This window comes from Streptomyces sp. C10-9-1 (assembly GCF_024497955.1).
GTDB lineage: Bacteria > Actinomycetota > Actinomycetes > Streptomycetales > Streptomycetaceae > Streptomyces > Streptomyces sanyensis.
In genome coordinates this window covers 56,873-142,919 of the sequence record NZ_JANHKP010000019.1, presented here as the reverse complement: position 1 = coordinate 142,919, position 86,047 = coordinate 56,873, and the positions used below count along the sequence as shown (strand labels likewise).

At 75.3% G+C, this 86,047-nt stretch carries 70 protein-coding genes (1 of these 70 only partly in view); 33 read left to right on the top strand and 37 right to left on the bottom strand.

Annotated elements, in window-relative coordinates:
• From NPS70_RS24970 to NPS70_RS24960, 3 genes are all read right to left on the bottom strand, one after another.
• Positions 1–3,157 (bottom strand): amino acid adenylation domain-containing protein (locus tag NPS70_RS24970; RefSeq protein WP_256526658.1); only part of this gene is annotated, 3,157 nt, incomplete at its 3' end.
• Between the two features lie 235 nt (positions 3,158–3,392).
• A complete protein-coding gene (locus tag NPS70_RS24965) occupies positions 3,393–4,358 on the bottom strand; it encodes a TauD/TfdA family dioxygenase (protein WP_256526657.1) in 966 nt (321 codons plus the stop codon).
• A 120-nt stretch (positions 4,359–4,478) separates the two neighbouring features.
• Complete coding sequence (locus tag NPS70_RS24960; protein ID WP_256526656.1) at positions 4,479–5,267, bottom strand: thioesterase II family protein; 789 nt, start codon at positions 5,265–5,267, stop codon at positions 4,479–4,481.
• A gap of 232 nt (positions 5,268–5,499) precedes the next feature.
• On the opposite strand from NPS70_RS24960, the gene NPS70_RS24955 reads away from it, so the two are divergent.
• The gene (locus NPS70_RS24955) at positions 5,500–6,519 is read left to right on the top strand and encodes a ferritin-like domain-containing protein (RefSeq protein ID WP_256526655.1); all 1,020 of its coding nucleotides are present in this window, start codon (positions 5,500–5,502) and stop codon (positions 6,517–6,519) included.
• A gap of 242 nt (positions 6,520–6,761) precedes the next feature.
• Here NPS70_RS24955 and NPS70_RS24950 read toward each other — a convergent pair whose 3' ends face one another.
• The gene (locus tag NPS70_RS24950; protein WP_256526654.1) at positions 6,762–8,396 is read right to left on the bottom strand and encodes an AMP-binding protein; all 1,635 of its coding nucleotides are present in this window, start codon (positions 8,394–8,396) and stop codon (positions 6,762–6,764) included.
• A gap of 260 nt (positions 8,397–8,656) precedes the next feature.
• Between NPS70_RS24950 and NPS70_RS24945 the strand changes: the two genes are divergently transcribed.
• From NPS70_RS24945 to NPS70_RS24925, 5 genes are all read left to right on the top strand, one after another.
• Entirely contained in the window at positions 8,657–11,992 is a 3,336-nt protein-coding gene (locus NPS70_RS24945; protein WP_256526653.1) for an amino acid adenylation domain-containing protein, read from the top strand.
• Positions 11,989–18,510: a non-ribosomal peptide synthetase gene (locus NPS70_RS24940; RefSeq protein WP_256526652.1), complete on the top strand. Its 6,522-nt coding sequence runs from the start codon at positions 11,989–11,991 to the stop codon at positions 18,508–18,510. Before NPS70_RS24945 ends, NPS70_RS24940 begins: the two co-directional genes overlap by 4 nt.
• 256 nt (positions 18,511–18,766) lie before the next feature.
• Complete coding sequence (gntD, locus tag NPS70_RS24935) at positions 18,767–19,846, top strand: guanitoxin biosynthesis L-enduracididine beta-hydroxylase GntD (protein ID WP_256526651.1); 1,080 nt, start codon at positions 18,767–18,769, stop codon at positions 19,844–19,846.
• A gap of 88 nt (positions 19,847–19,934) precedes the next feature.
• Positions 19,935–20,705 carry an SDR family NAD(P)-dependent oxidoreductase gene (locus NPS70_RS24930; protein ID WP_256526650.1) on the top strand — a complete coding sequence of 257 codons (771 nt, stop codon included), beginning with the start codon at positions 19,935–19,937 and terminating at the stop codon, positions 20,703–20,705.
• Positions 20,706–20,780: 75 nt separating this feature from the next.
• Positions 20,781–22,010 (top strand): cytochrome P450, encoded by a 1,230-nt coding sequence (locus NPS70_RS24925; protein WP_256526649.1) that lies wholly within the window; start codon positions 20,781–20,783, stop codon positions 22,008–22,010.
• A 44-nt stretch (positions 22,011–22,054) separates the two neighbouring features.
• On the opposite strand, the gene NPS70_RS24920 is transcribed toward NPS70_RS24925, so the two are convergent.
• Positions 22,055–22,831, bottom strand: a complete 777-nt coding sequence (locus tag NPS70_RS24920) for a thioesterase II family protein (protein WP_256526648.1) — start codon at positions 22,829–22,831, stop codon at positions 22,055–22,057.
• 148 nt (positions 22,832–22,979) lie between these two features.
• Between NPS70_RS24920 and NPS70_RS24915 the strand changes: the two genes are divergently transcribed.
• Both NPS70_RS24915 and NPS70_RS24910 read left to right on the top strand, forming a co-directional pair.
• On the top strand, positions 22,980–23,324 hold the full coding sequence (locus tag NPS70_RS24915; RefSeq protein ID WP_256526647.1) for an acyl carrier protein: 345 nt from the start codon (positions 22,980–22,982) through the stop codon (positions 23,322–23,324).
• Complete coding sequence (locus NPS70_RS24910) at positions 23,321–25,060, top strand: acyl-CoA dehydrogenase family protein (RefSeq protein ID WP_256526646.1); 1,740 nt, start codon at positions 23,321–23,323, stop codon at positions 25,058–25,060. The genes NPS70_RS24915 and NPS70_RS24910 overlap by 4 nt, the downstream gene beginning before the upstream one ends.
• Positions 25,061–25,140: 80 nt before the next feature.
• On the opposite strand, the gene NPS70_RS24905 is transcribed toward NPS70_RS24910, so the two are convergent.
• On the bottom strand, positions 25,141–26,577 hold the full coding sequence (locus NPS70_RS24905; protein ID WP_256526645.1) for a helix-turn-helix domain-containing protein: 1,437 nt from the start codon (positions 26,575–26,577) through the stop codon (positions 25,141–25,143).
• Between the two features lie 550 nt (positions 26,578–27,127).
• Positions 27,128–27,805 carry a 4'-phosphopantetheinyl transferase gene (locus NPS70_RS24900; RefSeq protein ID WP_256526644.1) on the bottom strand — a complete coding sequence of 226 codons (678 nt, stop codon included), beginning with the start codon at positions 27,803–27,805 and terminating at the stop codon, positions 27,128–27,130.
• Between the two features lie 204 nt (positions 27,806–28,009).
• Here NPS70_RS24900 and NPS70_RS24895 point away from each other — a divergent pair, with 204 nt between their 5' ends.
• The 6 genes from NPS70_RS24895 (at position 28,010) to NPS70_RS24870 (ending at position 35,073) form a co-directional block, all read left to right on the top strand.
• Complete coding sequence (locus tag NPS70_RS24895) at positions 28,010–28,945, top strand: LuxR C-terminal-related transcriptional regulator (protein WP_256526643.1); 936 nt, start codon at positions 28,010–28,012, stop codon at positions 28,943–28,945.
• A gap of 192 nt (positions 28,946–29,137) precedes the next feature.
• Positions 29,138–30,721 carry an MFS transporter gene (locus NPS70_RS24890; protein ID WP_256526642.1) on the top strand — a complete coding sequence of 528 codons (1,584 nt, stop codon included), beginning with the start codon at positions 29,138–29,140 and terminating at the stop codon, positions 30,719–30,721.
• 85 nt (positions 30,722–30,806) lie between these two features.
• A complete protein-coding gene (locus NPS70_RS24885; RefSeq protein ID WP_256526641.1) occupies positions 30,807–32,120 on the top strand; it encodes an amidase in 1,314 nt (437 codons plus the stop codon).
• 62 nt (positions 32,121–32,182) lie between these two features.
• Entirely contained in the window at positions 32,183–33,214 is a 1,032-nt protein-coding gene (locus NPS70_RS24880; protein WP_256526640.1) for a 3-oxoacyl-[acyl-carrier-protein] synthase III C-terminal domain-containing protein, read from the top strand.
• A 48-nt stretch (positions 33,215–33,262) separates the two neighbouring features.
• The gene (locus NPS70_RS24875) at positions 33,263–33,559 is read left to right on the top strand and encodes an acyl carrier protein (protein ID WP_256526639.1); all 297 of its coding nucleotides are present in this window, start codon (positions 33,263–33,265) and stop codon (positions 33,557–33,559) included.
• Entirely contained in the window at positions 33,556–35,073 is a 1,518-nt protein-coding gene (locus tag NPS70_RS24870; RefSeq protein WP_256526638.1) for an AMP-binding protein, read from the top strand. Before NPS70_RS24875 ends, NPS70_RS24870 begins: the two co-directional genes overlap by 4 nt.
• 541 nt (positions 35,074–35,614) lie before the next feature.
• Here the strand turns inward: NPS70_RS24870 and NPS70_RS24865 are convergent.
• The 4 genes from NPS70_RS24865 to NPS70_RS24850 all read right to left on the bottom strand — a co-directional run bounded on the left by NPS70_RS24865 (position 35,615) and on the right by NPS70_RS24850 (position 38,155).
• Positions 35,615–36,193, bottom strand: coding sequence for a GNAT family N-acetyltransferase (locus NPS70_RS24865; RefSeq protein WP_256526637.1), 579 nt, complete (start codon positions 36,191–36,193; stop codon positions 35,615–35,617).
• 177 nt (positions 36,194–36,370) lie between these two features.
• Positions 36,371–37,318, bottom strand: coding sequence for a hypothetical protein (locus NPS70_RS24860; protein ID WP_256526636.1), 948 nt, complete (start codon positions 37,316–37,318; stop codon positions 36,371–36,373).
• Entirely contained in the window at positions 37,315–37,653 is a 339-nt protein-coding gene (locus NPS70_RS24855) for a PadR family transcriptional regulator (protein WP_256526635.1), read from the bottom strand. Before NPS70_RS24855 ends, NPS70_RS24860 begins: the two co-directional genes overlap by 4 nt.
• 193 nt (positions 37,654–37,846) lie before the next feature.
• The gene (locus NPS70_RS24850) at positions 37,847–38,155 is read right to left on the bottom strand and encodes an SH3 domain-containing protein (RefSeq protein ID WP_256526667.1); all 309 of its coding nucleotides are present in this window, start codon (positions 38,153–38,155) and stop codon (positions 37,847–37,849) included.
• 134 nt (positions 38,156–38,289) lie between these two features.
• Between NPS70_RS24850 and NPS70_RS24845 the strand changes: the two genes are divergently transcribed.
• The gene (locus NPS70_RS24845; RefSeq protein WP_256526634.1) at positions 38,290–40,464 is read left to right on the top strand and encodes a serine/threonine-protein kinase; all 2,175 of its coding nucleotides are present in this window, start codon (positions 38,290–38,292) and stop codon (positions 40,462–40,464) included.
• A gap of 45 nt (positions 40,465–40,509) precedes the next feature.
• Here the strand turns inward: NPS70_RS24845 and ilvD are convergent, their stop codons facing one another.
• From ilvD to NPS70_RS24825, 4 genes are all read right to left on the bottom strand, one after another.
• Positions 40,510–42,360 (bottom strand): dihydroxy-acid dehydratase, encoded by a 1,851-nt coding sequence (gene ilvD, locus NPS70_RS24840; protein ID WP_256526633.1) that lies wholly within the window; start codon positions 42,358–42,360, stop codon positions 40,510–40,512.
• Positions 42,361–42,494: 134 nt separating this feature from the next.
• Entirely contained in the window at positions 42,495–43,181 is a 687-nt protein-coding gene (locus NPS70_RS24835) for a TetR family transcriptional regulator (protein WP_256526632.1), read from the bottom strand.
• Positions 43,182–43,299: 118 nt separating this feature from the next.
• Positions 43,300–44,121, bottom strand: a complete 822-nt coding sequence (locus tag NPS70_RS24830; protein ID WP_256526631.1) for a sugar phosphate isomerase/epimerase — start codon at positions 44,119–44,121, stop codon at positions 43,300–43,302.
• 23 nt (positions 44,122–44,144) lie between these two features.
• Positions 44,145–45,077, bottom strand: coding sequence for a Ppx/GppA phosphatase family protein (locus NPS70_RS24825; RefSeq protein ID WP_256526630.1), 933 nt, complete (start codon positions 45,075–45,077; stop codon positions 44,145–44,147).
• 40 nt (positions 45,078–45,117) lie between these two features.
• Between NPS70_RS24825 and NPS70_RS24820 the strand changes: the two genes are divergently transcribed.
• Positions 45,118–45,951 (top strand): hypothetical protein, encoded by an 834-nt coding sequence (locus NPS70_RS24820; RefSeq protein WP_256526629.1) that lies wholly within the window; start codon positions 45,118–45,120, stop codon positions 45,949–45,951.
• Between the two features lie 68 nt (positions 45,952–46,019).
• Here NPS70_RS24820 and NPS70_RS24815 read toward each other — a convergent pair whose 3' ends face one another.
• Positions 46,020–47,708, bottom strand: a complete 1,689-nt coding sequence (locus NPS70_RS24815) for a hypothetical protein (protein ID WP_256526628.1) — start codon at positions 47,706–47,708, stop codon at positions 46,020–46,022.
• A 197-nt stretch (positions 47,709–47,905) separates the two neighbouring features.
• On the opposite strand from NPS70_RS24815, the gene radA reads away from it, so the two are divergent.
• Both radA and disA read left to right on the top strand, forming a co-directional pair.
• Positions 47,906–49,303, top strand: a complete 1,398-nt coding sequence (gene radA, locus NPS70_RS24810; RefSeq protein WP_256526627.1) for a DNA repair protein RadA — start codon at positions 47,906–47,908, stop codon at positions 49,301–49,303.
• An 81-nt stretch (positions 49,304–49,384) separates the two neighbouring features.
• On the top strand, positions 49,385–50,536 hold the full coding sequence (disA, locus tag NPS70_RS24805) for a DNA integrity scanning diadenylate cyclase DisA (RefSeq protein ID WP_256526626.1): 1,152 nt from the start codon (positions 49,385–49,387) through the stop codon (positions 50,534–50,536).
• A 21-nt stretch (positions 50,537–50,557) separates the two neighbouring features.
• Here the strand turns inward: disA and NPS70_RS24800 are convergent, their stop codons facing one another.
• Positions 50,558–51,145: a hypothetical protein gene (locus tag NPS70_RS24800; RefSeq protein ID WP_256526625.1), complete on the bottom strand. Its 588-nt coding sequence runs from the start codon at positions 51,143–51,145 to the stop codon at positions 50,558–50,560.
• A 387-nt stretch (positions 51,146–51,532) separates the two neighbouring features.
• Between NPS70_RS24800 and NPS70_RS24795 the strand changes: the two genes are divergently transcribed.
• Both NPS70_RS24795 and NPS70_RS24790 read left to right on the top strand, forming a co-directional pair.
• Positions 51,533–52,627 (top strand): hypothetical protein, encoded by a 1,095-nt coding sequence (locus NPS70_RS24795; RefSeq protein WP_256526624.1) that lies wholly within the window; start codon positions 51,533–51,535, stop codon positions 52,625–52,627.
• 223 nt (positions 52,628–52,850) lie between these two features.
• Positions 52,851–53,408, top strand: a complete 558-nt coding sequence (locus NPS70_RS24790; protein WP_256526623.1) for a GNAT family N-acetyltransferase — start codon at positions 52,851–52,853, stop codon at positions 53,406–53,408.
• A 152-nt stretch (positions 53,409–53,560) separates the two neighbouring features.
• On the opposite strand, the gene NPS70_RS24785 is transcribed toward NPS70_RS24790, so the two are convergent.
• On the bottom strand, positions 53,561–54,367 hold the full coding sequence (locus NPS70_RS24785; protein ID WP_256526622.1) for a hypothetical protein: 807 nt from the start codon (positions 54,365–54,367) through the stop codon (positions 53,561–53,563).
• Between the two features lie 199 nt (positions 54,368–54,566).
• Between NPS70_RS24785 and NPS70_RS24780 the strand changes: the two genes are divergently transcribed.
• From NPS70_RS24780 to cseC, 6 genes are all read left to right on the top strand, one after another.
• A complete protein-coding gene (locus tag NPS70_RS24780; RefSeq protein ID WP_256526621.1) occupies positions 54,567–55,184 on the top strand; it encodes a phosphatase PAP2 family protein in 618 nt (205 codons plus the stop codon).
• A gap of 127 nt (positions 55,185–55,311) precedes the next feature.
• Complete coding sequence (locus NPS70_RS24775; protein ID WP_256526620.1) at positions 55,312–56,250, top strand: A/G-specific adenine glycosylase; 939 nt, start codon at positions 55,312–55,314, stop codon at positions 56,248–56,250.
• Between the two features lie 237 nt (positions 56,251–56,487).
• Positions 56,488–57,060 carry a SigE family RNA polymerase sigma factor gene (locus tag NPS70_RS24770; protein WP_256526619.1) on the top strand — a complete coding sequence of 191 codons (573 nt, stop codon included), beginning with the start codon at positions 56,488–56,490 and terminating at the stop codon, positions 57,058–57,060.
• Entirely contained in the window at positions 57,048–57,731 is a 684-nt protein-coding gene (locus NPS70_RS24765) for a hypothetical protein (RefSeq protein WP_256526618.1), read from the top strand. The genes NPS70_RS24770 and NPS70_RS24765 overlap by 13 nt, the downstream gene beginning before the upstream one ends.
• An 83-nt stretch (positions 57,732–57,814) precedes the next feature.
• The gene (gene cseB, locus NPS70_RS24760) at positions 57,815–58,504 is read left to right on the top strand and encodes a two-component system response regulator CseB (RefSeq protein ID WP_256526616.1); all 690 of its coding nucleotides are present in this window, start codon (positions 57,815–57,817) and stop codon (positions 58,502–58,504) included.
• Between the two features lie 11 nt (positions 58,505–58,515).
• Entirely contained in the window at positions 58,516–59,871 is a 1,356-nt protein-coding gene (gene cseC, locus NPS70_RS24755) for a two-component system sensor histidine kinase CseC (protein WP_256526666.1), read from the top strand.
• A 75-nt stretch (positions 59,872–59,946) separates the two neighbouring features.
• Here cseC and NPS70_RS24750 read toward each other — a convergent pair whose 3' ends face one another.
• Complete coding sequence (locus NPS70_RS24750; protein WP_256526615.1) at positions 59,947–60,627, bottom strand: M23 family metallopeptidase; 681 nt, start codon at positions 60,625–60,627, stop codon at positions 59,947–59,949.
• A 546-nt stretch (positions 60,628–61,173) separates the two neighbouring features.
• On the opposite strand from NPS70_RS24750, the gene dacB reads away from it, so the two are divergent.
• Positions 61,174–62,778, top strand: a complete 1,605-nt coding sequence (gene dacB / locus NPS70_RS24745; RefSeq protein ID WP_256526614.1) for a D-alanyl-D-alanine carboxypeptidase/D-alanyl-D-alanine-endopeptidase — start codon at positions 61,174–61,176, stop codon at positions 62,776–62,778.
• Between the two features lie 105 nt (positions 62,779–62,883).
• Here dacB and NPS70_RS24740 read toward each other — a convergent pair whose 3' ends face one another.
• Positions 62,884–65,409, bottom strand: coding sequence for an ATP-dependent Clp protease ATP-binding subunit (locus tag NPS70_RS24740; protein ID WP_256526613.1), 2,526 nt, complete (start codon positions 65,407–65,409; stop codon positions 62,884–62,886).
• Between the two features lie 431 nt (positions 65,410–65,840).
• On the opposite strand from NPS70_RS24740, the gene NPS70_RS24735 reads away from it, so the two are divergent.
• Positions 65,841–66,425 carry an SCO3374 family protein gene (locus tag NPS70_RS24735; protein ID WP_256526612.1) on the top strand — a complete coding sequence of 195 codons (585 nt, stop codon included), beginning with the start codon at positions 65,841–65,843 and terminating at the stop codon, positions 66,423–66,425.
• On the opposite strand, the gene NPS70_RS24730 is transcribed toward NPS70_RS24735, so the two are convergent.
• The 10 genes from NPS70_RS24730 to NPS70_RS24685 form a co-directional block, all read right to left on the bottom strand.
• Entirely contained in the window at positions 66,404–66,739 is a 336-nt protein-coding gene (locus NPS70_RS24730) for an Lsr2 family protein (protein ID WP_256526665.1), read from the bottom strand. The two genes, NPS70_RS24735 and NPS70_RS24730, sit on opposite strands and share 22 nt — an antisense overlap.
• A gap of 156 nt (positions 66,740–66,895) precedes the next feature.
• Complete coding sequence (locus tag NPS70_RS24725; protein WP_256526611.1) at positions 66,896–67,423, bottom strand: amino-acid N-acetyltransferase; 528 nt, start codon at positions 67,421–67,423, stop codon at positions 66,896–66,898.
• 9 nt (positions 67,424–67,432) lie between these two features.
• Positions 67,433–67,891, bottom strand: a complete 459-nt coding sequence (locus tag NPS70_RS24720; RefSeq protein ID WP_256526610.1) for a BlaI/MecI/CopY family transcriptional regulator — start codon at positions 67,889–67,891, stop codon at positions 67,433–67,435.
• A gap of 130 nt (positions 67,892–68,021) precedes the next feature.
• Positions 68,022–68,195 (bottom strand): hypothetical protein, encoded by a 174-nt coding sequence (locus NPS70_RS24715; RefSeq protein WP_256526609.1) that lies wholly within the window; start codon positions 68,193–68,195, stop codon positions 68,022–68,024.
• Positions 68,196–68,288: 93 nt separating this feature from the next.
• Complete coding sequence (locus tag NPS70_RS24710; RefSeq protein ID WP_256526664.1) at positions 68,289–68,960, bottom strand: hypothetical protein; 672 nt, start codon at positions 68,958–68,960, stop codon at positions 68,289–68,291.
• A gap of 189 nt (positions 68,961–69,149) precedes the next feature.
• Positions 69,150–69,947, bottom strand: coding sequence for a type III pantothenate kinase (locus tag NPS70_RS24705; protein ID WP_256526608.1), 798 nt, complete (start codon positions 69,945–69,947; stop codon positions 69,150–69,152).
• A complete protein-coding gene (nadC, locus tag NPS70_RS24700) occupies positions 69,947–70,954 on the bottom strand; it encodes a carboxylating nicotinate-nucleotide diphosphorylase (protein ID WP_256526607.1) in 1,008 nt (335 codons plus the stop codon). The genes NPS70_RS24705 and nadC overlap by 1 nt, the downstream gene beginning before the upstream one ends.
• A complete protein-coding gene (locus NPS70_RS24695; protein ID WP_256526606.1) occupies positions 70,951–72,681 on the bottom strand; it encodes an L-aspartate oxidase in 1,731 nt (576 codons plus the stop codon). Before NPS70_RS24695 ends, nadC begins: the two co-directional genes overlap by 4 nt.
• Positions 72,678–73,703 (bottom strand): pantoate--beta-alanine ligase, encoded by a 1,026-nt coding sequence (panC, locus tag NPS70_RS24690; protein ID WP_256526605.1) that lies wholly within the window; start codon positions 73,701–73,703, stop codon positions 72,678–72,680. The genes NPS70_RS24695 and panC overlap by 4 nt, the downstream gene beginning before the upstream one ends.
• Positions 73,700–74,620, bottom strand: coding sequence for a Rossmann-like and DUF2520 domain-containing protein (locus NPS70_RS24685; protein ID WP_256526604.1), 921 nt, complete (start codon positions 74,618–74,620; stop codon positions 73,700–73,702). Before NPS70_RS24685 ends, panC begins: the two co-directional genes overlap by 4 nt.
• Positions 74,621–74,917: 297 nt before the next feature.
• Between NPS70_RS24685 and NPS70_RS24680 the strand changes: the two genes are divergently transcribed.
• Complete coding sequence (locus tag NPS70_RS24680; RefSeq protein ID WP_256526663.1) at positions 74,918–76,210, top strand: beta-eliminating lyase-related protein; 1,293 nt, start codon at positions 74,918–74,920, stop codon at positions 76,208–76,210.
• Positions 76,211–76,275: 65 nt separating this feature from the next.
• On the opposite strand, the gene NPS70_RS24675 is transcribed toward NPS70_RS24680, so the two are convergent.
• Positions 76,276–76,452 (bottom strand): hypothetical protein, encoded by a 177-nt coding sequence (locus NPS70_RS24675; protein WP_256526603.1) that lies wholly within the window; start codon positions 76,450–76,452, stop codon positions 76,276–76,278.
• Between the two features lie 107 nt (positions 76,453–76,559).
• On the opposite strand from NPS70_RS24675, the gene NPS70_RS24670 reads away from it, so the two are divergent.
• Positions 76,560–77,678: a DUF5937 family protein gene (locus NPS70_RS24670; RefSeq protein WP_256526662.1), complete on the top strand. Its 1,119-nt coding sequence runs from the start codon at positions 76,560–76,562 to the stop codon at positions 77,676–77,678.
• A 34-nt stretch (positions 77,679–77,712) separates the two neighbouring features.
• On the opposite strand, the gene NPS70_RS24665 is transcribed toward NPS70_RS24670, so the two are convergent.
• Both NPS70_RS24665 and NPS70_RS24660 read right to left on the bottom strand, forming a co-directional pair.
• Positions 77,713–78,372 (bottom strand): response regulator transcription factor, encoded by a 660-nt coding sequence (locus NPS70_RS24665; protein WP_256526661.1) that lies wholly within the window; start codon positions 78,370–78,372, stop codon positions 77,713–77,715.
• Positions 78,373–78,449: 77 nt separating this feature from the next.
• Entirely contained in the window at positions 78,450–79,649 is a 1,200-nt protein-coding gene (locus NPS70_RS24660) for a sensor histidine kinase (RefSeq protein ID WP_256526602.1), read from the bottom strand.
• 95 nt (positions 79,650–79,744) lie between these two features.
• Between NPS70_RS24660 and NPS70_RS24655 the strand changes: the two genes are divergently transcribed.
• Complete coding sequence (locus NPS70_RS24655) at positions 79,745–80,728, top strand: SAM-dependent methyltransferase (RefSeq protein WP_256526601.1); 984 nt, start codon at positions 79,745–79,747, stop codon at positions 80,726–80,728.
• Positions 80,729–80,804: 76 nt separating this feature from the next.
• Entirely contained in the window at positions 80,805–81,947 is a 1,143-nt protein-coding gene (locus NPS70_RS24650; RefSeq protein ID WP_256526600.1) for an NADH-quinone oxidoreductase subunit D, read from the top strand.
• A 51-nt stretch (positions 81,948–81,998) separates the two neighbouring features.
• On the opposite strand, the gene NPS70_RS24645 is transcribed toward NPS70_RS24650, so the two are convergent.
• From NPS70_RS24645 to NPS70_RS24630, 4 genes are all read right to left on the bottom strand, one after another.
• Positions 81,999–83,096, bottom strand: a complete 1,098-nt coding sequence (locus NPS70_RS24645) for a hypothetical protein (protein WP_256526599.1) — start codon at positions 83,094–83,096, stop codon at positions 81,999–82,001.
• Between the two features lie 98 nt (positions 83,097–83,194).
• Positions 83,195–84,157 (bottom strand): ABC transporter substrate-binding protein, encoded by a 963-nt coding sequence (locus NPS70_RS24640; RefSeq protein ID WP_256526598.1) that lies wholly within the window; start codon positions 84,155–84,157, stop codon positions 83,195–83,197.
• Between the two features lie 114 nt (positions 84,158–84,271).
• Positions 84,272–84,952 (bottom strand): ABC transporter permease, encoded by a 681-nt coding sequence (locus tag NPS70_RS24635; RefSeq protein ID WP_256526597.1) that lies wholly within the window; start codon positions 84,950–84,952, stop codon positions 84,272–84,274.
• Positions 84,952–85,659, bottom strand: a complete 708-nt coding sequence (locus tag NPS70_RS24630) for an ABC transporter permease (protein ID WP_256526596.1) — start codon at positions 85,657–85,659, stop codon at positions 84,952–84,954. The genes NPS70_RS24635 and NPS70_RS24630 overlap by 1 nt, the downstream gene beginning before the upstream one ends.
• A gap of 151 nt (positions 85,660–85,810) precedes the next feature.
• Here NPS70_RS24630 and NPS70_RS24625 point away from each other — a divergent pair, with 151 nt between their 5' ends.
• A protein-coding gene (locus tag NPS70_RS24625; protein ID WP_256526595.1) for an ABC transporter ATP-binding protein crosses the window boundary here: on the top strand, positions 85,811–86,047 show its 5' portion. 933 nt of this gene lie beyond the right edge of the window; only the first 237 of its 1,170 coding nucleotides appear in the window; it begins with the start codon at positions 85,811–85,813; the stop codon falls past the right edge of the window.

The window sequence follows — 86,047 nt, the reverse complement described above, 5'->3', positions numbered from 1 at the left end:
CGGAACCGGCTCCAGCGTCGGCCGACGGGGCGGACGGGAGCGGAACGGAGGCGGAACCGGAGGCGAAACCCGGGGTGGACGGGGGCCCGGACGGGGCAGGAGGAGCGGGGGCGGCCGCGTCCGGGGCCCCGGTCGCCGGAGCGTCCGCCTCCGGCGCCGTCCAGGTCCCGGGGCCGGGGTCGGGCAGGGCGGCCCGGTCGACCTTGCCGTTGGGGGTCAGGGGGAGGCCGGGCAGCGGGACGTACGCCGAGGGCGCCATGTAGCCGGGGAGCAGCCGGGCGACCCGGTCGGCGAGGGCACGGGGGTCGGGCGCGGCACCGGGCTCGGGCACCACGTAGGCGACCAGCCGCGGCGTCCCCCGCCGGTCGGGGCGGACCGCCGCCGCGGCGCGGGCGACACCGGGGACGGCGCCCACCGCGGCCTCGACCTCGCCGAGCTCGATGCGGTGGCCCCTGAGCTTGACCTGGTCGTCGGTGCGGCCGCCGTAGACCATGGTCCCGTCGGGCCGCCACCAGGCGAGGTCGCCGGTCCGGTACATCCGCGCCCCGGGGCCGGCGAAGGGGTCGGCGACGAAGCGTTCGGCGGTGGTCCCGGGACGGCCGACGTAGCCGCGGGCCAGGATCCCGCCGCCGATGTAGATCTCGCCCGGGACTCCCGGGGGCACCGGGCGCAGGCAGGCGTCCAGGACGTAGAGGCGTGCATCGGGTGCCGGGCGGCCGATCGGCACCGGGCCCTGCGGGAGCGGGTCGCCGGGCTCGATCCGGTGCTCCATGCAGCCGACGGTCGCCTCGGTGGGGCCGTACTCGTTGACGACCACCGTTCCCGGGTGGCGGTCCCGCCAGGCGGCGAGCGCCTCGCCGGTCAACTGCTCCCCGCCGAGGACCAGCTCGCCGGTGGGCGAGTACCAGGGGTCGGCGGCCTCCAGGACCGGGAGGTGGCTGGGCGTGGCCTTCGCGAAGGAGACCGCCCGGTCCCCGGCGCCCGCCGGGGCGTCGAAGTCGTCGAGGTCGACCAGGCGCACCAGGCCGCCCGCGGTGAGCGGGCCGAGGATCCCGGTGACGGTGAGGTCGAAGGAGAGCGGCGAGTGCACGAGGGCCTGCCCGGCGAGTCCCGGGTAGGCGGCGCGGGCGAAGGACAGGTAGCGGTCCACGGTGCGGTGCTCGACGGCGACCCCCTTGGGGCGCCCGGTGGACCCGGAGGTGTAGATGACGTAGGCGAGGTCCGCGGGGTGGAGCGGGCCGCCGCGCTCGGCGTCCCCGGGCGGGCCGGCGGGCAGCGCGGCGAGCTCCGCGCGGGTCGCCGGGTCGCCGAGCGGGACGACGGCGGCCCGGTGGCCCGCCAGGGCGGGGTGGGCGGCCCGTTCGCACAGGACCGCCGACGGCGCGGCGTCCGCGAGCATGAAGGCGATGCGCTCGTCCGGGTGGCCGAGGTCGAGGGGCAGGTACCCGGCGCCCGCCCGCCAGATGCCGAGCAGTGCGGCGATCAGCTCCGTCCCCCGGGGGAGGGCCACGGCGACGAGGTCGCCGCGCCGCACACCGCGCCGCAGCAGGAGGCGGGCGAGGCGGTCGGCCGCGGCGTCGAGGGAGCGGTAGTCGAGGCGGTCCCGGCCGTCCGCGACGGCGGGCGCGGCGGGCGTGGCGGCCACCTGCGCCTCGAAGCGCGCGAGCACGGTGGCGGGGTGGGCGGGGGCGTCACCGGAGGCTGCCGCGGCGGGTCCGGTGCCCGGGTGGCGGCTCCACCGCTCCAGCACCTGCCGCCGCTCGGCGCCGGTGAGCAGCGGGACCCGTCCGACGAGGGTCTCGGGGTCGGCGGCGAAGGCGTCCAGCAGCAGCCGCAGCCGGTCGCGGATCTGCCGCAGTTCGGCGGGGCCGTACGCCTCCTTGTCGTAGCTGAGGTCCAGGCGGAACCGGCGGCCGGGCACGGCGAAGACGCTCAGCGGGTGGTGGGTGGCCCCGCTGATCTCGCCCGGCCCGTCGCCGTCCCCGTCGGTGCCGGCCGGGCGGTCGGCGGCCTCCTCGGTGAGCGGGGCGATGCGCAGGCCGGGGACCCACTCGGGCAGCGGCTCGCGGTCGAACCGGGTGTCCCCGAAGCCGATGGAGGTGTCGAAGAGCGTGTCGAGACCGGTGAGCCGGCGGACCTCGGTCAGCCCCAGGTGCTGGTGCGGGGCGAGGGCCAGCTGCTCGTCCTGGATGCGGCCGAGGAAGGCGGCCAGGGACTCCGCGGGGTCGATGCGCACCCGGACGGCGACGGCGTTCATCAGCAGTCCCACGATCGCCTCGGCGCCCGGCAGTCCGGGCGGCCGGCCGTGCACGGTCTGTCCGAAGAGCACGTCCTCGCGGCCGGTGAGCAGCGAGAGCAGGAGGGACCAGGCCCCCTGGACGACCGTGTTCAGGGTCAGTCCGTGGCGCCGGGCCGCCTCGGTGAGCCGCCGGGTGGTGTCCTCGGAGAGGGTGAGGCGGGTGAGGCCGGGCATCCCGCCGGAGCCGCCGTGCGGCAGACCGGGGGCGACGAGCGTCGGTCCGGCCAGCCCCGCGAGCGCCTGGCGCCAGGCGTCCTCGGCCTCGCCGGTGCGCCGGCGGGCCCGCCAGCGCAGGAAGTCGGTGAAGTCGGCGGGCGGGACGGCCGGTTCGGGGGCCGGGAGTCCGGCCTCGCGCCCGTACAGGGCGAACAGGTCGCGCAGCACCAGCGGCACCGACCAGCCGTCCAGCAGGATGTGGTGGTACGTCAGGACGAAGACGTGGTGGTCCGCGCCGAGGCGCACCAGGGCGAAGCGCATCAGCGGGGGAGCCGCCATGTCGAAGCGGCGCAGCCGCTCCTCCTCCAGGAAGGCGAGGAGTCCCTTGCGTCGGTCGGGCGCCGGCTGCGCCGAGAGGTCGAGCTCGGTCCAGGGGGTGTCGACGGTGCGGCGGATCAGCTGTACCGGCTGCCCGCCCGCACGCTGGCGGAACCCGGCCCGCAGGACCCCGTACCGGGCGAGCAGTGCACCGCAGGCCGCGCGCAGCGCCCCCGCCGAGACCGGACCGCGCAGCTCGAAGGGGGCCTGGACGGTGTAGACGTCCACCGCCTCGGTGTCGTACAGGGCGTGGAAGAGCATGCCCTCCTGGAGCGGGGTGAGGGGCAGCGCGGACTCGATGGGCGACTGGGGCTCTTCGTTCACAGGTCTGTCTTCCCCGGGACGGTCGGCGTGCGCGCTGCGGGAGCGGGCCGTCGGACATCGGAAGGCGGGCGGCCGGCGACCGGCCGCGTGGGCTGCTCCGGCCGCCTCGGCCGCTTCGGGCCACGTCGGTGATGATGGCGCGGGTGCCGAGCGGCGTACCAGGCAGCCGACCGGCAGCTTCCCTGCCCGCGCCGGGCGGTGGGCGGGGCGGGGCTGCCGGTGGGGCGGGCGGTGCTCAGCGGGGCGCCGGGCGGTCCCGCTGGGTCAGGTCGGCCCGGGTGACCAGGTCCGACATGGAGACCAGCACCCTGCGGTCGCCGGTGAACGCCTCCCGGCCGTGGGACCAGCGCATGTTGTCGATCACCATGAGGTCGTGGCGGCGCCAGTCGAAGCGCTGGACACGGCGGTCGAACGCGTCCCGGACGGCGGCGACCATGTCGTCCGGGACGGGCTCCCCGTCGCCGAAGAGGACGTCGTTGGGCAGCCCGTCCTCGCCGAACAGGCCGACCAGGTCGGTGCGCAGCGTGCCGGGCAGCGAGGACTGGTGGAAGAGCAGCAGGTGGTTGAACCAGACGCGGCGGCCGGTGCGGGGGTGCACGGCCAGCCCGGGGGCCCGGCGGGTGGTGCGCAGGCAGTCGTCGTCCAGCCAGTTGTGCTCCAGCCCGGCCAGCCGGCAGAAGCGGTCGACCTCCTCGCGGCTGCCGGCCTGGAACGCCTCGCGCCAGTCCAGCCCGATGCCGCTGCCGTAGTTGCGGACGTAGCGCAGTCCGCGCCGGTCGACGGCCTCGACGATCTCCGGCGGGATGTCCTCCAGCACCCGGGCGACGTCGGTGATCGGCGTGGCGCCGCCGCTCTCCGCCGGGACGGCGCAGTGGAAGGCCAGCCGCCCCGGCCAGGCGCCCGCGTAGGAGGACTCGCAGTGCTGGGGGATCACCTCGCGGGAGGGGTACTCGGTGGAGGTGAAGACCCCGTCGCCCACCTCGCTGCGCGGGGTGGAGCGCTCGGTGTACTCCAGGGGGGCGAAGCCGAGGGCTTCCAGCGCGCGCTGGAAGCCGCCGACGCCGTCGCCGGACGCGCCCCGGACGAGCACGGCGCCGGTCTCGGCGAGGGCCGCCTCCACGGACGGGGCGCGGGTGCGGAGGAAGTCCCCCAGCTCGGCGCCGTCCGCCTCGACGAGCGGGATTCCGTTGAGAACGTTCACGGTGGGCAACTCCCTGGCAGCGGTCGGGCGTTCGGAGGTGGGCGGAGCGGGCGGCGGGGCGCGCGGGCGGGCCGGGCGGCGAAGGGACCGGGCCCGGGGCGGCCGCCGGTCCCGACCGGGTCAGGCCAGTACCGCGCCGATACGGGCGAGGACTCCGGGCGCGCCGGTGAAGGGGTGGTCGTGCCCGCCGGGGTGGAGGGTCCGGCTGAAGGGGCCGCCCGCCACGTCCCGCCAGCGCTCCAGCTGCTCGGCACCGACCAGCGGGTCCCCGCTTCCGCCGAGGACGTGGAGCGGGCAGGCGACCGGCTCGGGGCCGGGGGCCAGGTACGCCTCGGTGAGCGCCAGGTCCTGGCGCACGGTCCGCACGGCGTAGCGCAGGTAGGCGGGGTAGGAGCGCAGCTCGGAAGGGAAGCCCCCGAACCCCTCCAGCCACCGGAGCAGGCCCTCGTCGTCGCGGCCGGTGATCCGCTTGGCCACGGGGACGTGCGGGGCGCGGGAGGAGGAGGCGAACAGGGCGAGCGGCGGGGTGAGCCCCCGGGCGGCGATGCGGCGGGTGAGCTCGTAGCCGAGGAGCGCGCCGAAGCTGTGGCCGAACACGGCGTAGGGCATGTCCAGTTCGGGGGCGATGCCGTCGAGTACGGCATCGGCCAGCTCCTCGACGGTCGGGGGCAGGGGCTCGGCCCCGCGGACCCCGCGCCCGGGCAGCTCGACGGTGGCGAGCTCGATGCGGGCGGGCGGGGTGAGCCGCCAGGGGGCGAACGAGGCGGCGCTGCCTCCCGCCTGGGGCAGGCAGAACAGTCTGAGGCGGGCGGCCGGTGCGGTGACCCGTCCCACGATCCACGGACTGTCCGCGTCCCGCGCGGGGGTGCGCCCGGAGTCGGAGGGTCGTGCTGCGGCAGGGGTTCGCATCCCGGTCCTTTCGTCGTCCGGCGCGTGGTCGGGGCGGTGGCCCCGCGGCGCTCCGGGGGACATGGTGGGAGCACGGGGCCTGCGGGACCAGGCACGGGGACCGGCAACCGGGCTGCCGCCCAGTTGCCCGGGGCCTGCCTGGCTTCCGCGCCCGCCCGCGTCCGAGGATCGCTGGCGACAGTCCTGAGTCCTGACTGCCCTTCTCTTCCCGTGCCCGAGGGGATCGCCACCGATGACCGCTGTTCCCGAAGAGACAGCCGACGCGACGTTCTTCACCCTTGACGCCGTCACGGCGGATCTGATGGAGGTCGACGCGCGCTTCCGGGCCTGCCTGAACTGGGACTACGGCAAGCGCGACGGCCGGGTCTGGAACCTGTACGAGAAGAACAAGCTCAACCAGTGGAACGCCACCACCGACATCGACTGGGACCACGAGGTCGACTTCGGGGCAGAGCTGTCGGAGGAGAACGGCGCACGGCTGGCCTCCTTCGTCGTCGGGGAGGGCAGCCCGGTGCCGCGGGAGCTGCTGACCGCCTTCCGCTGGGAGTACCAGGCGTGGATGTGCAGCCAGTTCCTCCACGGCGAGCAGGGCGCGCTGGTGACCACGGCCCGGCTCGTGGAGACGGTGCCGGACATGGAGGCCAAGACCTACGCGGCCTCCCAGGTCGCCGACGAGGCCCGGCACGTGGAGGCGTTCGCCCGCTACGTGGACGAGAAGCTCGGGACCGTGTACCCGATCAACCCGGGGTTGCAGAGGCTGCTGCACGACCTGCTGTCGGAGTCCCGCTGGGACATCGTCTACCTGGGGATGCAGGTGGTCGTGGAGGGGCTGGCGATCACCGGACTGCGCCTGGCCAGCAGCGGGTTCGGCGATCCGGTGATCCGGCAGATCACGCGGATGGTCGCGAGTGACGAGGCCCGCCACATCGCCTTCGGCGTCACCGCTCTGACCGGCATGTACAACGAGGTGACCGCAGCGGAGCTGAAGGACCGGGAGGACTTCCTGCTGGAGTCGATCCGGCTGATGTCGCGGCGGTTCATGCTCCGCGAGGTGTGGGAGCGGATGGAGCTGGACGTGGAGGCGGGCCTGCGCTTCGCACGGACCAACCCGATGATGGCGACCTACCGGCAGATGCTGTTCCAGCAGGTGATCCACGTGCTGCGGCAGCTGGGGATGCTGTCGGACAAGGTCAAGCAGCTGCTGCTGGACGAGAACCTGGTGCGCCCGGAGATCATGGCCGTCACCCGCTGACCCCTCACCGCCCTCCCCCGGCCCCGGCCGTCCGCGCACCCCCCGATGCGCGGGCGGCCGGTATCTGCGTGCGGGAGCACGGTGGACCCCGTCCCGTAGCACCTGGCCGATCCGGGCAGGACCGACCGCGTACGGGAGCGCGACGGGCCCGGGAAGGGCCCTTCCCGGCCGGACGGCGGCGGGCCCCGCCCCGCTCCCCGGCGGACCGGGTGCGGGGCGGGGCCGCGGAGGGCGGTGCCCGGTCAGCCCTCCGGGGCCAGGGCCCGGGTCGACTCGGAGAACCAGCCGGCGCAGACCGCCTTCCAGATCACCCGGCGCCGCGGCTTGCCGCTGGAGGTGACCGCGATGCCGCCCCGGGGCACCTCCACCGAGAGCAGTTCGGCGCCCGGGAGCCACTCGGCCAGTACCTCGTGGGCGGTCTCCCGCCAGCCGTCCTGCACCCCCGCGAAGACGGCCACACCGGTGGGCACGCCGTCGCGCACGCCGAGCAGCACGGCGACCCGGCGCTCGGGGAGGCCGCGCTGGTGCAGCAGCGTCTCCAGGCTCTCGGCGAAGACCATCTTGCCGTTGACCTTCAAGCCGTCGCCGAGGCGCCCGATGACGAACAGCTGGCCCTCGCGCCGGAACCCGGCGTCACCGGTCCGCAGCCCGCCCTCGCCGAGGCTGGTGCCCGAGGCGGAGCCGGCGTCCCCGACGTACCCGTCGGCGATCGAGACCCCCTCGACGACGATCTCGCCGACCTGGCCCTCGGGGAGCTCGGCCCCGTCCTCGGACCGGATGGAGACCGTGCGCCCTTCGAGGGGGCGGCCGCAGCCGACGACGGACGTCCCGGCGAGGGCGGCGGCGTCGCTGTCGTCGGGTTCCCGGGCGGACCAGCCCTCGCCGGGCAGCAGGCCGGTCACCGCGAGGGTGGCCTCGGCGCTGCCGTAGGCGGGGAGCAGCGCACCGCGGTCCAGACCGTGCGGGCCGAGGAGGGCGTGGAAGTCCTCCAGCACCCGGGGGTCGACCCGCTCCGCGCCGATGATCACGCAGCGCAGCGCGTCGAAGCTCAGCCCCTCCAGGTCGGCGGGGCGCACCCGGCGCAGGATGTACGAGAGCCCGAAGTTGGGCATCGCGGTCATGGCGATCCGGCGCTCGCTGAGGCAGCGCAGGAAGCGCAGCGGGGAGCGGACGAAGTCGTCCGGCTGCATCATCCAGCCGTCGAAGCCGGTGACCACGACGTTCAGCAGGAAGCCGACGAGCCCCATGTCGTGGTGGACGGGCAGCCAGCTGGCCGCGGGCAGCTCCGGGCGGCAGCCCAGCCAGCGACGCATCCCGGTGAGGTTGGTGCGCAGCGCCTCCTCGGAGATCCGCACCCCGCGGGAGTGGCCGCTGGATCCGGAGGTGAACTGCACCAGCGCGGTGGCGGGCAGCGGCAGGGGGCGCGGCAGGGGCTCGACCCCCTCGACCAGGGCACCGAAGGTGACGGGCGCGTCGAGCCCCGCGTCCGCGGACAGCTTGGCGATGCGCTCCAACGACTCGTCGTCGCAGACGACGGCCCGCGGGCGGACCGCGGCCAGCAGGTGCCCGGCGTGCCGGGCGTAGTCGTCGGCACGCTGGTAGGCGAAGGGCGGGGCGAGGGAGCAGGGGGTGGCCCCCGCGGCGAGCGCGCCGAAGAACCCGGCGGCGAAGCCCGGGCTGGAGCGCTGCACGAGGGCGACGGTGTCGCCGTCGCCGACGCCGCGGGCCCGCAGCGCCGCCGCGGTGCGCAGCACCAGGGAGGCCAGGTCGCGGTAGGAGACGAAGTCCCAGTCGTCGTCGCGGTTCGCGTAGGAGAGGCCCCGCTCGGCGGACGCATCGTCCAGCCAGTCGAGCAGGCCCCGGTCCGGGATTGCCAACGTCCTCGTCCTCTCCGGGTTGTCACGGCGGAGGCCGGTGCGCACACCGGCGGTTTCGGCGTACCCGGCTCGGTGCCAGCTTCCGGCGGGCGGAGGGCGCGCGCCAGGCAGGCGGCCGGTAACTCGCCGGGTCCGGGCGGCACTTCGGCCGCACCCCCGATTGCCGGTCGGTTGCCTGGCGGCCACCGGTGCGCCGTTGCAGCATCGGACGGGGTCCGAGGTCGCGCCCCGAGCGGGCTCCACCCTCCCGATCCGTCGTCGTGCACGAGAGCGGTTACGAGTTGATGCCACCACGCCATGCCGAGGACGAACTGCTTCCGCTGACGGCCGCGCAGCGCGGTGTCTTCCACGCCCAGCGCCGCTCCCCGGACGACCCGGCGTACAACACGGTGGCGGTGATGGAGATCCGCGGGGCCGTGGACGGGGAGCTGCTGCGGCGGGCCATCAGGGTGGCCGAGGGCGAGAGCGGCAGCTTCGACGTCGCGCTGGTCGAGCGGGCCGACGGGCTGTACCAGCGGCCGGTGGCCCCCGGCTGCTCGACCTGGCGGGAGACGGACCTGCGCGGCGCGCCCGATCCGGTGGCCGCCGCCTGGCAGGTCGTGGAGGGCGACCGGACCACCCCGCTGGACCTGCTGGCGGACGAGCTCTCCGGGCACTGGCTGATGCGGGTCGGCGAGGAGCACTGGTTCTGGTACCAGCGCAGCCACCACGTCCTGTCCGACGGCTTCGGCTCGGTGCTCCACTCCCGGAGGATCGCCGCCTGCTACGAGGCGCTGGCCGCGGGCCGGGAGCCGTCGGGCGAACCGCTCGGCACGCTGCGGGAACTGCTCGCCGAGGAGGCGGAGTACCGGGCTTCGGAGGCGTACGCGGCGGACCGGGAGTACTGGGCGGGCGTCTTCGCCGACCGGCCCGGGGCGGCAAGCCCGGCCCCCGGGGTGCCGACCCGGCCGGCCGGGCGGGCCCTGTCCTCGTCGGGGGAGCTGTCCGCCGGGCAGCTGCGGGCGCTGCACGCCGCGGGCCGCCAGGCGCGGGCGCCGTGGACGGTGGTGCTGTACGCGGCGGTCGCGGCGTACCTGCACGGGATGACGGGCGCCGGGGACCTGACGCTCGGGGTGCCCGTCACGGCGCGGGTGGGCACCCGGTCGCGCACCGTCCCCGGGATGCTCTCCAACACGCTGCCGCTGCGGCTGTCCCTCGCCCCCGCCACCGGCCGCACGGAGCTGGTCCGGCAGGCGGCCCGGGCGCTGGGCGAGCTGCTGGTGCACCAGCGCTACCCGTACGACGAACTGCGCCGGGACCAGCGGCTGCTGGGCACCGACGAGCAGATGTTCGGGGTGCTCGTGAACATCATGCCCGCGGGTTCGGAGACGGCCTTCACCGGCCGGGACGCCGTGCTCCACGTGCTGTCGGGCGGTCCGGTGACCGATCTCAACATCACCTGCCACCCCGGCCCGGACGGCCGCGGCGCGCGGGTCGAGTTCGAGGCCAACCCGCAGCGGTACACCGCGGAGGAGCTGCTGGCCCACCGGCTGCGTTTCACGGAGTTCCTGGGCCGCTTCCTGGCGGCGCCCGGCGACGAGCCGATCGGACGGACGGAGGTCGCCTCGGAGCAGGAGCGCTCCGAGGCCCTCCGGGCGGCGGGCGCCGGCGCACCGGCACCCGCTCCCCGGACCTTCCCCGCGCTGTTCGAGGCCCAGGTGCGGCGCACGCCCTCGGCACCCGCGGTGGTGTCCCCCCGGGGGGTGCTCAGCTACGCCGAGCTGAACACCCGCGCCGACCGTCTCGCCCGGGTGCTGCTGGCCCGCGGCGCGGGCCCGGAGCGCCTGGTGGCCGTCGCGCTGCCGCGGGGGGCGGCGTACCTGACGGCGGTGGTGGCGGTCATGAAGGCGGGCGCGGCGTACCTGCCGGTGGACCTGGCCTACCCGAGGGCCCGGATCACCGCCATGCTCGACGACACCGCCCCGCTGCTGATGCTGACCACCCGGGCGGCCGACGACCCGGACCTGGCTCCGCGGGTGCCGCGGGTGTACGCGGAGGCCGAGGAGGGCGCCCCGGACGGGGAGCAGGAGCCGCTCCCCGGCGACCTGTCCGGGACCGGCCCCGCGGACGGGGAGCGGCCGGTCCCGCTGCGGCCGGGGCACCCGGCGTACGTGATCTACACCTCGGGGTCGACCGGCCGCCCGAAGGGCGTCGTCGTCACCCACACGGGCCTGGCCGGCCTGGTGGCGGCGCAGCGGGACCGGCTGCGCCCGGCCCCGCCCTCGCGGGTGCTCCAGTTCGCCTCGCCCTCCTTCGACGCCTCCGTGTGGGAGCTGGCCACCGCGCTGCTGACCGGGGCTGCGGCCGTGGTCGCCCCCGCGGAGCGGCTCACGCCGGGGCCGCCGCTGGCCGAGCTGGTCGCCGAACTCGGCGTCGACTGCCTGCTGCTGGCGCCCTCGGCGCTGGCGGCGGTGCCGGCCGGGGGGCTGCCCGAGGGCGTCTCGCTGGTGGTGGGCGCCGAGGCGTGCGCCGCGGAGCTGGTGGCCCGCTGGTCGCCGGGGCGGCACATGGTGAACGCCTACGGGCCCACCGAGGCGACGGTGATCGCCACGCAGACGGGCCGCCTGCACGGGCGGACCGTGCCCCCGATGGGCAGTCCGGTGCCCGGCTGCCGGGTGCTGCTGCTGGACACGGCCCTGCGCCCGGTCCCGCCGGGGGCGGCCGGGGAGGTGTACCTGAGCGGCGACGGGCTCGCCCGGGGCTATCTGGGGCGGCCCGGCACCACGGCGGAGCGCTTCGTGGCCGACCCGTTCGGGGCCCCGGGCACGCGGATGTACCGGACGGGCGACCTCGCCCGCCGCTCCGCGGACGGAGGGCTGACCTACCTCGGGCGGGCCGACGGGCAGGTGAAGCTGCACGGGCACCGCATCGAGCTCGGGGAGGTCGAGGCCGTGCTGGCCGCCGCGCCGGGCGTCGCGGCCGCGGCCGCCCTGGTGCGCGAGGACCGGCCCGGGCTGCGCCACCTGGTGGCCTACGCGCTGGCCCCGCCGGAGACGCCGGCGGGCGGCCCCGAGGGCCCCGGGCCCGGCGCGGACGGCGGCGGGCGGGACGGCGGCGGTAGCGGACCGGGCCCGGACGGCGCGCGGCTGCGCGCGTACCTCGCGGAGCGGCTGCCCGCCTCCATGGTGCCCGCGGCCGTCGTCGTGCTCCCCTCCTTCCCGCGCACCCCCGCGGGCAAGGTGGACCGCGGTGCGCTGCCCGCGCCCGCCTTCGAGGCGGCCGCCGACTACCGGGCCCCCGGCACGGACCGCGAGCGGGCCCTGCACGGGGTGTTCGCCGAGGTGCTCGGGCAGGCCCGGATCGGCGTCGACGACAGCTTCTTCGACCTCGGCGGCGACTCCGTGACCGCCATGCAGCTGGCGGCCGGCGCCCACCGGGCCGGACTGGCCGTCACCGCGCAGGACGTCTTCGTCCACAAGACCATCGCACGGCTGGCGGAGGCGGCGGCGGACGCCGCCGCCCCGCCGGAGCCGGGCACCCGCCGCGCCGAGGACCTGGTGCGGCTCGACGCCGACGAACTCGACGAGCTCGAAGCCCAGTGGGGGACAACACCGTGAGACAGACATCCCTGGAAGCGGTTCTGCCGCTCTCGCCCCTGCAGCAGGGCATCCTCTTCCACGCCCTCTTCGACGAGGGAGATGTCGACGCCGAGCAGGTGGACTTCTACACCGTGCAGACTCCGCTGGAGCTGACCGGCGCGCTCGACACCGACCTGCTGCGCCGCGCCTGCACGGCCCTGCCCGCACGCCACGTCAGCCTGCGGGCGGGCTTCCTGCGGCGCCGCAACGGCGAGGCGGTGCAGGCCGTGGCCCGCTCCGTGGAACCCGCCTGGGACGAGGCCGACCTCTCCGGCTTCGGCGCGCAGGAGCGGCGGCTGCGGCTCGCCCGGCTGCTGGCGGAGGACCGGTCGCGGCGCTTCGACATGGCGAAGCCGCCGCTGCTGCGGTTCCTGCTGGTGCGGCTGGAGGCCGAGCGCCACGTGCTGGTGCTCACCAACCACCACATCCTGCTGGACGGCTGGTCGCTGCCGCTGGTGCTGGCGGACCTGTTCCGCATCTACCGGGACGGCGGCTCCGCCGACGGCCTGGAGCCGCCCGCGTCCTTCCAGGACTACCTGGCCTGGCTCGCCGACCGGGACCGCGGGGAGGCGGAGCGCGCCTGGCAGGCCGCGCTCGCCGGGGTCGAGGGTCCCACCCTGGTGGCCGGCGGCACCGGCACCGGCGGCTCGGACCGGGGCCAGCAGCGGGTCGTCGGCGAGCTGACCGCGCAGCAGACCGAGCGGCTGACCGCCGTGGCCCGGGCCCGCGAACTGACCCTGAACACCGTGGTGCAGGGCGCCTGGGCGCTGGTGCTGGGTGTGCTGACGGGCCGCGAGGACGTCGTCTACGGCAACACCGTCGCCGGCCGTCCGCCCGAACTGCCGGGCAGCGAGCGCATGGTGGGCCTGATGATGAACACCGTGCCGGCCCGGGTCGCCCTCGACCCCGCCGAGCCGGTGGCCGCCCTGCTGGAACGGATCCAGCGCGAGCAGAGCGCCCTGACCCGCCACGACTACCTGGGCCTGGCGGACATCCACCGCGCGGTCGGCGCCACCGAGCTGTTCGACACCACGGTGGCCTTCGAGAACGTCCCCGTCGACCATGCGGTGCGCGGCGCGCAAATCCCGGGCCTGGCCGTCGGCATCCTGCGCGACGCCGTGGACGAGGCGTTCGAGGGCACCCACTACCCGCTGAGCCTGGCGGTGCACCCCGGCCGGGAGCTGCGCTTCGAGCTCAACCACCGGGAGGACGCCGTCCCCGCCGACGCGGCGCGCCGGGTGCTGGAGCTGCTGTGCCGGGTGCTGGGGGACATCGCCGCCGACCCGGAGGTCCCGGCCGGGCGGCTGCCGCTGCCGAGCCGGCGGGAGCGGGCGGAGTTCCTGCGCGCCGCCTCCGGCCGGACCGCCCCGGTCGACCCGCGCACCCTGCCCGAGGTGTTCGAGGAGCAGGTGCGGAGGGCCCCCGGGGCGCGCGCCGTCTCCGACGGCAGCGGGCACCTGACCTTCGCCGAGCTGAACGCCCGCGCCAACCGGCTGGCGCGCCGGCTGGTCGCCGAGGGCGCCGGGCCGGGCGGGACGGTGGGCGTGGCGCTGCCGCGCACGGTGGAGGCCGTGGTGGCGGTGCTGGCCGTGCTGAAGTCCGGCGCCGCGTACCTGCCGGTGGACACCGGCCACCCCGCGGAGCGGATCGCGGCGGTCCTCGACGAGGCACGCCCGGCGGTGGTACTCGCCGCCGGGGACACCGCCGCCTCGCTGCCGGACGGCGCGAAGGTGCTGCTCCTCGACGCGGCGGAACCGCGTGCGGAGCAGGCGCGGACCTCGGCGAAGGCGCCGGAGGCGGACCTGGGCGACGCGGACCGCACCGCCCCCCTGCGGCCCGCCCACCTCGCCTACGTGATCTACACCTCCGGCTCGACCGGGCGCCCCAAGGGGGTCGCCGTGGAGCACCGGAACCTGGTGAACATGTTCCACAGCCACCGGGTGAACCTCTTCGAGCCCGAGCAGGCCCGTGCCGGGGGCCGGACGCTGCGGGCGGCGCTCACCAACTCCCTGGGCTTCGACGCCTCCTGGAGCCAGCTGCTGTGGATGGTGGCCGGGCACGAGCTGTTCATGGTGGACGACACCGTGCGCCGGGACGCCGTGGCGCTGGTCGCCCAGGCGGCGCGGGAGTCGGTCGACGTGCTGGACACCACCCCGTCGGTGGCGCGCCAGATGCTGGCGGCGGGCATGTTCGAGGCGGCGCACGACCGGCACCGCGTGCGGGTGCTGGCCCTCGGCGGCGAGGAGGTGGGCGGGGACCTGTGGGCCGAACTCGGCGCCGCCGAGGGCCTGTCGGTCTACAACCTCTACGGCCCGGCCGAGTGCACGGTGGACGCGATGCTGTGGCACGGCGGGGCCCTGGACCGGCCCGCGATCGGCTCTCCGGCCGACAACACGCGCGTGTACCTCCTCGACGGGTTCCTGCGCCCCGTTCCCGAAGGGTCGGTCGGCGAGCTGTACATCGCGGGCGAGGGCGTGGCCCGCGGCTACCTGGGGCGGCCGGGCCTGACCGCGGAGCGCTTCGCGGCCGACCCCTTCGGCCCGCCGGGGTCCCGGATGTACCGCACCGGCGATCTCGGGCGGCGGCGCGCGGACGGGGCGGTGGAGTACTGCGGCCGCTCCGACTTCCAGGTGAAGATCCGCGGCCACCGCATCGAACTCGGCGAGGTGGAGGCGGTCCTGGCCGCGGACGCCTCGGTGGGCCAGGCGGTCGCCGCCGTGGCGGAGGACCCCTCGGGTGTGCGCCGGCTGGTGGGCTACGTCAGGCCCGCGGCCGGGGCCCGGGTGGACGCGGCCGCGCTGCGCGAGGCGGTCGCGGGGCGGCTGCCCTCGTACATGGTCCCGGCGCTGGTGGTCGCGGTGGACTCCTTCGCGCTCACGCCCAACGGCAAGGTGGACCGGCGGGCGCTGCCCGAGCCCTCCTTCCGCGCGGGGGGCGTGCACCGCGCGCCCGGCACGGACCGCGAGCGGGCGCTGCACGAGGTGTTCGCCGAGGTGCTCGGACAGTCCGGGATCGGCGTCGACGACAGCTTCTTCGACCTCGGCGGCGATTCGATCACGGCGATGCAGCTGGCGGCACGGGCCCATCGGGCGGGGCTGGCGGTGTCCGCGAAGGACGTCTTCGTCCACCGGACCGTCGCACGGCTGGCCCGGGCCGCCGGGGACGTCCCCCGGGAGCCGGACGGTGCGGACGTCGCACCCGAGGAGAGGGGCCCGCTGCTGGTCCTCGGCGAGGAGGAGGCCGCCGAGCTGGACGCACGGGGGCGGGGCGTCTCCGAGGTGCTGCCGCTGACCCCGCTCCAGCAGGGCATGCACTTCCACGCGCTGCTGGCCGCGGACGGGGTGGACGTGTACACGGCCCAGGCACCGCTGCGCCTGCAGGGCGCGCTGTCCCCCGCCGTGCTGCGGGCCGCCCTCGACGGGGCCGTGGCCCGCCACGACGCGCTGCGGGTCTCCTTCACGCTGCTGGGCTCGGGGCGCCTGGTCCAGGCGGTCCACGAGGACGTCCGGGTGCCCTGGCGGGAGGTGGACCTGTCCGGTACGGGCGAGCGGGAGCGCCGGGAGCGCCTCGCGGAGCTCCTGGACGAGGAGCGGCACCGCCGCTTCGACCTGGCGCACCCGCCGCTGCTGCGGGCCACGCTGGTGCGGCTCGGCGAGGACGACCACCTGCTGGTCGTCTCGCACCACCACGGACTGCTGGACGGCTGGTCGCTGCCGCTGTTCTTCCGGGACGTGTTCGCCCTGTACGCGCGGGGCGGGGCGCCGGGTGCCCCGGCCGCGGCCCAGTTCGGGGACTTCCTGCGCTGGCTGGGCGCCCAGGACGGGGAGCGGGCCGCCGACGCCTGGCGCCGGGCGCTCGCGGGCTTCGAGGAGCCGACGCTGGTCGCGCCGGAGGCCGAGGCGGCCGCGGCGACCGTGCCGCACCTGGTGACCGCGCATCTGGAGGCCGAGGACACCGCACGGCTGTCGGCCGCGGCCCGGGCGGCGGGGCTGACCCTCAACACGCTGGTGCAGGGCGCCTGGGCGGTGTCCCTGGGGCTGCTGCTGGGCCGGGACGACGTGGTGTTCGGAGCGACGACCGCGGCCCGCCCGGCGGAGCTGCCGGGTGCCGGGGAGATCGTCGGTCTGCTGATGAACACCGTGGCGGTGCGGGTGCGGCTGGACGCCGCCCGGCCGCTGGGCCGGGTGCTGGCGGACCTGCAGGCGCAGCAGGCGGAGCTGCTGCCGTACCAGTACCTGGGGCTGACCGAGGTCCAGCGGCTGGCCGGGGCGGGCGAGCTCTTCGACACCGTCGTCGGCTTCGAGAACACCCCGCTGGACGGCGCCGCGATCCAGGAGCTCGTCCCCGGTCTGCGGATCTCCGTCGACGACGAGCCGGTACCGGGCGCCTCGCACTACCCGCTCAGCCTGGTGGTGTCGCCGGGAGAGCGGCTGGGGCTGGAACTGAGCTACCGCTCGGACCTGTTCACGGCCGGGGAGTGCGCCGCCCTGCTCACCCGGGTGCGCCGGGTGCTGGAGGGGTTCCTGGCCGACCCGGAGACACCGCTCGGGCGGATCGGTCTGCTCACGGGCCCCGAGCGCGAGGCGCTCGCGGCCGCGGCGGCCGGGCCCGCGCCGGGACGCGCCCCGGCGACCGTCCCGGAGCTGTTCGAGGAGCAGGTCCGGGCCCGGCCCGGGGCCGTAGCGGTGGACGACGACGGCCGGAGGCTGACCTACGCGGAGCTGGACGCCCTCGCGAACCGGCTGGCCCGGGTGCTGGTCGAGCGCGGCGTGGGGCCGGAGGACGTGGTGGCGGTCGCGCTGCCGAAGTCCGCGGCCTTCCTGGCGGCCGTGCTCGCGGTGCTGAAGGCGGGTGCCGCCTACCTGCCGCTGGACACCGCCTACCCCGAGGAGCGGCTGCGGTACGTCCTCGGCGACGCGGCGCCGGCCCTCGTGGTCACCGGCGGCGGGGCGCCCGCGCTGCCCGCGGGGGCGGGTGCCGCACCGGTGCTGCCGCTCGACGGCGATCCGGCCGAACTCCTCGGCGAGCACGGCCCCCTGGGCGCCGGGCGGTCCGCGGAGCCGCTGACGGACGCCGAACGCACCGCGCCCCTGCACCCCCTGCATCCCGCCTATCTGATCTACACCTCGGGTTCCACCGGGCTGCCCAAGGGGGTCGCCGTGCCGCACGCGGGCATCGGGGCGATGGTCGACCAGCAGCGCGCGGGGCTGGCGCTGCGCGAGGAGGAGCGGGTGCTGCTGTTCGCCTCCCCGAGCTTCGACGCCTCCGTGTGGGAGTGGACGACCGCGCTGCTGACCGGGGCGACCGCGGTGACCGCGCCCGCGGAGGAGCTGCTGCCGGGGCCCGCGCTGGCGGCCGCGGTGGAGCGCCTGGGGGTGACGCTGCTGCTGCTTCCGCCCTCCTCACTGGCCGTCGTGCCGGAGGGGGGCCTTCCCGAGGGGGTGACGCTCGTCGTCGGCGCCGAGGCGTGCCCGCCGGACCTGGTGGAGCGCTGGTCCGCCGGACGCCGGATGGTCAACGCCTACGGCCCGACCGAGGCGACCGTCATGGCGACCATGAGCGCGCCGCTGGAGGGCAGGTGCCGTCCGCCGCTGGGCACGCCCGTCACCGGGGCCCGCGTGTACCTGCTGGACGGGGCGCTGCGCCCCGTGCCGCCCGGCGCACCGGGGGAGCTGTACCTGGCGGGCGCGGGTCCGGCTCGCGGCTACCTGCGGCGGCCGGGACTGACGGCGCAGCGGTTCACGGCCGACCCCTTCGGCCCGCCCGGGTCGCGCATGTACCGCACCGGCGACCTCGCCCGCCGTGGCGGGGACGGGGCCCTCGAATACCTGGGCCGGGCCGACGACCAGGTCAAGGTGCGCGGTTTCCGCATCGAGCCGGGCGAGGTGGAGGCGGTGCTGGCCCAGGACCCGTCGGTGGCGCAGGCGGTCGTCGTGGTGCGCGAGGACCGGCCGGGGCTGCGGCAGCTCGTGGCGTACGCGGCCCCGCGGCCGGGCGCCCTGCCGGAGCCGGGGGCGCTGCGCGCCCGGGCGGCCGCGGCGCTGCCCGAGCACATGGTCCCGGCGGCCGTCGTGGTGCTGGAGCGCCTGCCGGCCACTCCGAGCGGCAAGCTGGACCGGGCCGCGCTGCCCGCACCCGACTTCGCCGGCCCGAAGGGCGGGCGGGCGCCGCGGACCGCGCGCGAGGAGCAGCTGTGCGCGCTGTTCGCGAAGGCCCTGGAGCTGGACGCGGTCGGGGCGGAGGACAGCTTCTTCGACCTCGGCGGCGACTCGATCAGTTCCATCAAGCTGGTGACGCTGGCCCAGGCCGAGGGGCTGGACCTTGCCCCGCGCGACGTGTTCGCCCACAAGACGGTGGCCGCACTCGCGGTCGCCGTGCGGGAGAGGACCCCGGACCCGGGGGCGGATCCGGACGGGGACGCGGCGGAGGAGCCCCTGATCGAGCTGGGCGCGGACGAGCTGGACGCGTTCGCCGCCGACTGGCGCGACGGGGGCTGAGCCGCCCCGGCGGGCGGGCCGGGCGCCGCTCCGGCCCGCCCGCACCACCGCTCCCCCGAGAACAGAACACCCCGCACGCACGCCCGCACGCTGGTGCGGGACCCGCACCACCGCACCGCCCCTGGACCAGGAAGGCCGGGACCCTGCTCGGCCGGTCCAGGGGGTACCGACACGCGGCCCGGCACCCGCTGCGCGGACCGCACAGGACCGAACGCCCGACGACCCGAGCGGTCACGACCTGGTGAGGACCACCGACATGACGAGCACTGCTCCTGCTTCCCGCGCGGCCCGCCCGGCCGCGACCGCCTCCGGGGCCCCGGGCGGCCCGGCACTCGCCGAGTACCGCCTCGGCGGCGGCGAGGTGCGCGCACTCCGGCAGGCGGCCGCCGCGCTCGCGGACACCCGGGTGCGGCCGGACCGGGCCGAGTTCTACGACCTGGACCACTCACCCGAGGAGCTGCTGCCCGCCGGGCTGCGCGCGTTCCTGCTGTCCTTCCGGCGCACCGAGGGCAGCGCCGCGGCCCTGGTGCACGGCTTCCCCGTGGACGACGCCCTCCTCGGGCCCACCCCCGGGCACTGGAGCGAGGCGATCCGCGGGGGGACCGCCCGGGAGCAGGAGCTGTGGCTGGCGCTGTGCGGGATGGTTCTGGGCGACCCGTTCGGCTGGGCGACGCTCCAGGAGGGACGGATCATCCAGAACATCCTGCCCGTCCGCGGCGACGAGGAGCGGCAGAGCGGGTACGGCAGCACCAGCCTGCTGGAGTTCCACACCGAGGACGGCTTCCACCCGAACCGCTGCGACTACCTGCTGCTGCTCGGGCTGCGCAACCCCGACCTGGTGCCCACCATCGTGGCCTCGGTCGGCGAGGTGCGGCTGAGCGAGGAGGACCGCTCGGTCCTCGCGGAGGCCAGGTTCCACATCCGCCCCGACACCGAGCACATCCGGCAGCTCGAGGAGTCGGACCCCGGGCACCCGGCGCTCGCGCGGCTGCGCGAGATGGCAGAGCGGCCGGTGCCGACGGCGGTGCTGTTCGGCGACCGGTTCAACCCCTATCTGCGCATCGACCGCCCCTTCATGGACGTACGCCCCGGCGACACCGGGGCCGAGGCGGCACTCGACCGCCTGATGGCGGAGCTGCACCGGGTGCAGCGGGACGTCGCGGTGGGCCCCGGCTCGCTGCTCGTCGTGGACAACTACCGTGCCGTCCACGGCCGGAGGCCGTTCGTCCCCCGCTACGACGGCGGCGACCGCTGGCTGAAGAAGCTCACCGTCAGCCGCAACCTGCGCCGCGACCAGACCGGTTACGCGCTCGGGCACCAGCGGGTCGTCGTCTGACCGGTGCGGCCCGGGCCGCACCGCACTGTCCCGCGGACCGCTCACGGCGGGTCCGCCTCCCCGCGGCACTCCCAGAAAGGCAGCACCCATGCGCACCGTCATCGTGTCCGGCGCGTCCAGCGGCATCGGCCAGGCCACCGCGGAGCGGTTCGCCCGCGCCGGCGACCACGTGGTGAACCTCGACGTCGCCCCGCCCGCCCCCGGCGTCCCCGACGGCCCCCGCGAGGGGGGCGGGGCGGTCCACTGGAGGGAGGTGGACGTGGCCGACTGGGACGCCGTGCGCGAGGAGGTCGACCGGGTGCACGCCGCACGCGGGCGCCTGGACGTGGTGGTCGCCAACGCGGGCATCAGCATCCGGCACGGCATCTGCGAGCTGACCGAGGAGGAGGCGCGGCGCACCCTGGACGTCAACCTGATGGGCGTGCTGGCCCTGTGGCGCCACAGCGTGCCGCACATGCTGCGCCGGGGCGAGGGCGTGCTCCTGGCGACCGCCTCCGTCAACGGCTCCCGCGGATACCCGCTCTACGCCGACTACAACGCCAGCAAGGCCGGTGTCGCCTCGCTCTGCCAGACCTTCGCCGTGGAGCTGAGCCCGCTGATCCGCACGGCGTGCGTCGCCCCCGGTGCCGTGCTCACGCCCATGCAGCGCGCGGAGTACACCGAGGCGATGCTCCAGGAGGTCAACGAGCGCATCCCGGCGCGGCGGCACGCCCTGCCGGAGGAGATCGCCGCAATGTTCCACTTCCTGGCCTCGCCGGAGGCCGCGTTCGTCTCCGGCCAGCAGTTCACCGTCGACGGCGCCGAGACCGCCGGGGCGACCACGGCCTTCTTCCCCGGCCCGCTGAAGCCCCTGGGCTGAGCCCGCGCGCGGTGCCCGCGCCCCGCCCGGGCACCGCGCCCCCCCCGTATCCGCCCACCGACCCGAGGAAGCCCCATGGACACCCGCCCCGCCCTCGCCCCGGGCCCGCTCGACGCCCTGGACCTCGCGGACCCGCTGCTGCACGCCGACCACGACCTGGGGCCGCTGTGGCGGCGGCTGCGCAGCGAGTCGCCGGTGCACTGGCAGCCGGAGACCGCCGACCGCCCGGGCTTCTGGGTCGTCAGCGGCCACGCCGACATCGTCTCGGTGCTCAACGACAGCGAGACCTTCACCTCGGAGCGCGGGAACGTGCTCGACACCCTGCTCGCCGGGGGCGACTCCGCCGCCGGGCAGATGCTGGCGGTCACCGACGGGCGTCCCCACAAGGCGCTCCGCAGCGCGCTGCTGAAGCCGTTCTCCCCGCGCTCCCTGGACGTGGTGGTCCGGAGCGTGCGGCGCGGGACCCGGCAGCTGGTCGAGGAGGCCGTGGAGCGCGGCCGGGTGGACTTCGCCGCCGACGTGGCCGCCCACATCCCGCTGGCGGCCATCTGCGACCTGCTGGGTGTGCCCGCCGGGGAGCGGCAGCACATCATCGACCTGACCTCCACGGCGCTGTCCTCCGCCGACGGGGCGCCCACCGAGGAGGCCACCTGGTCCTCCCGCAACGGCCTGCTGCTGTACTTCTCCGAGCTGGCGGCGCAGCGGCGCGCCAAGCCCTACGACGACGTCGTCAGCCTGCTGGTGACCAAGGAGATCGACGGGCGCCCGCTGACGCACGAGGAGATCGTCTTCAACTGCTACAGCATCATCATGGGCGGCCACGAGACGACCCGCTTCGCCATGATCGGCGGGCTCCACGCGCTGATGCACCGCGAGGACCAGTGGCAGGCGCTGGTCTCCGGCCGCGCGGGCATCGCCCCGGCCGTGGAGGAGGTCCTGCGCTGGACCAGCCCGGCCCTGCACAGCGGCCGGACCGCGACGCAGGACGTGCTGGTGGACGACCAGTTCGTCGAGGAGGGGGACGTCGTGGTGGCGTGGCTGGCGTCGGGCAACCGCGACGAGCGCGTCTTCACCGACCCGGACGTGTTCGACCTGGCCCGCACGCCCAACAAGCACCTGTCCTTCGCGCACGGGCCGCACTTCTGCCTCGGGGCGTTCCTGGCCCGTGCGGAGCTGGGCGCGCTGCTGGAGAGCCTGCGGGAGCTGGTGGGCTCGGCGCGTCCGGACGGGGAGCCGCGGCACGTGTACTCGAACTTCCTGAGCGGGTTCTCCTCGCTTCCGGTGGCCCTCGCCCCGGCCCGCTGATCCCGCTCCCCGGCGGGCCCGGGCGCCGGGCCCGCCGGGGGCGCTCAGAGGTCGATCCCCGCCAGGGCGAGCCCGTCGCGGACGGCGCGGACGGTCTCCCGCGGGTGCGTCCGGGGGTAGGAGTGGCCGCCGGGCACCAGCGCGGTGCGGTGGACCGCGGTGGTGCAGGAGGACCAGGCGGCCACCGCGCGGGGCGGGCTGACCTCGTCGTCCCGTCCGGCGAGGGCGAACAGGGGGCAGCCGACGGGCACCGGCTCCGGTACGTGGTACCGCTCCGCCATGGCCATGTCCGCGCGGACGGCGCGCAGGACCTCGCGGAGGAAGTCGGGGTGGTCCAGCAGTTCCCGGGGCAGGCCGCCGGTGCGCAGCAGCCAGTCGGCGAGCTCCTCGTCGCCGCTCCCGGCGACGGCGGCCCGGCCCAGCGGCACCTGGGGGGCGCGCGACCCGGAGACGAACAGGGCCGCGGGAGCCGGCAGCCTGTCCCGCTCGGTCCTGAGCGCGAGCTCGTAGGCGAGCAGGGCGCCGAAGCTGTGGCCGAACAGCGCGTAGGGGGTGCCGAGTTCGCCGCGGAGCCCGTCGAGGAGCGCGTCGAGCAGCGGCCCGATCTCGCCCATCACCGGCTCGGCCATCCGCGATCCCCTGCCGGGGAGTTCCACGGGGGCGAGCTCCACTCCCTCCGGGAGGTGCGGCCGCCATCCGGTGAAGGCGGTCGCACCGCCCCCGGACTGGGGCAGGCAGATCAACCGGAGCCGCGGGGCTCCCGCGGTGAAGCGGGCGTTGACCCAGCTCGCTCCCCGGGCGTAGGCGTCGGTGGCACTCATGCCCCAAGCCTCGCCCATCCGGGCCGGGGCGGGCCAGGCAGCCCGGCGGCATCGTGGGCCCGACCCGGCTCCGGGAGGAGCCGAGTTGCCGTGAGCTTGCCGGGCCGGTTGCCTGGGAAGCCCGACGGCACCGCCCTAGGTTCGGCGCATGACTCAGACTCCTGCCGCCGTCGGCGCCGAGGCCGTCTCCCCCGTGGTGTGCGGAATGGTCCGGCTGATCGCCCCGCGCAAGCTCGACGCGGTCGAGCCCGGCCACCGCCTCATCGGCGACCTCGGCTTCCACTCCCTGGTCCTCGCCGAGCTCGGCTACAACCTGGAGGACCTCTACGGGCTGCGGACGCTGACCCCCGAGGAGGCCATGAAGCTGGAGCGCGTCAGCGACGTGATCGCCTTCGTCGCGGAGGAGATCGCCGCGGGGCGCGCGCAGCTCGCCGAGGAGGACGAGGTGTCCTCGATGTTCGCCCGCTACGGCGCCGAGGCCCCGGCGGCATGACGGGCACCGCGGCGGACCGCCCCTCGTACGCCCTCGCCGCCGAGCTGGACCGGCTCCTCGGCGACCCGGCCGACCCGGACGGCCCGTTCGGCTTCGCCCGGACGGTCGCCCACGAGGAGGCCGGCGAACTGCCGCCGGGCGCCGTGGACCTGGTGCGCTCCTGGGGCTTCGCGCGCTACCTGGTGCCCGAGGCGTTCGGCGGCGGTCTGCGCAACCTGGAGCAGCTGGTCCTGCTCACCCGGCCGCTGGCCCGCCGCAACCTGACGGTGTCGGTGATGTTCGGATCGGCGCTGCTGGGCGTCAATCCGGTGTGGCTGTGGGGGGACGAGGAGCAGCGGTCCCGGGTCGCCGAGGGGATGCTGGACGGCGCGCTGGCCTGCTTCGCCGTCTCGGAACCGGACCACGGCAGCGACCTGGGCACCAACACGACCCGGGCGGTCGCGGACGGGGAGGGCTACCGGCTCACGGGCGAGAAGTGGCCGGTGGGCAACGCGACCAGGGGCCGCTTCGTGACCGTCTACGCGGCCGTGGAGAACGCGGGGTCCTCGCTGCTGCTGCTCGACAAGGAGCAGGCGGATCCGGCCGAGTTCGAGAACCATCCCTTCGTGCGCACGGTGGGCCTGCGCGGCCACGACCTGAGCGGCATCGTCCTGAAGGGCACGCGGGTGCCGGCGGGTGCGCTGCTGGGCCGCCCGGGTGCCGGACTCACCGCCATCCTGACGGTCCTCCAGATCACCCGCACCGCGATCGGGGCCCTCTCCCTGGGCACCATGGACTCGGTGCTGCGGATCGCCCTGCGCCACGCCCGCGAGCGGGTGCTGTACGGCGAGGAGATCTACCGGATCCCGGTGATCCGCCGCCATCTGGTCCGTGCCCATCTGGACCTGCTGGTCGCCGAGTGCACCACCCTCCCGGTCGCCCGGTCGCTGTCGCTGGTGCCCTCGCGGCTGAGCCTGTGGTCCTCGGTGGTGAAGTACCTGGTGCCCACGCTCGGCGAGGAGGTCGTGCAGGAGTGCGGCCGGGTGCTGGGAGCCCGGGGCTACCTGCGCGAGGGGGTGGCCGGGGGCGCGTTCCAGAAGCTGCAGCGCGACCATGCCATCGCGAGCATCTTCGAGGGCACCACGCATGTGAACCTGCACGCCGTCGCCTCCCAGCTGCCCGCCGTGGCACGGGTGGCCGACCGGCCGCAGCCGGGCGGGGACGAGGTGCTGCGGCGGCTCTTCGACCGCTCGGAGGAGGCACCCGTGTGGGAGCCCTCCGGCCGGGCGCTGCGGCTGACCAACGCGGCGGAGGACGAGATCACCCGCGGCTTCGAGCCCGCGGCGGCCCGCGCCCGGGAGATCGCCGCCCGGGACCTGCCGTCCGGGGTGGGCGGCGCACTGGCGAAGGTGCTGGACGAACTCGGCTCCCGCCGGGCGGCGTTCTACGCCCGTCTCGCGGCGCAGGCGCCGGACGCCGCCACGACCGAGGCGCAGGACACCGCGGCCGAGCACTGCCTGCACCACGCCGCGGCCTCCTGCCTCTACACCTGGCTCCACGGCGGCGGAGCGGAGCGGGCCACCACCCGCAGCGCGGGCTGGCTGGTGCTGGTGCTTCAGCGCCTGCTCCAGCGGCTGGACCCGACGGCGGAGCTGGACGAGAGCCTGCTGCCGTGGCTGGAGGAGCTGATGTTCGCCCGTCTCGACGGGCCGGATCACTTCTCGCTGGACGCCGTGCTGGCGGCGGCGCGGGACTGAGCGGCCGGGCGGCGAGGACGGGCGACGGTGCCGACGGCCCGCCGCCCGTCCTCGCCGCCCCCGGGGACGGCCCCGGGGGGTCAGCGTCCCGCGGGCACCGGCCGCTCGCGGGTGATCCTCGCCGCCGCGCGGCTCTGGACCGGCACCCGGTCGGCCCGGAGTTCCGGTGCGGGACGGGTGGTCTGCGCGACCACGTGCCGGACGAGGGCGTGGACGCGGTAGGTGTAGTGGCGTTCGCGGTGGGTCTGCACCAGGGAGGCGTCGGCCAGCTCGGCGAGCAGGTGGGCGACCCGCATCATCCCCAGGCGCCGGGCGGACCGCGCGGTGAGCACCTGCTCCAGGGAGAAGCCGTCGGGCAGGGCGACCAGTTCGTGGAGCAGCTCGCGGTGCTGGTCGGGCAGGAGGTCGTAGCTCCAGCGCACGCTCTCGGAGAGGGTGCGGTGGGCGCTGAGACCACCGGTGTCGGCCTGGTCGAGGAGGTGGAAGAGGGTCTGCTCGTCGAGCAGCGAGCTGAGCGGCAGGGACCGCAGGCGCTGGGCGGCGATCTCTATGGCCAGCGGCACTCCGTCGAGCAGCCGGCACAACCGGTGCACCTGGGGCAGGTGGTGGGCGAGGTCCAGCAGCGGCAGCCCCGCCTGGACGCGCCGGAGCAGCAGTTCCACCGCTCCCGGCACGGCGTCGTCCCGTCCGGCCTGCCCGTCGTGGCCCTCCACCGGCAGGGGCTCGACCTCCCAGGTCTCGGCCGACCCGGAGGCCAGGGCCCGTCGCGAGGTGACGATGAGGTGCAGCCCGGGGTGGGCGTCCAGCAGCCGGCGGGCCAGCCGGGCGGTCTGCTGCACGACGTGCTCGGCCCCGTCGAGCACCACCAGCCGGCGTCCGGGGGACCCGCCGTCGCCGGAGGCGGTGGCCGGCTCGCCCACGAGCTCCCGTGCGACGCGCGTCAACTCGGCGCGTGTGCGGACCGGGTCGAGGTGTTCGGGCGGGCAGTCGCGCAGCTCGGCGACGGCGACGCCCTCGCGGAACAGCGGCCGCAGGCGGGCGGCCGCGGCGAGCGCGAGGCGGGTCTTCCCCACGCCGCCGGAGCCCGTGAGGATGATCAGCCGGCTGCGCTGGGCGGCGGCGAGGACATGGCGCATGTCCGCCTGGCGGCCCACCAGGGGGTCGCGCTGGGGACGGGGCCCCTGCCAGGGCGAGAGGGTCGACGCGCGTTGCGGCGCGTGCGGCGGCTCCGGTTGCCGGTCCGGCAGTGCGGGCCAGCAGGAGCCGTCCCAGCCCGGGGCCTCGGAGGGCGCGGCGGGTGCCGCGCCGAGCGCCGACAGCAGCAGGGCCACGGACGTGCGCCGCGGGTTGGTGTTGGAGCCCGTCTCCAGGTTGCGGATGGTCCGGACGCTGACCCCTGAGCGTTCGGAGAGTTCCTCCTGCGTCCAGCCGGAGACCCTGCGCTGATTCAGCAGGAAGTCGCGCAGCTGGTGGATGTCCGTTCTGTCGAAGGGTACGAACTCACTCGACATCACCATTGGACACATCCCCCTTGTCAGAATTCACAGCAGGTGCCGCGTCCGCGCACCCCACCGGACCCCCGAAAGAACGGAATGCTGCGTTCCTGGGGAATCCGCACCGCACGGACGCGTTCGGCGGCCCCTCGCTCGTGGCGGGCCGCCGTGAATCGGTTGTGGCGGTCGTTCCTGGGCGACCGGCAATTCCGCCGCTCGACACGCTCGCTCCGCCACGGCGTACCCCGTGGCGGAGAATGGCTGGTATCCACTGCCTCGTGGCCGCAGGTCGCATCCCGGCCCGCTCGCACCGCAGCGCGCGGCAGGCCGTCCCGACGTGCTCCGGCCGCTGGCGACCCGGCCGGGCGGGTCCGCAAGGGCAGCACGATGACATGGCTTGAAATATTCGATTAATGGCTCGTTCTACATGACGACTTCCCCCGGAATGCGCCCGACGTGGCCTGAAGCGGACCCTACTCGACAAGTTGCCCGATGGGGAGACGAGAAGATGGCAGGTAGGGGCCGCATGACCGCTTGATGCCAGGTCCAGCGAATACGGAGAGAGCCGGACATGTCAGCATGAGCCGGGGGGAACGGCGGGAAGCGCGAGAAGCGTGAGCAGAATTCCCTGGCCCACCGCCCAACGACCCGTGAATACCCCCTCGCCCCCGGCGGAACGGAAGGGAACCGGAGCCGGCGGGCGGGCGGTGAACACCCCCGTGGGCAACAGCTCCACGGTGAAGTCGGCGAAGCCGAAGCGCCGCCCGAGCCAGGGGGAGAACGCCTTGTACGCGGCCTCCTTCGCCGAGACCGCGAGCCGCCGGGCGGCAGCCTCGCCCCCCGGCGGGAAGACCTCCGCGAGCCGTGCGCGCTCGGCCGCGCGCAGCGCGCGGCGGGCCACCGCCGGAGCCAGCGGCTCCACCGGCTCCGCGTCCACGCCGAGCGAGGCGTACGCGGCCGACCGCGCCACCGCCGCCGCCCGGTAGCCCCGGCAGTGGGTCATGCTGCCGACCACCCCGTCGGGCCACGCCGGGGCCCCCATCGGCCCCGGGACCAGCGCGACCGGAGCCACCCCCAGCCCGGCGAGGGCCCGCCGGGCGCACCCGCGGACCGTGGTGAACTCCCGTCTCCGCTCCGCCACCGCGTCCGCCACGCAGGCCAGTTCGTCCGGATGCAGCTCCGCGGCCCCGTCGGGGCCCGCGTCCCCCGTCGCCTCCGCGGTGAGTACCCCGGGGGGTGCGAGATCGGCCATCACCGCGCGAACTCCTTTCACGGCGCGCCGGTTTGACTCCCGCCGCCGGCCGCGTACGGAGCGTTCCCGTGCGCCTGCGGCGGCAGGGCCCCCCATGTGAAGATGGTGCGCAGGAGACGAGGGGCAGCGGGGAACCCGGGGGCGTGCTCAATGCTGGAACGGCTAGGACTCGACGGCCTGACCGCGGCAGTCTACAAACGCCTGATGAGCGGTCGGCACCACAGCGCCGAGGGCCTGGCGGACCATCTGGGGCGCCCCGTCGACGAGGTGGTCTCGGCACTGGGGCGCCTGGAGAAGCTGGACCTGCTCCACCCCGTCGGCGAGGGCGTCGGCCGGCTCGTCGACCCCCGGCTCGGCCTCCAGGCGCTGCTCTTCCGGCAGATGGCCGGAATCGAGTCCCGGCTCCGCGAGTTCGAGGAGGACCGGGCCGCCGTGCTCGCCCTCGTCGACCGCTATGCCGACCGCTTCTCCGAGGTGCACCGGGCGCCCGGAGGCGACAGCGGCAGCGAGTGCCTCTCGGGCCGCGAGGCGGTCGCAGAGCGGCTGCGCGGCCTCGCCGGGGCCGTCGGCAGCGAGTGGCTGGCCTTCCTCCCCGGCGGTGCCCCGGGGGAATGGCTGGAGACCGCCCAGGCACTGGAACGCCAGGTCCGCGGCCGGGGGGTGGCCACCCGCACCGTCTCCACGGACAGCGTCCGCAGCGACACCCGCGGCCTGCACGGCGACGGCTGGAGCGGCGGGCTCGGCTGCCCGGTCCGCACGGTGCCCTCGCTGCCCGTCCCCATGGTCATCGCCGACCGCGCCTGCGCGCTGCTCCCCGCCGACCCGGCCGACCCCTGGCGGGGTGTCGTCCAGCTGACGGCCCCGGGGACCCTGGAGGCCCTTGTCGCGCTGTTCGAAGGCGTCTGGGAGCAGGGCGTCCCGCTCGGCACCCCGACCCAGCCGGACGAGCACGGACTGAGCCCGCGGGAGAAGGAACTGCTGCGGCTGCTGGCCCGGGGGCTCAACGACGACGTCATCGGGCGCCGGCTCGGCGTCTCCCTGCGCACCGTCCGCAGGATCGTGGCCGACCTGTGCGTACGGCTGCGCGCCGCGAGCCGCTTCGAGGCCGGCTACCAGGCCGCCAAGCGCGGCTGGATCTGAGCCCGGCCCGAGGCGGCCCGGGGCGCTCCGCGCCCGGCGGCAACTTGCCCCCGTGAGTTGCCGGTGCGGTGCCTGGCACCGGCCGCGACGGATCGACCAGCATGCTCGCGAGGTCGGCCGTCCAGGCGACGGCCCGGATGACGGCCCGGGTCCGGTGGGACCCGATCGCGAAAGGACGGGGGGCGGACGGCGATGGCTCAGCCACGTCCCGACCAGACGGAACCCGGGGAGACGGGGGCCCCCGCGGAGGCCGCCGGGCACCTGTCGGACCACACCGGCGAACCCCCGGACGAGAAGGACCCGCGAGCCGCGGCGCGGGGCGGGAGCCCCGACGCGGGCGGGACGCCCCCCGGCGGCGGCTCCACCACGGGGCAGGGCCCCGCGGAGGGGGCCGGAGACGGCGGGGACGCGGACGGCACCGGGGACAGGCCGCCCTCCCTGTGGCGGAACCTCGACTACCTGTACTGGTGGACCGGGAACGGGCTGTCCACGCTGGGCACCAGCGTGTCCATGATCGCGTTCCCGCTGCTGATGCTGTGGGCCACCGGATCCGCCGCCCAGGCGGGCACCATCACCGGCCTGCAGATGCTCGGCAAACTGGCCACCCTCGCCGTCGGCGGGGCACTCGCCGACCGGGTCTCGCGCCGCGCCATCCTGTGCCTGTCCTCGCTGGCCGAGGCGCTGGCCATGGGCGCCGTGGCCCTGCTGGTCTACCGGGGCGACCCCTCCATCCCGGCGCTCGACGCGCTCGCCCTGGCCAGCGGCCTCGCCGCCGGCCTCAAGAACAGCGTGGCGGCGCCCGTGCTGCGCCGGGTGGTCCCCAAGGAACAGGTGCCCGACGCCACCGCACAGATGATGGGCCGCGACATGGTGGTCCAGCTGGTCGGGGCACCGCTCGGCGGCCTGCTCTACACCGTCGGCCGCTGGGTGCCCTTCCTCTTCGACGCCCTCTCCTTCCTCTTCATCACGGTCAGTTCGCTGCTGATCCGCCGTCCGCTGGGGCCCGACCGCGCCCCCGGCGGGGAGCAGCGGCACGGCCTCGTCGCGGAGATGCGCGACGGCGTGCGGATGATCCGCCGCAGCGACTACCTGGTGTTTACGCTCGTCTGGGGCGCGGTGCTGAACACCGTGGCCCAGGGGCTCACCCTGCTGTTCATCGTGCTGATCCACCACCGCGGGGGCGGGCCGAACGCGGTCGGCCTCGCCTCCTCGCTCGCCGTCGTCGGCGGCGTGGTGGGCGCGGTGGCGGCACCCAGCCTGATCCGCTCGCTGGGCGCGCGCCGGGTGCTGACGCTCGCCGCCTGGACCTTCGCCGGGTCCTTCGCCCTGGTGGCCCTGGTCCCCCAGCCGTGGCAGATCGGCCTGGTGATGCTGCTCGGCATGACCTGCATGGTGCCGATCAACGTCGTCACCGAGTCCTACGAGGTCCGGCTGGTGCCCGACGCCTACGTGGGACGCGTCGCGGCGACCAGCAGGTTCTGCTTCCAGGCCGTGCAGTGGATCGGGCCGCTGGCGGCCGGCGTGCTCGCCGACGCGATGGGCGCGCCCTCGGCGACGCTGCTCCTGGCCGGGCTGATGGTGCTGCTGGCGCTCGCCCTGCCGTTCGGCCGCCGCCACCTCGCCGTCCTCGACATCCCGCTCGCCGAGGTGGAGGAGCTCCCCGCGCCGACCGCGGGCGGCCCCGTCCCGAACCGCCCGGACGCCCCCGGCGGGCAGGAGCCCGCCGGGCCCCCCGCCGACGACGTGCTCACCGGCCCCGCGAAGGGCTCCCCCTGACCCGTGCGGGAGCGGGCGGCCCACCGCAACCAGGCGGCGACCGCCGACCGCACCGGACCACCACCCCGAGGACCCGAGGACACCCATGGAAGATCTCGTTCAGCCCGTCTCCCTGGTCCGCGTCGCCGAGCGCCTGCGCAGCGGCGACACGGAGCCGCTCGCCGAGGCGGAGCGCACGCTCCGGCGCATCGCCGAGGCGGACGGCACGGTACGGGCCTTCGTGCCCGAGCCGGACCGTGCCGGGCGGCTGCGCGCGGCCGCCCGGGAACTCGCGGCGCGGGGCACCGCGCCCGGCGACCGGCCCGCGCTGTACGGGGTGCCGGTCGGGGTGAAGGACATCGTGCACGTCGACGGTCTGCCCACGGCCGCGGGCTCCGCGCTGCCGCCGGAGGAACTGGCCGGTCCGCAGGCCGCGGTGGTGGACCGGCTGGTCGGGGCGGGCGCGCTGATCGCGGGCAAGACGGCCACCGGCGAGTTCGCCGTCACCGCCCCCGCCCCGACCCGCAACCCGCACCATCCCGACCACACACCGGGCGGCACCAGCAGCGGCTCCGCGGCCGCGGTGGCGGCGGGCATGGTCCCGCTCGCCGTCGGGACCCAGACGATCGGCTCGCTGATCCGCCCCGCCGCCTACTGCGGCGTGGTCGGCTTCAAGCCGAGCCACGGGCGCATCCCGCTGGACGGCGTGCTCCCGGTGGCGCCCACCTTCGACACGGTCGGCGTGGCCGCCGCCACCGTCGCCGACGCCGCGCTCGCCGCGGAGGTGCTCTGCGACGGCTTCGACCCCGCGAAGGCCCCCGCCCGCCGCCCGGTGCTCGGCGTCCCCGAGGGCCCCTACCTGGACTTCGCGGAGCCCGAGGCCCGCGCCGCCTACGACCGGCAGCTGACCGCGCTCGCCGCCGCGGGCTACGAGATCGCGCGCGTGCCCCTCTTCGAGAAGCTGGAGGAGGAGGCCTTCCCCCTGTTCGTGATCAACCTCTACGAACTCTCCCGGGCGCACGCCGACTGGTTCGGGCGCTTCGGGGAGCTGTACGACGAGCGCACCGCGCAGGCGATCGTCCAGGGCCAGGGAGCCTCCGAGGAGGACCACCGGGCGTGCCTGGAGCAGCGCGAGGACTTCCGCGGGGCGATCGCCGAGGCGGCCCGCGCCCACGGCGTGGACCTCTGGGCGGCCCCGGCGGCGACCGGCCCCGCCCCCGGGGACCTCGGCAACCCGGGCGAGTCGGTGATGTCGCTGCCGTGGAGCGGGGCGGGGCTGCCCTGCCTGACCCTCCCGCAGGCCCGCCCAAAGGGCGAACTGCCGCTGGGACTTCAGCTGGTGGGGCATCCGGGCGGCGACGAGGCGCTGCTCGCCTGGGCCGCCGAACTGGAGCGGCCGGTCTCCGGGGACGGCGCCTGAGACCTGCCGCGACGCCCCGCGGGGCCCCGGCCCCGAGCCATGCACAAGCGAACGGACACCGTATGGGCAGCAGTACAGTCGAGCTGGGCATCGTCAGCACCGGCACGGCCTTCGGCGAGCGGCGGAGTGTGGCCGAGACGGCAGCCGACTACGTCCCCGACCCCGAGGCGGTCCTCGCCCTCGGGTACACCTCGTACCACCGGGCCGCCGGGGGCACCACGGCGACCCGCCTCGCCGCCGACGCCTCCCGTGAGGCCCTGGAGATGGCCGGCCTCGACATCGGCGAGGTGGACCTGATCGTCCTCGGCAACTCCGACGTCCCCGAGTACCTGGGCTGGGACCCGTCCGCCGCCCTCGCGCGGGAGCTGGGCTCCCGGGAGACGCCGACCGTCCTGCTCGCCCAGTCCTGCGCCGCCTGGTCGGTGGCGCTCGACCACGCCGCCGGGGCGATGGCGCTCTCGCCCGAGACCGGCACGGTGCTGGTGGTCCTGGTCAACGTGGTGAGCGAGGCGCACACCAACCGGATGGAGTTCAACGGGTCGATCGCCAGCGACGGGGCGGTGGCCGCGGTGCTGCGGCGCGACCACCCCCGGCTGCGCCGCCTCTCCTCCGCCCGGACCACCAACCCCGAGTACGCGGACCTCTTCCGGATCGAGTACGGCGGCGCCGCGGCGCCCCTCCCGCCGCAGGGGAGCGCGGACCTGGTCGTGGACCCGATGGCCCGGGTGTACCGGCACTTCGGGCGGGACCCCGAGCGGTTCCAGGGGTTCATGCGGGAGATCGGCGACCGTCTCGCGGCCGTCGTCGGCACCGCGCTCGCCCGCGCCGGGCGCGAGCGCGGCGAACTCGCCCGCGTCATCCACCTCAACGACAGCCGCCAGGCGATCGCGAACGCCGCGGAGGCCCTCGGGATCCCGCTCGACCGCACGAACGCCCGGCTCGCCGCCGAGCTGGGGCACATGGGCGCCGCCGACCAGCTCGTCTGCCTGTGGAAGCACATCGAGCGGGGCGAACTCGCCAAGGGCGACCTGGTGGCGCTGGTCGGTGTCGCGGCGCCCGGCATGCACTGGTTCTGCACCCTGATCGAGATCTGACGCGGCGCCCGCCGGGCCGCGCCGAACGAAGCACCGGAAGGAAGCACCATGCCCGCCGAGCCCCCCGCCGCCACGGCCGTGCCCGACGTCCTGGACGGCGACATCGCCGCGTTCGTCGTCGAGCGGTTCCTCCCCGGCGTGGACGCCGGGGAACTCGACCCCGACTACGACCTGCTGGCCACCGCCGTGATCGACAGTCTCGGCATCCTGCACATCGCCGCCTGGCTGGAGCAGCGGTACGGCATCGTCCTGCCGGACGCCGACCTGGCCGGCCGCAACTTCCGCACGGTGGCGGCCATCAGGGCCGTCGCCGAACGCGCGGCGCGCGGGGAGGGCGGCGCATGAGCCCGTCGTTCGTCGAGGCGTTCGCCCGGCACGCCGCCGACCGGCCCGGTGCCCCGGCGCTCGTCTGGGAGGACCGGCCGGTCGGCTACGCCGAGCTGTACGCCCTGGCCTGCCGGGCGCGGGCGCAGGTGGAGGCCGCGGTCCCGGACGACGGCCGCCCGGTGGGCCTGCGCGTGCGCAAGTCGCCGGAGACCGTCGCCCTGGTGCTGGGCTGCCTGCTGGCGGGCCGCAGCTTCCTGCTCCCCTCGCACGAGCTGCCCGACGCCCCGTTCGGGGAACTCTGCCGGCAGGCGGGCTGCTCCGCGGTGCTCTCGACGCTGCCGGGACCGCTGGTGGACGTCGTCGTGGACCCGCACACCGGTCCGGCCACGCCCGCCGGGCACCCGGGCGGCGGACCCGGGGGCCTGCCGCTGCCCCGGAGGACCGCCGAGGACGCGCCCGGCTTCCTGCTCACCACCTCGGGCTCCACCGGACTGCCCAAGGTCGTCCCCCTGCCCTACGGGGCCGTGACGCGCTTCTCGGGCTGGGTGGGCGAGACCTTCCGTGTCGGCCCGGGCACCGCCGTGCTCAACTACGCGCCGCTCAACTTCGACATCAGCCTGCTGGACGTCTGGTCCACGCTGGCCTGCGGCGGGACGGCGGTGCTGGTCGACCCGGAGCGCGCCACGGTGCCCCGGCACCTGCGCGAGCAGATCGTCCGGCACCGGGTCAGCGTGGTCCAGGGCGTCCCGCTGCTCTTCCGGCTGCTGCTGGAGACGGCGGAGCAGGGGCCGCTGGAGGGCCCCGAGCACGTCGTCTTCGCCGGGGACGCGATGCCCGGCCGCCTCCTCGACGAGCTGCCCCGGCTGCTGCCGGGGGCGCGCTGGTACAACAACTACGGCTGCACCGAGACCAACAACAGCTTCCTCCACGAGGTGGACCGCACCCTGCCCGTCACCGCGCCGCTGCCGATCGGCCGCCCGCTGCCGGGAGTCGAGTGGCTGATCACCGGCGGGGACGGCCGGGCACTGCACGGCCCGGGCAGCGGGGAGCTGCTGGTCAGCACCCCGTTCCAGACGGCGGGCTACGCGAACGCCGCCTCCGGCGAACGCTTCGGCCCGCACCCGGACGGCGTCGCGGGCCGGGTCTACTACCGCACGGGGGACCTCGCCACCCGCGAGGCGGACGGCACGGTGCGCCTGGTCGGACGGCAGGACTTCCTGGTGAAGGTCCGCGGTTTCCAGGTCAGCACGCAGAGCGTGGAGGGCGTGCTGCTGGAGCACCCGGAGGTGGTGGAGGCGGCGGTCGTGGCCCTGCCGGACCCGGTCGCCGGGCACCGCCTGCACGCCCGCATCCGGCTGACCGGTCCCGGTGCGGCGGGGGTGCTGGCGCTGCGGCAGCACTGCGCGCAGCGCTCGGCTCGCGCGGCGGTGCCGGCCGTCATCGAGACCGTCCGGGAGCCGCTGCCGCGCACGTCCACGGGGAAGGTGGACCGCAACCGGATCCGGGAGCAGCTGCTGGCCGCCGGGGGCTGACGGGCGGGACCGCCCGGGGGCGAGGGAGGGCCGCCGGTCCGCTCGGCGGGCGTGGTCGGCGGGGGCCTGCGGGGAGGCGGGTGGATCGCGCACAGCCCGCCGGGGGCGGGCGGGTCAGGATGCGACGAGGCGGTCGGCGGAGCGCGGGCGATGCCCTGCCCGGTGCCGGCGGCCTTCGGCTCCGGCAGTGTCGCGTCGGCGGGAACGCCGGGAGCACGCCCGCGTGTTCGCGGAAGTGCACCGCTTCACCGCGGGGAGACACGCTGCCGGTGGCCGGGCTGCCGCCGCCGGTGGACAGGGCGGGAAGGAGCCCGGTCGCGCACCGATCGACGGCGCAGGTGCTGCCGCCGAGGCCAGCGCAGCCCCGCGTGACGGCCGCGTCGCACGGGCGGGGTCGGTGCCCCTTGGGGTGGCAGTCCCGGATCAGCCGGGCGGCCTGCCGCCGGACTTCGGTGATGCGCTGCGGTCGTCCGCCGGCCACTCGCTGCTCCCCGCCGGACGGGCGTCCCGCGTTCGCCGTGGACGTCCCTCGTGGCCTTGTTCACCGGTTCGGTTCCGGCGCGGGCGACGACGTCGGGTGCCACTCGCGGCGGAGCAGGCCGAAGACCCAGGAGTCGGAGACGTCGCCGTTGACGACGCAGTCCTCGCGGAGGGTGCCTTCGCGGACGAAGCCGAGCTTCTCCAGGACCCGGGCGGACGCCACGTTGCGCGTGTCGGTCTCGGCCTGGACGCGGTTCAGGTCCAGGGTGTCGAACGCCCACCGCAGGACGGCGTGCGCGGCCTCCGTGGCGTAGCCGTGGCCCCACGCGGCGGCGTCGAGGACGTAGCCGAGGGACGCGCTGCGGAAGTCCGGGTTCCAGCCGGTCAGGCCGCACCAGCCGATGAACGCGCCGTCGCGGACGCGGTCGACGGCCACCCGGGCTCCCGTGCCCTCCTCCTCGATCGTCCGGCAGGTCGCGATGAAGCGCTGGGCGCGGGCCGGTTCGGTCCAGGGTGGGGAGTCCCAGTAGCGCAGCACGTGGGCGCTGCTGTGCAGCGCGTACAGCGACGCCGCGTCGGTGCCGGTGAACGGCCGCAGTCGCAGGCGGGCGGTGCGCAGTTCGGGGGTGGGCAGGGTCATGCGGAGCATCCTGCCGCGTCACGCCCGCCCCGGGCCATCCGTGTGCCCGGACGCCCGGGGACCGCACCCGTGGGCCTGGCACGTGGGCCGCCCGGCTCCTGCGGCCGGGCGGCCCCTCCTGCGTGGTGCGCTCCGGTGCGGGGGCCGGGGGTGTACCCCGCGCACCGGAGCGCGGTCTCATCGGCGGGCGTCGCGGAAGGCCGTGAAGACCCCGATCGCCGCACCCAGCAGCACGAGCAGCGCCATGCCGTCGTAGACGGGGTCCGGGGAGTCCCACAGCGCCGTGGCGTCGGCCAGGAACTCGGGGTTGAGCAGGAGCTGGCGGTGCAGCACCCAGGCCAGCGGCAGGCTGAACAGCGCCTGGGCGGCCGTGTACCAGGCGGCCAGACGCAGGGTCCAGCCACCCGCGGCGACCCGGGCGACACCGACGGCCGCCAGGGCGGCCAGTCCGCCGAGGACGGGCCAGATCCAGCCCGACCACAGGGCGGGGTCCAGGACCTCGACCGGGGTGCCGTCACCGAGCCGGTAGGGCCGGGCGGTGTGCTGCCAGAACACCAGGGCGATGAGCACCACGTGGGCCGCCGCGGCCAGGCTCGCGGCGGCCGTGCCGGTGCGCTCGCCCTGCCGGACCTCGGGCAGGTCCTCCGGGGACCAGGCGGCCGCGGAGGCGAGCATGCCGCGCGGGCGGCGCATCCGGTCGGCGGCGGCGTAGAGCAGGGTGACCGCGGCGAAGAGCTGGGCGCCGAAGGAGAAGAGGGTGCCGGCGCCGGTGGCCAGCGCCTGGCCCACGCCGCGCCCGTCCAGGAGGTCGAGCACCGTGAACACGACGGCCACGACGGGGAGCAGACCGGCCATCAGCGGGCGCAGGAGGCGGACGTAGGAGGGGTAGAGGTCGGGCCCGATGAACGCCGCGGGCCGGTCGGTGTACCGGGCGGCGTAGCGCACGGGGTCGCCGAGTTCGATCAGCACCTCGCGTTCCGCGGCCCGGGGGTCGGCACCGGGGCGGCCGTCGACGGTGTCGGCGATGGTGGCGCGCAACTCCTGCGCGATGTCCTGGCGCTGGTCGGCGGGGAGCCGCCGGACGACCTCATGCACGTAGCGCTCGGTGAGCGTGCTCGTGCTCATCCGTTCTCCTTGGTGAGTCGTGAGATCGAGGCGACGAGGTCCTCCCATTCCCGCACCAGGGAGGTGCGGACGCGGGAGCCGTCCGGGCTGACCCGGTAGAACTTCCGCGGCCGGGACTCGTCGGTGTTCCATTCGCTGGTGAGCAGGCCCTGCTTCTCCAGCCGGCGGAGCAGCGGGTAGAGCGTGTTGCCGTCGACGGAGACCCCCGCTTCGTTGAGGGTCTCCAGCAGGGCGTACCCGTACTGGGGCGTGCGGAGCAGCGCCAGGCAGGCCAGCACGACCGTCCCGCGGCGCAGCTCCTGAGCCTGGCTCAGGGACAGTTCTTCTACGGCCACGAACGACACCATACTGTGCGGCGCACACTAATGCCAGACCTACATCATGGTGACGACCACAGGAATGTGCCTCGCCCCAGGCGAGGGCCCGGGCTCCCGCACGGCACGAGGCCCGGGGCCCGGCGCGCGTGCTGCGCGCCGGGCCCCGGGCCTCGCGGCACGGCGGTGGACGGCCGGGGCCGCCCCTCGGCCGTCAGGAGCAGCGGACGGCCACGTACCCGTCGCTGCCCGTCAGGACGTAGGCGTCCGAGACGAACTGGCCGTCGGCGATGTTGTCCCAGATGTTGCTGGTGCCGTAGGGGCCGGTGACCCACTGGCCGGCCGTCTGGCAGTTGACCGGCACGCTCGCCCCGTACGGCAGCACCCGGACCACCCGGTACTGCGTGCCCGGCCCCGAGCGCACGTTCAGCCGGACCCCCGGTGCGACCGGGTACCGCGGCACCGTGTACCCCGCCGTCCGCACCCCTTCGGCCCCCGCGCCGGACACCTCGTCGACCCCCATGGCAACCCCCGTCGTCACGTCCTCGCGGACCACCTCGGCCCGCCGCGCGCAGGCTAGCAAGCGATGGCCGAATCGCATGCGTCATCGACTAGGCTCCGAGCGTCGCGTGTGCGCACCATCGGACGGGGGTGGGGATGCCGCCGCTGCGGAGCACCGGGGCGTTCCCGGACGCGGAACAGCCCGGGCAGGCCGGGCAGTACCGGCTGGAGGAGTGCCTGGGGCACGGCGGGATGGGTGTCGTGCACCTGGCGTCCTCGGCGTCCGGGCTGCGGCTGGCGGTCAAGGTGGTGCACGCCGAGCACGCGGCGGACCCCGAGTTCAGGGCGCGGTTCCGGCAGGAGGTCGCCGCGGCCCGCCGGGTGAGCGGGGCCTTCACCGCGCCGGTCGTCGACGCCGATCCGGACGCGCCGCGCCCGTGGATGGCCACCCTGTTCATCGAGGGCCCCACCCTGGCCGAGGAGGTCAAGGGCCACGGACCGCTGGACTCCGCGCGCTTGCGCCGGGTCGGGGCGGGCCTGGCGGAGGCGCTGCGCGACATCCACCGGGCCGGAGTGGTCCACCGTGACCTCAAACCGGGCAACGTGCTGCTCGCCCGGGACGGGCCGAAAGTCATCGACTTCGGCATATCCCGCCCGCGCGACAGCGAACTGCGCACCGAGACGGGGAAGCTGATCGGGACACCGCCGTTCATGGCGCCCGAGCAGTTCCAGCGCCCCCGGGAAGTCGGCCCCGAGGCCGACGTGTTCGCGCTCGGTGCGGTGCTGGTGCACGCGGCGACGGGTCGCGGCCCCTTCGACTCCGACAGCCCCTACATCGTGGCCTACCAGGTCGTGCACGACGACCCCGACCTGACGGGCGTGCCCGGCGACCTGGTGCCGCTGCTGCGCCGCTGCCTCGCCAAGGACCCGGCCGACCGCCCCTCCCCGTACGAGGTGATGGTGGCTCTGCGGGCGGCCTCGCCCTCGGCCGCCCACGACACCCAGGCCCACATCCCGGCGCAGCGGGGGTCCGGCCCGGACACCGCGGCCGATCGGCCCGCGGCCGGCGCCGGGGAGGCGGAGGGGACCCGCGGAGGGCGGGCCCCCGCGGGGGCTCGGGCGCTCCCTCCGCACCGCTCCCGGCCGCGGCGCCGCGCCGTACGGCTGGTCTCGGCCGCCTGCGCAGCGGTGGCCGCCGCCGCGGTGGCCTTCTCCGTCGCGGCACCCGGGGACCGCGGGGGCGGGTCGCCCGCGCCCGCGGCGAACACGGCCGACGGTGCCCTCCGGCCGTGGAGCGTGCCGCTGCGGGAGGCGTCCGGCAGCGGCATCCCCGCGTGCACGGCCTCGGCGGGCGCGGTGTTCTGCACGGCGCCGGGGACGACCGCGGTGCGGCTGGAGGCGGCCGACGGCACGACCGCCTGGACGGCCGGAGCGCACGCCCGTCCCGGCGGGGGCGAGGCACCGGTGCTCTCCGGCGGCCTGCTGCAGGTGACCCCCTCGGGCGGCGGGCGGCACCGGGCGCTCGACCCGGAGAGCGGGGAGGTGCGCTGGGAGCGCGACGCCTCCGGCCACGCGGCGGTGCGCGTCGCCGGCGGCCTGGTGCTGCTGGTGTCCGCGGACGGCCGGCTCGATGCGCTGGACGCGGCGACGGGAGCCGTGCGCTGGACCGCCCGGGGCCGGGCCGGGGCGCAGTGGGTGGCCTCGCCCGGCGGGCCGCTGCTCGCCGTCACCCCGTCGGCCGACGGGTCCGCCACCACCGTCGGCGCGGTGGCGCCGGACGACGGCCGGCCGCTGTGGGAGCGGAGGCTGGACGGGCTGCTCTCCCCGGTGGAACCGGCGGGGCCCGCGCTGCACCTGCTGGCCTCGGACCTCGACGGCTTCACCGATGCCGTGGTGCGCCTGGAGCTCTCCGGTGCGGACGGCTCGGTGACCCGCGTCCCGCTCGACGCGCCCGTGGACCAGGCCCAGGCTGCCGCGCACGGCGACACCGTGCACGTCACGGGGGCGGGCGGCTCGCTGATCGCGGTGGACACGGCAGCGGACGGCGGGCGGGGCGCGCAGCTGTGGCGGCTGGAGACCGCGGCGGCAAGGCTCTCCCGCCCGGCGGCGGGGGCGGGCGCGGTCTTCGTCTCGTCCGGGGACGGGCGCCTGCTCGCGGTGGACGCGGCCCGGGGCACCCTCGTGGGCCAGAGCGACCCCCGGATGCACACCGGGCGGAACACCTTCAGCCCGCGGCTGCCCGCCCCGGTGCTCGCCGGGGGCCGGGTCCACGCGACGGCACCCGACGGCAGCGTCTTCGCCCTGGACGCGGCCGCCCCCGGCGGCTGGTGACGGCCCCCGCGACCGGCCCGGGGCGGGTCGCGGGGCCGTGGGCGGTCAGCCGAGCCTGGAGACGTCGCGGACGGCGCCCTTGTCGGCGCTGGTCGCCATGGCGGCGTACGCCCGCAGCGCGGCCGACACCTTGCGCTCGCGGTCCCGGGGGGCGTAGACCCCGCCCAGGGCCTCGCGCCGGGCGTCCAGGGTCGCCTCGTCCACCAGCAGCTCGATGGAGCGGCCGGGGATGTCGATGCGGATGCGGTCCCCGTCCTCGACGAGGGCGATGGTCCCGCCGGAGGCGGCCTCCGGGGAGGCGTGGCCGATCGACAGGCCCGAGGTGCCTCCGGAGAAGCGGCCGTCGGTGACGAGGGCGCAGGCCTTGCCGAGCCCGCGGCCCTTCAGGAACGAGGTCGGGTACAGCATCTCCTGCATCCCCGGACCGCCGCGCGGGCCCTCGTAGCGGATGACGACCACGTCGCCCGCCGCGATCTCCTTGCGGAGGATCTTGTCGACGGCCTCGTCCTGCGACTCGCAGACCACGGCCGGGCCCTCGAAGGTCCAGATCGACTCGTCGACGCCCGCGGTCTTCACCACGCAGCCGTCCACGGCGAGGTTGCCCTTCAGCACGGCGAGGCCGCCGTCCGCGGAGTAGGCGTGCTCCACGTCGCGGATGCAGCCGCCCGAGGCGTCGAGGTCCAGGGTGTCCCACCGCTCGGACTGGGAGAACGCCTCGGCGGAGCGCCTGCAGCCCGGGGCGGCGTGCCACAGCTCGACGGCCTCCTCGGAGGGGGAGCCCCCGCGCACGTCCCAGGTGTCCAGCCACTCCTTGACGGAGGCCGCGTGGACGGTGTGGACGTCCTCGTTCAGCAGGCCGCCGCGGTACAGCTCGCCGAGGATCGCCGGGATGCCGCCCGCCCGGTGCACGTCCTCCATGTAGTACGTGCCGCCGGGGGCGACGTTCGGCGCCACCTTGGCCAGGCAGGGCACCCGGCGGGAGACCTGGTCGATGTCGGAGAGGTCGTAGTCGAGCTCGGCCTCCTGGGCGGCGGCCAGCAGGTGGAGGATCGTGTTGGTCGAGCCGCCCATGGCGATGTCCAGGGCCATCGCGTTCTCGAAGGCGGCGCGGGTGGCGATGCTGCGCGGCAGGACGGAGTCGTCACCGCCCTCGTAGTGGCGCCTGGTGATGTCCACGACGGTGCGGGCCGCGTTCTCGTACAGGGCGCGGCGGGCGGTGTGGGTGGCGAGGACGGAGCCGTTGCCCGGCAGGGAGAGGCCGATCGCCTCGGTCAGGCAGTTCATCGAGTTGGCGGTGAACATGCCGGAGCAGGAGCCGCAGGTCGGGCAGGCGTTCTCCTCGATGCGGAGGATGTCCTCGTCCGAGACGTTCTCGTCGACCGCGTCGGCGATCGCGTTGATCAGGTCCAGCTTGCGGACGGTGCCGTCGACCAGGGTCGCCTTGCCGGCCTCCATCGGCCCGCCGGAGACGAAGACGGTGGGGATGTTCAGGCGCAGCGCGGCCATCAGCATCCCGGGGGTGATCTTGTCGCAGTTGGAGATGCAGATCAGGGCGTCGGCGCAGTGCGCCTCCACCATGTACTCGACCGAGTCGGCGATCAGGTCGCGCGAGGGCAGCGAGTAGAGCATCCCGCCGTGGCCCATCGCGATGCCGTCGTCGACGGCGATGGTGTTGAACTCGCGCGGCACCGCCCCCGCCGCCTTGATCGCCTCCGAGACGATCCGGCCGACCGGCGCGAGGTGGGTGTGACCGGGGACGAACTCGGTGAAGGAGTTGGCGACGGCGACGATGGGCTTGCCGATGTCCTCACTGGCTACGCCCGAGGCGCGCATCAGGGCGCGGGCGCCCGCCATATTGCGTCCGTGGGTGACCGTGCGGGACCTCAGCTCGGGCATCGTCGCTCGCTCCTCGTGATGGTTGTGCCTGGGTCGAGCGTACGCCGTCGCTCCAAGATCTGGACAGCTTGCCCGGGATGTGGGACGCGGAGACCGCCCTGCGGGCGGCCGGTGCGCCGGCCCCGCGGCCGGGCTCAGACCTCGCCGGGGCCCGCGCCGCCACCCGCGGGGCCCCGGCCGCCGGGCGGGCCGGCCGGAGCGTCACCCGCCGCGTCCGCCGCGGTCAGGTAGCGCTGGAGGGACGGCGCGACCAGCCGCACGATCTCCTCCGGGTCGGACGACGCCAGGGGCTCCACGCGCAGCACGTACCGCAGCACGGCCACGCCGACCATGTGCGAGGCCGCCAGCTCGGCCCGCAGCCGGGGGTCGGGCACCTCCAGCTCCGCGGCCACCCTCTCCAGCAGCCGCCGCAGCACGAAGCCCCTCAGCACGGCGGCCGCGGCCTCGTGGGTGAGCGCCGACCGGATGACCGCCAGCAGCGGGGCGCGGGTGGCGGGGTTCTCCCAGACGCCGATGAAGAAGCGGGCCAGCCGCTCGCCGATGCCCTCCGCACCCTGCCCGAGGATCTGCGGGACGATCATGGCGGGCTCGAAGGACAGCTCGATGGCCGCGGCGAAGACCTCGTCCTTCGTGCCGAAGTAGTGGTGCACCAGCGCGGCGTCCACCTCCGCGGCGCGGGCGATCCCCCGCATGGTGGTCCTGTCGTAGCCGCGCTCGGCGAACTCGGTGCGGGCGGCCTGCAGGATCCGCTCCCGGGCCCCGGGGCGCGCGTCGGCCGCCCGGCGCGCGGGGCGGCCCCGTCGTCTGGGCTCCTCGGTCACCTGGCGGGCTCCTCGGTGGTGGGCGGCGGGGTCGGGTCGGCGGCCGGGCGGGCACGGCCCCCGTCGCCGGGCGCGCCCCGGGCCCCCGGCCGGGGGCGGACGGGGCGGTCCGGGCCGGTCACGGACCGGGCGTGCGGGAGGAGGCCAGATGCAGCCGGGTGAAGGCCAGGGCCTCGGCGAGGTCCGCCTCGCGCTCCGCCGCGGACATCGCCCGGCGGGTGTTGACCTCGATGACGACGTCACCCCCGAAGCGGCCGTGGGCCAGCCGCTCCAGCAGCTCGGCGCAGGGCTGGTCGCCGCGGCCGGGCACCAGGTGCTCGTCCTTGGCCGACCCCCTGCCGTCGGCGAGGTGCACATGGGCGAGCCGGTCGCCCATCCGGTCCACCATCGCCAGGGTGTCGGTGCGCGAGGTCGCGGTGTGGGACAGGTCGACCGTGAAGTGGCGGTAGTCGTCCTTGGTCACGTCCCAGTCGGGCGCGTAGGCGAGCATCTCCCGGTCGCGGTAGCGCCAGGGGTACATGTTCTCCACGGCGAAGCGGACGTCCGTCTCGTCGGCCATCCGCCAGACGCCCCGCACGAACTCGCGCGCGTAGCCGCGCTGCCAGCGGAACGGCGGGTGGACGACCACCGTCGAGGCGCCCAGCCTCTCGGCGGCGGCACGCGCACGCTGGAGCTTGGTCCAGGGGTCGGTGGACCAGACCCGCTGGGTGATCAGCAGGCACGGCGCGTGCACCGCGCGGACCGGGATGCCGTGGTAGTCGGAGAGCCTGCGCAGCGCCTCGACGTCCTGGCTGACCGGGTCCGTCCAGACCATGACCTCGACACCGTCGTAGCCGAGGCGCGCGGCGACCTCGAAGGCCGTCGCCGTGCTCTCCGGGTAGACGGAGGCCGTCGACAGGACGACCTTCGCGTCCGGAATGCGCAGCACTGGTTCTGACACGGGAGACAGCCTACGGGGGCCGCTCAGCGGGCCGGGAGGTGATCGAGGCGGCGCAGGATGACTCCCTCGCGCAGGGCCCAGGGGCAGATCTCCAGCTCGGCGGCGCCGAAGAGGTCCATCGCGGCCTCGGCGACCAGGGCGCCCGCCAGCAGCTGGGCCGCCCGGCCCGGGGAGACGCCCGGGAGGGCGGCGCGCTCCTCGACGGTCATCGCACCGAGCCGGGGGAGCCACTCGGCGAGTGACGAACGACTCAGGTCCCGCTGCACGTACAGGCCCTCCGCGGACCGCGCGGCACCGGCGATCCTGGCGAGCTGCTTGAAGGTCTTCGAGGTGGCCACGATGTGGTCGGGGCGGCCGAGCCGGCTGAACTCCCCGACGGTGCGGGCGATCTCGGTGCGCACATGGCGGCGCAGCGCCCGGACGTCCTCGGGGTCCGGCGGGTCCCCGGGCAGCAGGCTGGCGGTCAGCCGCCCGGCGCCGAGGGGCAGCGAGACGGCCGCGTCGGGCTCCTCGTCCATGCCGTAGGCGACCTCCAGCGAACCGCCGCCGATGTCCAGCACGAGCAGACGGCCCGCGGACCAGCCGAACCAGCGGCGGGCGGCGAGGAAGGTCAGCCGCGCCTCCTCCTCACCGGACAGGACGGTCAGGTCCACCCCGGTCTCGTCCTTCACCCGGGCCAGGACGGCCTCGGCGTTGACGGCCTCGCGCACGGCCGAGGTCGCGAAGGCCAGCACCTCCTCGCACCCCTGGTCCTCGGCGGCGTGCTGCGCTTCGCCGATGGTCTTGACCAGCTCGTCGACGCCCTCGGGCGAGATGGCGCCCGCCTCGTCCAGCAGCTCCGCGAGGCGGAGTTCCGCCTTGTGCGAGTGCGCGGGCAGGGGGCGGGCGCCCGGGTGGGCGTCCACTGCGAGCAGGTGCACCGTGTTCGATCCGACGTCGAGGACTCCGAGTCTCATGGGCGGAACGCTACTGCGGTCTCGCGCATACGCTGGAGCCGTGCCAAAGACGAACAAGACGAAGCCGGGCAAAACAGCCCCCGGCCCGGTGACCGAGCAGGACGAGAAGGGCCTGGACTTCGCCCGGGCGTGGGCGGAGTTCCCCGACCCCGCCGACCCCGAGCAGGTCTTCCGCTGCGACCTGACCTGGCTGACCTCCCGCTGGACCTGCATCTTCGGCAGCGGCTGCCAGGGCATCCGGGCGGGCCGCGCCGACGACGGGTGCTGCACGCTGGGCGCCCACTTCTCGGACGAGGACGACGAGCGGCGGGTGTCGGAGCACGTGGCGCGCCTCACCCCGGAGCTCTGGCAGTTCCACGAGACGGGCACCGGCACCGGCTGGGTGCAGCAGGACGAGGACGGGGAGCGCCAGACCCGCCGCTGGAAGGGCTCCTGCATCTTCCAGAACCGTCCCGGCTTCCCGGGCGGTGCGGGCTGCGCGCTGCACATCCTGGCCCTGCGGGAGGGCCGGGAGCCGCTGGAGACCAAGCCCGACGTGTGCTGGCAGCTGCCCGTGCGCCGCACCTACGACTGGATCGAGCGGCCCGACGACTCCCGGGTGCTCCAGATCTCCATCGGGGAGTACGACCGCCGGGGCTGGGGCCCGGGCGGTCACGACCTGCACTGGTGGTGCACCTCCGCGACCTCGGCGCACGGGGCCGGCGAACCGGTCTACGTGAGCTACCGGGCCGAGCTGACCGAGCTCATGGGCAAGGCGGCCTACGAGGTGCTGGTGGAGCTGTGCGAGGCCCGCCTCGCCTCCTCGCTGCCGCTGGTGGCCCCGCACCCGGCGGACCCTCCCCCCGCGGAGACCGCGGACGGCGCGAAGGGCTGACGCGCCCCCGGCGGGCCCCGCGGACGGCGACCGCCGGGCCCGTCCGGCGGAGGGCGGCCCGGGGACGCTCATCCCGCCGGGTCCGGCGACGGGTCCTCCGCCGACGGCCGGGGGGAGGGCGACTGCCCCCCGCCGGAGGGGTCCGGCGACGGCACGGGCTCGGAGGGCTCCGGCGAGGGCGGCGGATCGGAGGGCTCCGGCGAGGGGTCCGGACCGGGTCCGGAGGGGTCCGGCGACGGCGGCGGATCGGAGGGCTCCGGCACGGGGTCCGGGCCGGGGGCGGGCGGCGGGGGTGTTCCCGGCTGCGGGCCGCTGCCCCGCAGGACGACGACGAACCCGGAGGGGTCGACGCCCATCCGGGCCCGCCACGGTCCGGAGGGCTGGCGCGAGGCGTCCACCGTGATGCGGAGAGTGATCGTTTCGCCCGGTTCCAGGACGCCGGAGCTCCGGTCGGCGACCAGCCAGAAGGCGTCCGTCCGCCACCGCCACGCGACCGGCGACGCGCCGGAGGCGGACAGGGTGACCAGCGTGGCCCCGCCCGCGGACCGTGCCCGGACGGTGAGCCGGCCGGGGCCCCGGTCGTGCGCGGACGGCGGCGAGGGGGTCCCGGTGCCGACCACCTCGACGGAGACCGCGGGCCGGTCGCGGCCCGGGGAGAGGCGGGGGCCGGACCCCGCGTTGGCGCTGCCCGCGTTCTCGTAGCGCCCGTAGCCGCCGTCCTCGCCGCCCTCGGCCTCCTCGGCGCTGACCGCGGTGGCGCGCTCCCCCTCCTCCGCGGGCGGCTCCGAGCGGTAGGCCGCCCACAGCGCGAGCACCGGGGCCGCCACGACGGTGGCCACGACGGTCGTGGTCACGGCCCGGGCGCGCAGGCGGTCCCGCCGGGCCGCCTGGTCCCTGGCGTCCAGCGGGAAGCCGTCCGGGCCGAGCCGGGGCCCGGAGGACCGGGCCCGGGAGGCGGGGAGCGCGGCGAGGTACGCGGCGGAGCGCGGGGCCTGGACCAGCGGCAGCGCGGCCGGGGTCCGGCAGGAACCGGGCCAGGGCCCGCCCGCGCCCTCCCGCTCCGCCGCCCGGCGGCAGCGGGGGCAGTCGTCGACGTGGCGCACCAGCTCGCGCCGCAGCGCGGCCGAGACCAGCACCCGGCTGTCCCCCGCGAGGCGGGCGACGGCCGGGCAGGTGCCCTTCTCGACGACGGCGAGGGCCGCGCGCGTGCGCTCCAGCTCGCAGGCCGCGGAAGCCAGCAGCTCCCGTGCGGCCGTGGTGCCCAGCCCGAGGACGGCGGCCACCTCCGCGGGCCCGAGGCCGTGGCGGACCGAGAGCTCCAGCGCCTCCCGCTGCTCGGGGGTGGTACCGGCCGCCTCCGGCCACGCGAGGCGGGCCAGCTCGGCGCGCAGCTCCTCGTCCTGCGCGGGGTCGGGGACGGAGCGGACGCGACCGGAGTGCGCCCCGGGGCGCCTGCGCCGGTCCTCGGCCATCCGGCGCAGGCAGGCCCAGCGGGCCAGCGCGTAGAGCCAGGCCCTGCGGCGCTCCTCGCCCGAGGGGCAGCGTCCGCGGTGGCGGTCGGCGGCGGCGAGCACCTCGCCCAGCGCCGCGGTCGCCGCCCCGCGGTCGCACAGCACGGAGAGGCAGTAGGTGAACAGGCCGTCGAGATACGGCTCGTGGCGCGCGGCGGACCGCGCCGACGTGGTACGCACCGGACGGCGGCGCGCCCGGTGTGCGCCGGTGGTGCGGGACGGGGGTTCCAGCCTGCTGCTCGTCACTCCGTGACCGTAGGGGCAGGGGCGCAGCCCCTTCGCACCGCTTGAGCGCTTTTAACCCCTAAGGGTGAACATGGAGCCCGAGGGGGAGCGGGGGCGGACCACGGCGGGGAACGGCGCACGCCGGGTTCCGCAGCGCGCCCGGGCCGGGCGCGGGCCGCCGCGGCCGGGGTGTCGGCGGGCACCGATACGGTGTGCCCATGGCTGCTGCCCGTACCAGGTCCGCGAAGGACCGCCCCGCCTACCGCTGCACCGAGTGCGGCTGGACCACCGCGAAGTGGCTCGGCCGCTGCCCCGAGTGCCAGGCGTGGGGCACCGTCGAGGAGCAGGGCGCACCGGCCGTCCGCACCACCGCCGCGGGGCGGGTGACCAGCGCCGCGCTGCCCATCGGCCAGGTCGACGGTCGGCAGGCCGCCGCCCGCAGCACGGGGGTGGACGAGCTCGACCGGGTGCTCGGCGGCGGGCTGGTGCCCGGCGCCGTGGTCCTGCTGGCGGGCGAGCCGGGGGTGGGCAAGTCCACCCTGCTGCTCGACGTGGCGGCCAGGGCCGCGAGCGAGGAGCGCCCCACCCTCTACGTCACCGGCGAGGAGTCGGCGAGCCAGGTGCGGCTGCGCGCCGACCGCATCGGCGCCCTGCACGACCACCTGTACCTGGCCGCGGAGACGGACCTCTCCTCGGTGCTGGGCCACCTGGACGCCGTCAAGCCCTCCCTGCTGGTCCTGGACTCGGTGCAGACGGTGGCGTCCCCGGAGATCGACGGCGCGCCGGGCGGCATGGCCCAGGTGCGCGAGGTGGCGGGCGCGCTGATCCGGGCCTCCAAGGAGCGCGGCATGTCCACGCTGCTGGTCGGCCACGTCACCAAGGACGGCGCCATCGCGGGCCCGCGGCTGCTGGAGCACCTGGTCGACGTGGTGCTCCACTTCGAGGGCGACCGGCACGCCCGGCTCCGGCTGGTGCGGGGTGTGAAGAACCGCTACGGGGCGACCGACGAGGTGGGCTGCTTCGAGCTGCACGACGAGGGGATCACCGGCCTCGCCGACCCCTCGGGCCTCTTCCTGACACGGCGCGCCGAGCCGGTCCCGGGCACCTGTCTGACCGTGACCCTGGAGGGCCGCCGCCCGCTCGTCGCCGAGGTGCAGGCCCTGACGGTCGACTCCCAGATCCCCTCGCCCCGGCGCACCACCTCCGGGCTGGAGACCTCGCGGGTCTCGATGATGCTCGCCGTGCTGGAGCAGCGTGGCCGGATCTCGTCCCTGGGCAAACGGGACATCTACAGCGCCACGGTGGGCGGCGTGAAGCTCTCCGAGCCGGCCGCGGACCTCGCCGTCGCCCTCGCCCTGGCCTCGGCGGCGAGCGACACCCCGCTGCCCAAGAACCTGGTGGCGATCGGCGAGGTCGGCCTCGCGGGCGAGGTCAGACGGGTCACGGGCGTCCAGCGCAGGCTGGCCGAGGCCCACCGCCTGGGCTTCACCCACGCGCTCGTCCCGGCCGATCCGGGGCGTGTGCCGGCCGGGATGAAGGTCACGGAGGTCGCCGACATGGGCGATGCCCTGCGGGTCCTCCCCCGTGGCCGGAGGAAGGCGCCCGAAGGCGCCTGAGACGTAGTCCCCACGGGACGACGGGGCTCGCCGGTAGACTTTGCCCTGGTCTCGCCCACCCGTACGAGCCGGAGGAGTGCAGTGGCAGCCAAGGACGGGGCAGCAGCACCCGGAAAGTCCGGCCAAGGCACGGGCAACGAAGCGCAGATCCGCGCGGCCCTGAGCGCGGTCGCCCCGGGCACCGCGCTGCGGGACGGACTGGAGCGCATCCTGCGGGGCAACACCGGAGGACTGATCGTCCTCGGCCTCGACAGGACGGTCGAGTCGATGTGCACCGGCGGCTTCGTGCTGGACGTCGAGTTCACCGCGACCCGGCTGCGCGAGCTGTGCAAGCTGGACGGCGCGCTCATCCTCGACAAGGACATCTCCAAGATCCACCGGGCCGGGGTGCAGCTGGTCCCGGACGCCTCCATCCCCACCGAGGAGACCGGCACCCGCCACCGCACCGCGGACCGGGTCTCCCGGCAGTGCGGCTTCCCGGTGGTGTCGGTCTCCCAGTCGATGCGCCTGATCGCGCTCTACGTGGACGGCGAGCGCCGCGTCCTGGAGGAGTCCGCGGCGATCCTCTCCCGGGCCAACCAGGCCCTGGCCACCCTGGAGCGCTACAAGCTGCGCCTGGACGAGGTGGCGGGCACGCTCTCCGCGCTGGAGATCGAGGACCTGGTCACGGTCCGGGACGTCACGGCCGTGGCGCAGCGGCTGGAGATGGTGCGCCGCATCGCCACCGAGATCGCCGAGTACGTGGTGGAGCTGGGCACCGACGGCCGGCTGCTCGCCCTCCAGCTGGACGAGCTGATCGCGGGAGTGGAGCCCGAGCGGGAGCTGGTCGTGCGGGACTACGCGCCCGAGGCCACCGCCCCCCGGACGGGCACGGGCCGCGGCTCCCAGCGCTCGCGCACGGTCCACGAGGCGCTCGCCGACCTGGACGCCCTGAGCCACACCGAGCTGCTGGAACTGCCCGTGGTGGCGCGTGCCCTGGGGTATAGCGGGTCGCCCGAGACCCTGGACTCGGCGGTGTCCCCGCGGGGCTACCGCCTGCTGGCGAAGGTCCCCCGGCTGCCCGGCGCGATCATCGAGCGCCTGGTGGAGCACTTCGGCGGCCTGCAGAAGCTGCTCGCGGCCAGTGTGGACGACCTCCAGGCGGTGGACGGCGTGGGCGAGGCACGCGCCCGCAGCGTCCGCGAGGGCCTGTCCCGGCTGGCGGAGTCGTCGATCCTGGAGCGCTACGTCTGAGGGACTCCCCGTGCGAGGGCGTCAGGTCCGGTGGGCGGCAGCTGCCGCCTGACGGCTGATCCGTCCCCGGAGCCCGGTGTCCCCGACGACGATCCGGGTGGTCGCCGGGTCACCGGCGACCTCGGTGAGGGTGGCGTGGCCGCGGGTCCTCCCGGGGTCCCCCGGGTGGCCGGAGACGTAGTCGATCACCATGGCGTTCCTGCTGCATGACAGGGAAGCCCAGCGCCCGGCACCGTCCGCACCGGAGACGGCCCCGTAGGGGCCTCCCGGGTAGGCGTCGCTTCCCTGACCCTCGCCGGGAAAGCCCGACTCCAGGCGGATTCCGCCTTCCGCGCTGCCGCCGGGGTCGCTCAGGAGGCCGCACGCGTCCTCCGTCACGTACGCGAGCAGGCGGTCGTGCGGGGAGGAGAACTCGGCCAGGACGGTGAGACGTCCCGCGTCCTCGGGGAGTGGGCCGCCGCCCGGGGAGATCGGTTCGAGCCGGGCGAGGGGGGTGGCGTGATGCGCGGTCGAGGGCCGCGGCTCATGAGGTCCCGCACTGCTCACGCATCCCGTGAGCACGGAGAGGAGGGCGGCCACGGGCACCCAGGCCCGGTTGCTGTCGGCCACGACGGACGCGTCTCCCTTCGTCGGGCGGCCCCGGCCACCGTGCCCACGGGTGAGCAGGGGTCAGGAGGCGCGGCTGGGCCGGGGCTCCGCTCCCGCCGCGGAGTTCGGGGCCGGTCCCGGCAGTCTTGCAGATCCGCGTCACGCGGCCGGCTTCGGGGAGGATCCCGGCGGTCCCGGACCGGAGCCGTGGGCCGCCGGGCGGTGGTGCCCTCCCGGGGGGTGTGCACGGTGGCGCGGACGCCGGTGCGGCCCACTCCTCCTGCCCGCACGGGGCGCACCTCGCAGTGACGCACACCACGTGAAGAGAGCGTGAGGATCATGCAACCTTTCCCCCGTTGACCTGGTCATGTCTGGCGACGCATCGGTCACTTCCTCTCAGAGGTACACATGAAGATTCGCCGTTCCCTCGCACTCGCCGCCGCGACGGCCGCCATAGCGCCGGCCGTGCTGCTTGCAGCTCCGGCCGCGTACGCGACGGACAACGGTCCGTCGTCCTCCGGCAGCCAGACGGCTCCCGCCCCGGCGGAGTCCACTTCCGCGGCGGACGACACCACCCCGGCCGCCGACGAGGCGAAGCCCGCCGAGGAGAAGACGTCGGCGGACGAGGAGAAGGAGCCGGCCGCCGAGGAGGAGGCGCCGGCGGACGAGGAGAAGGAGCCGGCCGCCGAGGAGAAGACGTCGGCGGACGAGGAGGAGGAGAAGGAGCCGGCGGACGACTCCGCCCCGGAGAGCGGGTCCACCACCTCGCCCTCGCCCTCGCCCTCCGCCACGAGCCCCGCCGGTCCGGCGGAGTGCAGCGACGAGGACATGAGGTTCGACGGCGACCTGCGCACCAGCCTCTCCGGCCTGCCCTCCACGATCGTGGCCGGCAGCGGCTTCCACGGCTTCACGCTGAACGTCGACAACAAGGCCGACCACGGCTACGAGCGCATCGACTTCGGCGTGTTCGCCGCACTGACCGACGAGAACGACTTCTTCGTCGACACCGGCAACCTCACCCTGCAGTACAAGGACCCGGCCACCGGCACCTGGACCGGCATCTCCCTCGACGAGGAGGACGAGCACGCCGGCTACCTCGGCTACACCGACATCAAGGCCCACGAGTCCTTCTCCGTCGACCTGCGCCTGAGCGTCGACAAGAAGGCCCCGGCCGGCCTCGGCTTCGCCATCAGCATCGGCATGTACGCCGACGACGAGGGCAACTGCGTCTACGCGGACGACGAGAGCTACTACGAGTTCGACATCCTGGCCGCCGGATCCACCCCCACCGACACCGGCGACGCCAAGCCGCAGGGCGGCAGCAAGCCGCTGCCGCAGAAGCCGACCGGCAACACCCCGATCGCCCCCGAGGGCCGACTCGCCGAGACCGGCTCCAGCTCGGCACTGCCGGCCATCGCCCTCGCGGGTGGCGCCGCCGTCGCCGTCGGCGTGGGCGCCACGTTCCTGGTGCGCCGCCGCGGCACGGCCCCCGGCACCGTCTGACACACACCGCACCGGGTCAGCGGCCGCGCCGGACCCCCGGGTTCCCCGGCGCGGCCCCTGACCGGCAGGGGCACCGCTTCCCCGGGTGGCGGCGGAGCCCCCGGGCCGGCCGGCACAGGGCGGGAGGAGGCCGAGGCCGCGAGCCACGCGGCCCGGGCCGCCTCCCGGTCCCGCCCCGGCCCCGGACCGGCGGCGTGTCCGGCACGGCCTACACTCCCCGGTCATGACACCCGTGCAGCCGGTGATCCGCCGGGCGGTCCCGGCCGATCTGGACGCCGTGGCCGCGATCTTCACGCACTACGTCCGCCATACCGTGGCCACCTTCGAGGAGAGCCCTCCACCGGTGGCCGACTGGCAGCGGCGCCTCGACGACCTGGCCCTCCGGGGGCTTCCCTTCCTGGTCGCGGAGCTGTCCGGCGAGGTCGTGGGCTACGCCTATGCCTCCCCGTGGCGTCCCAGGCCCGCCTATCGGCACACGGTCGAGAACTCGGTCTACCTCGCCCCCGGCCACACGGGACGGGGGATCGGCGGCGCCCTGCTGGAAGCCCTGCTGGCCGCCTGCGCCCGGACTCACGCACGACAGATGATCGCCGTCATCGCCGACACCGGGGACGGCGCCTCGGTCGCCCTGCACCGCCGTCTCGGCTTCGCCGACGCGGGCCGGCTGGCCGCCGTCGGCCACAAGCACGGCCGCTGGGTCGACACCCTCCTGATGCAGCGGACGCTCGGCCCCTCGGCCGCAGGCCCGGATGCGGCGGGGCGGACCGGCGCGCACCGGTGATCCGCGGAGCACGGGCCCGGAGCCACGCGTCCCGGGGCTGTCCGGGCACCCGGGCAGACCGGGCACCCGGGCAGACCGGGCACCCGGGCACGGGACGCGGCGGACCCGCGGTCGAGTCGCGGGACTCGGGCGGCCCCGCGTGCCCGGGGCCCTCAGTCCTGTTCCAGGCGGAAGGAGGCGGGCAGCACCTTCACACCGGGGAACACCGCCTCGACCAGGTACGTGCCGGGCCCGGCGGTGCCCGCCTCCGGGGTGGCGCACCGGTCGGAACTGCGGCGGAGGTCCCAGGTGACGGTGTGGGTGATCGTCCCGCCCGCCGGGACCCGCAGGAGCCGGGGCGGGGCGGTGCGGGGGCAGTCCTCGGAGGACCAGACGTCCTCGTCCTCGGCGTCGCTGACCGTGAGCACGGCGGCCTTGGGCCCGAAGTCGGCCTTGCAGTCCGCGGCCGAGGTGTTGGTCGCCACCAGTTCGAAGGAGGGCTTCTCGCCCGGCGCGTAGGAGACCTCGGTGGTGCGCAGTGTCAGCTTCAGGGCGGACGGGGCGCAGGAGGGGAGCGGGCTGCTCGCCGGGACCTGCTGGCCCGGGGCGTCCCCGGAGCCGCCCGTACCGCCGCCGGAGCCGTCCCCCGCGCCCGGGGTGCCGGGGCTTCCGGAGGCGTCCGGGCCCTCGCCACCCGCTCCTCCCCCGCTCCCGGAACCGCCGGAACCGCCGCCCGACTCGTCCCGTCCGCCCGGCTGTTGGCTGATCGCGGGCCCCGAGGGGTCGGGGCCCGCGGAGATGGTGGGGGCCGGTGTGGGGCCCTTGCCGTCGGCGGCGGTCTTCCCGCCCTCGTCCCCGCCGGAGGAGAACACCCAGGCGAGCAGGGCGACGAGCACGGCGACGAGGGCGAGCGCCACCACCCTCCGTCGCCAGTAGATGGAGGAGGGAAGCGGCCCGATCGGATTGCGCAGAGATCCCACGGGCGAAACTCTACGAGAGATCGGGCCCGTCTCCCGCCCCACCCGCCGCTCGTGCGTGAAGTTCTGCGGATGATAGTTCTCCTGATGATCATTCAGGAGCGCGGGGAGGGACACCGGGACGCCGCCGGTCCCGGGACCGCGACCCCGGGACCGGTGGCGCCGCGTGACCGCTCCGCGGGAGAGGGTACGGTCCGTGACCATGGACAGCAGCATCACCCGCGATCTCTACCGGGACATCGTCGACTTCGCCCATGCCACACCCCCCTGGGTCCAGCACTTCGCCGAACTCTTCACGGAACTGGGGCTGTTGCTCTTCGCCGTGCTCTTCCTGGCGGCCTGGTGGCGCTCGCGGACCCGGGACGAGGGCTCCATAGCCCTCGCCGTGCTCGCCCCGCTGGCGACCGCGGCCGGATACGTGGTGAGCGAGTCGTTCAAGTCCGTTGTGGACGAGGAGCGTCCGTGCCGGACCGTCACGGAGGCGGCGGCCTCGCTGGTGCCCTGCCCGCCCACCGGGGACTGGTCCTTCCCCAGCAACCACTCGGCCATCGCGGGCGCCGCGGCCCTGGCGCTGGCGCTGGCCTGGCCCCGGATCGCGCTGCTGACCGTGCCGCTGGCGGTGCTGATGGCCTTCTCCCGGGTGTTCGTCGGCGTCCACTACCCGCACGACGTGACGGTCGGCCTCGTGGTCGGCGCCCTGGTCGCGCTCGTCTTCGTCCTCGCACTGCGCCGTCCCGCGCAGGCGCTGCTGGGCACCATGCGCACGAGCCGCACGGGTGTGGTCCTCTGGTTCGCCGGGCCGGGCCGCGCCTCCTCCTGAGCCCCGGACGCGGGCGGACCCGGCGGCGCGGGCCCCTGCGGCTGCCCGCCGGGACGGGCGGCAGATCAGCGCCCCGCCGCCCGCATCCGGCGTCCGCCCGCCCGGACGTGCCAGGATCGTGACTGCCATGACTGCCACTCACGCCCACGCATCCCCGATCCCCGACTCCCCCCAGGACCCCGCCGCCCTGCACGGGCCCGTGATCGCCTGGTTCGAGCAGCACGCCCGCGACCTGCCCTGGCGCCGCCCGGAAGCGGGCGCCTGGGGGGTGATGGTCAGCGAGTTCATGCTCCAGCAGACCCCCGTCGCGCGGGTCCTGCCGGTGTACGAGCAGTGGCTGGCCCGCTGGCCGCGCCCCGCGGACCTGGCCGCCGAGGAGCCCGGCGAGGCCGTCCGGGCCTGGGGCCGCCTCGGCTACCCCCGCCGGGCCCTGCGCCTGCACGGCGCCGCCCAGGCCATAGCGGAACGCCACGGCGGGGAGGTCCCGAGCGACCACGCCCAGCTCATCGCCCTGCCCGGCATCGGCGAGTACACCGCGGCGGCCGTCGCCTCCTTCGCCTACGGCCAGCGCCATGCCGTGCTGGACACCAACGTGCGCCGCGTCCTCGCCCGAGCGGCGACCGGGGTGCAGTACCCGCCGAACGCGACCACGGCCGCCGAGCGCCGCCTGGCGCGGGCCCTGCTCCCCGAGGAGGAGACGACCGCCGCCCGCTGGGCCGCCGCCTCCATGGAGCTCGGCGCCCTCGTCTGCACGGCCCGCAACGAGGACTGCGGCCGCTGCCCGATCGCCGACCGCTGCGCCTGGCGGCTGGCCGGCAAACCGGCGCACGAGGGCCCGGCCCGCCGCGGGCAGTCCTACGCGGGCACCGACCGCCAGGTGCGGGGCCGGCTGCTCGCCGTGCTGCGCGAGGCGACCTCCCCGGTGCCGCAGTCCGTCCTGGACACGGTCTGGCACGAGCCCGTGCAGCGCGCCCGCGCCCTGGACGGGCTGGTCGCGGACGGACTGGTCGAGCCGCTGGACGGGGGCCGCTACCGGCTCCCCTCGGGGCGCCCGGCGGCCCGGTAGGCCGCCCGGGGCCGCCCGCCGGGCGCGCCGTGCGCGGCGCTCCTGCCGGGACCCGGCGGACCCCGGCGGGGCCCGATCCGAGCGGCCGCTCCCTCGTCCGCGACCAGGGCTGTTACACAACCGATGGGTGGCCGTGCGCCGACCGACGGCTGCCCCGCACAGCCCCGTGACAGACCCGCCGTAGCTTCTGTGGGGCACGGACGACGGGGCTTGACGGGGACACGGAGGCGGATCGGCATGGCGCACGGCGAGGTGCTCGGATTCGAGGAGTACGTACGCACGCGGCAGGAGGCCCTGCTGCGCAGTGCACGCCGTCTCGTACCCGACCCGGTGGACGCCCAGGACCTGCTGCAGACCGCGCTGGTCCGCACCTACGGCCGCTGGGACGGGATATCGGACAAGTCCCTGGCGGACGCCTACCTCCGCCGCGTCATGATCAACACCCGCACCGAGTGGTGGCGCGCCCGCAAGCTGGAGGAGGTCCCGACCGAGCAGCTGCCGGACGCCAGCGTGGAGGACGGCAGCCAGCAGCGCGCCGACCGCGCCCTGCTGCTGGACCTGCTCGACACCCTCGCCCCGAAGCAGCGCAGCGTCGTGGTGCTGCGGCACTGGGAGCAGATGAGCACCGAGGAGACCGCCGACGCCCTGGGCATGTCGCCGGGTACGGTGAAGAGCACGCTGCACCGGGCGCTCGCCAAGCTCCGCCAGGAGCTGGAGGCGCGGGACCGGGACGCCCGCGCCCTGGAGCGCGCGGAGACGCGGCGTATCCACCGGCAGGGCGGACGGGAGCGGGAGCGGTGCGCGGCCTGAGGGGCACGGACGGCGGGGCGGAGAGCGGGACCGGAGCGAGGAAGGCGGCCGGCGCGGTGGTGACCGCGCTGGTCGCCCTCGCCGTGCTGGCGGCGGGCTGCTCGGCCGGCGGCTCGGGGCTCCAGGACGAGGGCGAGGCGCCGGACGCGCCGGCGAAGGGCACGCCGTCGCCGGGGCCCTCCTCGGGCACGGGCCTGTTCGCCCAGGCGGTGGACGCGGCCGCGCTGCTGAAGGCCGACCCCGAGGTCAGCGACCGGGTCAAGGCCGATCTGCGGCCCTGCGCCGCGGACTCCTACCCGGTGGACACCTCCTACGGGATGCTGACCGGCGGCAGCTCCCCCGATGTCGTGGTCAACGTCATGACCTGCGGCGACGCGGTCGGCCTCGCCACCTATGTGTACCGTGCGGACGCAGGGCGCTACGAGAACGTCTTCGCCGTGGAGGAGCCCGCCGTGTACGCGGCCATCGACCGCGGCGACCTGGTGGTGACCAAGCAGGTGTACGCCTCGGGCGATCCGGTGGCGGAGCCCTCGGGCGAGGAGGTCACCACCTACCGCTGGTCGGCGGGGAAGTTCGCGCAGGAGTACTGGGTGCGCAACGAGTACAGCCGGTCCGTCGGCGGGGGCGAGGGCGTCGCCTCTGCGGAGACACCGGCCCCCGCAGAGGACTGACCGCCGTTCCGCCCGCGCACCGGGCGCGCGGAACCACCACGACACGGCGACCGGGCGGACCGGTCGGGAACGAGAGCTGACGGATGGCCGAGACCCATGTCCTGTTCGTCGAGGACGACGACGTCATCCGCGAGGCGACCCAGCTCGCCCTGGAGCGGGACGGCTTCGCGGTGACGGCCGTGCCGGACGGGCTCTCGGGGCTGGAGGCCTTCCGCGCCGACCGGCCCGACATCGCGCTGCTCGACGTGATGGTGCCGGGCCTGGACGGGGTGAGCCTGTGCCGCCGGATCCGCGACGAGTCGACCGTGCCCGTGATCATGCTCTCGGCCCGTGCCGACGCCATCGACGTGGTGCTCGGCCTGGAGGCAGGGGCGGACGACTACGTGACCAAGCCCTTCGACGGCGCCGTCCTCATGGCACGCATCCGGGCGGTGCTCCGCCGCTTCGGGCACGCCGCCGCCCTCGCCGCGGGGCAGGGGGACCAGGGCGGCCCGCTGGTGTTCGGTGAGCTGGAGGTCGACACCGAGGGCATGGAGGTGCGCCGCGGCGGTGCTCCCGTGGGGCTGACGCCCACCGAGATGCGGCTGCTGCTGGAGTTCTCCACCGCGCCCGGCACGGTGCTGTCGCGGGACCGGCTGCTGGAGCGCGTCTGGGACTACGGCTGGGGCGGCGACACACGCGTCGTCGACGTCCACGTGCAGCGGCTGCGCGCGAAGATCGGACAGGACCGCATCGAGACGGTCCGCGGTTTCGGCTACAAACTCCGAGCGTGAGCACCCGGCCCGTGATCCGTCCCGACCTGCGCACCGGCGTCCGGTGGAAGATCAGCGTCGCCATCGCGGCCGTCGGCGCGCTGATCGCGGTGGCGCTGAGCCTGGTGGTGCACAACGCTGCCCGGGTCTCGATGCTCGACAACGCCCGCGACGTCCAGATCGACCGGATCCTGCTCGCCCAGCGCTGGTACGAGTCGTCCAAGAACCGGGACCCGCGCTTCAACAGCAGGATCAACGACCCCGCGCTCCCCGCGGAGCTGCGCCGCCTGGTCCGGGACGGGCGGCGCGGCAGCTACGTCGACGACGCGGGGGACACCCCCGAGATCTGGGCCGCCGTGCCGCTGGCGGGCGGGGACGTGCTCTCCCTGCGGACCGAGTTCACCGGCCGCAGCGCGACCGTCCTGAAGGACCTCGACCGGGCGCTGATCATCGGTTCGGTGGCGGTGGTCTTCGGCGGCTCCGCGCTCGGGGTCCTGATCGGCGGCCAGCTCTCGCGCCGGCTGCGCAAGGCCGCCTCCGCCGCCCGCAACGTGGCGCGGGGGGACACCGGGGTACGGGTACGGGAGGCCATCGGCGGTATCGTCAGGGACGAGACCGACGACCTGGCGCGGGCGGTGGACTCGCTGACCGACGCGCTCCAGGCGCGCATCGACGCGGAGCGCCGGGTGACCGCGGACATCGCCCATGAGCTGCGCACTCCGGTCACCGGACTGGTCACGGCGGCGGAGCTGCTGCCGCCCGGGCGCCCCAGCGAGCTGGTGCGGGACCGGGCGCAGGCGCTGCGCACGCTGGTGGAGGACGTGCTGGAGGTCGCCCGGCTGGACGGCGCGTCGGAGCGGGCGGAGCTCCAGGAGATCCTGCTCGGCGAGTTCACCGCCCGCCGGGTGGCCGCCCTGCATCCGGACGCGGTGGTGCGGGTGGTCCACGAGTCGTGGGTGTCCACCGACCCGCGCCGCCTGGAGCGGATCATCGGCAATCTGGTGACCAATGCCGTGAAGTACGGCGGGGACCCGGTGGAGGTCACGGTGGAGGGCCGGGTGGTCCGGGTGCGCGACCACGGTCCGGGGTTCCCCCCGGCGCTGCTGCGCGAGGGCCCGAGCCGCTTCCGCACCGGGGCGCGGGACCGCGCGGGGACCGGGCACGGGCTCGGGCTGACCATCGCGGCGGGCCAGGCGCGGGTCCTCGGGGCGCGGCTGACCTTCCGCAACGCCGCGCCGGAGGGGGTCTCGCCGCACGGCGAGGCGGGCGGGGCGGTCGCGGTGCTGTGGCTGCCGGAACATGCGCCGACGGTCACGGGCAGCTTCCCGCTCCCGGTGGTCCCGGAGGAGCCCCGGCGACGCCGGCGGCGGCCCTGGAACCGGGGGTGAGGCCGGTTCCGGGGCCGCCGGGGTCCCGGTGCGGTGACCGGGCGGGGTGCGCCGGGGGCTGCGTCGCGCGGTGCGTCAGATGGTGACGCCGACGGAGCGCAGGAAGTTGGCCGGGTTCAGCGCCGAGCCGTAGTTCGGGGTGGTGCGGATCTCGAAGTGCAGGTGCGGACCGGAGGAGTTGCCGGTGTTGCCGGACTTGGCGATCGTCTGGCCGGTCTTGACCTTGGAGCCGATCTTCACGTTGATCTTCGACAGGTGGGCGTACTGCGAGTACTTGCCGTTGGCGTGCTTGATCACGACGGCGTTGCCGTAGGCGGGGCCGTCGCCGCCGCCGTTGGGGCCGGCCTTGACGACGGTGCCGGCGTGGGCGGCCTTGACCGGGGTGCCGACCGGGACGGCGAAGTCCTGGCCGGAGTGCTTGCTGGCCCACATCGAGCCGCCCTGGGCGAAGCTCGCGGTCAGCGTGTACTTGGCGACCGGCTTGACCCAGGATGCCTTCTTCGCGGCGGCCTTCTTCTTGGCGGCGGCCTTGGCGGCCGCGGCCTTGGCGGCGGCGCTGGCCTGGGCCTCGGCCTGGGCGGCCACGGCGGAGGCGGCGTTCGCGGCGAGGGGCTTGACCGCCGTGCCCGCGTCTGCGGAGGCGACACCCGCACCGGCTCCGACGACCATCACGGCGCCCATTCCGGCGGCCACGACGGCACCACGGGTACGGAGCACGGACGGGCGGAGACGGTGGATCATGGTGCGCTTCGACATACGGGAAACCTCCGGGCATGTATGGACCCGGCGTGCTCGCCGGGCTGGCCCCACCTTGGTAACCCGGCCCCCCAAGTCACCCCAAATGCCTCAACTACGACATCAGATCGTAGAGAGGGCGAGGGAAATCGGACTCTTGACGGACCGGACACCCCTCGCGCGAACCCCCGAAGAACGGGCCGGGATGTCCGGATTGGATCAGGTTTAACCGCATGTCGGGGCCCAGCAGCGGCGCCGTCGGCCCGGACGCCCGCCGGGTACGGCACCCGGGACCCGCGAGGCCCGCACCGCCGGAGGCCCGACCCCCCGGAGGAGCACCGGAGTGGCGCACTATTCCATCTAGTAGGTCCGTTTCGTCCTGTGCGCCTTGTCACGGGCGAAGCGCCCCACGGGGGGCGAAAAGGTGACCCGGGCCACGCGGAACCGCTGTTCGGGTGAGGCCAACGCGCGCCCGTTTTGCACGATTTGGTAGTGACCGGCGCCACATGGCGCAACGCCCCGCGGCATGCTTCCGCGGCAGGGAGGTGTACGGGATCCTCCGGTGCCATGAGCAGACCCCCCGAACCCGCGCGCCACCGCCCCTCCGCCCTGCGCCGCGCCGGGGCCCTGGCCGCCGTCGCGGCCCTCGCCTGCACCCTCCTCGCCTGGGGCCCGCCCGCCGGTGCGGGCCCCTCCGGAACCGGGCTCAAGGGCGCCCTGGACGAGATCCTCACCGACCCCCGCCTCGACGGGGGCTCCGTGAGCGTCGTCGTCGCCGATGCCGCCACCGGCGAGCGCCTCTACCGGCGCGACGCGGGGGACCGGCTGATGCCCGCCTCCACCACCAAGATCTCCACGTCGCTCGCCGCCATGGCCCTGCTCGGGCCGGACCACCGCTGGACCACCCGGGTGCTGGCGAGCGGCCGCCGCCACGGCTCGACCCTGCACGGGGACCTGTACCTGCGGGGCGACGGCGACCCGACGATGCTGGCCGCGGACTACGAGCGGCTGGCCGCGGACGTGGCCGCCGCCGGTATCCGCCGTGTGACGGGCCGGATCGTCGCGGACGACACCGCCTTCGACAGCGCCCGGCTGGGCCGCTCCTGGGCGGCCGAGGACGAGTCCGCGTACTACTCCGCGCAGATCTCCGCCCTGACGCTGGCCCCCGACACCGACTACGACGCCGGCACCGTGCTGGTGGAGGCCCGTCCCGGCGCACGTCCCGGAGACCCGCCGCAGGTCACCCTGACGCCGCCCACCGGGCATGTGCGCCTCGACGTCACGGGCCGCACGGTCGGCGAGGGCGGGGCCGACACCCTCGCCGTCGACCGGCCGCACGGCGGCGGCACGATCACGGTGACGGGCACGATCCCCGTCGGGGCGCCCGCCACGAAGGAGTGGATCGCGGTCTGGGACCCGACCGGCTACGCGGCCTCCGTCTTCGCGGAGTCCCTCGCCGGGCACGGCGTGCGCGTCCGGGGCACGACCCGGACCGGGCCCACCCCGCCCGGCGCACGGGTGCTCGCCTCCCACCGCTCCATGCCGCTGTCGCGGGTGATGCACCCGTTCATGAAGCTGTCGAACAACATGCACGCCGAGGCCCTGGTGAAGACGATCGGCCGCGTCCGGGCGGGCGAGGGGAGCTGGGCGGCCGGGCTCTCCGAGGTGCGGGCCCACCTCGCGGAGCGGGGCGTCCGCACCGCCACGGTGCGCCAGGCCGACGGCTCGGGCCTGTCCCGGATGAACCTCTTCCCCGCCGAGGAGCTCACGACCCTGCTCCTCGCGGTGCGCGACGCCCCCTGGTACGCGCAGTGGTCGGCCTCCCTGCCTGTGGCCTGCGCACCCGACCGGGCCGTGGGCGGGACGCTGCGCTCGCGGATGTGCGGGACACCGGCCGCGCTCAACGCCCGGGCCAAGACCGGCTCGCTGACCGGCGCCTCCGCCCTGTCCGGCACGGTCACCGACGCCGGGGGGCGGGAGCTGGTGTTCAGCATCCTGCTCAACGACTACCTGGCGCCCTCCGTGAAGAGCGTGGAGGACGCGATCGTGGTCGCACTCGCCTCCTCGGACACGGAAGCCGGTCGTATCGAGGCGGTCCGCCCGTCCGCCGCGCGCCAGGGCGGCGCCGAGGCCGGGCTGGAGTGCTCCTGGCGCAAACCGGCCTCCTGCTGAGTGGGGCCCCCGGACATGCGGGAGGGCCTGGCCCGGAAGACCCCTCAAGGGGGGGCTTCCGGGCCAGGCCCTCCGACCGCTGTCAGGCGTGCCCTGGCGGGCCGCTCACGCGTCCTTGGAGAGGTTCGGCCCGCTGCCGCCGGCCGCCTGCTCGATCGGCGGGACGTCCGGCAGGGCCGACTTCTCCTCGCCGCGGAAGGTGAACTTCTTCTCCTCGCCCTCGCCCTCGGTGTCCACGACCACGATGTGACCGGGGCGCAGCTCGCCGAAGAGGATCTTCTCCGAGAGCACGTCCTCGATCTCGCGCTGGATCGTCCGGCGCAGCGGCCGGGCGCCCAGGACCGGGTCGTAGCCCCGCTTGGCGAGCAGCTGCTTGGCCGAGGAGCTGAGCTCGATGCCCATGTCCCGGTCCTTCAGGCGCTCGTCGACCTTGGCGATCATCAGGTCGACGATCTGGATGATGTCCTCCTGCGAGAGCTGGTGGAACACCACGGTGTCGTCGACACGGTTGAGGAACTCCGGCCGGAAGTGCTGCTTGAGCTCCTCGTTGACCTTCGCCTTCATCCGCTCGTAGCCGGTCTTGACGTCGCCCTGGGCGGCGAAGCCCAGGTTGAAGCCCTTGGAGATGTCCCGGGTCCCGAGGTTGGTCGTCATGATGATGACCGTGTTCTTGAAGTCCACGACCCGGCCCTGGGAGTCGGTCAGCCGACCGTCCTCCAGGATCTGGAGCAGGGAGTTGAAGATATCGGGGTGGGCCTTCTCGACCTCGTCGAAGAGGACGACGGAGAACGGCTTGCGGCGCACCTTCTCGGTGAGCTGGCCGCCCTCCTCGTAACCCACGTAACCGGGGGGCGAACCGAAGAGGCGGGAAACCGTGTGCTTCTCGCTGAACTCCGACATGTCGAGGGAGATCAGCGCGTCCTCGTCGCCGAAGAGGAATTCGGCGAGCGTCTTGGAGAGCTCGGTCTTACCGACACCCGAGGGGCCGGCGAAGATGAACGAGCCGCCGGGGCGCTTCGGGTCCTTCAGGCCGGCCCGCGTACGGCGGATGGCCTGCGAGAGCGCCTTGATGGCGTCCTTCTGCCCGATGACCCGCTTGTGGAGCTCGTCCTCCATGCGCAGCAGACGCGAGGACTCCTCCTCGGTCAGCTTGAAGACCGGGATGCCGGTGGCCGTGGCGAGGACCTCGGCGATCAGCTCGCCGTCGACCTCGGCGACGACGTCCATGTCGCCGGCCTTCCACTCCTTCTCCCGCTTGGCCTTCGCCGCCAGCAGCTGCTTCTCCTTGTCGCGGAGGGAAGCCGCCTTCTCGAAGTCCTGGGAGTCGATCGCGGACTCCTTGTCCCGGCGGACGCCGGCGATCTTCTCGTCGAACTCGCGGAGGTCCGGCGGCGCGGTCATCCGGCGGATGCGCATGCGCGAGCCGGCCTCGTCGATGAGGTCGATCGCCTTGTCCGGCAGGAAGCGGTCCGAGATGTACCGGTCGGCCAGCGTGGCGGCCTGGACAAGCGCCTCGTCCGTGATGGAGACCCGGTGGTGGGCCTCGTAGCGGTCGCGCAGGCCCTTGAGGATCTCGATGGTGTGCGGGAGCGAGGGCTCCGCGACCTGGATCGGCTGGAAGCGGCGCTCGAGGGCCGCGTCCTTCTCCAGGTGCTTGCGGTACTCGTCCAGCGTGGTGGCGCCGATGGTCTGGAGCTCACCGCGGGCCAGCATCGGCTTGAGGATGCTGGCGGCGTCGATCGCGCCCTCGGCGGCACCCGCACCCACCAGGGTGTGGAGCTCGTCGATGAACAGGATGATGTCGCCGCGGGTGCGGATCTCCTTGAGGACCTTCTTCAGGCGCTCCTCGAAGTCACCGCGGTAGCGGGAGCCGGCGACCAGGGCGCCCAGGTCGAGGGTGTAGAGGTGCTTGTCCTTGAGGGTCTCGGGCACCTCGCCCTTGACGATGGCCTGCGCCAGACCCTCGACGACCGCCGTCTTGCCGACGCCGGGCTCGCCGATGAGCACGGGGTTGTTCTTGGTGCGGCGGGACAGCACCTGCATGACCCGCTCGATCTCCTTCTCGCGCCCGATGACCGGGTCGAGCTTGGACTCGCGGGCCGCCTGGGTGAGGTTCCGGCCGAACTGGTCGAGGACGAGGGAGGTCGAGGGCGTGCCCTCGGCCGGGCCGCCCGCGGTGGCGGCCTCCTTGCCCTGGTACCCGGAGAGCAGCTGGATGACCTGCTGCCGCACCCGGTTGAGATCGGCGCCCAGCTTCACGAGGACCTGGGCGGCCACGCCCTCGCCCTCGCGGATCAGGCCGAGCAGGATGTGCTCGGTGCCGATGTAGTTGTGGCCCAGCTGGAGGGCCTCCCGGAGCGACAGCTCCAGGACCTTCTTGGCACGGGGCGTGAAGGGGATGTGCCCGGACGGGGCCTGCTGGCCCTGGCCGATGATCTCCTCCACCTGCTGGCGGACCGCCTCGAGCGAAATCCCGAGGCTCTCCAGGGCCTTAGCGGCGACACCCTCACCCTCGTGGATAAGGCCCAGGAGGATGTGCTCGGTGCCGATGTAGTTGTGGTTGAGCATCCGGGCTTCTTCCTGAGCCAGGACGACAACCCGCCGCGCGCGGTCGGTGAACCTCTCGAACATCGTTAATCGCTCCTCAGAGCGGTCAGGCAGTAAGGGGTCGGTCCCCTCCCTGTCCTTCCGCAGCTTAGTCCCGCAAGCGGGGACCGCTCATTCCAACTGCCGACACCCGTCTGTGGCCTCCTGACCCCTGAACGCCGACAACTGCTCCAACCCGATGGTGCGAGACGATGTTCCCGCAGGCCAGGCACATACGCCCTCCACCACTACGCCGATGGCGAACGTGGGACGGCCCGGCGAGCGTGTCGCCCCTCCCCACTAGGAATGTCTTACCCGCCGCCACCGACAGTCCATGCGGCGCACCCCCGTTCCCTCAGCTACGGGCGAACAACCTTGCGCCGTTCACCCTCCGCGGACCCCGCCCGATCCGCCACACTGTGCGATGCCGCACACACCCTGTGTGACGTCTCGGAGGGTCGAGGAGTTCCCGGATCATGGCCGCAACCGTCCCGCCCGCCGTCCCGCACCCCCGCGCGTCCGCCGAGGACGTCCCGGAGGGAGCGGTGGGCTGGTACCGCACGGCGCTCGGCTGGGACGCCGTGGCCGGACCACCCGTCCAGCTGCTGACCGGCGCCGCCTTCGACGTCCTGGAGCTGCCGCTCGACGCCGGAGCCGCGCTGCTCGCCCGCGGGCCCGCGACGGGGCCCGCCGCCGCGGCCGGGGACCGGATGCGGCTGCTGACGGCCGCCGGGACGGCGGACGAGCTGCCGTCCCTGCTGGAGTGGCTGGACTGGAGCGGGGTGGACCTGGACCTCGCCGCCGTGGGGGCGGGCGGGCGGATCACCGCTCCACCGCCGCCCGGGCAGGGCGCCCACGGGGAGCACCGCTGGCTGCGCCCGCCCACGGCAGGGCACCGGACGCGGCTCCCGGCCCTCAGCGGACTCGGGGGCAGGGCGGACGCCCCCGACCTGGTCCGGCTGGTGGCCGCGGCGGCGGCCGAGTGCCACCGGGTCCGGCTGCTGCGCGCGGTGCGCGCCCGTGCCGGAGGGACCGGTGTTCAGCCGTTGGCCTTCTCGTAGGCCTCGCGCACGGCGGCGGGGACACGGCCGCGGTCGTTGACCTCGTAGCCGTTCGCCTTCGCCCATGCGCGGATTTCCGCGGTGTCCTTGTTGCCACCCGCCGCCGCACGGCCCTTGCCCCGGCCCGCCGCGGCGCGACCGCCGGTTCGCCGGCCGTTCTTCGCGTAAGGCTCCAGCAGTGTCCGGAGCTTGTCGGCATTGGCGGTGGTGAGGTCGATCTCGTAGGTCTTGCCGTCCAGAGCGAACGTCACCGTCTCGTCCGCCTCGCCGCCGTCGAGGTCGTCGACAAGAAGGACCTGAACCTTCTGCGCCACCGGATTTCCTTTCATCGAAAAATGCAGTACGCGGAAAGGAAACCGCTTTTCCGTGGAAAACACAAACCCTCGGCCGAGGTTCAGAACCACGAGAACGCGGGAAACGTACGCGATTCGGACATAGGGTTCGCTGCTTCCCTCCGGCCCATGCTGCCCTCACAGGTGCAGAAGCATGCGGCTGTTGCCCAGGGTGTTCGGCTTCACTCGTTCGAGCCCCAGGAACTCCGCGACGCCCTCGTCATAGGAACGCAGCAGCTCGGCGTAGACATCGGTGTCGACGGGGGTCTGGGACTCCCCGATCTCGACGAAGCCGTGCTTCCCGAAGAAGTCCACCTCGAAGGTCAGGCAGAATACGCGGCGCACCCCCAGCCAGCGTGCCGTCTGCAGGAGCTTGCCGAGCACCTGGTGGCCGACGCCGTGCCCCCGGAACTCCGGGTCGACCGCGAGGGTGCGGACTTCGGCGAGGTCCTCCCACATGACGTGCAGCGCGCCGCAGCCCACCACCTTCGCGTCCTCGTCGCGTTCCGCGACCCAGAACTCCTGGATGGCCTCGTAAAGAGTGACCGTCGCTTTGTCGAGCAGGATGCCTTCACTCACGTACGGATCGACCAGTCGCCGCACGTCGGGGACATCGCCGGTCCTGGCCCGCCGGATGGTGACGGCATTTGCTGCGGCATAAGGCATGGCGCGACGCTATCGCCCCGTCCCGCCCGCCCCGTCGGCGGCCTCGCCGTCCTCGCCGGGTTCGCCGCCCGCAGCGCGTTCGGCGTCTTCACCGCCCGGGTCACCCACATCTCCCTGGAGGATGCGCATCGCCGCGCGCAGCGCCTCCCGCTGCTCCGGCGACATCATCCCGAAGAAGGCGACGAGAGCGGCCGCGGGGTTGTCGCTCTGGGCCCAGGCCTCGTTCATCAGCGCCGCCGCGTAGGCGGCACGCGTGGAGACGGCGGTATAGCGATAGGCGCGGCCGTCGACTTCGCGGCGCACCCAGCCCTTCTGATGGAGATTGTCCATAACCGTCATGACGGTCGTGTAGGCGATGGACCGGTCCTTCTGGAGGTCCTCCAGGACTTCCCGGACGGTGACCGGCCGGTTCCATCGCCAGACGCGGGTCATGACGGCGTCTTCGAGCTCTCCCAATTGGCGGGGCACATTGCCACCATAGTGGGAGGAAGTTCGGCAGCGGGCCATTGACGGAGAAGGCATCGAAAAGGACGCACGGCCCGTGAGGGCCGTGCGTCCTGCGGTGTCGCGTCGGGTGCCCGCCGGGCGGGCCGCCCGCTCAGGCGTCGGTGCCGGGCTGCCGCGCGGACTCCGCACGGCTCAGGGCGGCGTCCACCGCCGCGTCCTCCTTGGCCTTGTTGGGGCCGCCCTGGCTCTTGACGATCGTCACCACCAGGCCGATGAAGAACGCGGCCATCACCACCGGGGGCACGAGCGCGGAAACGTAGTCCATGGCGTCCAGGGTAGCGAGGCCCCGTCCGCGCGAACCGGCAGGGCCCGCCGGGCGCCGCTCCCGCGGGGGCGGCGCCCGGCGCGGCGCGCCCGGTCAGCCGGCGGCGCGGGTGCCGGAGGGCGGCGGGGTGGGCTTGCGGCGCGGCGGGAAGACCTCGGAGGGCTTGGGGACCGGGGGTGTGGGGCGCTCCCCCGGGGTGGGGCGGGGCCGCGGAGACTGCGGGGAGGGCTTGCGCGGCTCGTCGGCCGCACGGCCCCCGGGGAGCGCCAGGAGCCGGCCCCGGCGACGACCGGAGGGCGCGGGCGCTGAGGGCTCCGGGGCGGAGGGCTCCGGCGCGGCGGGCTCCGGGGCGGCGGCGCGCGGCGCGGCGCCGGAGGCGGCTCCTGGCGGGGCGCCCTGCGCCAGCCGGTCGCGCACCCCCTGCTCGGCGAGCGAGAGGCAGCGCCGGAGCACGGCCGCGGCCTCGGGGTCGCCGGAGAGGGGCCGCAGGGCCGCCAGGTCCTCGGCCGTCGGCTCGTACCCGGCCGCCAGGGCCTCCTGGAGCAGCTCCAGGTAGGTGGACGCCGCCCCGGGCAGGGCACGGCGGTAGCGGGCGAGGTCGGCGGCCAGGAACGTCCGCTGCCGGGCCGCCTCGCTCACCGCCTCGTCCACGGCGTCGGCCAGGCGCAGGCAGGCGCGGGCGTCCTCGGCGGGGAGCGGGACGGGATGGAGGGCGGCGGCGAGGGCGCGGCGGAGCACTCGCAGCTCGTTCGCACCGAAGGCCATGCCGCCGTGGGGTCCGTGTGGCGTGGGCATGGGGCCGACCATACGAGCCGATGGGCCGTATTCCGCCTAATGGTACGAAAGGGGGCGTTGCGTGGGGGCTCTCCGGGGCCCCGGTGCCCCGGAGAGGCGGCCCCGGCGGCCGTGGAGGCCCCGGGGCCGGGGGGGCGCGCCGCGGGGCGCGCCCCCCCGTCACATCCGCGAGACGTTCCGCTCGTAGACCAGGCGCAGGCCGATCAGGGTGAGCCAGGGCTCGTGCTCGTCGATCGCCGAGGACTCGCCCAGCACCATCGGGGCCAGGCCACCGGTGGCGATCACCGTGACCTCGTCCGGGTCGTCCGCGAGTTCCCGCTTCATGCGCTGCACCACGCCGTCGACCTGGCCGGCGAAGCCGTAGACGATGCCGGCCTGCATGGCCTCCACCGTGTTCTTGCCGATCACGCTGCGCGGGCGGGCCAGCTCGATCTTGCGCAGCTGGGCGCCCCTGACCCCCAGGGCCTCGACGGAGATCTCGATACCGGGCGCGATCACCCCGCCCGCGTACTCCCCGCGGGCGCTGACCGCGTCGAAGGTCGTCGCGGTGCCGAAGTCGACCACGATCGCCGGGCCACCGTAGAGGTCGACGGCCGCGACCGCGTTGATGATGCGGTCGGCGCCGACCTCCTTGGGGTTGTCCATGAGGATCGGCACGCCGGTCTTGATGCCGGGCTCCACCAGCACCGCGGGCACGTCCCCGTAGTAGCGCCGGGTGACCTCGCGCAGCTCGTGCAGGACGGACGGCACGGTGGAGCAGATGGCGATGCCCTCGATGCCCTCGCCGAGTTCGTCGCCCAGCAGCGGGTGCATGCCCATCAGCCCCTGGAGCAGGACCGCGAGCTCGTCCGCGGTGCGGCGCGAGTCGGTGGAGATGCGCCAGTGCTCGACGATGTCCTCGCCGTCGAAGAGCCCCAGGACGGTGTGGGTGTTGCCGACGTCGATGGTGAGCAGCATCAGGACCCGACCTCGCGCAGGTCGAGGCCGATGTCCAGGATCGGCGAGGAGTGGGTGAGGGCGCCCACCGCGAGGAAGTCCACGCCCGTCTCGGCGTAGGCCCGGGCGTTGTCCAGGGTGAGGCGGCCGGAGGACTCCAGGACGGCGCGGCCCGCGGTCAGGGCGACGGCCTCCTCCGTCTCGGCCGGGGTGAAGTTGTCCAGCAGGATCAGGTCGGCACCCGCGTCCAGGACCTCGCGGACCTGGTGGAGGGTGTCCACCTCGACCTCGACCGGGACCTCGGGGAAGCGGTCCCGCACCGCCTTGAACGCCTCCGCCACTCCCCCGGCGGCCACCACGTGGTTGTCCTTCACCAGGGCCGCGTCGGAGAGCGACATCCGGTGGTTCGCCCCGCCCCCGCAGCGCACGGCGTACTTCTCCAGCGCACGCAGCCCGACCGTGGTCTTGCGGGTGTCGCGGACCTTCGCTCCCGTGCCCTCCAGGGCGTCCGCCCACGCCCGGGTGGCCGTGGCGATGCCGGAGAGCCGGCACAGCAGGTTGAGGGCGCTGCGCTCGCCGGTCAGCAGTTCCCGGGTGCCCGCGGTGACGGAGAGCAGCTTCTGGCCCGCCTCGACGCGGTCCCCGTCCTCGACGTGGCGCTCCACCTCGAAGTCGGTGGTGCAGACGATCGACAGGATCGCCTCGGCGACCCGCAGGCCCGCCACCGTGCCGGCCTCGCGGGCCGTGAAGTCGCCGGTCGCCACGGCGTCCTCGGGGACCGTGGCCACGCTGGTGACGTCCACACCGCCGTCGAGGTCCTCCTCGACGGCCAGGTGGGCGATGTCCTCGATCTGCACCGGGTCGAGGCCGGAGGCGGCGAGGAGCTCGGCGAGCGCGGGGTCCAGTCCGCTCTCGGGGACCTCGTCGGCGCAGCCGCAGCCGTCGCCGCAGCCCGTGCCGGCGGCGGTCCCGCCGATCTGGATCAGCGGGACGTCCACGGGCTCGGGACGTTCTTCGGGCGTGGTCACGGTTGCGGCTCCCTGGGGGTGGAGGTCGGGGCCGGGGGCGCGGTGGAGCCTCCCGGCGGTACGGGCAGGACGGGCGGGAACGCCTCGGAGTCGGTGCGGCCGGCGACCGGCCGGCGGTCGGACGGGAGCCGCAGCACCAGATGGCGGCGCCAGGCGGAGTCGTCCCGGTCCGGCCGGTCCTCGCGCCAGTGGCAGCCGCGCGTCTCGGCGCGCTCGCGGGCGGCGGCCACCAGGACGCGGGAGACCATCAGCAGGTTGGTCGCCTCCCAGGACTCGACACCCGGTTCGGCGGACTTGCCGGTGGAGCCGGCGTCCTCGGCGGCCTGCCGGGAGAGCGACTCCAGCTCGGCGGCCGCCTCGTCGAGGCTGGCGGCCGTCCGGATGACGCCCGCGCCCCGGGTCATCACCTGCTGGATCTCCCGCCGGGCCTCCGGGGCGAGGAGCGGCACCCGCTCGCCGCCCGCCACCGGCGGGCCGACCGGGCCGGGGGTGACGGCGGCGGCGATCCGCTCGGCGAAGACGAGCCCCTCCAGCAGGGAGTTGGAGGCCAGGCGGTTGGCGCCGTGGACGCCCGTGCAGGCGACCTCGCCGCAGGCGTAGAGGCCGGGGACCGTCGTCCGGCCGTCGAGGTCGGTGCGCACGCCGCCGGAGGCGTAGTGGGCCGCGGGCGAGACGGGGACGGGCTCGGTGACGGGGTCGATGCCGTGCGCGCGGCAGGCCGCGAGGATCGTCGGGAAGCGCTGCTCCCACATCGCGGCGCCGAAGTGCGTCGCGTCCAGGAACATGTGCTCGGCGCCCTGCTCGTGCATCCGGCGCATGATGCCCTTGGCGACCACGTCCCGCGGGGCCAGCTCCGCGAGCTCGTGCCGGCCGACCATGAACCGGACGCCGTCGGCGTCGACCAGGTGGGCGCCCTCGCCGCGCACGGCCTCCGAGACCAGCGGCTGCTGGCCCTCGCTGCCGGGGCCGAGGAAGAGCACGGTCGGGTGGAACTGCACGAACTCCAGGTCGGAGACCTCGGCCCCGGCCCGCAGGGCCAGTGCCACCCCGTCGCCCGTGGAGACGGCCGGGTTGGTGGTGGCGGAGAAGACCTGGCCCATGCCACCGGTGGCGAGTACCACCACGGGGGCGTGCACCGCCCCCACGCCGTCGTGCTGCCCCTCGCCCATGACGTGGAGCGTGACACCGGCGGTGCGTCCCTCGGCGTCGGTGAGCAGGTCGAGCACGAGGGCGTTCTCGATGGTGCGCAGGCCCTGCTCGCGCACCGCGTCGACCAGGGCGCGGGAGATCTCCGCACCGGTGGCGTCGCCGCCCGCGTGCGCGATGCGGCGGCGGTGGTGGCCGCCCTCGCGGGTGAGCTCGATCGCGCCGGAGGAGGGGTCCGTGTCGAAGCGGGCGCCGGTGCCTATCAGCCGGCGCACGGCTCCGGGTCCCTCGGTGACCAGGACGCGCACCGCCTCCTCGTCGCACAGGCCGGCGCCCGCGACGAGGGTGTCCCGCAGGTGCTGCTCGGGGCTGTCGCCCTCGCCGAGGGCGGCGGCGATGCCGCCCTGGGCCCAGCGGGTGGACCCGTCGTCCAGGCGGGCCTTGGTGACCACGACGGTGCTCAGTCCGCGGGCGGCGCAGCGCAGGGCGACGGTCAGCCCCGCCACCCCGGAGCCCACGACGACGACCTCGGCCTCGATGGCCCACCCGGGGGCGGGGGCGGCCAGCCGTATTCCGGTCACTGGGGGGCTCCGAAGGTCAGGGGGATGTTGTCGATCAGGCGGGTGCCGCCCACCTTCGCGGCCACGGCCAGGACGGCCTCGCCCGCGTGGTCGTCGGGGACCTCGGTGAAGGTGCCGGGGTCGACCAGCGCCAGGTAGTCGAGGACCAGGGGCGGCCGGGCGCCCGCCGCCTCGTCGAGCACCGCCCGGGCGGCGGCCCGCACGGCGTCCGCTCCGCCCGCGGGGGCGGCCCGCGCCACGGCGTGGGCGTCGGCCGCGGCCCGGGCCTCGCCCATCGCCGACAGGGCGGCGGCCCGCGCGGGCGCGGCGGGCACCGCCTCCGCCCGGGCGTGCAGGGCGTGCTGGGCCGCCAGGCGGTCGCGGGCGGCGAACAGGGCCCGGGACAGCGCCAGGGCGGTGGTGCGCTCGGCGGGCGAGAGGTAGGCGTTGCGGCTGGAGCGGGCCAGCCCGCACTCCTCCCGGACGGTGGGCACCCCGACGACCTCCACGGGGAAGTTCAGGTCGCGGACCATCCGGCGGATCAGCGCCAGCTGCTGGGCGTCCTTCTGCCCGAAGAAGGCCGCGTCGGGGCCGGTGAGGTGGAGCAGCTTGGCCACCACGGTGAGCATGCCGTCGAAGTGCCCGGGGCGTGTCCGGCCCTCCAGCACCTCCCCCATCGGGCCCGCGGTGATGCGCACCTGCGGATCGCCCCCGGGGTACACCTCGCCGACGGACGGCGCGAAGACCGCGTCCGCCCCGGCGGCGGCGGCCGCCCGCAGGTCGGCGTCGAGCGTGCGGGGGTAGCGGTCGAGGTCCTCGCCCGCGCCGAACTGGAGCGGGTTGACGAAGACGGTGACGAGGACGAAGCCCTCCTCGCCGACGTGCGCGCGGGCGGCCCGGACCAGCTCGGCGTGGCCCTCGTGGAGGGCGCCCATGGTCATGACCACCGCGGTGCTTCCGGCGGCGGCGCGTCCCCGGAGGGTGCGGTGGAGGTCGGCGCGGGTGGGCAGCAGGTCCACGGCCCGGGCGGCGGCACGGTTCATCGCAGGTCCCCCTCCGCGAGGACGCCCAGCAGGTCTTCGGCGAGCTCCGGCTTGAGCATGCCGTGGGCGAGGGCGCGGTCCGCGGTGGTGCGGGCCATGGCCAGGTAGCCCGCCACGGCGCCCGGGGCGTGGCGCCGCAGCTCCTCGACGTGGGCGGCGACGGTGCCCGCGTCGCCCCGGGCGACGGGCCCCGTCAGGGCGGCGTCACCGGAACGCAGGGCGTTGTCGAGGGCGGCGCCCAGCAGCGGGCCCAGCATCCGGTCCGGGGCGGAGACGCCCGCGGTGCGCAGCAGTTCCATGGACTGGGCGACGAGCGTGACGAGGTGGTTGGCCCCGAGGGCGAGGGCCGCGTGGTACAGCGGGCGGGCCTCCTCCAGGATCCACTCGGGCTCGCCGCCCATCTCGATGACCAGTGCCTCGGCGGCGAGCCTCAGCTCCTCGGGGGCGGTGACCCCGAAGGAGCAGCCCGCGAGCCGCTGCACGTCCACGGCCGTGCCGGTGAAGGTCATCGCCGGGTGGAGGGCGAGCGGGAGGGCTCCGGCGCGGGTCGCCGGGTCGAGCACCCGGGCGCCGAAGCGGCCGGAGGTGTGCACCAGGAGCTGCCCGGCGCGCACCGCCCCCGTCTCCACCAGCCCCTCGACGAGCCCGGGCAGCGCGTCGTCGGGCACCGTGAGGAGCACCAGCTCGGCGCGTTCGAGAACCTCGGCGGGGGTGAGCAGCGGGACGTCGGGCAGCAGGGCGGCGGCCCTGCGGCGGGAGGCGTCCGACACGCCGGAGACGGCCACGGGCCGGTGGCCGGCGAGCGCGAGGGATGCCGCGAGCGCCGGGCCGACGCGCCCTGCGCCGACGACGCCCACGGCCAGCCGGGCGGGGCGGTCCCGCGGATCGAGCGGTTCCTGTGCTGGTGTGGCGTTCACGCGGGGGCCTTCCGTTCCAGTCCGCGAGGGGTACCGGACGATTTCTCGTCACGATGCTACGCCAGGGCCCGCCGCGCTCTCCCCCGTTGTCCACAGGCTGTGGGCGATGATCGCACCGTGAGCGAGAGAAGTGAGCACGGCGAGCCCCGCACCCACCAGGAGTCCCGGCAGGCCCGGACTCCCCTTCCCGGCACCCGGGGCGGTCCGCCGCCCGGCGGACCCGGCGCACCGCGCGCGGGGTCCTCGCGGCCGGGACCGGGCGGCGCGCTCCCCCCGCGCGGCGCCGCGGCCCCCGGGGTGCGCTCCGGGGCGGGCGGCGGCGAGGGCGGGGAGCCGGAAGGGGCCCGGCGCGCCGGCCCGACCGCCGGGGCCGCCCCGGAGGGCGCCCACGGAGCCGCGCAGGACGGCCCCCGGGACGGCCGCGGCACCGAGGCGGACGCCGCGGACGCCGGGGACGGCGCCCCGGACGCGGACGACAGGGAGCGCCATGTCGCCGCCTGGCGCGCGTCCACGCGCGTCCTGTGGCGCAGCTCCGCGGAGCGCACCGTGCGCGAGAGCCTGACCGCGCTGGTCGCCGGGGCCGCGGAGGTCTACGCGATGGACTCCCCGGTGGACCTCTACGGTGACGGCCCGGTCGCCGAGCTGGAGCGGCGGACCGCGGCCCTGCTCGGCTTCCCCGCCGCCGTCCACTTCCCCACCGGCACCATGGCGCAGCAGGTGGCGCTGCGCTGCTGGGCGGGGCGCACCGGCAACCGGACGGTGGCGCTGCACCCGCTGTCCCATCCGGAGGTGCACGAGCGCTCGGCCCTGTCGGTCGTCGGCGGTCTGCGCACCGTCCACCCCACGCACGAGCCCCGCCTCCCCTCGGCGGAGGAGGTGCAGGAGCTGGAGGAGCCCTTCGGCACGCTGATGCTGGAACTCCCGCTGCGGGACGCCGGGTTCGTGCTGCCGGAGTGGGACGACCTGGTGGCCACCGTCGGCGCCGCCCGGGAGCGGGACGCGGTGGTGCATGTGGACGGGGCCCGGCTGTGGGAGTGCAGCACGCACTTCGGGCGCCCGCTGGACGAGATCGCCGGCCTCGCGGACAGCGTCTACGTGTCCTTCTACAAGTCGCTGGGCGGACTGTCCGGGGCGGTGCTCGCGGGCCCGCACTCCCTCGCGGAGGAGGCCCGGGCCTGGCGCCACCGCTACGGCGGGCAGGTGTTCCAGCAGTACCCGGCCGCGCTGTCCGGCCTGGTCGGGCTGGAGCGGGAGCTGCCCCGGCTGCCGTCCTACGTGGCCCACGCCAGGACGGTGGCGGCCGCGCTGGGCGAGGGACTGGCCGCCGGGGGCGTCCCGTGGCACCGCGTCAACCCGCCCGTGCCGCAGACCCACCAGTTCCAGGTGTGGCTGCCCGTCGAGGCGGACGCCGCGAACGCGGCCGCGCTGGCGCAGTCGGAGGAGACCGGGGTGACGCTCTTCCGCCGCTGGTTCCCGGACGGGCCGCCGGGGATGTGCCGCACCGAGGTGACGGTGTCCGCGGAGGGGCTGCGGTGGTCGGCCCGGGACGTCGGCGAGGCGGCGGCGGACTTCGCCCGCCGGCTGCCCTGAGCCGGGCGCGAACGCGCCGCCGCGGCACGCGCCCGGCGGCCACCGGCGCGCGACGGCCGGCCGCGTCAGCCTCCGTCCGCGCGGCCGTCCGCCGCCCGGTACCGCGCCCGCCGGGCCGCGCGGCGGGAGTCGAGCCACCCGAGGAGCCGGCGCCCCGCCAGCTCGCCGGGCCGCGGGGGCGCGGCCTCGGCCTCCCGTGCTGTCCGGCGGAGATCGATCATGTGCTGGTGCATCGCGTTCACGCTGCCCACGCTGGCGCGGCGGGGCGGCCCGCGTCGCGCCGATTGACGCCCCCCGTCAAACGATGCGGCCGAAAGGCCCGCGACGGCGCACGATGGGTGCCGTGAGCGTGACCATCGAGATCGCGGGCCTGGCGCCCGAGCGGATCGTCTTCGACATCTCCCCGCTGGCCGAACTGGGCGTGGCGCTGCACGCGCTGACCGAGCCCGGCCACCACCCGGGGCTGCACGGCTGGGCCACCGCCACCTCGGCGGGGCTCAAGCCGGACCTCGCCGACCGGCTGTGCGAGGCGGACTTCCTCTGGCGGACGATCTTCTCCGATGTGTTCATGCCCTTCGCGGGACTCACGGCGGCCGAGGGCGGGGGCCGCCCCGGGACGACGCTGGCGGAGGACCTCGACCTGCTCGACCGACTGGACGACGAGCTCTTCGTGGCCGCCGCCCTGGAGTTCACCTGCGCCAGCCACTACTCGGCGGGCGGCTACTCCGCCCTGAGCGACGAGCGGCGGCGCAAGCAGGCACTCGACCTCGCGGCCACCCGCGGGCCCCGGCAACTGGACTTCACCCGGCGGCTGCTGGCCGACCCCGCCGGGGTACGCGCCTGGGTCAGGCGGCTGTTCGAGGACTGCGACGAGGCCTTCTTCGCCGACACCTGGAGCCGGACCGCCGGACGGCTGGCCGCGGACGCCCGCCGCAAGACGGACCTGCTGCGGCGCAAGGGCCTTGCCGAGACGCTGCACGCCGCCTCCCCGGCACTCGCCGTGGACGAGGAGCGGGGCAGGATCACGGCCGACAAGCTCGCCCAGGGGCGCACCACGGCCGTGGACCCGGCCGTGGGCGCCGGGCTCACCCTGGTCCCCACCAGCTTCGGCTGGCCGCACCTGCTGGTGCTGCACGCCCCCGGCTGGCGGCCCGTGATCCACTACCCGGTCTCCGCACCGGAAATCACCGGTCCGGGCACGGTGCAACTGCTGGAGCGGCGGATGGAGGCCCTGGCCCATCCGCTGCGGATGCGCCTGTGCCGCCATCTGGCCCGTGCCGCGCACACCACCGGCGAACTGGCCGAGACGTGCGGCATCACGGCCCCCGAGGTCTCCCGGCACATGGCCGTGCTGAAGAAGGCGCAGCTGGTGACGACCCGCCGCCGCGGGCGCTACGTCCTCCACCAGCTGGACGTCGCCGCGGTGGCCCGGATCGGCAGCGACTTCCTGGAGACCGTGCTGCGCTGAGGGCGCCCGGCGACCGCCCCTGCGGGCAGCCGGGTCAGCCGGCGCCGCCGCCCGCGCGGACGAGCCCGGTCTCGTAGGCGAGCACGACCACCTGCACCCGGTCGCGCAGCGCGAGCTTGGTGAGGATGCGGCCCACATGGGTCTTCACCGTGGCCTCGGACAGCACCAGGCGGGCCGCGATCTCACCGTTGGACAGCCCCTGCGCGACCAGCAGCATCACCTCCCGCTCCCGCCCGGTGAGCCGCTCCAGCTCCTTGTGCTCCGGCTCCCTGCCGGAACTCGGCAGCAGCGGGGAGAACCGGTCCAGCAGCCGGCGGGTGGTGGACGGGGCCACCACCGCGTCCCCGCTGTGGACGGACCGGATGGCGCCGAGCAGCTCGGCGGGCGGGACGTCCTTGAGCATGAACCCGCTGGCGCCCGCCTTCAGGCCGGAGAAGGCGTACTCGTCGAGGTCGAAGGTGGTCAGGATGAGGACCTTGGGCGCGTCCGGCCCGGTGCAGATGCGGCGGGTCGCCTCCACCCCGTCGAGCCGGGGCATGCGGACGTCCATCAGCACCACGTCCACCGCCGTGGAGCGCAGGATGCCGATCGCCTCGGCCCCGTCGCCCGCCTCGGCCACGACCTCCATGTCCGGCTGGGCGGCGAGCACCATGCGGAAGCCGGTGCGCAGCAGCACCTGGTCGTCCACGAGCATCACTCGGATGGGCGTCACGGTCGGTCCTCGTTCTCTCGCTTCGGAAAGGGCAGGGCCCCGGAGCGGGGCCGGTGCGGCTACGGGGCGGGCTTGAGCGGGAGCAGGGCGCTGATCCGGAAACCGCCGCCCGGCCGGGGCCCCGCGTCCAGGGTGCCGCCGACCATGCCGACCCGCTCGCGCATGCCGATCAGCCCGTGGCCCCTGCCGTCGGCGCCGCCGTCCTCGTACAGCTCGTGCGAGGCCCCCCGGCCGTCGTCCTCCACGAGCAGCCCGAGGCCGTCGTCGAAGTAGACCAGCCGGACGCTCGCCCCGGCCTCCGGGCCGCCGTGCTTGCGGGTGTTGGTCAGCGCCTCCTGCACGATGCGGTAGGCCGTGAGCTCCACCCCGCTCGGCAGCGGCCTCGGGGTGCCCTCGATGCGGAAGTCGACGGTCAGGCCGGCGCCGCGCACCTGCTCGACCAGGTCCTCGATCTGCCCGACGTCCGGCTGCGGCACGTACTCCCCGCTCTCCGGGGCGTCCCCCGTGCGCAGCACGCCCAGGAGCCTGCGCATCTCCGCGAGCGCCTGCCGCCCGGTGCCGGAGATGGTCTCCAGCGCCTGCTTCGCCTGGTCGGGGGCCGAGTCCAGGACGTAGGCGGCGCCGTCCGCCTGGACGACCATCACCGACACGTTGTGCGCGACCACGTCGTGCAGCTCCCGGGCGATCCGGGCGCGCTCCGCCGCCACGGCGACCTTCGCCTGCGCCTCGCGCTCCTTCTCCAGCCGGGTGGCGCGCTCCTCCAGCTGGGCGAAGTAGGCGCGCCGGGTGCGGACCGAGTCGCCCAGCACCCAGGCGAGGACGAAGGGCAGCGCCATGACCACGGTGAAGAACACCCGCCCGCCGGGCCCGGCGTCCTCCAGCGGCCAGCGGATCTGGGCGAGCGGCGCGGCGAGGATCCCGCCGACCAGCGCCAGCCGGGACGCCCACCGGGGACCCCCGTGGGCCGCGACCGTGTAGATGATCACCAGCATGGCGAAGTCGGCCGGGTAGACCGTCACGTCGGCCGCCAGCTGGGCCACGCCCAGCGCCGCTGCCAGCAGCAGCATCCGCTCCGGCATCCGCCGGCGCAGCGCGACGACCACGCCGTACAGCACCGCGATCCCGACGGCGGCCCAGAAATGGGCCGGCCCCTCGGTGACCCCGGCCACGGACAGCAGCGTGAGCCCGACGAGCCCGAGGGCCCAGAGCGAGTCGACTCCCGTGGGGTGTCTGCGGATGAAGTCGTAGAGGCGCTGCACGCGACCAAGCGTAAGGAAGCGGGATAGGTGCCGGAGTCAACCGGAGGGGCGATCCGCCCGGCCGGGCCGTACTCCCCAAGGTGGAGACTGTGCACATGAGGTCCGATGCCGGTGAGCAGGTCGGTTGGCGCCGTGCGGCGGAGGCGGCGCTGTACGGGCCCGAGGGGTTCTACCGCAGGCCCGAGGGTCCCGCGGGGCACTTCCGCACCTCCGTGCACGCCTCCGCGCTGTTCGCCTCCGCCGTGGCCCGGCTGCTGGTCGGCACGGCGGACCGGTTCGGGCTGCGCGAACCGGCGCTGATCGACGTGGGGGCGGGGCGCGGGGAGCTGCTGAGCGGCGTGCTGGCCGCGCTGCCGCCGGACTTCCCGGTGCGCGCCCACGCCGTGGAGCGCGCCGGGCGGCCGGAGGGGCTGGACCCGCGCATCCGCTGGCACCGGGAGGTCCCGCGCGGCGAGAGCGGGCTGCTCTTCGCCAACGAGTGGCTGGACAACGTCCCCGTGGACGTCGCCGAGGTGGACGCACGGGGGCGGCGCCGGCGGGTGCTGGTCGACCGGGAGGGCACCGAGCGCCTGGGCGAGGAGGTCGCCGGGGCCGACGCGCGCTGGCTGGAGCGCTGGTGGCCCCCGGCCGGGCCGGGGTCGCGGGCGGAGATCGGGCGCCCGCGCGACGAGGCGTGGGCGCGGGCGGCGGGGTGTCTGGAGGCCGGCCTCGCGGTCGCCGTCGACTACGCCCACACCGCGGACGAGCGCCCCGTCCTCGGCACCCTGACCGGGTTCCGGGACGGCCGCCAGGTGCGCCCGGTGCCCGACGGCAGCTGCGACATCACCGCCCACGTGGCGCTGGACGCCTGCGCCGCAGCGGCCCCCGGGGCGCGGCTGCGCCCACAGCACGAGGTGCTGCGGGAGCTCGGCGTCTCCGGCCGCAGGCCGCCGCTGTCCCTGGCGTCGTCGGATCCGGCGGGGTACGTCCGCGCGCTGGCGCGGGCGGGCGAGGCGGCCGAGCTGACCGCGCGCGGCGGGCTCGGGGACTTCACCTGGCTGGTCCAGCCCGTTCCCGAGGGGGCCCCGGGGGCCCTGTGAGGAACCCGGCCCACGGCCCGGCCGGGGCGCCCCGGCCGGGCCGTGGGCGGCGGGTCCGCTCTGAGAGACTGGGCGCATGACGGAGACCACGGTCGGCATCGGCGGTGCGGCGGAGAGCACCGACATGGTGCTCAACATCGGCCCCCAGCACCCCTCCACGCACGGCGTGCTGCGGCTGCGCCTGGTCCTCGACGGCGAGCGCATCCGCGAGGCGGAGCCGGTGATCGGGTACATGCACCGGGGGGCCGAGAAGCTGTTCGAGGCCCGTGACTACCGCCAGATCGTGATGCTGGCCAACCGCCACGACTGGCTGTCGGCGTTCTCCAACGAGCTGGGCGTGGTCATGGCCGTCGAGCGGATGCTCGGCATGAAGGTCCCCGAGCGGGCGGTGTGGACGCGCACGCTGCTCGCCGAGCTGAACCGGGTCCTCAACCACCTGATGTTCCTCGGCTCCTACCCCCTCGAACTCGGCGGCATCACCCCGGTGTTCCACGCCTTCCGGGAGCGCGAGGAGCTCCAGCACGTCATGGAGGAGGTCTCCGGCGGCCGGATGCACTACATGTTCAACCGGGTCGGAGGACTGAAGGAGGACCTGCCGGCCGGATGGCTCGGGCGCGCCCGGGGCGCGGTCGCCTCCGTCCGCTCCCGGATGGACGTCTACGACCGTCTGGTGCTCGGCAACGAGATCTTCCGCGGCCGCACCCGGGGAGTGGGGGTGCTCTCCGCCGAGGCGGTGCACGCCTACGGGGTCAGCGGCCCCATCGCCCGGGCCTCCGGGGTGGACGTGGACCTGCGCCGGGACGAGCCGTACCTGGCGTACGGGGAGCTGGGGGAGGCCCTGGAGGTGGTCACCCGTACCGAGGGCGACTGCCTGGCCCGTTTCGAGGTGCTGCTGGGCCAGACCCACAACGCCCTCGACCTGGCGGACGCCTGCCTGGACCGGATCGCGGAGCTGCCGCCCGGGCCGGTCAACCAGCGTCTGCCGAAGGTGCTCAAGGCCCCCGAGGGCCACACCTACGCCTGGACGGAGAACCCGCTCGGCATCAACGGCTACTACCTGGTCTCCAAGGGCGAGAAGACCCCCTACCGCCTCAAGCTGCGCTCGGCCTCCTTCAACAACATCCAGGCGCTCGGCGTGCTGCTGCCGGGGACCCTGGTGGCCGACATGGTGGCCATTCTGGGGTCGCTGTTCTTCGTCGTCGGCGACATCGACAAGTAGGACCGGGGAGAACGGCGCCCGCCGCGGTCGCGCGGCAGGCGCCGGGGCGGTTCAGGAGACGGCGCCGCGCAGCCGGGCCACGTCCAGCTGCTCGGTCTCGTCGTGCGCGGTGAGGTCGATGACCTTGCCGATGGCGCGGGTGTCCTTGGCGCGTTCCGCCGCCAGTGCCTCCTGGCCGACCACGTCGGCCAGGTCCTCGTCCTGCACCGCCTCGATCTGCTCCCGCGCGGCCGGGGCCGCCGGGGCGGCCTCCTCCGCAGCCCGCTCCCCGGCAGGCTGCGCCGGGGTACCGGCCGACGGCTCCGCACCGGTCCGGGGCGCGGGACCGCCCTGGGCGGAGCCCTCCGCACCGGCCTGAGTGCCGAAGAAGTCGAAACCGCCCTCCGGGCGCCGGGCCCGCAGGCCCTGAGCACCGTGGGGGAGGACGGCGGAGGCCGCCGGAACGGCCTTCCGGGCGGGCAGCGCGGGAGCGGTGCGGGTCCTGGGGGCGGCGGAGCGGGCCGCGTGCCGGCCGGTGGCGTCCTCCGTCTCGCGGGCGCGGTCGGCGAGGTCCCGGGCCCGGGCCTCCTCCACGGTGCGCCGTGCCTCCTGCGCGGCGGCGTTGCGGGACAGCTCCGTCAGGGCGCGGGCCGCGCGGGCGAAGACCGCCGGGGTCGGCGTGGAGCCGGCCGGCGGGAGCGCCCTGGCCGGGGCCGCGGAGTCGACGGCGAGCTGCCGGCGGCCCTCCAGGGCGCTGGCGCGCTCGGTCTCGGCGGTGGCGTAGCGGCGCAGCAGGGCGGCGTGCTCCCCGCGCAGCCCGGCGAGCTCCACCCGCTTGGCCCGGAGCTTGGCGTCGAGCTTGGCGCGCAGCTCGCGCGACTCCTCGACGTCCGCCTCCAGTTCGGCGATGCGCTCCTCGGCCTTCCACTGGTCGCTGGCGCGTGCGCGGGTCAGCTCGGCGACCCGGCGGCCCGCGCCGTGGTCCCAGCTGCGCATGATCACGGCGCCGGTGACGGCGGCGGCCGCGGCGGCGACCACCAGCAGACGCAGCACGAGGGCCTCACCGGTGAACCACGCTCCGAGGGCGCACAGGGCCGCGGCTCCGGCCACGGCCGAGGGCGGCAGCTGCTTGTGCAGGGGCGGTGAATGGCGGTGGCGTCCACGTGGCATGGCCCGAAATTTACCGTGCGTAGAGGCCGAATGGGGTGTCGGCCCGGCAAATCTCTGGAATGCGATGCCGGGCCGGCGCGCCGCCTGCGGAACAGCCCCTACTTCTTGATCAGTCCCTTCTCCACCAGGTAGTCCCTCGCCGCGTCCGCCGGCTTCGCCCGCTCCGCGTCCACGGCGCGGTTCAGCCGTGCCAGGTCCTCCGTCGTAAGCGCCGCGGTCAGGCGGCCGAGGACATCGGCGATCTCCTGGTCCCCGGCGTCCTTCGCGTTGACCACCGGAAGGACGTTGTCGGCGTTCTGGAGCGCCTTGTCGTCCTCCAGCAGCACGAGCCCGAAGGACTCCAGGGTGGCGTCGGTGGTGGTGGTCAGGACGAGCTGGTCCTCACCGTCCTTGACGGCCTGCTTCGCCTGGGGCGTACCGACTCCCTTGGGGTCGATGCCCGCGACCTCGATGCCGTAGACGGACGTGAGGCCGGGAGCGCAGAAGGGCCGCACCTCGCACTCGTCACCGGCGGCGATCTTCACGGGGATCTTCGCCCGGCCGAGGTCGGAAAGAGTCGCCAGGTCGTTCTTCTCGGCGAATTCACGGGTGACGGCGAAGGCGTTCTGGTCGACGGCTCTTCCCGCGTCGAGGACCTTCAGCCCGAGCGGCTCCGCGAGAGCGGTCAGCGCCTCGACCGTTGCCTCCACGTCGCTGGACGCGACGGGCTTCTCCTCGGGCGCCTTCGGGCCGTTGACCTTGGCGTTCAGGAATTCCGCAAGAGTCGCCGCGTATTCCGGCACGATGTCGATCTCGCCCTTCTCCAGGGCGGGCTCGTACAGCTCCCGGTTCTTCACCGTGGTGATCGAGACGGTGTAGCCCGCCTCGTCGAGGACTCCGCGGTACAGCTCGGCGAGCACCTTGGACTCGGTGAAGGCGGCGGCCCCGACGACCAGGTTCCCCCGGTCCCCGGGGGAGCCGCCCGACTGCTGCTCCAGGCTGTCGCCGCCGCACGCGGTGAGTCCCCCCACCAGCGCTGCCGCGCCGAGTACCGCACCCGTCACGCGCAAGGTCTTTCCCATCAGGCTCTCCGTCCTAGACACTTCGGACTCCTCCGTCGTCGGCAACCGATCGAGCGAACACAGCGAGCGAACACAGCGGACACGGGGGCGGCGTGCCGGGGCATCGGGGGCGCCTCACCGCCCGGCGGCGGCCGGCCTGCGCAGCGGGCTCAGCAGCCGGTCCGCGGCGACGAGCACGCCCTCCACCAGCAGGGCGAGCAGGGCCGCCAGCAGCGCCCCGGCGACCACCTGGGGGGTGTCGTACGTGGCGAAACCGGCCGTGATGATCCGCCCCAGGCCCCCCTGGCCCACCATGGAGGCGATCGTCGCGGTGGCCACCACCTGCACGGCCGCCGAGCGGATCCCCGTCATCAGCAGCGGGTAGGCCAGCGGCAGTTCCACCCGCAGGAAGAGCTGGCCCCCGGACATCCCCATGCCCCGCGCCGCCTCCACCACCGACCGGTCCACCTCGCGCATGCCCGTGTAGGCGTTGGTCAGCAGCGGCGGCACCGCGAAGAGCACCAGGGCGAGGACGGTCGGCCAGTAGCCCGCACTCCGCAGCGGGGTGAGCATGAACAGGGCCAGGACGGCGAAGACCGGGATCGCGCGCCCGGCGTTCGCGAGGGTGACCGCCAGGGCCCCTCCCCGGCCGATGTGGCCCAGCCAGAGCGCGAGCGGCAGCGCCACCGCGCAGGCCAGGAGCAGGGACGCCCCGCTGACGTACAGGTGCTCCACCAGGCGCTGCCAGGCCCCGCCCTCCCCGCTCCAGTGGGAGGCGGTGGTGAGCCAGGTCCAGACGTCGGTCAGGACTCCCATCAGAGCGCCGCCCCTCCCGCCCGGTCGGACCGGGCCCTGGTCCAGGGGGTGAGCAGCCGCTGGAGCCCGAGCAGCAGCACGTCGGCGACGGCCGCCAGCAGCACGCACAGCAGGGAGGCGGTGAGCACCTGGGCCTTGAAGGTGGTCTGCAGGCCCTCGTCGATCAGGTTGCCCAGGCCGCCCTTGCCGACCAGCGCCCCGACCGTGGTCAGCGCGACCGTCGACACCGTCGCGATGCGCACCCCGGCCATCAGCGCGGGCAGCGCGAGCGGCAGTTCGACCTCCCACAGCAGGCGCAGCGGCCCGTAGCCCATGCCCCGGGCGGCCTCCCGCGCCTCCTCCGGCACGGCCTGGAGGCCCGCGAGGGTGTTGCGCACCAGGATGGTCAGCGAGTAGAGCACGAGCCCCGTGACCACCAACGCGGCCGAGAGCCCGAAGAGCGGCAGCAGCAGCGAGAACATCGCCAGCGAGGGGATCGTGTAGAGGAGCGTCGTCAGGCCGAGCACCGGCGCGGCGAACCGGGGCCGCGCCCGCACCAGCAGGGCGAGCGGCAGGGCGACGGCCACACCGATCGCCACGGACAGGACCGTGATCCAGACGTGCTGGAGGGTGGCGTCGGTCAGCTCCGGGCCGCGGCTGCGCAGATAGGCGCCGCAGATCCAGTCGTTCGCCACCAGGCAGTTGCCCGCGGCCGGCTCGGACGTCACCCTTCCCACCTCCCCCGAAAAACCGCACGCATGTCGACGGCACGTACGGTGCGCACCGGGGACGACCCTAACCCCGGCCGCCGACAGGCGTGGTGCCCCCCGCCCCACCTCGCCGGGGCGCTGTCCGCGGCAGGGGGGAGAATCGGGAGCCATGATCCGTTTCGAGCACGTCAGCAAGCGGTACGCGGACGGCACCAGTGCCGTCGACGACCTCTCCTTCGAGGTCGCCGAGGGCGAACTGGTCACCCTGGTCGGCCCGTCGGGCTGCGGGAAGACGACCACCATGAAGATGGTCAACCGCCTCGTGGAGCCGACCTCCGGGCGGGTCCTGGTGGAGGGCCGGGACGTGGCCGGGGTCGACCCGGTGCAGCTGCGCCGCCGCATCGGC

What these genes read in the sequence shown, in the direction of transcription:
- dacB (WP_256526614.1), top strand. Translation starts at nt 61,174, where the DNA reads ATGAGCAGACCCCCCGAACCCGCGCGCCACCGCCCCTCCGCCCTGCGC.
- NPS70_RS24880 (WP_256526640.1), top strand. Translation starts at nt 32,183, where the DNA reads ATGGGCAGCAGTACAGTCGAGCTGGGCATCGTCAGCACCGGCACGGCC.
- panC (WP_256526605.1), bottom strand. Translation starts at nt 73,703, where the DNA reads ATGAACCGTGCCGCCGCCCGGGCCGTGGACCTGCTGCCCACCCGCGCC.
- NPS70_RS24640 (WP_256526598.1), bottom strand. Translation starts at nt 84,157, where the DNA reads ATGGGAAAGACCTTGCGCGTGACGGGTGCGGTACTCGGCGCGGCAGCG.
- NPS70_RS24960 (WP_256526656.1), bottom strand. Translation starts at nt 5,267, where the DNA reads ATGCGAACCCCTGCCGCAGCACGACCCTCCGACTCCGGGCGCACCCCC.
- NPS70_RS24770 (WP_256526619.1), top strand. Translation starts at nt 56,488, where the DNA reads ATGGCGCACGGCGAGGTGCTCGGATTCGAGGAGTACGTACGCACGCGG.
- NPS70_RS24740 (WP_256526613.1), bottom strand. Translation starts at nt 65,409, where the DNA reads ATGTTCGAGAGGTTCACCGACCGCGCGCGGCGGGTTGTCGTCCTGGCT.
- NPS70_RS24655 (WP_256526601.1), top strand. Translation starts at nt 79,745, where the DNA reads ATGAGGTCCGATGCCGGTGAGCAGGTCGGTTGGCGCCGTGCGGCGGAG.
- NPS70_RS24710 (WP_256526664.1), bottom strand. Translation starts at nt 68,960, where the DNA reads ATGGCCTTCGGTGCGAACGAGCTGCGAGTGCTCCGCCGCGCCCTCGCC.
- NPS70_RS24735 (WP_256526612.1), top strand. Translation starts at nt 65,841, where the DNA reads ATGGCCGCAACCGTCCCGCCCGCCGTCCCGCACCCCCGCGCGTCCGCC.
- NPS70_RS24895 (WP_256526643.1), top strand. Translation starts at nt 28,010, where the DNA reads ATGAGCGGTCGGCACCACAGCGCCGAGGGCCTGGCGGACCATCTGGGG.
- NPS70_RS24850 (WP_256526667.1), bottom strand. Translation starts at nt 38,155, where the DNA reads ATGGGGGTCGACGAGGTGTCCGGCGCGGGGGCCGAAGGGGTGCGGACG.
- NPS70_RS24920 (WP_256526648.1), bottom strand. Translation starts at nt 22,831, where the DNA reads ATGAGTGCCACCGACGCCTACGCCCGGGGAGCGAGCTGGGTCAACGCC.
- NPS70_RS24645 (WP_256526599.1), bottom strand. Translation starts at nt 83,096, where the DNA reads ATGCCACGTGGACGCCACCGCCATTCACCGCCCCTGCACAAGCAGCTG.
- cseB (WP_256526616.1), top strand. Translation starts at nt 57,815, where the DNA reads ATGGCCGAGACCCATGTCCTGTTCGTCGAGGACGACGACGTCATCCGC.
- NPS70_RS24885 (WP_256526641.1), top strand. Translation starts at nt 30,807, where the DNA reads ATGGAAGATCTCGTTCAGCCCGTCTCCCTGGTCCGCGTCGCCGAGCGC.
- NPS70_RS24875 (WP_256526639.1), top strand. Translation starts at nt 33,263, where the DNA reads ATGCCCGCCGAGCCCCCCGCCGCCACGGCCGTGCCCGACGTCCTGGAC.
- gntD (WP_256526651.1), top strand. Translation starts at nt 18,767, where the DNA reads ATGACGAGCACTGCTCCTGCTTCCCGCGCGGCCCGCCCGGCCGCGACC.
- NPS70_RS24860 (WP_256526636.1), bottom strand. Translation starts at nt 37,318, where the DNA reads ATGAGCACGAGCACGCTCACCGAGCGCTACGTGCATGAGGTCGTCCGG.
- NPS70_RS24930 (WP_256526650.1), top strand. Translation starts at nt 19,935, where the DNA reads ATGCGCACCGTCATCGTGTCCGGCGCGTCCAGCGGCATCGGCCAGGCC.
- NPS70_RS24845 (WP_256526634.1), top strand. Translation starts at nt 38,290, where the DNA reads ATGCCGCCGCTGCGGAGCACCGGGGCGTTCCCGGACGCGGAACAGCCC.
- NPS70_RS24925 (WP_256526649.1), top strand. Translation starts at nt 20,781, where the DNA reads ATGGACACCCGCCCCGCCCTCGCCCCGGGCCCGCTCGACGCCCTGGAC.
- NPS70_RS24825 (WP_256526630.1), bottom strand. Translation starts at nt 45,077, where the DNA reads ATGAGACTCGGAGTCCTCGACGTCGGATCGAACACGGTGCACCTGCTC.
- NPS70_RS24705 (WP_256526608.1), bottom strand. Translation starts at nt 69,947, where the DNA reads ATGCTGCTCACCATCGACGTCGGCAACACCCACACCGTCCTGGGGCTC.
- radA (WP_256526627.1), top strand. Translation starts at nt 47,906, where the DNA reads ATGGCTGCTGCCCGTACCAGGTCCGCGAAGGACCGCCCCGCCTACCGC.
- NPS70_RS24870 (WP_256526638.1), top strand. Translation starts at nt 33,556, where the DNA reads ATGAGCCCGTCGTTCGTCGAGGCGTTCGCCCGGCACGCCGCCGACCGG.
- NPS70_RS24865 (WP_256526637.1), bottom strand. Translation starts at nt 36,193, where the DNA reads ATGACCCTGCCCACCCCCGAACTGCGCACCGCCCGCCTGCGACTGCGG.
- NPS70_RS24910 (WP_256526646.1), top strand. Translation starts at nt 23,321, where the DNA reads ATGACGGGCACCGCGGCGGACCGCCCCTCGTACGCCCTCGCCGCCGAG.
- NPS70_RS24900 (WP_256526644.1), bottom strand. Translation starts at nt 27,805, where the DNA reads ATGGCCGATCTCGCACCCCCCGGGGTACTCACCGCGGAGGCGACGGGG.
- NPS70_RS24795 (WP_256526624.1), top strand. Translation starts at nt 51,533, where the DNA reads ATGAAGATTCGCCGTTCCCTCGCACTCGCCGCCGCGACGGCCGCCATA.
- NPS70_RS24635 (WP_256526597.1), bottom strand. Translation starts at nt 84,952, where the DNA reads ATGGGAGTCCTGACCGACGTCTGGACCTGGCTCACCACCGCCTCCCAC.
- NPS70_RS24915 (WP_256526647.1), top strand. Translation starts at nt 22,980, where the DNA reads ATGACTCAGACTCCTGCCGCCGTCGGCGCCGAGGCCGTCTCCCCCGTG.
- NPS70_RS24955 (WP_256526655.1), top strand. Translation starts at nt 5,500, where the DNA reads ATGACCGCTGTTCCCGAAGAGACAGCCGACGCGACGTTCTTCACCCTT.
- NPS70_RS24725 (WP_256526611.1), bottom strand. Translation starts at nt 67,423, where the DNA reads ATGCCTTATGCCGCAGCAAATGCCGTCACCATCCGGCGGGCCAGGACC.
- NPS70_RS24650 (WP_256526600.1), top strand. Translation starts at nt 80,805, where the DNA reads ATGACGGAGACCACGGTCGGCATCGGCGGTGCGGCGGAGAGCACCGAC.
- NPS70_RS24790 (WP_256526623.1), top strand. Translation starts at nt 52,851, where the DNA reads ATGACACCCGTGCAGCCGGTGATCCGCCGGGCGGTCCCGGCCGATCTG.
- NPS70_RS24780 (WP_256526621.1), top strand. Translation starts at nt 54,567, where the DNA reads ATGGACAGCAGCATCACCCGCGATCTCTACCGGGACATCGTCGACTTC.
- NPS70_RS24665 (WP_256526661.1), bottom strand. Translation starts at nt 78,372, where the DNA reads ATGCTCGTGGACGACCAGGTGCTGCTGCGCACCGGCTTCCGCATGGTG.
- NPS70_RS24750 (WP_256526615.1), bottom strand. Translation starts at nt 60,627, where the DNA reads ATGTCGAAGCGCACCATGATCCACCGTCTCCGCCCGTCCGTGCTCCGT.
- ilvD (WP_256526633.1), bottom strand. Translation starts at nt 42,360, where the DNA reads ATGCCCGAGCTGAGGTCCCGCACGGTCACCCACGGACGCAATATGGCG.
- NPS70_RS24715 (WP_256526609.1), bottom strand. Translation starts at nt 68,195, where the DNA reads ATGGACTACGTTTCCGCGCTCGTGCCCCCGGTGGTGATGGCCGCGTTC.
- NPS70_RS24905 (WP_256526645.1), bottom strand. Translation starts at nt 26,577, where the DNA reads ATGGTGATGTCGAGTGAGTTCGTACCCTTCGACAGAACGGACATCCAC.
- NPS70_RS24890 (WP_256526642.1), top strand. Translation starts at nt 29,138, where the DNA reads ATGGCTCAGCCACGTCCCGACCAGACGGAACCCGGGGAGACGGGGGCC.
- NPS70_RS24775 (WP_256526620.1), top strand. Translation starts at nt 55,312, where the DNA reads ATGACTGCCACTCACGCCCACGCATCCCCGATCCCCGACTCCCCCCAG.